Below are 115,343 nucleotides of genomic sequence, written 5' to 3'. Positions count from 1 at the left end.
AGCACGTCCTCGGGCCGCTCGCGCATGGGCGGCAGATTGAGGGTGATGACATTGAGGCGATAGAGCAGATCCTCGCGGAACTTGCCTTCTCGGACCATTTCTTCGAGGTTCAGGTTGGTTGCGGCCAGAATGCGTACATCGGCCCGACGCGTGACCGGGTCGCCGACCCGCTCATATTCCTTGTCCTGGATGAACCTGAGCAGCTTGGGTTGCAGGGCCAGGGGGAAGTCGCCGATTTCGTCGAGAAACAGGGTGCCGCCATCGGCCTGGTTGACCCGCCCCAAGGTGCTCTCGGTGGCACCGGTAAAAGCGCCGCGGTTGTGCCCGAACAGCTCGCTTTCCATCAGCTCGGCTGAGAGCGAGGGGCAATTGATGGTGATGAACGCCTTCTTCGCGCGCCGGCTCCAGTTGTGGATCGCGCGCGCTACTTCGCCCTTGCCGGTGCCGGACTCACCGAGAATAAGGATGTTGGCATCGGTATCCGCCACCTGCCGGGCAGTCTCAAGTACACCCATCATGGCGGGGCTATGGGAGCCCAGCGCATCGTTGCGCTTGGGCATCTCGCCTTCCAGCGCTTCGAGACGTGCCGCCATCTGCCGCACTTCGAGTTGCTTGGCGGCGGCAAGGCGCAACTGTTCGGGGCTACAGGGTTTGACCAGATAATCTGCTGCGCCCGCCTGCATGGCGTCCACCGCCGTATCCACCGCCGAGTGGGCGGTAACGATCACCACGCGCATCCAGGGCGCGAGGATGCGCATCTGCTGGAGCACATCCAGACCGTTGTCTTCGCCCAGGCGCAGGTCCAGAAAGCATAGGTCGAATACCTGGCGTTGCAGTACGGCCTCGGCTTGCGCGGCGCTGGCGGCCGTTACCACCGTATAGCCGCGATCTTCCAGGCAATAGCGGAAGGTGCGCAGGATGGCGGCCTCATCATCGACCAGGAGAATACGGCCATCGGTGTCGCTCGTTTGATCCATGAATACTCCAGAGAAGCAGTGAAAATCGTGTTCTGGCTATTAGGCTGGGAACGCGTGGGTGCGACTGTTTTGGCGAGTATGGCTCGGCGCCTGCGTTAGTCTACGAAAAGTCTTGCAAGTTGCATGGTTCAAAAGTGCGATTCCCGCACTGTGCAACTTATTTTCAAGCGAAACGCCCGCGTAAGTATCTGATTTTTCAGGCAAGTATTTTCTCTTCCAGCTGGCACGCAGCTTGCGGCCTGTCTCCAGGTATACCGCTCATCTGGAGGACCCCATGAATCAGAACATGACGGAGCTCAACGAGCTCATCGAGATCACGCGAGACGGCCAGCATTTCTACCAGCATGCGATGGCAGAGGTTAAGGACGTCGAACTGCAACACCTGTTTCGCGATATGGCGCAGGCCAAGACGCACATCATTCAGGCGCTATCGGTGAAAGTCGCAGCGCATCAGGAGCAGCCCGCCCAAGGTGGCACCCTGGCGGGTAAGTTGCGTGAAATGTATGCCGACACCAAGGCTCGGCTCGGCGATACCGACGCGGTCTATGTGGACCAGCTGGATCAGACCGAGGAGCGCATTCTGGCTGCTTTCGAGGACGCGCTGACCAATGCCGAGCCGGATGTGCGTGCACTGCTGGCCATCGAGCTGCCGAAGATCCGCGCGTGCCACGAGCGCATGCACCGACTCAATCACGGCGGTCAGCGTTAGCCGTCATGCAAAGCGCACGAAGGCCAAAACGGCCATCGTGCAATTTACGTCGGAAGGCTCCTTGGACTCGAATGTAACTAATTGATATCTAAAGAGAAATTGAGCGATGTAAAGCTGGCACGGGGGCTGCAATAGAACTCCCGAACACAGACAGTTTTGCAAGCACGCCGGGAGGAAGTTGAGGATGAATCGTCAAGCGCGTTTCTCACTGCTGGGTAAAGGGGTTTTCGCTGCGGCGGTAGTGGCGTTGATAGTCGGCGCCGAACAGCCGATGTCGCAACCGCTTGGTCAGTTGCCTTCTGAACCCGCGGAACGAATTCGCATGTACGACGCTCAACCAGTAGGGATTGTCCAGACCGGACCGGCAGCTAACAGGGTCGAACCCGGGCAGCTGCGGTCAGAACAACGCTGGGTTTTCTGAGTGCTAGCCGATCGCCAGTTGGCGATCCTGCGGAAGTTGTCTTAGACCTGAAGAGGAGTCACACCATGCTGAGTTGGGCCATTACATTCCTGATAATTGCAATCATTGCTGCCGTCCTTGGGTTCGGCGGTATCGCGGGTACTGCAACAGGTATTGCCAAGATCCTGTTCGTGGTCTTCCTGGTGCTGTTCGTAGCATCGCTGATTTTCGGTCGAGGTCGCGGGCCACGTGTCTAAAGCAACAAAAGCCGCCCGCAAGGGCGGCTGTAACACTCGCAGCAATCCCTTCTGTTTTTTCCTCTGAGCTTCCGCTCGTCCTTCCTTACATTCCCTATGAATTGCCGGCATTCGTGTGCATGGTCGTCGCCCTTGCGCACCGCTATCATCGCGCGCATTCATCTGCGGGGATAACCATATGCTCAACGGCCTCTGGCTAGGCTTCTTTCTGCTTGCAGCAGTGGCTGCGCTGGTGCGCTGGCTGATCGGTGGCGATCCGGCGGTGTTTGCCGCGATGGTGGAGAGCCTGTTTGCCATGGCACGCTTGTCCGTGGAAGTAATGATCCTGCTGTTCGGCACACTGACGTTGTGGCTGGGCTTTCTGCGCATTGCCGAAAAGGCAGGGTTGGTCGAGCTGCTCGGTCGCGCTTTGGGGCCGCTGTTCGCCCGGCTGATGCCTGAAGTGCCGCGCGGTCATCCAGCGTTGGGGCTGATTACCCTTAACTTTGCCGCCAACGGCCTCGGGTTGGACAATGCCGCCACACCCATTGGCCTCAAAGCGATGCGCTCGTTACAGGAACTCAACCCCTCGAGTACCACCGCGAGCAACGCGCAGATTCTCTTTCTGGTGCTTAATGCCTCGTCGCTGACCTTGTTGCCGGTGTCGATCTTTATGTATCGCGTGCAGCAGGGCGCCGAAGACCCGACCCTGGTGTTTCTGCCGATCCTGCTCGCCACCAGTGCCTCGACGTTGGCCGGGCTGCTGTCGGTGGCGCTGATGCAGCGCCTGAGGCTGTGGGACCCGGTGGTGCTGGCCTATTTGATCCCAGGCGCGCTGGTGTTAGGCGCCTTTATGGCGCTGCTGGCCAGCCTATCGTCGGTAGCTTTGGCACAGCTGTCGTCGCTGCTGGGCAACCTCACCCTGTTCGGTCTGATCATTGCGTTCCTGGTGGTCGGTGCCTTGCGCAAGGTTCAGGTGTACGAGAGCTTCGTCGAGGGCGCCAAGGAGGGCTTCGACGTAGCGAAAAGCCTGCTGCCCTACCTGGTTGCGATGCTGGTGGCGGTCGGCGCTTTGCGCGCCTCGGGGGCGCTGGAGTTCGGCCTCGACGGCATCCGCTGGCTGATCGAGGCGCTGGGCTGGGATACGCGTTTCGTCGATGCGCTGCCCACTGCCCTGGTCAAACCGTTCTCCGGCAGCGCGGCACGCGCGATGCTGATCGAAACCATGCAGAACCATGGCGTCGACAGTTTCCCCGCGCTGGTCGCGGCCACCATGCAGGGCAGCACCGAAACCACCTTCTATGTGCTGGCCGTGTATTTCGGTGCGGTCGGCATCCAGCGCGCCCGACATGCGGTGGGCTGCGCACTGTTGGCTGACCTTGCCGGCGTGGTGGCGGCAATCCTGGTCTGCTATTGGTTCTTCGGCTGATAACGGCATTACATGGGGTACTGCAAGCGCACCGGCGATCCGGGATCGCAGTGCGAATCGACGCTTGTCGACTTTAGGTTCCCGGTAAGACTTGCGAACCGGACGTGATTGCATAGGTCGTAAAATGACGATGGCCTGCTAGACTCGGAACTTCTCGCGAAGGCTCACAAGGCTCGGCGAGGCTGTAGTGGTGTACAAAATCCAAAACAACCAAAAAAGGAGTGAATCCATGAAAGGCAAATCCTTGGCATGGATATTTTCCGCCGCGTTGGCGGGGACTTGCCTGAGCGGTGCGGCTCAGGCGCAGGAACGTTTCGTCACCATCGGCACTGGCGGACAGACCGGTGTGTACTACGTTGCCGGTCAATCCATCTGCCGCTTCGTCAATCGCAACGCTGAGAACCTCAAGTGCAACGCTCCTGCCAGCGGTGGAGGTGTTGCGAACGTCAATGGCCTGCGCAGCGGCGAGTTCAATTTCGGCATCATGCAGTCGGACCACCAGTACAAGGCGATGGAAGGCACCGTACCCTTCGACAAGGAAGGGAAAATGGATGACATCCGCGCGGTCTTCTCCCTGCAGAGCGAAGTCTTCACCGTGCTGGCGCGTCGCGACGCCAACATCAAAGGCCTTGATGATCTCAAGGGCAAGCGTGTCAACATCGGTAACCCTGGCTCCGGTCAGCGCGATACGCTCGAAGAAATCATGAAGGAAAAGGGCTGGAACAAGTCGGTCTTCTCCCTTGCAGCCGAGTTGAAGCCGGCCGAGCAGGCCAGCGCCCTGAGCGACAACAATATCGACGCCATGACCTACTTCGTCGGTCATCCCAACGGCGCTATCCAGGAGGCCACTACCACCGTCGATGCAGTGCTGGTGCCCATCACCGGCCCGGAAATCGACAAGCTGCTGGAAGAGAAGAGCTACTACACCAAGGCTGAGATTCCCGGCGGCCTGTACCGTGGCAACGACCAGCCTACGCAGTCCATCGGCGGCAAGGCCGTGCTGTCCACCACTGCCAAGGTCGATGCCGACGTGGTTTACCAGTTGGTCAAGTCGGTGTTCGAGAATATCGAGCGCTTCCAGCGCCTGCACCCGGCGTTCAAGGACCTCAAGCCTGAGGACATGATCAAGGTCGGCCTGAGCGCACCGCTGCACGAAGGTGCCGAGCGCTACTACAAGGAGCGTGGCTGGCTGTGACGCCGTTGGCGCACAGCTTTGTCTGTCGCCATGCGTCATGCTTCACCCGAAACCCGTGAGCCGAGTCGGCCACGGGTTTCTTGGGTTATCGATTCCTGAAAAAACAGGCCCATTGCATGCAAGACAAACACCTCTCCACCGAGGAGCTGATCGCCCAGGACGTCGGTGCACGACTACCTGTTGGTCCGATGGCCAAGGCGATCGCCGGCCTGGCCCTGGCCTGGTCGCTATTCCAGCTGTGGATCGCCTCGCCGCTGCCCTTCATCTTCCGCATCGGCGTGCTCAACGACACCGAGACCCGCTCGATCCATCTCGCATTCGCGCTGCTGCTGGCGTTTCTGGCCTACCCGGCGTTCAAGCGCTCGCCACGCGATCGCGTACCGCTGCTGGACATCGCTCTCGGCCTAGTGGCGGCTGCCAGTGCAGCTTATTTGTTCATCTTGTATGAGCAGTTGGCCCAGCGACCAGGCAATCTGACCACCCTTGATCTGGTCACCGCCTGCATCGGCATTCCACTGTTGCTTGAGGCTACGCGCCGAGCGCTCGGCCCGCCACTGGCAATCATCGCCCTGGTATTTATCGTCTACAGCCTCGCCGGCCCCTGGATGCCCGGATTGCTTGCGCATCGCGGTGTCAGCTTCACGGCGATGGCCAACCACCAGTGGATCACTACCGAGGGCGTATTCGGCATCGCCTTGGGCGTCTCCACCAGCTTCGTCTTTCTCTTCGTGCTATTCGGCGCCTTGCTCGAACGCGCCGGGGCAGGGCATTACTTCATCCAGTTGGCGTTCAGCCTGCTGGGCCATATGCGTGGCGGGCCGGCCAAGGCGGCGGTTGTCGCATCCGGCATGACCGGGCTTATCTCCGGCTCGTCCATCGCCAACGTGGTGACCACCGGTACCTTCACTATCCCGATGATGAAAAAGGTCGGTTTCTCCAAGGAGAAGGCCGGCGCGGTGGAAGTGGCCTCTTCAGTCAACGGCCAAATCATGCCGCCGGTCATGGGCGCTGCGGCTTTCCTGATGGTGGAATACGTCGGCATGCCGTACGTGGAGATCATCAAGCACGCCTTTCTGCCGGCAGCGATTTCCTATATCGCGCTGCTCTATATCGTGCATCTGGAAGCCCTCAAGCAGGGTATGCAGCCGATCGGCACTCACCAGCCCAAGCCCTGGCTGCGACGTCTGACCGGCTTTGCTTTCGGCGCGGCACTGATCAGCGGGTTGTCGCTGGCGGTCTACTACGGACTCGGCTGGCTCAAACCGGTGCTCGGCGACTACGCGTTGCCGGGTATCGGGGCTCTGCTGGCGATCGTCTATCTGGCGTTGCTCAAGGTCGCGGCGAACAATCCGCCACTGCCTGCGGAAGATCCGGATAAACCGTTGGAAGAGCTGCCGGTTACGCGCACCGTACTGCTCTCCGGCCTGCATTTCCTGCTGCCGGTGGTGGTACTGGTCTGGTGCCTGATGATAGAGCGCTTGTCGCCCGGCCTTTCGGCGTTTTGGGGTACCGTGATGCTGGTGGTAATTCTGCTGACCCAACGGCCGCTGCTCACCTGGATGCGCGGCGATGGCGGGCAGACCCACGGCGGTTTCGCTGACGGTGTGGTCGACCTGCGCGAGGGGCTGATCGCCGGTGCGCGCAACATGATCGGTATCGGCATCGCCACGGCGGCGGCAGGGGTGATTGTCGGTGCGGTGTCGCAGACCGGTGTCGGACTGGTGCTGGCGGACCTGGTGGAGATGCTCTCCATGGGCAATCTGCTGCTGATGTTGATCCTTATTGCCGTCTTCAGCCTGATTCTCGGCATGGGGCTGCCCACCACCGCGAACTACATCGTGGTGTCCAGCCTGCTAGCGCCGGTGGTGGTTGCTCTTGGTCAGCAGAATGGATTGATCGTGCCGCTGATCGCGGTGCATCTGTTCGTCTTCTACTTCGGCATCATGGCTGACGTTACGCCGCCGGTTGGGCTGGCTTCCTTCGCCGCGGCGGCGGTCTCGAAGGGCGACCCGATCAAGACGGGTATCCAGGCGTTCTACTACAGCCTGCGCACCGCGGCGCTGCCGTTCCTGTTCATCTTCAACACCGACCTGCTGCTCATCGGTGTGGACTTCTGGCACGGCGTGCTGGTCTTCGCCGTGGCAACCGGCGCCATGCTGGTGTTCGCCGCCGGTACCCAAGGCTACTTTCTGGTGCGCAGTCGCTGGTACGAAAGCGTTCTGCTGTTGCTGGTGGCCTTCACCCTGTTCCGCCCTGGGTTCTGGATGGACATGGTGCACGATCCTTACCAGGACATCCCGCCGGCGGAACTGGTCGAGGCTCTGGAAGCGGTAGACAAGGACAGCCAGCTGCGCCTGCGCATCCGCGGCGAAGATGCCGTTGGTGATGCGCGCGAGTTCAGCCTGCTGCTGGCGATTCCGGATGGCGAGACGGGCGAGGAAAAACTGGAGAAGATAGGCCTGATGACCTACGAACAGGACGGCAAGGTGCTGATCGACAGCGTCACGTTCGGCAGTCCGGCTGCCGAGGCCGGCCTGGAATTCGACCAGGAAATTCTCCGCGTTCGGGCGCCAATCGATCGCATGGCCAAGGAGTGGATGTGGATTCCTGGCCTGCTGCTGTTCGGCCTGATTGTCTGGCTGCAACGGCGACGGGCTGCTAGTCAGACGCCAGGCATTGGCAGTACGGGTCAGCGACCACGGCCCAGCTAGTGAAGAAGGTACGGGCGACCTTGCGCGATATGCGCGGGTCGCCCGCCTCTGGCCTACACGGCTGCGCCATTGGCCGATGCGCCTGAAGGCAGTGGGTCCTCGCCGCTTTCCTCACGCTTGCCGACTGGTGAGGCTGCGTCTGCTTCAATGGCGGCATAGGCTGGGCTGCAGAACAGCGAATTGAGCCGTTTCATGTCGGCAATCAGCTCCAGATGCGTGGCGCTGGTGTCGATGCTTTCCATCACGCGGTGGTGCAGGCGATGGACGTGGGCGTGGGCCAGCTCCCGTTCATGTTTGCGAAACTGCCGTTTCTGCTCCAGCAGCTGCCTGGCACTCTGCGGGTCGCTGGAGAGAAACACGGACAGGCCCAGGCGCAAATTCGCACTTAGCAGAGCATGTAGACGGTTCAGCTCAGCCAACCCGTCAGGGGAGAAGGAGCGGCGCTGAGTAGTCTTGATGCGCTGAATCTTGCCCAGCATATGTTCGATGATGTCTCCGGCCTGCTCGAGGTTGATCGTCAGCTCGATCGTCTCTGCCCAGCGTCTTCCCTCCTGCTCGGCCAGATCCTCGCGCGGCATGCGTGCCAGATAAAGCTTCACGCCGCTATAAAGCGCATCGACGTCGTCATCCATGCGGCGGATCTCATCGCCGGCTTCAGGTCGCTCATCGCGTAGGACATCCTGCAGACGCGCCAACATGCTTTCCACCAGGTCGCCGATGCGCAGCGTTTCGCGTGCGGCATTGGCCAGGGCCAGGCTCGGGGTATCGAGCGCGGCCGGGTCGAGAAAGCGGGGCTGGGCGATGCCGGTTTCCGCCTTGCGCTCCGGTAGCAGGTAGCCGCAGAGTCGGGCCATCAGGCTGACGGTAGGCAGCAGTGCCAGGCAGCGCAGCGTGTTGTAGGCCAGATGAAAGCCGATCACCTGGGTCTGCGCGCTGTAGCCGAGGGTGCCCATCCATTCCACCAGCGGTCCGAAAAACGGCAGCACGGCCAGCCCGGCGAGCTTGTAGAGCAGGCTACCCAGTGCCACGCGGCGGGCCGGCGCCGATTGCAGGCTGGCGTTCAGCCAGGCGAGGACACCGCTGCCGATGTTCGCCCCGATGATGACGCCCAGCGCGACAGGCAGACCGATAAGGCCGGCACCGGCCAGCGTCGCGGTCAACAGCACGGCGGCCAGGCTGGAGTAGGAAAGCAGGGCGAACGTGGCGCCGAGGATGACCGCCAGCAGGGTGTCGCCCGCGAGCGAGGAGAACAGCACCTGCATGCCGTGCGCCTCGGTGATCGGGGTGGCGGTGGAGACGATCAGCTGCAGGGCGAGGATGATCAGGCCCAGGCCGATAAGCACCCGGCCGATCTGACCTGCACGCGACTGCTTGCGCGAAAGAAACAGGCAAACCCCCAACAGCGTCAGCAGCGGCGACAGCCAGGACAGATCCAGGGTCAACACCCGGGCCATCAGCGCCGTACCCACGTCTGCACCGAGCATCACCGCAAGCGCAGTGGGCAGCGTCATCAGGCCCTGGGCCACGAACGAGATGGTCAGCAGCGCCGTGGCATTACTGCTTTGCACCAGAGCAGTCACCCCGATGCCCGCGCCGAAGGCCAGCGGCGAATACCTGATGCTCTGGCCCAGCAGGCGCCGCAGGTGCGAGCCATACACCCGCATGATCCCGGTACGCACGATGTGCGTGCCCCAGACCAGCAGAGCAATGGAAGACAGCATGTGCAGCAGCGTCAGCATCGGCTCGGCTCCGGATGTTGGATGATTGACGGCCACAGGCAACCACGCCGTAGCGGCCGTGATCAGTGGGGTATATGGGGTGGACCATAGCCCGGCGGTGACTGTTCACACAATTGTCATCAATTGAGGTGCCGTTGATCCACAGCCTCTGGAGCCTGTGATGTAACACCATCGACAGGCCCGCTGGCAGGGTGCTTCTTGCTACCCTTGCGCACTGATTTCAGCGAAACCAACGCCCATGCTCAGCCTCTATCACGCTCCCGATCTGGAAACCCTTGGCGAACTGGCCACCACATTGCTGGCCAAACCGCTGGCCGACCCCTTCGCGCCCGCGCTGGTGGTGGTGCCGAGCCAGGGCATGGGGCGCTGGCTGACGCTGGAGCTGGCGCGCAAGCAGGGTATCGCCATGCAGTTGGAAACCCAGCTGCCGGCACGTTTTGTCTGGGATCTGAGCCGTGCAGTGCTTGGCCAGCTTCCCGAGCAGTCGGCCTTCGCCCCGCAAACCCTGACCTGGCGGCTCTACGACTGGCTGTGCGAGCCGGCCAATCTGGAACTGGCACCACGTCTGGCGCAGTACCTGGATGGCGGCGACGAGCGGCGGCGGCTGTCGCTGGCGGCGAAGATCGCCGATACCTTCGACCAGTACCTGCTCTATCGCGACGACTGGCTGGCCGCGTGGGAGCGTGGTGAAACCCTTGACCTCGGTCCTGATGAAGGCTGGCAGGCGCTGCTCTGGCATGAGCTGACCAAGGATGGCCACCCACATCGTGCGCGCCTGCTGGGCGATCTGTTGCAGCGGCTCTATGGCGACGAAGCGTTGCCCGGCTTGCCCGAACGCCTGCTGGTGTTTGGTATCAGCAGCCTGCCGCCGCATCACCTGCGCGTACTCGATGGCCTGGCGCGACATATAGATGTGGTGGTCTGTGCGCTCAACCCGAGCCGTGAGGCCTGGGGCGATATACGTGATATCCGCGAGCTGGCGCGGCAACCCGATAGCGGTGTTGATGATTGGTATCTGGACGTCGGCCACCCGCTGCTGGCCAGTCTCGGCAAGCAGGGCCGCGATTTCTTCGATGCGCTGTTCAGCCTAGAAGGCCAGGAGTTCGGGCTGTATTCGGCCGATGAAGACTTGCGTGACGAAAGCCTGCTGCGTGCGCTGCAAAACGACATTCTGCGCCTGCACACGCGTCATCCGGACGAGCGCATGCAGTTGGCCGACGGTGATCGCTCTCTGGAAATGCATATCGCCCATTCGCCGCTGCGCGAAGTGGAAATCCTCCACGACCAGTTGCTTGCCCGCTTCGCCGCCGACCCGAGCCTCAGTCCCGACCAAGTGGTGGTGCTGACGCCGGATATCGAACGCTACGCCCCCTTTATCGAAGCCGTGTTCGCTCCCCGCGAAGGCGTGCCGCGCATTCCCTACAGCCTGGCCGACCGCAGCCTGCGAGCCGAGGTGCCGCTGATCGAGGCGTTCCTTGAGCTGCTGATGCTGGCGCAAAGTCGCTTTGCCGCCGAGGAAGTGCTCGCCTGGCTGGAACAGCCGGCCATCGCCCGTCGCGCCGGTATCGAAAGTGAAGATTTGCCGCTGCTGCGCGACTGGCTGCGTGAAGCCGGCGTGCGCTGGGGCCGCGATGGCGAGCAGCGAGCCAAGTTGGGCCTGCCGGCGGAGGCAGCCTTTACCTGGCGTCAGGGCCTGGATCGGTTGCTGCTGGGCTTTGCCGCGCCGCCGCAACTGGCCGGTGATAGTGCGCCGCTGCTGGGGGAGCACTGGCCGCTGGATGCTTTGGAAGGTGCGCGCGGGCAACTGCTGGGGCGGCTGGTGGCGTTCGTCGAGCGCCTCGGCCAGCTCGCCGAGCAACTGGCGCGGCCACGACCGCTGGCTGAGTGGGCGGATGATCTGCAGCTGCTGATCGACAGCCTGTTCGACGAGCGCGAGGCCGGCGAGACGCTGCTGGTTCTGTCCCAGGCCTGTACGGCGCTGCGTGAGCAGGCGCTGGCCGCCGAGCTGAAGCGCCCCATCGAGCTTGAACTGGTGCATCAGCAGCTCAGCGCCGCGCTGCAGCAGGGCAGTGGGGCTTCGGGCTTTCTCACTGGTGCGGTGACGTTCTGCACCATGGTGCCGATGCGCAGCCTGCCGTTCCGTTTGGTCTGCCTGCTGGGCCTGGATGATGGGGTTTTCCCACGGCGCACGCCGCCGTCGGGGTTCGACCTGATGGGCCGTCATCCGCGCCGTGGCGACCGGGCACGGCGACTGGACGATCGTTACCTCCTGCTGGAAACCCTGCTCTCGGCGCGTGACGCCCTGTACCTGTCCTATGTCGGCCGCGACCCGCGTGACAACGCCCAGCTGCCGCCCTCGGTGCTGCTCAGCGAAGTGCTGGAAGCGGTGGATCTCACCGCGGTCCTGCCGGATGGCAGCAAAGTCAGCGAGCGCATCAGCATTGCCCACCCGCTGCAGCCATTCGCGCCGGGCAACTTTGCCAGCGGCGGCTTCTCGGCTTCATGGTTCCGTGCTGCTCAGCGTTTGGCCGAGCCCCCGCAACCGCCGACGCCATTCGCCAGTCGCCTGGCTGAACCGGATGCTGCCTGGCTGACCATCGAACCCTCGCAACTGCTGCAGTGCTTCCGCCATCCGTCACGTTTTCTGCTGGAACAGCGCCTCGGACTGCGTCTGGCCGACAGCCGTGAAGCGCTGGCCAGTGACGAGCCTTTCGAGCTGGAAATGCCGGCCTGGAACGGCCTGCGGCGGTTGTCGCTGCAAGCGCTCGAACATGGCTGGAGCGATGAAGAAGAGCGGCGCATGGCCTGTGCCGCCGGCTGGCTGCCGCCCGGCGAGGTCGGCCAGGCGCTGTGGGGCAAGCTGCGTGGGCCGGTGCGAGCCTTCGCGCCCCGGCTGTTCGAACTGCGTCCGAGCGAGGTGCCGGAGCCGCTGCCGGTGGATATCGCCCTGGCCGGGGTACGCATTCACGGCTGGCTCGATGGCGTGACGTCGGGCGGTTTGTTCGGCTGGAAGCTCGGTCGGCTGGGGGAGTGGGATCTGGCGCCTTTCTGGCTGCGGCATCTGATGCTCAACCTGTCCGCCACGCCGGATATCGAGCGTAACAGCCTGATGTTGTCCCCTGCCGGCGACTGGCAACTGGGAGCGCTGGCGAATGCCGCCGAGCTGCTGAAGCCGTGGCTGGTGGCCTATCGCGAGGCCATCTGCGAGCCGCTGCCGTTACTGCCACGCAGCAGCCACGCCTTTGCCAGCGGTTTGCGCAAGCCCAGTCGCGGCAGCGAGCCGCTGGAAACTGCGCGCAAACGTGCTCGCGAGGCCTGGCTCGGCGCGGAGTTCAGCCCCATCGAAGGCGAGAGCCTGGACCCTTGGAACGCTCTGGCATACCGCGATAGGGACCCGCTTGATGAGCGATTCGAGACATTGGCCGAACAACTCATAGGGCCGATTCTGGATGCGCTGGCCGACGATGAAGAGGACGACGCATGAGCCTGGACCTGCTTGATTCCCCCTTCAGCGGCCGCCGCCTGATCGAAGCCAGCGCCGGCACCGGCAAGACCTGGACTCTGACTGCGCTTTACGCCCGCCTGCTGCTGGAGCGCCAGCTGTCGGTGAGCCAGATTCTGGTGGTCACCTACACCACCGCCGCCACCGCCGAGCTGCGCGAGCGCATCCGTGCGCGGCTGGCCGAGTTGCTGGCTGTTTACCAGGGTCAGCCAAGCCAGGATGACTTTCTCAATCGGCTGCATGCCCGCCATCCTGACGAAGCCTCGCGCCGCCGTCTGCTGCTGGCGGTACACGGCTTCGATGAGGCGGCGATCTTCACCATCCACGGTTTCTGCCAGCGGGCGCTGCAGGATGCCGTATTCGAGGCCGGCGGCGATTTCGACAGCGAGCTGACTACCGACGACCGCGAGATTATCGATGCGCTGCTGGCTGACGCCTGGCGCAGCGAGCTGGCCGAGGCCGATCCGGCCTGGGCGCGTTTTCTGGTCAAGCAGAAGATCACCCCGGCCTGGCTGCGCAACCGCCTGCGCAATCATCTGGGCAAGCCTTATCTGCGGGTCGAGCCGCAGCCGCTGGAGGCGTTGCCGGATCTGTCCGCCATCGAGCCGGCCTGGCAGCGTGCCGCGGAGCTTTGGCATACAGCAGGGCAGGCCTGGATCGACGAGCTGCACGAACACGGTGGGCTCAGCCAGACCACCCACAAGACGCATAAATTCGTGCTCTGGCAGGCCGAGATGGACGCCTGGTTTGCCGACCCGGCTGCCGTATTCGATGCGCCGGAGGGACTGTTGAAGCTGGGCGCACGTGCGCTGCACAAGGCCTGCAAAAAAGGCCACGCAGCGCCGCTTTGCGAGCTGGCCGAGGCCCTCGACGAACTGAGCGACGCCTTGGCTGAGGCGTTGCCGGCAGGCAAGCAACGGCTGATTGCGCTGCAGGTGGCGTTGCTGGGGCGGCTCAACCGTGAGTTGCCTGAGCGCAAGGCCGCGCAGCGCTTGCTGGCTTTTGACGATCTGCTCAATCGCCTCGACCAGGCCCTGCAGGGACCGGTGGGCGATGATCTGGCCACCTCGCTGCGCAGCACCTATCCCTTGGCGCTGATCGACGAGTTTCAGGACACCGACCCGATTCAGTACGCCATCTTCGACCGTATCTACGCCAGGGACAGCGCCGCCTCGCTGTGCTTCGTCGGCGACCCGAAACAGGCCATCTACGCCTTCCGCGGTGCCGACCTGGCCACCTACATCCAGGCTCGAGAGCAGGCCGAAACACCCTACAACCTGCCCACCAACTACCGCTCGACGCCGCAGCTGATCAAGGCGCTGAACCTGCTGTTCGAGCATCCGCAGCCCTTTGCCCAGGCGGACCTGCAATACCCGGCGGTAGAAGCTGCCGACAAGCCGCGGTCAACCCTGCATCTGGATGAAGAGGATGGCGCAGTGCCGCTGTCGCTGGTCTGGCTCGATGACGATGTGCTGAGCAAGGCCGAGGCCGCAGAGCTGGCGGCTAGCGACTGCGCGCGGCGCATCGCCCTGCAACTGGCAGCCGCCGCTGAAGGCCGCGCCGGTTTCGACAAGGCGGGCGAGTTCACTCCGCTCAAGGGTGGCGATATCGCCGTGCTGGTCGCCAACCATCGCCAGGCCGGAATGATCGCCGATGAGCTGGCTGTCCGCGGCGTACCCAGCGTGCGTCGTGGCCGCGACAGCGTGTGGGGCAGCGAGGAAGCGGGCGAGCTGGCAGCGGTGCTGGCCGCCTATGCCGAGCCCGGCCGTGAAGGCTTGCTGCGCTATGCCCTGGCCACACGTCTGCTGGGCCGTAGCGCCGCCGACCTCGCCCGCTGTCAGGACGACCAGCTGCAGTGGGATGCCGAGCGGGAAACCGCCGAGCGTTATCACCAGCTTTGGCAACAACAGGGTTTCATGCGGGTATTTCGCGCCTGGCTCGATGAACAGGCAGTGGCCGAGCGGCTGCTGGCGCGGGTCGATGGCGAGCGCCGTCTGACCAACCTGCTTCACCTCGGTGAATTGCTGCAGGCCGAAAGCCTGCTGCGCCCCGGCCTCGAGCCCCTGCTCAGCTGGTTCAATGCCCAGCGCGAGAGCGAGGGGGCCGGCGAGGATGCGCTGCTACGACTGGAAAGCGATGCCGAGCGGGTGCAGATCGTCACCATCCACACCAGCAAGGGCCTGGAATATCCGCTGGTGTACTGCCCCTTCCTCTGGGACGGCAGGCTGTTGGGCAAGCACCGCGAAAGTGCCCGTTGCCATGACGATGCGGGCCAGCCGCTGCTGGACCTGGGCAGCGAGGAGCTGGAGGAAAACCTGCAGCGCGCACGCCGGGAAATCTTCGCCGAGCAGCTGCGCCTGACCTATGTGGCACTGACCCGAGCGCGTGACCGCCTGTGGCTGCACTGGGGCCCGGTGGCCCTGGCGAAACCCAAGAAGGACGGCAGCCTGGCGGAAGAGGGTTTGCACACCAGCGCCCTGGCTTGGCTGCTGCATGGCCGTGGCCAGCGCGGTGAGCAGCCATTGCAGGAGCTGGGCGCTCACCTGGCCGAGCTGAATGGGTCCAGCCTGCGCACCGCCATCGAGCGTCTGGTCGGGGAAAGCGAGGGGACCATGGCCTGCCTGCCGCTGGAAAGCCGCGAAAGCAACGCGCAGGGGCCGGGCCGGGCAACACCGCCGCAACAGTTGTCGCTGCTCAATCGCAGCCTGTACAGCGCATGGCGCATCGGCAGCTTCTCCGGCCTGGCCGCCGGCATGCATATGGAAGCGCCGGATCGCGATGCCCTGGCGATGCCTGATGCTGCAGAGCCAGGCAGCGGTTTCTTTGCCTTTCCGCGGGGCGCGCGGGCGGGTACCTGTCTGCATGCGATCCTCGAAGACTGGGTGCGCGGCAAGGGTTCGCTGGAGGATCGGGTCGAGGCCGGACTGCAAGCCTACGGTCTACCCGCCGAGTGGGCCGAAATCACCTGCCGCCAGCTGCAGCAGGTGCTGGACACCGACCTGGACGGCGCCGGCATGACTCTCGCCGGCCTGCGCCCGGAGCGCCGCCTGCCCGAACTGAGTTTCACCTTCCCGGTGCGCCAGCTGGAAGTGACGCGGCTGCGGGCGCTGCTGAGCGACCCGGCCAGCGGTCTGCCGGCCCCTTTGCGCGAAGCGGCCGCGCGGCTGGAGTTCGACACCCTGCGCGGCTTTATCAAGGGCTTTATCGACCTGACCTTCGAGCACCAAGGGCGCTGGTACATCGCCGACTACAAATCCAACTGGCTTGGCCCGGATGCCTCCTACTACGGCGGTGATCGATTGCTGCAGGCGCTTGCCGGCGAGCATTACTACCTGCAATACCTGATCTACCTGGTCGCCCTACGGCGTTTCCTGCGCCAACGCCTGGCCGACTTCCGTGATGAGCAGCTGGGCGGAGCCTTTTACCTGTTCCTGCGCGGCATGCCGGAGGCAGGCGTCTATTTCGCCCGCCCAGATGATGCGCTGCTGGATGCGTTGGACCGACTGTTCGAGGAAGCTAGATGATACGAGGTCCCCTTGTAGGAGCGAGCTTGCTCGCGAACCACGGCCCAGAAACATGCTTCGCCAGCAAGCAGTCGCCTACGATCGATATTCCTTCTGGATCGAGGCTGCCCCGATGACCGACCTGTTCGACCTCCCGCTCGGTCCACTGGAGCGTGCTTTCGTCGCCAGCCTGCAACGCCTCGACCCTAAGGCGTCGGAGACGTTGCTGCTCGCCGCCGCGTTGTGTTGTGAGGCTCTGGGACGAGGCGACGTCTGCCTGCCTCTCGCGCGTTTTGCCGGGAGGCGACCTTGGCCGGAGAGCGATGTACTGCTGCCGCCCCTGGATCTTTGGCGCGAGCAATTGCGAGGCTCCGGTCTGGTCGGCAGACCCGGGGAATACGCGCCGCTGATTCTGGATGCCGACCGCCTTTATCTCGCCCGCTATCAGGCCTACGAGCAACAGCTGGCCGAGCAGTTGCTGGCACGTGCCGAGGATGCGCCTGCAGTGGACGAAACCCTGCTGAGCGAGAGCCTGGCGCGGCTTTTTGCCTTCAACCAGCAGAGCCCCGACTGGCAACGGCTGGCGGCGGCGCAGGCGGTTCGACGACGGTTGGCGGTGATTTCCGGTGGCCCCGGCACCGGCAAAACCACCACCGTGGTGCGCCTGTTGGCAGCGCTGCTGGAACAGCCGGGCGGCGAGCGCCTGGCTATCGGCCTGGCTGCCCCCACCGGCAAGGCCGCGGCGCGCATGGCCGAGGCGATTCGCAACGCCAAGGCCAGCCTGCCGGTCAGCGATGCTATCAAGGCGGCGCTGCCCGACGAGGCGCGCACTTTGCACCGGCTGCTGGGCAGTCGCGGTGACAGCCCAAAGGTGCGGCACGACGCCGCCAACCCTCTGCCATTGGATGTGCTGGTGGTGGATGAAGCATCGATGGTGGATCTGGCGCTGATGGCCAAGCTGGTGGCTGCGCTGCCGCCCAAGGCAAGGCTGATCCTGCTGGGCGACAAGGACCAGCTGGCAGCGGTGGAGGCCGGTGCGGTATTCGCCGAGCTTTGTGAAGGCCGCGGTTTCAATGCACAGGCCGCCAGCGATCTGCAGCGCATCACCGGGCAGCCCGTGCCGCAGGAAACCCCGCGTTCACGGCTGGGCGATGCCGTGGTGCTGCTGACCCACAGCCATCGCTTCGCCGGGGACAGTGGCATCGGCGAGCTGGCGCGGCGCATCAATGACGGGGACGCGAATGGTACCGTCGCCCTGCTACGGGAAGACCGCCCGGATCTGGCCTGGAATCCGGCGCCCGGCGCCGCGGCCCTGGTCGAACGCCTGGAACAGGGCTACGCACCTTATCTGGCGGCTGCTCGCCAGGGTGAACCCGCCTCGGCGTTCGCCGCCTTCAACGGTTTTCGTGCATTGACGGCCCAGCGCGAGGGTGCCTTTGGCGTCAACGGTCTCAACGAGGCACTGGAAGCACGGCTCAAGCGCCGTCTCGGGGTGGCAGCACGCGAGCGTTGGTACCCGGGCCGCGCGGTGATGGTGCGGCAGAACGATTACGCCCTCGGCCTGTTCAATGGCGATATCGGCCTGTGCCTGATGAGCGCGCAGGGCCTGCGCGTGTACTTCGAGGGTGACGAAGGCTATCGGCCGTTCGCCCCGGCGCGTCTGCCCAGCCATGACAGCGCCTTTGCCATGACCGTGCACAAGAGCCAGGGCTCGGAATTCGATGAAGTGCTGCTGGCACTGCCGGAACAGCCCAGTCCGCTGCTGACCCGCTCGCTGTTCTATACCGGCATTACCCGGGCCAAGCGCAAGGTGGAGATCTGGGCGCTGCCGTCACGTCTGCAGGAAGCGGTCGCCACCCGCGCCGAACGTGCCGCCGGGCTGGCGCAGAGGCTGGCATCCAAGGCGATGGAGACACAGACCGGTGAGCCGGAAAAGGCTGGCGGGGAGGGCGAACAGCTTGGGTTGTTTTAGACTTTTGTGCGTCGCGCCACAGGGTATGGCCGCAGGCAATATCTCTTAAGTCGAGATACGCGGATTCCGTGAAGTTGTTGAATGATTTACCCGGGTATTTCTGTTCCGATGCGCCTTTGCCGTGAATCGACGGTCATGGGACAGAAATGAAAATTATCTTCTATGCAGTCTGGGCTCTGCTCAGTTTGCTGGCGCTTGGGGTCACGACGATCGCCGCCTGGGTGAAGCCAGGTTGGGCTAATGGCTTTCTGGTGTTGTTGGCAGGCTTTTACACGTTCTGTTTTTTTCAGCTTATCCGTGCCTGCTATCAGCCCTGGGGCTTGTTGGGGCCGCGCCGGCGTGCCGGCTACTGGCTTTGCCTGATCGTCCTGCCGCTCACCCTGTTGCCGCTGCAGGCGGCCTACGAAGTGTGGGAGCAGGGCGCCTATGTGGTCCAGGATGACGGGCGTGTGCGTCTCACCCTTGCCTTGGTGCGTCAGGGGCTGCTTGGTTTGCAGGAACAGTTCGGCCATGCCGGGCCGATGCTGGTCATGCTGGCCTTTGGCGTGGGGATGATGGTGGTGCTGGTGCGACTGCTGAAAACCCAGGTGGTGCGTTGATCCCGGGCCAGCCACTCAGCAGCGTCAACGCACCTTGATCAGCGCAAGGCTGCGGTTCAGCTCCTCAAATTCATTCGCCAGCGCCGAGAATCGTTCCGCCATCTGAGTGCTGGCATCGCGACTTTGAGTTGCGATCTCCTCGACCAGCGCAGCTTCATTCACCAGGGTCTGGGTGCTGTGATCCTGCTGGGCCGATACCTGGGCGATTTCACCGCCCAGCTCAATCATATCGTTCAGCGAGTGGCCGATTTCATTGAAGATGGATACGACAGCACGATTGTTTTCGCTGTTTTCCTCTGCCTTTTGCACGCTCTCCTGCATGATTTCAGAGCAGGCTTCTGAACTTTCTCTCAGGCGATGAATGATGTCGCTGATGCGCTGCGTGGATTGTTGTGAGCGTGTGGCCAGACTGCGGACTTCATCAGCCACCACCGCGAAACCGCGCCCCTGTTCACCGGCACGGGCCGCTTCGATGGCCGCGTTGAGGGCAAGCAGGTTCGTCTGGTCTGCAATGTTGGTGACTTCCGTAAGAATGCCCATTGCCGCCACACAATCAGCGGCCAGTTGATTGACCGTCTGAGACGTCTCGCCAATAACAACGGACATCTGCGCGAGGCTACTTTCCGAGGCCGATAGTTGCTGCGTGGCGTCGGATTGTTGTTGCGCGACGGTATTGATCAGGCTGACCGTTTTATCCAGCGCCTGCCGGCCAACCGAAAACAGTTCGAGGTTATGACGCAGTGCCTGCCCCATGCTCGCGGCAACGCGCTCGTTTTCATTAGCCTGGTCCACCAGTTGGCGGGTGTCGCCCTTGGCTTCAGCCAGGATCTGATTGGTATGCGAGCTTGCGCCCCTGGCCTGGCTGATGGTGCTCTCCATCGCGTGCAGGACGGAGTCGAACAGCTTCATCAGCGAGTTACGGCCACGCTTGCCGTCCACACGGACAGTCAGATCGAGGACGTGCTCGTCTTTCTTAATGCGTTGCAAAGTGTCGAGCAGCAGTTGAGAAACAGTCAGCAGGTTTGAGGTCAGGTTAATCAATGAAACAAGAATGGCTGACTCAACGACTACATAGAAAGCATGGAAAAAGACGACCGACCACGAATGCATCTCATCGGGAAAGAGATAGATGGGGTAACCAATCATTTGCAAATGATGCACGGAAACATGCAATACCGCGGCTGTTCCAGCGGCAGCTACAATGCTGCGCCAGTCCAGAGATACAAACAGGGCGGCAATAAAAATGAAATAGCCGAAATGCGCTTCTATCATTCCGTGTAATTGATGGGCATGCAGGGTCACAAAGACCATCAGCACCATTCCAACACCGATGGATGCCACTCGCGGGGCTGCGTAATGAACCAGAAGTGTATTGAACAGGGTGAGGGCCCCGCCCAGGAAAATAGCGAGCATCCACGTGTCATGTTTGCTCGCGAAGAGTAGGGACATACCCCATGCAAGCAGGGTCACTATCCACATGATACGAGCGACGAGACGGTCGTAGTTTAATATCTTTTTAATCAGTCTTTCTGAACGATATGGAGTGTGAGCAGTATTCTGAGTCATGGTGTTCTAGCAGAAGTTTAATAGTTAAGGTGGTGTCCGGTTGCGGGCGCGTCAGGACGTTATGATGCTTAAACTGAATGTGGGCCGTTAGTTGTAAGTATCTAATTAGCCAGTGCGGTTGGCTCACGCACAGGTGTTTCCCTCGCCAAAGGCGTAGGCTCATGGGTGCTACGCCATGTCCGTTATAAAGATGGATGTCCGTATGCGGCTCAACCGCTCAACAGTCGCAGCACCAGCGGCAAACTGGCCGCGGCCAGCAATGTCTGCAAGGTGATGAGACCGGCCATCAGGTGGCTGTCGCCGCCCAGTTGGCGCGTCAGGACGTAGGCAGTGGGGGCGGTGGGCAGGGCGAAGAATAATATCAGAATAGTGGCTTCCATGGCCGGTAGCCCGAGCAGCCGCGCCACGGCATACGCCAGCAGGGGCACGGCCAGCAGGCGCAGGGCGCTGTTCCAGCCAAGCGCCGGTACTTCCCCGCCAAGCTCGCGGGGCTTCAGGGCGGCACCGACACACAGCAGGCCCAGCGGAAGGCTGGCGGCGGCCAGCAGGCCCAGCAGGCGGTCGGTTCCTCCGGGTAGGCCAAGGCCGGAAAGGTTGACCAGCGCACCGGCCAGACACGCCAGGATCAACGGGTTCTTGAGGATCGGCAGTAGCAGCGAGCGAGCGCTGACGCCGCGCTCGGCAGTCAGGGCCCAAACCGACATGACGTTCACCGTCGGCACCATCAACGCCAGCATCAGGGCGGCGAGCGCCAGCCCCTCGGAGCCAAACAGGCTGCCGACTGCAGCCAGCCCCAGGTAGGTATTGAAACGCAGGATGCCCTGGGCGATGGCGCCGAAGCGTGCGGCCGGCCAGCCACGCAGGCGCCGGGTGATCAGCAGGGCGATCCAGGCGAGGCCCAGCGCCAGCAGGACTCCGGTGGCCAGGCGCGGCAGGGCGGGGTTGTCCAGGGGAGCGCTGGCCAGGCTGCTGAACAGCAGGGCGGGAAACAGGATGAAGTAATTGATCCGCTCGGCGCCGGGCCAGAAAGCTTCGTTGGGGAAGCCGCGCAGGTGCATGAAGTAGCCGGCGACGATAAGAGCGAACAGGGGCCAGAGGGCAAGCAGAAGCGCGGTCACGGGTACATCCATCAATGCAGTCTGCCGCATCCTGACGGCGTGGCAGGCGTCAGGCAAGTGTTCTGCGTTGTGCTCAGCGGCGCGGCTTTACCGAACGGGTACGCCCCGTGCTGTCGATGGCGACGAAGACGAAGACCGCTTCGGTGACCTTGCGCCATTCGCTGGAAACCGGGTCGTCGCTCCAGACTTCCACCAGCATGCGGATCGAGCTGCGGCCCACATCCAGTGTCTGGGTGTAGAAGGACAGCTGCGCACCCACCGCCACCGGCACCATAAAGGCCATGCGGTCGATGGAAACGGTGGCCACTCGGCCCGAGGCTACGCGACTGGCCATGGCGGTGCCGGCCAGGTCCATCTGTGAGACCAGCCAGCCGCCATAGATATCGCCGAAACCGTTGGTTTCGCGTGGCAGGGCGGTCAGTTGCAGCGCCAGATCACCCTGGGGAATCGGATCTTCCTGTTCGTATTCTTTCATCGGATAAGCTCGCGGTGCGGGTGTCGTGATACGGGAGATGGCTGGTAACAGCACGGGCGGGGGCCGAGTATAACGACTGTCCATGCCGGCAGCGACCGGGCTTGCAGGGCCTCGTTGTCGCGGTTTGATCTGGGTCAGCTCTGGGCCCAGACGGGCTACTCTTTGATCGGTTTCGCCGGGTCCTTCCGAAGCATTGCCTGGGTACGCCCTAATAAGGATACCCATCGTCGGCGCGCTTCTGAGATGCTCGCGGGGTGGGCTGAGTTCGGCCCAATTAATTACGGTCAATGTCCGGAGCGAATATGAGCAAGCACGCAGTGGTCGTCATCGACCTTCAAAACGAATACCTGCCCACCGGCAAGCTGCCCCTGACGGGTATCGAAGCGGCCGTGGCCAATGCGGCAAAGGTGATTGCCGATGCTCGCGCCAATGGCGTGCCGGTCATTCACGTTCGTCACGAATTTGCCAATAACGAAGTTCCGGCGTTCGTGCCGGGCACCGATGGCGTGAAGATTCAGGATGCTGTCGCGCCCGAGGCCGGCGAGCCGGTGGTGCTGAAGAATTACCCCAACGCGTTCCGCGAGACCAATCTCAAGCTGCTGCTCGATGAGCGCGGCATCGAGTCGATCACCATGGTCGGTGCGATGAGCCATATGTGCGTCGATGCGGCAGTGCGCGGGGCTGCGGATATGGGCTACGCGGTTACCGTTCTGCACGATGCCTGCGCGACCCTGGATCTGGAGTTCGGCGGGGTGCAGGTGCCGGCAGCGCAGGTGCATGCCGCGATGATGGCCGCTTTTGCCTTCGGCTACGCCAGCGTCACCTCGACCGAGCAGTACCTGGCCCGCTGAGCCGAGGCCCAGATCCCGGCGAAGGACCGCCGGGCCGAGGAAGAAGGTATGGCGCCGTCACCAGATTGTCATATTCGATTCATAGAGTGTTCACAAGGCCGACAGACAATGGGCCCCGTACCAACACACTCGAACACAACCTTGCTAGGAGCATGGTATGAAATTGAATCGTTTGATGGCGGCCCTGACCTTTGTAGCCGCTGGTGTAGGCGCAGCCACCGCGGTTGCGGCTGTTGACCCGGCCCTGCCGAGCTACGAGAAGACTTCCGGCGTCTCTGGCAACCTGTCCAGCGTTGGTTCCGACTCGCTGGCCAACCTGATGACCCTGTGGGCTGAAGAGTTCAAGCGCAGCTACCCGAACGTCAATATTCAGATCCAGGCTGCCGGTTCCTCCACCGCGCCGCCAGCGCTGACCGAAGGCACTGCCAACATGGGCCCGATGAGCCGCCCCATGAAGGACAACGAAATCCAGGCCTTCGAAGAAAAGTACGGCTACAAGCCGACCGCGGTGCCGGTCGCCATCGACGCCCTGGCGGTGTTCGTGCACAAGGACAACCCGATCAAGAGCCTGGACATCGAGCAGATCGACGGCATCTTCTCCAGCACCCGTCTGTGCGGTGGCGAGAAGGACATCAAGACCTGGGGTGATCTGGGCCTGACCGGTGAGTGGCAGAACAAGCCGATCCAGCTGTTCGGTCGTAACTCGGTTTCCGGCACCTACGGCTACTTCAAGGAAGAAGCGCTGTGCAAGGGTGACTTCAAGTCCAACGTCAACGAGCAGCCAGGTTCGGCTTCCGTTGTTCAGTCGATCTCCAGCACCCTGAACGCCATCGGCTACTCGGGCATCGGCTACCGTACCTCCAGCGTCCGCGCCGTACCGCTGTCCAAGGGTGGCGAAGCGTTCGAGGCCAACGAAGAGAACGCCCTGGCTGGCAAGTTCCCGCTGGCACGCTTCTTCTACGTCTATGTGAACAAGGCGCCGAACAAGCCGCTGAGCCCGCTGGATGCCGAGTTCATCAAGCTGGTCATGTCCAAGGAAGGCCAGGAAGTGGTGGTCAAGGACGGCTACATCCCGCTGCCCAAGAGCGTAGCTGACAAGACCCTGAAAGAGCTGGGCCTGTAAGCCCCGCCAGCACCTGACGGCCAATGGCCGTCAGACTTGCAGCACCGATGCCCGCTACGCTTTATGCGTCGCGGGCATCGTCGTTTAAGCGGGCGGCGTCACGGATAACGCCTTTGGTCAATCCAGGCTGCGGTCGGGTGGAAGGAGCGCGAGCTCTTGGGAGCTCCTAAAGAGCTTGTGAATTATTACGCTCCGACTGGTGCTGTAACTTTTCTGTCATATCGCTTCATTAGATTAGGCGCCCTCACAGGGCCGTTGGAAAGTAGCCGAGCCTGTTTTAACGAAGTGATGGCACGCAGGCAGTCCCAACAGCCTGTCAGAGCCCGGCGGCTCAGGAACCCTCAATGAACGAAATAGAGCCCATGACTGCGAATACCGATGCGCAACGGCTGGACTTCAATACGCCCGCGTTGCAGCGCAAGCGGCGCATGCGTGCGCTCAAGGACCACCTGGCACGCTGGTATGTATCCATTGGCGGCCTGGCGGTGCTTGGCGCCATCTGCCTGATTTTCTTCTACCTCGCCCAGGTCGTTCTGCCGATGTTTCAGGGCGCCGCCCTTGAATCCAGGGAGGTCCAGCAGCCGGCCTGGCTGGCCGAGGCGGGTGAGCCGCTGCTGCTTGCCATCGAGGAGCAGAACGAGGTGGCGATGCGCCTGGGCGCCGATGGCCAGGTGCGCTTCTTCGCGCTCAAGACTGGTGACGAGCTGTCCAGCGTGAGCCTGGCGCTGCCGGCCGACACCCGTATCACCAGCATCGGTCAGGACACACCCGGCAGCCGTCTGTTGGCGCTGGGCCTGGACAATGGGCAGGTGCTGGTTCTGGAGCACAACTACAAGGTCAGCTACCCGGACAACCGCCGGACCATCTCGCCGCAGATCGACTACCCCTTTGGCGAGACACCTATCGAGCTGGACGCAGACGGCAATGCCGTCGAGCACGTTGCCGTCAGCCGCAATGGCAAGACCCTGCTGGTTTCAGGCGCCACCGAGAGCATGCTGCATGCGCTGCGCATCAGCACCACGGAAAACCTGCTGACCGGCGAAACCAGCGTCGAGCAGGCGCGCCTGAACCTGCCCCAGGTGCACGAGCCGATTCGCAAGCTGCTGATCGATCCTCGCCACCAATGGCTCTACGCCTTCAGTGGCAAGGCCAACGCAGATGTCTTCGACCTGCGTCGCAAGCAGCTCAACGGCCGCTACAAGCTGCTCGGTGGCGACGGCCAAGTCACCAACGTCACCGCGCTGCTGGGTGGCATTTCGTTGCTGGTTGGCGATTCCAAGGGCGGCATTGGCCAGTGGTTCATGGTGCGTGGCGATGACGGCCAGGCCGAGCTGAAAAACGTGCGCAGTTTCAAGCTGGGCGATAGCGCCATCACCCAGATCCTCCCGGAAGAACGGCGCAAGGGCTTTCTGGCGCTGGATGACAGCGGCAGCCTGGGCATTTTCCATAGCACCGCGCACCGCACCCTGCTCAAGCAGTCGGTGGCCGAAGGCAGTGCCCTTGCCAGCCTGTCGCCGCGAGCAACCCGCCTGCTGGTCGAATCCGACGGTCAGCTGCAGCGCTTCGTCATCGACAACCCGCACCCGGAGATTTCCTGGAGCGCGTTGTGGAGCAAGGTCTGGTACGAGAGCTATCCAGAGGCCGATTATGTCTGGCAGTCCACCTCTGCCAACAATGACTTCGAACCCAAGCTGAGCCTCGCGCCGCTGGCGTTCGGTACGCTCAAGGCAGCCTTCTACGCGATGTTGCTGGCCGCACCGCTGGCCATCTGCGCAGCCTTCTACACCGCCTACTTCATGGCCCCGGCCCTGCGCCGCAAGGTCAAGCCGGTGATCGAGCTGATGGAAGCACTGCCGACGGTCATCCTCGGTTTCTTTGCCGGCCTGTTCCTGGCGCCCTATCTGGAAAACCATCTGCCCGGCATCTTCGCCCTGTTGCTGCTGATGCCGGTTGGCATCCTGCTGGCCGCCTATCTGTGGAGCCGCCTGCCGGAGCGCATCCGCCTGCTGGTGCCGGATGGCTGGGAAGCGCTGCTGCTGATTCCGGTGATCCTGCTGGTGGGCTTCGGTTCGCTGGGAGTCAGCGGGCATATGGAGAACTGGTGGTTCGGCGGCGACATGCGCCTGTGGCTGTCCAACGAGATGGGCATTCCCTTCGACCAGCGCAACGCCCTGGTGATTGGCCTGGCGATGGGTTTTGCGGTCATCCCGACCATCTACTCGATTGCCGAAGATGCCGTGTTCAGCGTGCCCAAGAGCCTGACCCTGGGCTCCCTGGCCCTCGGTGCCACACCCTGGCAGACGCTGATCCGCGTGGTGCTGCTGACCGCCAGCCCGGGCATCTTCTCGGCGCTGATGATCGGCATGGGCCGCGCCGTGGGTGAAACCATGATCGTGCTGATGGCCACCGGCAACACGCCGATCATGGAAGCCAACATCTTCGAGGGCATGCGCACCCTGGCGGCCAACGTCGCGGTGGAAATGCCCGAATCGGAAGTGGGCAGTACTCACTACCGCGTGCTGTTCCTCGCCGCGATGGTGCTGCTGATCTTCACCTTCGTGATGAACACCCTGGCTGAGCTGATTCGCCAGCGGCTGCGCCGCAAGTACGCCAGCCTCTAAGCGGGCACCGGCAAGAATGCAGCCCAACGGCTGCGACAAGTTTTCGTTAAAGGTATCGATCCGTGAAAAAGGATTCCCTGACAAACTGGATCAAGAGCGGCACTCCCTGGATCTGGATGAACGCCGGCGCGGTGGCCATCGCCGTGATCATGACCCTGGGTCTGCTGGCAGTAATCGCGATTCGCGGCATGGCGCACTTCTGGCCGGCCGATGTCGTCGTTGCCGACTATCAGGTGCCGGGCGGCGAGTTCCGCCTGCTGGCCGGCGAGCGTGTGCAGGCCGAGGAAGTGCCCCGTGCGCGCCTTGCGGCCAGCGGCCTGCCGGTTGCCGCCGAGGGCGGCGAGTTCATGACCCGCGAGTTGTTCAAGGTGGGCAACCGTGAGGTTTATGGCGCGGACTTCACCTGGGTGGTGGGCGAGTGGCTGAGCAATGAGCGCACGCCCGCGGACCTGATCGTGCTGGAGCGCCGCGAATGGGGCAACTTCTACGGGCAGCTGCTCAACGTCAAGGAGAGCGGCAGTCTGGTCGCCGAAGGCGAGGCCGCCTGGCCCGAGCTGCAGCGCCGAATTCAGCGTATCGACCAGTTGCACGGGCAGATCAGCCAGCTGGAAAAGGGTGATATCGGGCGCATCAACCACGGCCTGGAACGGCTGCGCCTGAAGACGCGCAAGCTGGAGCTGGAAGACAGACTGGATGCTGCCGCCCAGGCCGAGCTGGACGCCGAGCGCGCCGAGTGGAATGCCCAATACAAGGAGCTGGAAGGCCGGCTGATGGAGCTGCATCAGGCCTTCAACCGCGACAGCATCGGTGTGCGCACCATCGATGGCCGCGAGCTGGAAATCAGTCTCGGCAAAGTGGTGCGCGCCTACCAGCCGAATGCCATGTCGGTGCCGCAGAAGCTCGGCTTCTATGGTGCCAAGGTCTGGGAATTCGTCAGCGACGAGCCGCGCGAGGCCAACACCGAGGGCGGCATCTTCCCGGCCATCTTCGGCACCGTGCTGATGACCATCATCATGGCGGTGATCGTTACCCCGTTCGGCGTGATCGCGGCGGTTTACCTGCGCGAATACGCCAAGCAGGGCACTCTGACGCGCATCATCCGCATCGCGGTGAACAACCTCGCCGGTGTACCTTCCATTGTTTACGGCGTGTTCGGCCTGGGCTTCTTCGTCTATGTGCTGGGCGGCTCGCTGGACCGAATCTTCTACCCAGAAGCCGCGCCGGCGCCGGTATTTGGTACGCCGGGCCTGATGTGGGCGTCGCTGACCCTGGCGATTCTCACCCTGCCGGTGGTGATCGTCGCCACCGAGGAAGGCCTGGCACGCATTCCGCGGATGATCCGCGAAGGCTCGCTGGCCCTTGGCGCGACCAAGTCCGAAACGCTGTGGAAGGTGGTACTGCCCATGGCCAGCCCGGCGATGATGACCGGCCTGATTCTCGCCGTGGCCCGTGCCGCCGGTGAAGTGGCGCCGCTGATGCTGGTGGGCGTGGTCAAGCTGGCCCCGACCCTGCCGCTCAATGGCAATTACCCTTACCTGCACCTGGACCAGAAGATCATGCACCTGGGCTTCCACATCTATGATGTCGGCTTCCAGAGCCCCAACGTCGAGGCCGCGCGGCCGCTGGTCTATGCCACCGCGTTTCTGCTGGTGCTGGTGATCGCCACACTCAACCTCAGTGCGGTCCTTATCCGCAACCACCTGCGTGAAAAGTACAAGGCACTTGACCACTAATCGTCAGCTGGAAGCCGCCAGCGATGTTGCAGCTTCCAGCTTCAGCTCTACCCGGAGTGAGCACATGCAATCGAACACCCATTCCATCGATATCTCCGCTCTTGGCCGCGACAAGCGTGGCCTTAACCTGGCAGAAGAGCCGGTAGCCATCGAAGTGCCGGACCTGAGCCTCTACTACGGCCAGAAACAGGCGTTGTTCAACGTCAGCATGAACATCCCCAAGCAGCGCGTGACCGCCTTCATCGGCCCGTCCGGCTGTGGCAAGTCCACGCTGTTGCGCTGCTTCAACCGCATGAACGACCTGGTGGACGGCTGCCGTATCGAAGGCGAGATCAACCTCGATGGCCATAACATCTACCGCAAGGGCGAAGACGTTGCCGACCTGCGTCGCCGTGTCGGCATGGTGTTCCAGAAGCCCAATCCCTTCCCCAAGAGCATCTACGAGAACGTGGTCTACGGCCTGCGCATTCAGGGCATCAAGCAGAAGCGCGTGCTCGACGAGACCGTCGAGTGGGCGCTCAAGGGCGCGGCGCTGTGGGACGAAGTGAAGGACCGCCTGCACGAGTCGGCTCTGGGCCTCTCCGGTGGTCAGCAGCAGCGTCTGGTAATCGCGCGCACCATCGCCGTGCAGCCCGAAGTGCTGCTGCTGGACGAACCCAGCTCGGCACTGGACCCGATCTCCTCGCTCAAGGTCGAGGAGCTGATCTACGAGCTCAAGTCCAAGTACACCATCGTCATCGTCACCCACAACATGCAGCAGGCCGCGCGCGTCTCCGACTACACGGCGTTCATGTATATGGGCAAACTGATCGAATACGGCGACACGGACACGCTGTTCACCAACCCGGCCAAGAAGCAGACGGAAGACTACATCACCGGGCGATACGGCTAACCAAGTAAACAGACGAGAAGAGCGCTGGAGGCTGGAGGCTGAACGAAAGGCTTCCCCGTCCAGCTTTCAGCCTTCAGCCTTCAGCGGCTTTTCGGAGCTTTGACATGAAAGACAATCACACCCAACACATCTCCCAGCAGTTCAATACCGAGCTGGAAGAGATTCGCAGTCATCTGCTGGCCATGGGCGGGCTGGTGGAGAAGCAGGTCAACGATGCGGTCACCGCGCTGATCGAGGCCGATTCGGGGCTGGCGCAGCAGGTGCGCGAGGTCGATGACCAGATCAACCAGATGGAGCGCAATATCGACGAGGAATGCGTGCGCATCCTCGCCCGTCGTCAGCCGGCGGCTTCCGACCTGCGGCTGATCATCAGCATCTCCAAGTCGGTGATCGACCTCGAGCGTATCGGCGACGAAGCCACCAAGATCGCCCGCCGTGCCATCCAGTTGTGCGAGGAAGGCGAGTCGCCGCGCGGTTACGTAGAAGTGCGTCATATCGGCGACCAGGTGCGCAAGATGGTCCGTGAGGCGCTGGACGCCTTCGCCCGCTTCGATGCCGATCTGGCGCTGTCGGTGGCGCAGTACGACAAGACCGTCGACCGCGAATACAAGACCGCCCTGCGCGAGCTGGTCACCTTTATGATGGAAGACCCTCGCTCGATTTCCCGCGTACTCAACGTGATCTGGGCGCTGCGCTCGCTGGAACGCATCGGCGACCACGCCCGCAACATCGCCGAGCTGGTGATCTACCTGGTACACGGCACCGACGTCCGCCATATCGGCCTCAAGCGCATGGCGGAAAAGGTCGAGCGCGCCAAGGACAGCTCAGCCTGACGCCGCTCGTTCTGCAGTGCAGAGCTAACGTAGGGTGGATCACGCTTCACCGATCCACCGGGTGGCGATCCACCGGGCGGACCACCGGTTGACGGACCACCAAGCAACGACCCATCGCGTGCTCCATTGAGCGGCAGAGCGGTGGATATAAAAGGCGATATCCACCCTACATTAGGTTGGGCACGGTGTTTGGCGCAGCACCTGACCCGTAGGAGCCAGCTTGCTGGCGAAGCTCTTAGGCACTTCACGAGCTTGCGGTTGTGCTATATGCCCCTGCGGTAGTGTTCTGATAAACCGAGTCGGCCGGTTCGCGAGCAAGCTCGCTCCTACCGGAGCGGTGCAGACGCACGTGTTGCGTCGGGAAGGTGCTGTGGAGCGCCGCCACTGGCGGAGGCAATATCGGCATGTCGGGCAGGCTTGATAGTGCTTTTGCTGGTCGAGACTGCGCTGTTACCCCCTACGTCGAGCGCAGCTCGGCTTGCAGCGCCTCGAGCGCGGCCTGGCGCTCGCCATCCTGCAGGCGGGCGGCGGGGCTCAACGACGACCACTCGGGATGCGCCCTGCAGCGTTGTAGGGATTCCGGTAGTTTGCCCTCGCGCCAGGCCTTGTCGTCAGGTGTCTCCAGGCGCACGGCGTCCATCGCGGCATGGCCCCGGGCGGCAAGGGTGGCGAGCAATTGGCGCTGACGCAGCGCAAGTAGGCGCAACACGGCATCATCCACGGTCAGTTCACGCTGGCCTTTGAGTTTGCCCAGCAGCCGATTGCCGTAATGCCGTGCCGTTTGCGCACCGCCGCCGGCAATGGCGCCAAGCAGCGCGGCAGCGCCGAGGGTGATGCCGCCCACCATCAGATCGACTCCCGCACCGGCAGCCGCACCGGCGGCCATGCCGCCACCAACTTTTATCCCCAGCTGCTTCAGCGTTTCCGGATTGAACAGATCATCGCCCCAGCGACCGTCGAGCAGCGGCAGGTCGGCAGCGGTGGCGTCTTCCTTGCGGAAGGCATACAGCCGCAGCAGCGCCTCGACACAGGCCTGTTCGCGGGCGCGTACTGCATCGTGCAGCTCGCGGATGGCACCGCGCTCCAGTTCCGGTTGTGCGGCGACGTTGCGTCGGCAGGCGGCGACGTCCAGCAGCAGCTCGGCGATCAGCCGCTGGCCGGCGGCCAGGCGTGCCGCGGCCTGGGCTTCGTGATCCTCGATCAGGCGCTGCAGCTGTGGCCTGGATGATTCCAGTAGCAGCGCCAGGCTTTCGTACAGCCGCCGTTCGCCATCGATGGGCGGCGCCACGCTGTCGAAACGCACCAGGGCATGCAGGCCCAGTCGCGCCAGGGCTTCACGCCATTCGGATTCGCGATGGCCTGGCTGGGCGACGAAGTTGAGCACCGGCAGCAGCGGTTTGCCGCAGCCGGCGAGCACCGCCAGTTCGTCCTTGTACTTGGCCAGCACCGGTTCGCGGGCGTCGATCACATAGAGCCCGGCGTCGCTGGTCAGCAGCTGGCGCAGCACCTTGGCTTCCTGCTCGAAGCGCTGGCGCGCCTCGATGCCTGCGAGAAAGCGCGCCGTGCGGGCCGGGCCGTCCAGTCGTTCGCCGGGCTGTTCGATACGCTCCAGGTGGTCGAGGAGGGCGATAGCATCTTCCAGACCGGGCGTGTCGTAAAGCTCCAGCAGCGGCTTGCCGTCCACCGACAACCGCGCGCCTTCGACGTGGCGAGTGGTGCTTGGGCGATGGGAGACTTCGCCGAAGCCGATGTCGCGAGTCAGGGTGCGCAGCAGCGAGGTTTTGCCGACGTTGGTGTGGCCGACCAGGGCGAGTTTCAGCGGCGCGCTCATGGTGCAGACCTCCGTAGGGTGGATGACCCTTTACCCATCCACCACTGGCAACGGTGGATGTAAAAAGCGACATCCACCCTACGTTGGTAAGCGTTACTCATGGCCACTCTCCAGCCAAGCCAGCGGCGCGTTTCCGGAGTGGGCCAGGCCAAGGCTGTCCAGCGCCTGTTGCCAGTCCTGCAGGCGGTTGGCATCCAGTGTTTCGCCGGCGGGGGCTGGCAGCAGCCAGACTTGCGTAGCGGCAGCGCAGCGCGACAGCTCACCGATCAACGCCAGGGTGCCGCGATCCGGCGAGCGCCGCGGATCGCAGGCGATCAGTAAGCGCTGCGCCGGGGTAAGGGTAAGTTGCTCCAGCAAACGCCGGCGCTGCTCGCGATCATCCACCACGCCGGCATCGGCGATGCCATCGGGCAGCGGTGGTGGCCAGTTCAGGTTCGGCTCTAGCTCAATGCCCACCAGTACCGCGCCTTCGCCGCCTTGCAGGCCAACACCGCTCTGAGCAGCGTGCAACTGCGCCGGCGCTGCATCCTGGATGCCGAGGCGTTCGCTGGCCGGTTGCAGGCGTTCCAGCAGTAGGCGGTAAGCCGGCAGTTGCAGATCCAGGCGCAGCGCTGCACGTCCCCTGCGCCAGCGCCACTGGCAGAACAGTGCGAGCAGCAAACGCGGCAGCAAGCCGTAGATCAGCACCACACCCACCAGCCAGCCGGCCCAGTTCTGCCGGGCGCCGTCGAGGTCGGTGGCGAGGATTCCGCTGGCGCGAATCTGCTCGATATCCGGGACGCTGAAACCCAGCAGCGCCGGCAGCGCGCCCAGGGCCTGGGTCAACCCGACAAAGGCGCTTTCGCCAAGAATGGTGGTTTCCCAGACAAAGCCGTAGCGCCGAGTAGCGAGCAGGGCCAGTAGCGTCAGCAGAGCGCTGAACATCGCCAGCGACCACAGCCCGTGCACGCCCAGCCCCAGCAGCCAGCGACCAAGTCGGCGCTGCTGCAGCACAGTCAGCAGCGCCGGTGCCAGCTGCACGGCGCGCGCATCGCGGGCGAGCTTCTCACTGAGCCAAAGCCAGAGCCGACCCAGCGCACCGCCGCTATCGCCGGCGAAAATCAAACCCAGCAGCCAGCCCAGCAACATCAGCAGGTTCAGCCCGAGCAGGCTGCCCAGCGCCCAGAACACATTGACCGGCCGCGAACCATCCCCCAGCGCCGCCCAGGCCAGGCCGGCACCGCTGAACAGAGCGAACAGCACCAGCGCCAGCGCCGCCAGTCGTGCGCCTTGACGCCAATGCTGCAGCGCCTCCACCAGCCCGTCGCGGCGTGCCAGCCAAAGTGCGCGGTGTTCGATCAATTGCTGCGCTTCGCCACCCTCGGCGCGCGTGCGGCGGTTGGCCTCGTCGTCGTCCAACAACCCGGCATGCTCTTCGCGCAGGCGCACGGCTTCGGTCAGCCAGAGGCGATCAAGGGGGGTGAGTGTGGGGGAGGGCTGGGCGGTCACACGTGTTCTCGGTCATGAATACAGGATGAGAATACCTTCTGCCGTGCTGAAGCGGGAAAGACGCGTGTTCTGTTATTCTCGCCGCCATGAATCAGACCTCTCTTCCCCTCGCGATGATCGCTGCCCTGGCGGAAAACCACGTTATCGGGCTCGACAACCAAATGCCCTGGCACCTGCCGGCAGATCTCAAGCACTTCAAGGCCATGACCCTCGGCAAGCCGATCGTCATGGGTCGCAAGACCTGGGACTCGCTCGGGCGCCCACTGCCGGGCCGGCTCAATCTGGTGGTCAGTCGTCAGTCTGATCTGCAACTGGACGGCGCAGAGGTTTTCCCCTCGCTGGAAGCGGCCATTGCGCGTGCTGACGACTGGGCGCGGGAGCAGGGGGCAGACGAGATCATGCTGATTGGGGGCGCGCAGCTCTACACCCAGGCCCTGGAGCGTGCCCAGCGTCTGTATCTAACGCGGATCGAAGCCTCCCCCGAAGGCGATGCCTTTTTCCCGCAGTTTGATGAAAGCCTCTGGCAGCGCATCGAGAGTCAGGTGCATCCGGCCGCGGGTGAAGCCCCGGCGTATCGCTTCGAAACCTGGCAACGCGGCTGACCGCTAATCGAGGCGGATCAGCTCGGCCTGAGCATTTCCGCCTTCCGGCCGCAGCAGCGCTAGGCTGATGGGCAGCCGGAAGCGTCGTGGACCGGCACTGCCGGGGTTGATATAGAGCACGCCGTCGCGCCGCTCTATATTCGGCTGATGCGAGTGGCCGGCGATCACCACATCGATGCCGGCTGCCTGCGGATCGATATCCAATTCCTTGAGATCGTGCAGTACATGCACGCGCAGGTCGCCGACTTGCAGGTCGAGTCGGTCGGGCAGTGCCTGCGCCCAGTCTGCGGTGTCGATATTGCCGCGAATGGCATCAACTGGCGCCAGTGCGCGCAGGCCGTCCAGTACCGCCGGCTTGCCGATGTCGCCGGCGTGGATGATGCGCTCACATCCCTGTAGCGCGGCCAGCGCCTCGGGGCGGAGCAGGCCGTGGGTGTCGGAAATCAGGCCGATGAGCATGGATATCTGCCTCGGGGCGAAAGCCTGTTGGACTGTGCTCAGCGCCCCGGGTTTGGCTGTAGTCGATCAGGCAGCCGAACGATCGCTCGTTTCCGGCAGGAACCAGTTCATCACCAGTGCGCAGATGCCGCCTGTGGCCACGCCGGATTCCAGCACGCTGCGCAGCCCGGCAGGCATATGTGCGAGGAACTCGGGCACCTGGGAGAAGCCCAGGCCCAGCGCCAGGGAAACCGAGATGATCAGCAGTGCGCGGCGGTCCAGCTGGATACCGGCGAGGATATTGATGCCCGCCGCCGCCACGGCGCCAAACATCACCAGCGCCGCACCGCCGAGCACCGGCTCGGGCACCGCCTGCAGCACGCCGGCCACTGCCGGGAACAGACCGAGGATCACCAGCATGGCGGACAGCCAGATACCCACGTAGCGACTGGCGATGCCGGTGAGCTGGATGATGCCGTTGTTCTGGGCGAACACGGAGCTTGGGAAGGTGTTGAAGAAACCGGCCAACAGTGAGTTGGCGCCGTTGACCAGCACGCCGCCCTTGATGCGCTGCATCCACAGCGGGCCTTCTACCGGCTCGCGGGAAATCTTGCTGGTGGCGGTGACGTCACCGATGGCTTCCAGCGAGGTCACCAGGTAGATCACCACCATGGGGATAAACAGGCTCCAGGACCAGCCCAGGCCAAAATGCAGCGGCATTGGGACCTGGAACAGGTCGGCTTCGCGCATGCCGGTGAAGTCCAGGCGGCCCAGGTAGGCTGCCAGTACGTAGCCAATGGCCAGGGCGATGACGATGGCGCAGCTGCGCATCCACACCACCGGCAGGCGGTTGAGGATGACAATGGCACCCAGCACCACGCCGGATAGCAGCAGGTTCTCGCCGTTGGCGAAGGTGCCGTCACCCATGGCCGCATAGCCGCCGCCCATGCTGATCAGGCCAACCTTGATCAGTGTCAGGCCGATCATCAGCACCACGATGCCGGTCACCAGCGGCGTGATCAGGCGTTTGACGAAGGGCAGGATGCGCGATACGCCCATCTCGATAAAGGAGCCGGCAATCACCACGCCGAAGATGGCCGCCATCACCGCTTCCACCGGCGTGCCCTGACCGACCATCAGCACGCCGCCAGCGATCAGCGGGCCGACGAAGTTGAAGCTCGTGCCCTGCACGATCAGCAGCCCGGCGCCGAACGGCCCGAAGCGCTTGCACTGCACGAAGGTGGCGATGCCGGAAATCACCAGGGACATGGAGACGATGATATTGGTGTCGCGCGGCGACACACCGATGGCCTGGCAGATCAGCAGGCCGGGAGTGACGATGGGTACGATGATCGCCAGCAGATGCTGCAGCGCCGCGAGGAAGGCGACCCAGGGGCGCGGCCGGTCGTTGAGGCCGTAGACCAGGTCGTTCGGCGTTTCGGGGGCGGTGTGATTCTCGGGAGCGCTCATGGCCGGCCTCTGGAAAAAGAGCGCGATTTTACCGGGTGGGGCATGGAACGCACAGTGTGACGTGCCCTAACAGGCAGAAGCTTCGCGCCGGGTGCTGCACTGCCACAGGAACAAAGCCCCGCCGCTCCATGTGCGAGGTGCACCCTCGCAGCGAATACAGGGGCTAGCCGCTGGCGGAGATATGAGAAAAGACAATGCCCGCCTTGAGGGCGGGCATTGTCTTTCTCTGAGTGACGCTGGCTATTTAGCCGCTGCTCGGGACTGCCGTTGTCACCTTGGCAGGGGGTTCCTGGGAGGGGCTGGCGTGGTCATCGTGGCTGATGACCGGGACCTCTTTGCCCTCGACGTCATACAGCTTGCCGTTGCGGAAGTGATCGCCGTCGTGGAGGGCGGCAATGTCGCGGTAGCGCAGCTTGCGCTCGTTGGCCGCAGCGAACACCGACTGCTGATCCGAGTTGCCGAGGGTCAGGTGGTTGAACAGCAGGTTCAGTACGATCGCCATGATCGCCGCCGAGCTGATGCCCGAGTGGAAGATGGTTTCGAACCAGGCCGGGAAGTGGTGATAGAAGCTCGGCGCGGCGATCGGGATCATGCCGAAGCCGATCGAGGTGGCAACGATGATCAGGTTCATGTTGTTGCGGTACTCGACCTGCGCCAGGGTACGGATGCCTGCGGCGGCTACAGTGCCGAACAGCACGATGCCGGCGCCACCCAGTACCGCGGTGGGCACGGCAGCCACCACGCGACCCATGATCGGCAGCAGCCCAAGCGTTACCAGAATCAGGCCGGCGAAGGCCACCACGTAGCGGCTCTTGATGCCGGTCACCGCCACCAGGCCCACGTTCTGGGCGAAGGCGCTCTGGGTGAAGGAGCCGAAAATAGGCGCCAGGCTGCTGGAGATCATATCCGCCCGCAGGCCGTCGCCAAGGCGCCTGGAGTCGACCTTGGTGTCGATGATTTCACCGACAGCGAGGATATCGGCACTGGTTTCCACCAGGGTGACGATAACCACGATCAGCATCGACAGGATCGCCGCCACCTGGAATACCGGCGCGCCGAAGTGCAGCGGTGAGGGCATGGCCACCACCGGGCCGTCGAGCACGCCGGAGAAATCCGCCATGCCGAAGAACACCGCAGCGATGGTGCCGACGACCATCGCCAGCAGGATGGACAGGCGAGAGATGGCAGCGCTGCCAAGCTTGCTCAGCAGCAACACGCAGCCCAGGGTGAAGCCTGCCAGGCCGATATTGGCCATGCTGCCGAAGTCCGGCGCCTGGCTGTTGCCGCCCATGGCCCAGCGCGCCGCAACGGGCATCAGGGTCAGGCCGATGGTGGTGATGACAATGCCGGTCACCAATGGCGGGAAGAACTTGGTGATGCGCGAGAAGATCGGCGTTATCAGCAACCCGATCAGCGAGGCGGCGATTACCGCACCGAATACCACCGGCAGTCCGCCGGCACCGGCATCGCCGATGATGGCGATCATCGTCGCCACGCCGGCGAAGGACACACCCTGCACCAGCGGCAGCTTGCAGCCGAAGAAGGGCAGGCCAAGGGTCTGCAGGAGCGTTGCTGCACCGCCGGCGAACAGCGAGGCGGCGATCAACAGGCCGATATCGGCAGCGGACAGTCCGGCTGCCTGCCCGACGATCAGAGGTACTGCGACGATGCCGCCGTACATGGTCAGGACGTGTTGCAGACCATAGGCCAGGTTGGCACCGACGCCGAGGTTCTCGTCCTCTGGGCGCCGCTCGTGGGACGTGCTTGCGGATGAGGCTTTCATGGTGATCCCTTTCTCGCTGTTGTTCTTGTGCCCCTAATGTAGACAAGTTGTCGACGCTATGGCCAGTCTTTTGTATACATTTGTTTTTTTCGAGAAAGTGTTACTAACAAGCGGGTATTAGTGGTGAATGAGCCAGGTATGTGCCGTTATTTTGTTTCCCTGCCGGCTTATTGCAGGACGAACTGACGAGTGGCAGTTCTCGAATACGCAGAACTGCATGACCGGAACTTGCAATCGGGGCCCGAAAGCGGGGCGAGAGGCCATTAAAAGGCCAGCAAGAAACGAAGAGCCCGGCACTTGGCCGGGCTCGTCATAGGGCATAGGGCAAGGAGGTTTAACCGTCCAGCAGCGCCTTGTTGCGTACCGCGCCCTTGTCGGCGCTGGTGGCGAGCAGGGCGTAGGCCTTGAGCGCCGTGGTGACCTTGCGCGGACGCTGCTCGGCAGGCTTCCAGCCCTTCTTGTCCTGCTCGTGACGGCGATGGGCGATTTCCTCGTCGCTGACCAGCAGGTTGATGGTGCGTTCGTGGATATTGATCAGGATCTTGTCGCCTTCACGCACCAGGCCGATGGCGCCGCCGGCAGCCGCTTCCGGGGAAGCGTGGCCGATGGACAGCCCGGAAGTACCGCCGGAGAAACGACCATCGGTGAGCAGCGCACAGGCTTTGCCCAGGCCTTTGGATTTCAGATATGAGGTCGGGTAGAGCATTTCCTGCATGCCCGGACCGCCTTTCGGACCTTCGTAGCGAATGATGACGATGTCGCCTTCCTTCACTTCGTCGGCGAGGATGCCGCGTACCGCGCTGTCCTGGCTTTCATAAATTTTCGCGGTGCCTTCGAAGATGTGGATCGACTCATCCACACCGGCGGTCTTCACCACGCAGCCATCCACGGCGATATTGCCGTAAAGCACGGCCAGGCCGCCTTCCTGGGAATAGGCATGCTCGACACTGCGGATGCAGCCTTCGGCGCGATCCAGGTCCAGGCTCGGCCAGCGGGTGCTCTGGCTGAAGGCGGTCTGGGTCGGGATACCGGCCGGGCCGGCCTTGAAGAACTCGTGCACCGCGGGGTCATTGGTCTGGGTGATGTCCCACTGGGCGATGGCCTCGGCCATGGTCCGGCTGTGCACGGTGGACACGTCGGTGTGCAGCAGGCCGCCACGGGCCAGCTCGCCGAGAATGGAGAAGATTCCACCGGCGCGGTGCACGTCTTCCATGTGGTACTTCTGGATATTCGGCGCAACCTTGCACAGTTGCGGCACCTTGCGTGACAGGCGATCGATGTCGCGCAGGTCGAATTCCACTTCGCCTTCCTGGGCTGCGGCCAGCAGGTGCAGGATGGTATTGGTCGAGCCGCCCATGGCGATGTCCAGGCTCATGGCGTTCTCGAACGCCTTGAAGTTGGCGATATTGCGCGGCAGTACCGACTCATCGTTCTCGGCGTAGTAGCGCTTGCACAGTTCCACCGCCAGGCGGCCGGCGCGCAGGAACAGCTGCTCGCGGTCGGCGTGGGTGGCCAGGGTCGAGCCGTTGCCCGGCAGGGCCAGGCCCAGGGCTTCCATCAGGCAGTTCATCGAGTTGGCGGTGAACATGCCGGAGCAGCTGCCGCAGGTCGGGCAGGCGCTGCGTTCGTATTCGGCAACCTTCTCGTCGCTGGCCGTATCGTCGGCGGCGATGACCATGGCATCGACCAGGTCCAGGCCGTGACTGGCCAGTTTGGTCTTGCCGGCTTCCATCGGGCCGCCGGAGACAAACACCACAGGGATGTTCAGGCGCAGGGCGGCCATCAGCATGCCGGGGGTGATCTTGTCGCAGTTGGAGATGCAGACGATGGCGTCGGCGCAGTGGGCGTTGACCATGTACTCCACGGAGTCGGCGATGATCTCGCGGCTCGGCAGCGAATAGAGCATGCCGTCGTGACCCATGGCGATGCCGTCGTCCACGGCGATGGTGTTGAACTCCTTGGCCACGCCGCCGGCTTTCTCGATCTCGCGGGCGACCAGCTGGCCCATGTTCTTCAGGTGCACGTGGCCGGGCACGAACTGGGTGAAGGAGTTGGCGATGGCGATGATCGGTTTCTTGAAGTCTTCGTCCTTCATCCCGGTAGCGCGCCACAGGGCGCGGGCGCCGGCCATGTTGCGGCCGTGGGTGGAGGTCTTCGAACGGTAATCAGGCATGGCAATCGGTCCTGCTAAGGCTGGTCAGGTAATGCGTATGGTGAGCGTGCCGCACGCCCGAGGCAAACGGAGTGAGTCTGTCGGGGCGGGGGCCGGTTGTCATGCGGGATCTCCGCTGCCTCGGCCAGGCTCTTGAATCCGCCGGAGATGGGCAGGAACTGGGGATTCTAATCCCTTGGGGCGCTGCGGCGAAAGGGCGGTCGGTCTCGGCAGAGTGGATCAGTCGGGCAGCTGCACACCGCGCAGCCGTTGCGATCGACGACGCAGCAGCTCAAGCGTTACCAGCAGGGCGATGGACAGCAGGATAAGCAGGGTGGCCACGGCGAGAATGCTCGGATTGATCTGCTCGCGCAGGCCGGAAAACATCTGCCGTGGAATGGTCCGCTGTTGCGGGCCGGCCATGAACAGCACCACCACCACTTCGTCGAACGAGGTGATGAAGGCGAATAGCGCGCCGGAAATCACACCCGGGCGGATTAGCGGCAGAATCACATCGAAGAAAGCCCGCAGCGGCGTGGCGCCCAGGTTCAGCGCGGCGCGCACCAGCGAATAGTCGAAGCCGGCCAGGGTCGCGGTGACGGTGATGATGACGAAGGGCGTACCCAGCGCGGCGTGGGCAATGATCACGCCCAGGTGGCTGCCGGCCAGGTTAAGGGTGGAATAGAAGAAGAACATCCCGGCGGCGGTGATGATCAGCGGGACGATCATCGGCGACAGCAGCAGTGCGGTGATGAAACGGCGCAGGGGCATCTCTTCGCGGGCCAGGCCCACCGCCGCGCAGGTGCCCAGTACCGTCGCCAGCAGGGTGGCGAAGAAGCCGATGATAAAGCTGTTCTTGATCGCCAGCAGCCAGCGGGGATCGTTGAACACCTGCTCATACCAGCGCAGTGACCAGGCCTCCGGCTGCAGCTTGAGCATGCCTTCGGTGAAGCTGAAGAAGGGCTCGCTGTTGAATGACAGCGGCACGATCACCAGGATCGGCAGGATCAGAAACAGCAGCACCAGCCATGAAGCAATCTTCAGCAACCAGCTGCCAAGGTGATGCCACAGGCCATAGTAGGAAGGTGTCTTCATCCGTTATCCCAACTTGATGCTGCCAGCGCCGACGAAACGGTCGTATACCCAGTACAGCAGCAGGATCAGCGCCAGCAGCAACGAGCCCAGTGCCGCGGCCAGTTCCCAGTTGTTCGACGATTGCATGTGAAAGGCGATGATGTTGCTGATCATCTGACCGTCTGTGCCGCCGACCAGGGCCGGGGTGATGTAGTAGCCCACCGAGATGATGAACACCAGCAGCGCACCGGCGCTGAGCCCCGGCAAGGTCATCGGAAAGTAGATGCGAGCGAAGGCCGGCAGCGGGGGTGCGCCAAGGGACATTGCGGCGCGCATGTAGCTCGGGTCGATGCCGCGCATCACGCTGTACAGCGGCAGGATCATGAACGGCAGCAGGATGTGGGTCATCGCCAAGATGGTGGCAAACGAGGTGTAGAGCATCTCGAATGGCGTGGCGACGAGGCCGCTGCTGAGCAGGAAGCTGTTGATCACGCCGTTGGTCTGCAGCAGCGCGATCCAGGCGGTGGTGCGCACCAGCAGCGAGGTCCAGAAGGGCAGCAGCACCAGCACCAGCAGCAGGTTGGCGCGGTTGCTCGGCAGGCTGGCCAGGTAATAGGCCAGGGGATAGCCAAGCAGGGCGCACAGCACCGTGATGATCAGCGCCGTCTTCAGCGTTTTGGTGTACAGCTGGCGGTAGATTTCGGTGTCGCGAGGGCGGATGCCCTGGTCCGTGTGCTCCAGATCCAGAGCGGTCAGGTAGTTGTGGTATGTGTAGACCTCGCCCGCTCGGCGAACGGCGCGCCAGGTCTCGGGCTTCGCCCAGTTGCGGTGAGCCTGGAGCAGGGTTTCGACACCCTGCTGCGGGAGCTCCTCGGCCTTTAGCCGGCCAAGCCTGCGTGCGGTGGACTTGACCATGCTGGACATGCCGGCCTGCATCCGGTTGAGCTCCTCGGCCAGCTTGCCGGACTGGCGTTCCTTGGCCAGTCCGTGCAGCTCCTCGGCAAAGACCGCCAGGGTGGCCTCTGGCGGTGTCTGGCTGTCATCGTCCCATTGCTCGAGCTGTTCCAGAGTTGCGGGAATCAGCTCGGCCACGGTCGGGTGGTAGACGCTGCGCCAGAGCATGCTGGCAATCGGCGCGACGAAGCTCAGCAGAATGAACAGCAGCAGCGGCGCGACGAAGGTAAAGGCCAGCAGGCGCTTCCTGCGCCGGCTGGCACTGGCCAGGTCCCTCTCGGCATGGGTCAAAGCAGTCAAAGCGATACTCCGTTGTTGCACCCCTTCGCCGAGGCGGAGGGGTGCAGGGCGATCATTTCAACAGCCACTCGTTGAAGCGTTCGCCGAGGGCTTCACCATAGTCGGCCCAGAACTCCGAACCGGCCTGGATGCCCTTGTCCAGGTGCGCGGTCGGCAGGTGCGGCGCGGCGGTCTGATCTGCCAGCGGCAAGGACGACTTGCGCGTCGGGCCATAGGCGACGTCCGGCATGCCGGCCAACGGCTTGGATTGGGTGGCGTAAGCGATGAACTTGAAGGCCAGCTCCTTTTTCGGCGTGCCCTTGAGCACGGCCCAGGCATCAAGGTCGTAGACGTGGCCGTCCCAGACGATGACGAAGGGCTTGTTCTCCTGGCGAATGGCGTCGTAGAAGCGGCCGTTGGCCGACTGCACCAGCACCGCGCCGCCGTCGTTGAGCAGTTGCGGTGCCTGTGACCAGGACTCGAACCAGATGATGTCCTTCTTCAGGGTGTCGAGCTTGTCGAAGGCCTGCTGCTGGCCTTCCGGGGTGGCCAGCACCTCGTAGACATCTTCAGGCGCCACGCCATCGGCCATCAGCGCCCACTCCATGTTCACCTGCGGGCGCTTGCGCAGGGCGCGCTTGCCGGGAATCTTGCTGGTGTCGAAGAAGTCGGTGAGCGAGGCCGCCTTGGTGTCGCCGATGGTGCGCTCGTTATAGGCGAACACCACCGACCAGACGATGTTGCCCACCGCGCACTCGCTGGCCAGCGCCTCGGGAATGAAATCCTCTTCGGCTGGCGTGCCGTCGACCCCGGCGGGGAGAATGTCGCGCGGCACTTCTTCAAGCAGACCTTCGGAACAGGCGCGCTCGAGGTCGATCACCTCGAAGTCGACCACATCCCACTGGATATTGCCGGACTCCACCTGCGCCTTCATCTCGGCGACGCCGCCGGAATAGTCTTCGAACAGCACGCGCACGCCTGTGTCCTTCTGGAACGGGTCGATGACGTGCTTCTGCTGCGCAGCGCCATAGGATCCGCCCCAGGACACGACGGTCAGCGATTCCTGGGCGTGGGTGGTCATGGATGCCGCCGCCAGCGCGGCGCTCAGGGCGAATGCGGAAACGCTGGTAGTCAATGATCTAGCCATCTGTGTGCTCCGTTGCCTGTTGCATGGGTCTGTTTACTGCGGTTTGGGGGACTCCTGTCCGTCCAGGGCCTGGCTGTCCTGAGGAAGCCAGGCCAGGTCGATCTCGTCGCCGGTTGCCAGGGGCGGCGCCGAACTGTCGTTCATGTTCTTCACCACCAGCTCGCTGCCGTTGGCCGTCTCGAAGTGGTAGCGAATATATTCGCCGACGTAGTGGCTGGTGACGAAACGTGCGCGAACCCGGTTGCCGGCATCGCCGAGGCGCTCGGTGAAGGTGAGCTTTTCCGGGCGGATCGAAACCGTGGTGGGCTGGCCCGGAGTCACGCAGTTGGCCTTCAGCGTGCTGACCAGGCCGCCGTCGTTGAGGCGCACCTGGACGCGGTCGGCTGCGACCGCCTCGATGGTGCCGCGCAGCTTGTTGCTCTCTCCGATGAAATCGGCGACGAAGAGGTTGGCCGGCCGTTCATAGAGCACGTCGGGCGGTGCGCACTGCTGCACCACGCCCTGGTTGAATACGGCGATGCGATCGGACATGGTCAGGGCTTCGGTCTGGTCGTGGGTGACGTAGATCACCGTGAAACCGAGCTGGTCGTGCAGCCGCTTGATCTCGAACTGCATCTGCTCGCGCAGTTTCTTGTCCAGCGCACCGAGCGGCTCGTCCATCAGCACGATGTCGGGCGCGAAGATCAGCGCACGGGCCAGGGCCACGCGCTGGCGCTGGCCACCCGAGAGTTGCGCCGGATAGCGCCCGCCGAACTGTTGCAGCTCGATCAGCGCCAGGTACTGGTCGACGCGCTGCTCGATGTGCTCACGCGTCTGCTTGCGGATCTTCAGCGGGTAGGCAAGGTTTTCGCGAATGGTCATGTGCGGGAACAGCGCGTATTGCTGAAAGACCATGCCGATGTTGCGGCGGTAGGGCGCGATGCTGGTGATTGGCCGGCCGTTGATAAGGATCTCGCCGCTGGTCACGTCCTCGAAGCCGGCGAGCATCATCAGGCAGGTGGTCTTGCCCGAACCGGATGGGCCGAGCAGGGTGATGAACTCGCCCTTGGCCACGTTCAGATTGAAGTCCTCGACCACCAGCGTCTTGTGATCGTAGGTCTTCTTCACGTTACGAAACTGCAGGAACGGTCGGTCCCCGGCTTGATCGTCCATTACCCTTCCCTATCTCGGCGCAGCAGCCTCGTATTCGAGGCGCGTCAGGTGCCAAGCAGCCGTTCATGGTTGTTGTGGTCGTGATTCGACGGGCAGGCAATAAGCACGCCAGGGAGCCGGGCGAGCCCGCGTCACGTCACGTTTTCAAGCCTAGACCAGGCTGCGCATTGCGCGAGTCGGCCGGCGAAATGGCGGTTTCGGCAACCAAGAGATAAGGGAAATGCACCTTGTGGGTGCGACTGCCCGAACCCTGGGCAGTGCAGAAGGGGGATGGCGGGGCAACGGGAAAAGGCGTTGCGCCGTTTCCCCTGCATTTGTCTGCGTAGGGTGGATAACGCGAAGCTTATCCACCGTTACAGAGCATCATCCCGCCTGACAGCTCTCTGCGGACAGAGCAATCAGGCGTTGGGCAACAATCGGCAGATCAGGCTTTTGATGTAGCGGGTTTCCGGGATCGCCGGATGCACCGGATGATCCGGACCCTGGCCGCCGCGCTCCAGCAGCTGGATGTTGCGGTCCAGATGGCGTGCACTGCCGAGCAGGATATTTTGCAGATTGTCTTCGGGCAGGTGCATCGAGCAGCTGGCGCTGACCAGAATGCCGTCCTTGCCGAGCAGGCGCATGGCCTGTTCGTTGAGCCGGCGGTAGGCGGCCTCACCGTTCTTCAGATCCTTCTTGCGCTTGACGAATGCAGGCGGGTCGGTGATGACCACATCGAAGCGTTCCTCGGCGTTCTTCAATTCCTTCAAGGCTTCGAAGATGTCGCCTTCGACACAGGTGATCTTTTCCGCCACGCCGTTGAGGGCGGCATTGCGTTCGACGGCATCGAGGGCGAACGCAGAACCATCGACGCAGAACACTTCGCTGGCGCCGAACGCTGCGGCCTGGACGCCCCAGCCGCCGACGTTGCAGAACAGATCAAGCACCCGCTTGCCCTTGACGTAGGGCGCCAGCCGCGCGCGGTTCAAACGGTGATCGTAGAGCCAGCCGCTCTTCTGGCCCTGTACCACCGGGGTCTGAAACTTTACGCCGTTCTCTTCCAGGTCGAGCCATTCCGGTACCACACCGAAGGCGGTGTCCACGTAGCGTTCCAGGCCGTCGGCATCACGGGCAGCGGAGTCGTTCTTCCACAGCACGCCGCGTGGCTTGAGCACCTGTACCAGGGCTTCGAGGATGGCGTCCTTGCTGCGCTCCATGGTTGCCGACGCGATCTGTACCACCAGGTGGTCGTGGAAGCGGTCTACGATCAGGCCGGGTAGCAGATCGGCGTCCGCGTAGATCAGGCGATAGCACGGCTGGTCGAAGAGGCGCTCACGCAGGCTAAGGGCGACCTGGATGCGATGAACCAGCAATGACTTGTCCAGGCTGTACCTGATGTCGCGTGACAGCAGGCGTGCGCAGATCAGGTTGTTTGGCGAGATCCCGACGATGCCCAGGGGCTTGCCGCCGGCAGCTTCCAGGGTGGCCTGATCGCCCGCGGCGAAGGCGTTCAGCGGCGTGGCGGCGGTGTCCACTTCATTGCTGTAAACCCACAAATGACCGGCGCGCAGGCGGCGATCGGCGTTGGCTTTAAGGCGCAGGCTGGGCAGGGTCATGAGGGCGCTCCGGATCAGGGGGCGGCCATTGTATAGGAGCGCCGGGCCGCAAGCCTCAAACGGCTGAGGCGCGTCCGGGCTCGTCGCGTTGTTCAGGTCGAGAGGGCCTTGATCACGGCCTCGTTGAACGCCGGAATGTCATCGGGTTTGCGGCTGCTGATCAGATGGCCATCGACCACCACCTGCTCATCGACCCATTCGGCGCCGGCGTTCTTCAGGTCGTCGATCAGCGAGGGCCAGCTGGTCATGCGCTTGCCCTTGACCAGGTCGGCCGATATCAGCAGCCAGCCGCCGTGGCAGATCACTGCGATGGTCTTGTTCGCGCGTGCCGCGTCGCGCACCAGTTCCTGCGCCATTTCATCGGTGCGGATGGTGTCGGAGTTGACGACGCCACCGGGTAGCAGCAGGGCGTCGTAGTCGTCCATCTGGATACTGTCGAAAGTGTGGTCGACCGGGAATTCATCAGCTGGCGTGGTGTGGTTCCAGCCTTTTACGGTGCCTGACTCCGCCGAAATCAGTTCGACCTTGGCACCGGCTTTTTCCAGAGCCTCTTTGGGGCCGGTCATCTCCACCTGCTCGAAGCCATCGGTCAGTAGGATCGCCACACGTTTGCCTGTCAGCGCTTGGGTCATAGCGTGCCTCCGTTGGTTGGGCCGCGGAATGCGGGCCGTCTGAAGGTGGGCCGCGCGCCGTCGGGAAAGTTCGCCTCTCTCTACAGCCGGTAGCAGACCCGCATGCGAGGTCCCGATGCGTACGCCCATGCTAGGATTCGCCAAATTTTTTTACTGCCTCTCCGTCATGCCTGAGCTTCCAGAAGTCGAAACCACCCGTCGCGGCATCGAGCCGTATCTCGTTGGGCAGCGCGTTACCCGCGTGATCGTGCGCGAGCGCCGCTTGCGCTGGCCGATCCCGGAGGATCTCGACGTGCGGCTGTCCGGCCAGCGAATCGAAGCGGTGGAGCGGCGCGCCAAGTACCTTTTGATCAAGGCCGAGGCGGGGACGCTGATTGCCCATCTGGGCATGTCCGGCAGTCTGCGATTGGTGGATGCAGAGCTGCCGCACGGCAAGCACGAGCATGTGGATATCGTGCTGGAGTCTGGCATGGCGCTGCGCTACACCGATCCGCGGCGTTTCGGTGCGTTGCTCTGGAGTAATGACCCGCTGAGCCACACGCTGCTGGCGAGCCTGGGGCCGGAGCCGCTTGGCGACGAATTTGACGGCGACCGGCTGTTCCGCATGTCGCGCGGGCGCAGCATGGCGGTCAAACCCTTCATCATGGATAACGCGGTCGTGGTGGGAGTGGGCAATATCTACGCCAGCGAGGCGCTGTTCGCCGCTGGGATCGACCCGCGTCGCGCCGTCGGCACGGTATCGCGGGCGCGCTATCTGAAACTGGCCGAAGAGATCAGGCGCATCCTGGCCTGTGCCATCGAGCGCGGCGGCACTACGTTGCGCGACTTCGTCGGTGGGGATGGCAAACCGGGCTACTTCCAGCAGGAGTTGTTCGTCTACGGTCGCGGCGGTGAGTTCTGTAAAAACTGTGGTTCGACCCTGCGTGAAACCCGCCTGGGCCAGCGTGCCAGTGTCCATTGCATCCGATGCCAGCGTTAAGCTTGGCGAACGGCTTGGACTCAGACCGTTAATGCGACCTGCATCAACACTACAGGGGTTGACGGCGTTCACGATCGGCAGGCACTGGCCGCTGCTATAGTGACCAGCACGAAAATAAACCGCCCTGTTGCGCCCAGATGAAGGATCACATCATGAAACTGTTTCGCTCCACTGCCGTTGTCCTGGCCCTTACCACTGGCCTGCTGACGATGCCAGCGCATGCCCAGTCGGCGCATCAGAATGTCAGCGGTGATCCGATGTACACCGTCGAGGCGCCAAAGGCCTTCTCCATCGTGGGTGATCTGCTGATCGCTCGGCCTCTGTTGATCGGCGCAACGGTTATCGGTGCCGGCCTGTTTGTCGTCAGCCTGCCGTTCACCGCCATGGGTGGTGGCATCAAGGAAACCGGTCATGCCCTGGTGGTCGAGCCAGGAGCCGCTGCCTTCGCCCGTTGCCTTGGCTGCACCCGCGTCGGTTACAACCGCCAGGACTGATCGGCGAGCCATACCAAAGCCGGAAGTGCAGGGACTTCCGGCCCTTCCAGGCTTGGCGTAGGCTTCGTCGCCTTTATCCTGCGAGCGAAGCCGGAAACGTGTTAAGTCGACTTCTTAAACTTTCATTGCCCGTATTCGGGTTCTTAATCCTGTCCTGGTCATTCTGGTCCAGCGAGGGCTGGCTGCAGCTTTGCGCCGGTCTGGCGCTGTTCCTATTCGGTATGCAGTGTCTGGAAGAGGGGCTGCGGGAGCTGGCCGGCGGCAAGCTGGAAGAGCTGCTGGGGCGCAGCACCTCGACTTCGGGCAAGGCGCTGCTGTTTGGAATCGGCGGCACCATGCTGCTGCAATCCACCACCCTGGTTTCATTGCTGACCATTGCCTTTATCAGTACCGGGCTCATCCAGCTGGCGGGCGGCATTGCAATTCTGTTCGGTGCCAACCTTGGCGCCAGCTTCGGTATCTGGCTGCTGGCGTTGGCCGGGCAGAACATCAGTCTCAGCCCACTGGCTCTGCCATTGCTGGTGTTCGGCGTGCTGGCCGGTTTCAACGGGCCGAAGAGCAAGGCCGCAGGGCGCATTGTCCTGGGTATCGCCTTTATATTTCTGGGCATCGACGGCATCAAAGAAGGCTTCAGCGCGTTTGGCGCCGGCATGGATCTGACTGCCTATCAGGCAGATGGTCTGGCCGGGCAGTTGCTGTTCGTCGCCGTAGGAACCCTGCTGACCATGGTTCTGCAGTCCAGTCACGCCACCTTGATGCTGACGCTGGCTGCGCTGGCCAGTGGTCAGGTGGATCTGGCGCAAAGCCTGGCCGTCGCCATCGGTGCCAATATCGGCAGCGCCGTGACCACTGGAATCATGGGTGCGCTGGGTGGCAACCGCAGCGGTCAACGTCTGGCGCTGGTGCATGTGCTGTTCAACCTCGGCACTGCGGTGGCGGCTTTTATTCTGCTGCAGCCGCTCGGCTGGCTGGTGCTCTGGGCAAGCGGGCTGGTTGGATTGGGCGACAACAGTCTGCTTCAGCTGGCGCTGTTCCATACCCTGTTCAACGCACTCGGGGTGGCGCTGTTCTGGTTCTGGCAGGCGCGTCTGGTGACCTTGCTGCAGCGCTGGCTGCCAGATATCGAAGAGCCTGAAGTGCTGATTACCGAGCTGGCTGTGTCCGAACAACAGCCTGAGCCGTTGCCGACCCGTGCCCGTTACCTTGAAGAGCAGGCACTGGATTCGGTTGATGCGGCTGCCAGCGCGGTGACCCGCGAGCTGCGCCATATGGGGCGTCTGAGCATGGAGGTGATTTGCCATGCCCTGTATCTGCCGGTGGAGCAGCTGGAAGGGCCGATTGATGAGCATTTATTGAACGCTGCACCCGATGCCCATGCGCTGGATGCCGATGTGCTCTACCGGCGCCATATCAAGGGCGTGTACAGCGATCTGCTGAGTTTTATGGGGCGCATGCATCTTCCCCAGGATGAGGCGCACCAGGCCTTCTGGATGAGTTGCCAGGTCGTTTCGCTGCAGTTGGTGGACGCCGTCAAGGACGCCAAGCACCTGCAGAAGAATCTGCGTCACTATCTGCGTCAGGAGGAGTCGGTGGCGCGCACGAGCTATGTCGAACTGCGCCGCCATTTGCTGGAAACGCTGCGTGAACTACGCGCACTGCACCGGGCCGAGTTGCCTGAAACCCTGTGGCGCGAGCGTATGCAATGGCTGGATCAGAATGGGGCCGACTTCGATGGCGAATTTCGCAAGCGCTTGTTTATGGCAGTGCGTAGCAAGCAGCTGGACGGCCTCCAGACCAGCTCGCTGATGAACGATCTGGGCTACGCCAGCCGCATCTTCCAGAGCCTGCGCAATGCACTGCTGTTAGGTGAGAGCGAGGAGCTGGCGCGTCTGCTTCGCAATGAAGACGACCTGGAGGAGCCGCTACTTCTGGGTATTTGATTAGGGCAGGCGCCATGGTCGGCGCCTATGGAACGCTATCCGGCCTTGCCGGTGATGATCAGGTACTTCTGCATCAGTTCGTCCTTGCTCTCGACGTTGTTGACGTCGAGCGGGATGCAGTCCACCGGGCACACCTGCTGGCACTGGGGCTCGTCGTAGTGGCCGACGCACTCGGTACACAGGTTCGGGTCGATGACGTAGATTTCCTCGCCCTGAGAAATGGCGCTGTTCGGGCACTCGGGCTCGCACACGTCACAGTTGATGCAGTCATCGGTGATTATCAGGGACATCGGTAAACTCCAGCGGCAATGCAGGCCGCTTCACACTGAAACGGCACGCCAATTTTGCCGCATTGGCGCGCGCGGCGCACGTGCGGTTGTCGGGAGCGGCGGTTCAGTTGCCCGCGTAGCGGTCCGCCAGCGCCTTCACTACCGAAGGATGAACGAACTTGGAGACATCGCCATCAAGACGGGCGATCTCGCGCACCAGGGTCGAGGAAATATAGGAAAATTTCTCCGACGGGGTGAGGAAGAGGCTTTCCACGTCCGGCGCCAGCTGACGGTTCATGTTGGCCAGCTGGAATTCATATTCGAAGTCCGAGACGGCACGCAGCCCACGCAGAAGCACATTGGCCTTTTGTTCGGCGACGAAATGCGCGAGCAGCGTGGAGAAACCCAGCACCTTGACGTTGGGCAGGTGTGCGGTGACTTCCTTGGCCAGTGCGACACGCTGTTCAAGCGGAAGCAGAGGATTCTTGTGCGGGCTGGCAGCAATCGCGATGATCACTTCGTCGAACAGGCGCGAAGCGCGTTCGATCAGGTCGGTATGACCCATGGTGATGGGATCGAAGGTTCCCGGATACAGCACTCGATTCATCGCGACGTCCTGGCGCATGCATAGGGTGGTGGATGGTAGCGGCTCGGTGTCGGCAGCGTAAAGTATCAAAGCATGCTGTGCTCATTTCATCCGCTCGGCCAGTTGACCGGGAAGCGTGGGCCAAGGCAGATCAGCCATGCTGAGTAAGACTGTTGGGCGCCTCCAAGATCATCGTCCAGCGGGCGCTGTGTGCCGTCACCGCCATGCCGGAGACGAAAATCGCGCGATCCGCCACTTCTTGTCGATCTCAGCGCACGAACAGTTTGTAAACCAGCCTCTGCAGCGCCTTGCCGTAGGGCGGGTAGATCATGCGCGCTGCGTTGAAGCGTTGCTTGATAAACACGCCCTTGGCCTTGCTGAACGCCAGAAACCCTTCGTGGCCGTGATAGTGGCCCATGCCTGACGGGCCGACGCCGCCGAAGGGCAAGTCGTCCTGGGCGACGTGGAGCAGAGTGTCGTTGAGGCAGACACCGCCCGAATGGGTGCGTTCGAGCACCGACTGCTGCTCGGTCTTGTCGTAGCCAAAGTAGTAGAGGGCCAGAGGCCTAGGCCGTGCGTTGACGTAGGCGAGCGCCTGCTCGATGCCCTCGTACGGCACTACCGGCAGCAGTGGGCCGAAGATCTCATCCTGCATCACCCGCATCTCGTCGCTCACATTCAGCAGCAAGTGGTGCGGCATACGTCGCGCCTGGCCCTGCTCGAACAGCGGCAGCAGGCGCGCACCCTTGGCCTGGGCATCATCCAGATAATCCTGCAGGCGGGCGTGCTGGCGCGGGTTGATGATGCTGGTGTAGTCCGGGTTGTCGGCCAGCTGCGGATAGAAGCGGCGGACCGCCGCGCGATAGGCGTCGATGAAACCCTCCACCCGGGCCTTGGGCACCAGCACGTAATCTGGAGCAACACAGGTCTGACCGGCATTCAGGGTCTTGCCGAAGGCGATGCGCTCGGCGGCGTCTGCCAGCGGCACGCTCGCCGAGACAATGGCCGGCGACTTGCCGCCCAACTCCAGGGTCACTGGCGTGAGGTTGTCCGCGGCTGCACGCATCACCTGGCGACCAATACTAGTGCTACCGGTAAAAAGAAGGTGATCGAAGGGCAAACGCGAAAAGGCGATGCCCACGTCCGCCTCGCCGAGCACCACCGCCACCTGCTCCTCGGGGAATATCTGCCTCAGCAGCCCCTTCAGCAGCTGGCCGGTGGCAGGAGTGGATTCGCTCATCTTCAGCATCACCCGGTTGCCGGCCGCCAGAGCGCCGATCAGTGGACCGATGGCCAGATAGAGCGGGTAGTTCCAAGGCACGATTACGCCTATAACTCCCAACGGCTGGTAAACCACGCGTGCACTTGCCGGCTGAAAGGCCAGCCCGACACTGCGCCGCGACGGCTTCATCCACTTGTGTAGACGACGCTTGGCATATCGGATGCCATGCAGGCTGGGCATGAGTTCCGCCAGCAGGGTTTCATCCGCCGATCGATTGCCGAAATCACTGCTGATGGCCTCCGCTATGCCCTGCTGATTACTGGTGAGCAGATGATGCAGGGCGTCGAGCCACTGGATGCGCTCGGCGGCGGTCGGATAGGGATTTGCCTGGAAGGAGCAGCGCTGCTGTTCGAGCAGTGCTGGCAGGCGCTCAAGTTCCGGATCGAGCGGGGTCAGCAGGGCGTCAGCGATGGACATGGCAGGGTTCCGGTAAAGGCATGACCTGCATTGTTCGCGTTTGCCGATGCCGCTGCCAAGGCCAAAGCCGTACCCAGCGCAGGGTCTGACCGAATAGCCCTGTGATTCCCCGGCGCAGCGCACTCAAGGCTGATGTCTGTTACTGCGCGGCGCTGCGCTCCCACAACGCATAGTGCACGCTGCCGGCCTTTTTCTCGCGGTGCAGGCGCCAGTTGGCGGGCAGGCCTAGGCTCGAGGGCACGGCCTCGCTTTCGGTGTAGACCCAGGCGTGGTTGGCCAGCCAGCCCTTACTCTCCAGCAGCTCGCAGGCTGGCAGCAGCAGGTTCTTGTTGAACGGTGGGTCGAGGAAGACCACATCGAAAGGCGTCGGTGTCTGGGTTTCCAGATAGCGCAGGGCGTCGCTCTGCAGTAGTTGGCCCTGGCCGGATTTGAGCGTATCCAGATGCTTGCGCAGGCTGGCGATGGCGTTGGCGTTCACGTCCAGCGCCAGCGCCATGCCGGCGCCTCGGGACAAAGCCTCCAGATAGAGCGCGCCGCTACCGGTGAAAGCATCCAGAACACGTGCGCCGCTGATATAGGGCGCCAGCCAGTTGAACAGGGTTTCGCGCACCCGGTCTGGTGTCGGGCGCAAGCCCTCGGCGTCGGGGAAGCTAAGGCGCCGGCTGCGCCAGTCACCACCGATGATGCGTAGCTGGCCTTGTCCGCCATGAGCGGAAGGGCGTATGGGTGGGTTGGCCATCAGTGCTCCGGAACGCTGCTGGGTTGTTCGAGGTGCTTGTCGCTGGGCGGCGGCAGCGGCTTCTGTTCGACCTCGGGGCCGGCGGTGACGATGACGAAACCGTCGGCATCGAGGTGCCGGTTCATCGCTGCCCTGACGTCTTCGACCGACAGTGCCTGGACCTGTTGCATAAAGTCTTCCAGATAGCTCAGCGGAAGATTGTAGAAGCCGATGCTGCCTAGTTGACCGACGATATCGGCGTTGCTCGCGGTGGACAGCGGGAAGCTGCCGGCGGTCTGGCGCTTGGCGCGTTCCAGCTCGGCCTCGGTCGGGCCTTTATCGAGGAACTCGCCCACCAGTTGCTGCACCAGCTCAAGGGTGCCTTCGGCCATATCGGCTCGGGTCTGCAGGTTGATCATGAACGGACCATTGGTCTGCATAGGGCTGAAACCGGAATAGACGCCATAGGTCAGTCCGCGCTTCTCCCGTACCTCTTCCATCAGCCGCGTGCCGAAACCGCCGCCGCCGAGGATCTGGTTGCCAAGGTAGAGCGCGGCATAGTCAGGGTGGCCCCGGGGAATGCCGAGCTGCGCCAGCAGCAGGTGGGTCTGGTTGGACGGGTAGTCGATGTGTTCGTGGGTCGCTGAAGTCCTGCTTGGCTCGTCGGGTGGCGGCAGGGCAGTGCCTTGCGGCAGGGCGGCGGACACCTGCTCGGCAATCATTTCGGCTTCGCTGCGGCTCAGGTCGCCAACCAGGGCGATTACCACATTGCCGGCCGCGTAGGCCCTGGCGTGGAAGTCACGCACGTGCGCCGCATCGATGCCGGGTATCGAGGCGGGCGTGCCTTCGCTGGGGTGCGCATAGGGGTGCTCCTGGTACAGCTGCTTGAACAGCTCCAGGCTGGCCAGCTTGCCGGGGTTCTGCTTCTGGAACTCGAAGCCGGTGAGGAGCTGGTTCTTGATGCGCTGCAGCGAATCCTCGGGGAAACTCGGCTGGCCGACCACCTGGCTGAACAGCTGTAGCGCCGGCTCGCGCTTGTCGGCAGCGCTGAGGCTGCGCAGGCTGGCGATGGCCATGTCGCGGTAGGAGCCGTTGCCGAATTCAGCCCCCAGGTTCTCGAAACCTTCGGCAATGGCGGTCACGTCCTTGCCCTCGATGCCTTCGTCGAGCATGGCGTTGGTCAGCATCGCCAGCCCTGGTGTGTCGCCGTCCTGGCTGCTGCCGGCGGCGAAGGTCAGGCGCAGGTCGAACATCGGCAGTTCGCGGGCCTCAACGAACAGCACACGGGCGCCGCCTTCGGTCTGCCAGCTCTGAATGTCCAGCTGGCGGCGTGGCAACGGTTGGTCGTCCAGCGCGTCGAGGGATTCAAGGCGCGGCTGCTTCTGGTCTTCGCGGGCGATGGCCTGGCCGGACTCGACCGGTGTTGCCACGTTGTGCGCCGGTGGGATGACGGCGACCGTGTCTCCGGTTTCGCTGTCACAGGCAGTCAGGCCGAAGGTGCCGAGCAGAAACAGGCCGATCAGGCCGCTGCGCATAAAGGTGCGATCACTCATCACCGGACTCCTCGGGCAGAACATGGGCGACGCTCAGGCGCGAGCGGGTGAAATAGGTACGGGCCGCCTGCTGGATATCTTCCGGCGTTACCGCTTCCAGTGCGGCGAGGTCCTCGTCCATCAGGCGCCAGGACAGGCCAACCGTTTCCAGCATGCCAATGGTGGTGGCCTGCTCGGTGATGGAGTCGCGCTCGTAGACCAAAGCGGCGATGACCTGTGCGCGGACGCGCTCAAGTTCCTCGGGCGAAGGCGGTGTTTGTTTGAGCTGTTCCAGTTGTGTCCAGAGGGCGGCCTCGACCTCTTCGAGGGTGTGGCCCTTCTGCGTATTGGGCGAGGCGCTGAGAACGAACAGGCTGTCACCGCGGGCGTGGGCGTTGTACCAGGCGGCGGCACTGCTCACCAGTTCCTCGCCGCGCTCCAGCTGCCGTGACAGCCGTGCGCTGGAGCCACCATCGAGGAGGGCGGTGATCAGGCGTAACGCGTGGATCTGTCGTGGGTTCTCGGGCTCAGTGGCCAGGCTGGCCGTATTGAAGCCCATCATCAGGCTTGGTACCTGGGTTTTGAGATGCAGGGTCAGGCGCCGCTCTCCAGGCTCGGCCAGCTCCAACGGACGCTTGGCGCTCGGGACCGGGCGCTTTTCGATCGGGCCGAAATAGCGCTCGGCCAGTGTGCGCACTTCGTCGACCGTGACATCGCCGACCACTACCAGAGTGGCGTTGTTGGGGGCATACCAGGCCTCGTACCAGGCGCGCAGATCTTCGATGGTCATGCGGTTCAGATCGTCCATCCAGCCGATGGTCGGGGTGTGGTAGCCGCTGGCGGGGTAGGCCATGGCCTTGAAACGCTCATAGGCCAGGGAGCTGGGTCTGTCGTCGGTGCGCAGGCGGCGCTCCTCCTTGATCACCTCGATCTCGCGAGCAAATTCGTCTGCGGGCAGTTTGAGGCCGGCCAGGCGATCGGCTTCCAGTTCGAAGGCTACCGCCAGGCGATCACGGGCCAATACCTGGTAATAAGCGGTGTAGTCGTCGCTGGTGAAGGCGTTTTCCTCGGCGCCAAGCTCGCGCAGGATACGGGAGGCTTCGCCGGCACCGAGCGAGCGGCTGCCTTTGAACATCATGTGTTCCAGCGCATGGGAAAGGCCGGTTTGGCCGGGCGTTTCGTAGCTGGAACCGACCTTGTACCAAAGCTGGGACACCACCACGGGAGCGCGGTGATCCTCGCGGACGATGACCTTGAGGCCATTGTCCAGAAAGAATTCGTGGGTGGGCTGGGCCTCGGCTGCGTTGATCAGCGGCAGATAAAAAGAGGCAAATAACAGAACGGCTGCGCGGCGTAGCATCGGAAACATGATGGTGAACTCTTACAGGAATGAACCCGCCGGCAATGGCCGGCCGGCGGGGAGCACGCGGGGCATGGTACTGGGCGTCGTGGCCAGGGCAAAGTGGCGTATGAATCGATCAGCATCAAGATTTTGCGGCACACAACCCTCGATGTACGCGCTCCGTCGTGACATAACGGGCACTGGGCCGAATTTATTCCGCCTTTACCTGGCCGAACAGGACCGCCCGTGCCCTGATACGCCAGTCACTGACCACACTTAACGCAGTCGGTTGCGCGGTGCTAGGATAGCCCCCGTCTGGCCAGTGGCGTGGCTGCTGGCGTTTCGCCCTCTTGAGAAAATCTTCTCCATGTTTGGTTCCAACGACGATAAGAAGGCGCCAGCTGAAGCTGGCGAGAAGAAAGGCTTGTTCGGCTGGTTGCGCAAGAAGCCGCAAGCCCCGGCAGCCGAACCACCACCATCCGAGCCGCTGGAAGACAGCCAGCCGTTCGCTGATAAGCCCGATGAGCAGGCGCAGGAACTGCTGGCAGAGAACGAGCCAGTCGCCGCACAAGCCTCACAGCAGCCTGAGCCTGAAGCGGAAGTCACCGCAGATTTCGTGCCTGTCGAGTCCGAGCCTGAGCGGCTAGCCGCGGTGCCGGCGGAAGTTGTCGCCGAGCCGGAGCCTGCTCCCGTTTCCGCGGCCGTAGAAGCAGCACCCGCCAAGCTGGGCTTCTTTGCCCGCCTCAAGCAAGGCCTTTCCAAGACCAGCGCCAGTATCGGCGAAGGCATGGCCAGCCTGTTCCTGGGCAAAAAGGTCATCGATGACGACCTGCTGGACGAGCTGGAAACCCGTCTGCTGACTGCCGACGTGGGCGTCGAGGCGACTACGGCAATCATGCAGAACCTCTCCCGCCGAGTTTCACGCAAGGAACTGGCCGACAGTGGTGCGTTGTATAAGGCGCTGCAGGAAGAGCTGGCCAGCCTGCTCAAGCCGGTCGAGCAGCCGTTGCAAGTCGATTCCGGAAAAGCGCCCTTCGTGATCCTCGTGGTTGGCGTCAATGGCGTCGGCAAGACCACCACCATCGGCAAACTGGCCAAGAAGCTGCAGCTGGAAGGCAAGAAGGTGATGCTGGCTGCCGGCGATACCTTCCGCGCCGCTGCGGTGGAGCAGCTGCAGGTCTGGGGTGAGCGCAACAATATCGCCGTGATCGCCCAGCACACCGGTGCCGATTCTGCCTCGGTGATCTTCGATGCGGTGCAGGCCGCCAAGGCGCGTGGTATCGACGTGCTGATCGCCGATACCGCCGGCCGCCTGCATACCAAGGACAACCTGATGGAGGAGCTGAAGAAGGTCCGTCGGGTCATGGGCAAGCTGGACGAGACGGCGCCCCACGAAGTGCTGCTGGTGCTGGACGCCGGCACCGGCCAGAACGCCATCAATCAGACCAAGCAGTTCAACCAGGCGGTCGAACTCACCGGGCTGGTGCTGACCAAGCTCGATGGTACTGCCAAGGGCGGGGTGATCTTTGCCCTGGCCAAACAGTTCGGCACACCAATTCGCTACATCGGCGTGGGCGAGGGCATCGATGATCTGCGCACCTTCGAGGCGGATGCCTTCGTCAGTGCGCTGTTCGCGGAAAAAGGAACGAGCGCAGGTAATCCTCCCTCATGATTCGTTTCGAACAGGTTGGCAAGCGTTATCCCAATGGCCACGTCGGGCTGCACGAACTCTCGTTCCAGGTGCAGCGCGGCGAATTCCTGTTCGTCACCGGCCATTCCGGCGCCGGCAAGAGCACCCTGCTGCGTCTGCTGTTGGCGATGGAGCGGCCCACCAGCGGCAAGCTGCTGCTAGCCGGGCAGGATCTGTCGCGTATCAGCAATGCGCAGATTCCCTTTCTACGGCGGCAGATCGGCGTGGTGTTCCAGAACCACCAGCTGCTGTTCGATCGCACCGTATTCGACAATGCCGCCTTGCCGCTGCAGATTCTCGGGCTGAACAAGCGCGAGATCGGCCAGCGGGTGATGACCGCACTGGAGCGCGTCAGCCTCAAGGACAAGGCGCTGCAATATCCCTCGGATCTTTCCACTGGTCAGCAGCAGCGCGTCGGTATCGCACGCGCCGTGGTGCACCGGCCGGCACTGCTGCTGGCGGACGAACCCACAGGTAACCTGGACCCGCGTCTGGCGGCGGAAATCATGGGTGTGTTCGAGGATATCAACCGCCTCGGTACCACGGTGCTGATCGCCAGTCACGACCTGGCCCTGATCGCCCGCATGCGTCACCGCATGCTTACCCTGCAACGCGGTCGCCTGATCGGCGATGGGGAGGCGGCGCGATGAGCGACGAACGCAAGCCGACGGCAAAATCCAATCCGAGCACGGCCGAACGCGTGGGCGGCACGGTTAAGAAGGCGCCGCAGCACAGCCCCGATGAGCCGGATTTCAAGACCCTGTTCCATGCCTGGCTGGAAAGTCACCGTGCGAGCCTGGTCGACAGCGTCGGGCGCCTGGTCAAGCAGCCGATCGGCAGCTTTTTTACCTGCCTGGTAATGGCCGTCGCGCTGAGCTTGCCCATGGGGCTGGCGCTGCTGCTGGATAACGTCGAGCGTCTCGGTGGCTCGTGGCAGCGTGCCGCGCAGATATCCCTCTACATGCGGCTGGAGACCGATACCAGGACTGGTGAGGCACTGCGCGAGCAGGTCTTGGCCATGCCGGATGTGGCTGATGCCGAATGGATCAGCCGCGAACAGGCGCTGGAGGAGTTCCAGCAGCTCTCGGGACTGGGCGAGGCATTGCGTGAGCTACCGGAGAACCCGCTGCCCGGCGTTGTGGTAGTCACTCCCAATGAGATCGACAAGAGCAAGCTCGAAGCGCTGCGCCAGCAGCTGGCCGAGCTGCCTGGCGTTGAACAGGCGCAGCTGGACCTGCTCTGGGTCGAGCGGCTGGCGGCGATCCTCAAGCTGGGTGATCGCTTCGTCTTCGGCCTGACGCTGCTGCTGGTTGCCACGCTGCTGCTGGTGATCGGCAATACCATCCGATTGCATATCGAGAACCGCCGCACCGAGATCGAGGTGGTCAAGCTGGTGGGCGGCACCGATGGCTACGTGCGTCGCCCGTTCCTCTATATGGGCGCGCTTTATGGCCTGGGCGCCGGGTTGATCGCCTGGTTGCTGCTGGCGTACGGGCTGGGTTGGCTGAATGAGGCGGTGATCGATCTGGCTGGGCTTTATGGCAGCGATTTCGGGCTGGCCGGAGTGCCCACCGACGATGCTCTGTCGCTGGTTCTCGGAGCGTTGCTGCTGGGCTATATCGGTGCCTGGTTGGCGGTGGCGCGGCATTTGAACGAACTGGCTCCGCGCTGAAGACGGCTTTTACAGTTGCTGCGCCCCAGCTGCTGCGTTGAAGCCAGCCTCCCTGATGCGCAGCTGAACATTCCGTTTTCGGCCGGCTTCAGCTTGCCTGCTCGCCCCTTGCCATTTTGAAAACGCCCTCTAAGTGGTTGTAATAAAAGAGATTTAGCGGGCTATTACTGAACTTTTCACAGGCATTGCAGTCCTATCGGGCAATGTTACACTTCTGCAGCTTCACTATCGGAGGAACTGCATGACCAATACTCTGCAACCTGTTCAAGCGCTGGTTCCGGGAGCCAATCTCGAGGCCTATGTGCAAACGGTCAACAGCATTCCGCTGCTGACGGTCGAGCAGGAACGCGATCTGGCCGGGCGCCTGTTCTATCAACAGGACCTCGAAGCCGCTCGCCAGATGGTTCTAGCCCACCTGCGATTCGTTGTACATATTGCGCGCAGCTACTCGGGCTATGGCCTGGCTCAGGCCGACCTTATCCAGGAAGGCAACGTGGGCTTGATGAAGGCAGTCAAGCGCTTCAACCCGGAGATGGGTGTGCGCCTGGTGTCCTTTGCGGTGCACTGGATCAAGGCCGAGATTCACGAATTCATCCTGCGCAACTGGCGCATCGTCAAAGTCGCCACCACCAAGGCGCAACGCAAGCTGTTCTTCAACCTGCGCAGCCAGAAGAAGCGTCTGGCCTGGTTGAACAACGAGGAAGTCGAGCGAGTGGCCGACAGCCTCGGCGTCGAAGCGCGGGAAGTGCGCGAGATGGAAAGCCGGCTGACCGGCCACGACATGGCGTTCGACCCCTCGGCCGATGCCGATGACGACAGCGCCTATCAGTCGCCTGCGCATTATCTTGAGGACCATCGCTACGATCCGGCGCGTCAGCTCGAGGATGCCGATTGGAGCGACAGTTCCAATTCCAGCCTGCATGCGGCCATGGAAACGCTGGATGAGCGCAGTCGCGATATCCTGCAACAGCGTTGGCTGAGCGAGGAAAAGGTCACTCTGCACGACCTGGCGGCCAAATATGGCGTTTCCGCCGAACGTATTCGTCAGCTGGAAAAGAATGCGATGAACAAGCTCAAGGGTTCTATCGAGGCTTGATCTCATCGATGTAAAAGAGGCGCTGCCGGATTATCCCGCAGCGCCTTTTTTATGCGCCATGGTGAGCGGACACCTTTAAAGCTTTGCCCCAACTGCCATACCTCGTGCTTTCCGTAGAGAGGCGCGATTTTGAATATGCAGGGCTCGTCCAACGGGCGGCGGATCGTCCAGGAGGCTACCGACGGCCAGCCAGGGCATCGGTAAGGGCGATCAGCAGTTGCGCCGCATTGATGGGTTTGTGCAACCAGGTGATGCCGGCATCCTGTTCGCGTGACTCGAAGCGGCTGGCGGCGGATACCACGATGATCGGCATATCCCTTGTAGCGGCATTGCTACGTATTTCGTCGATCAGCTCGCGGCCGCTGCCATCCGGCAGGTGCATATCGAGGGTCATGGCCTGGTAGCGCTTGCTGGCGAGTTTTTCGCGGGCGGCATGCAGGCTCTGCACGCGTTCCACTTCATAACCGGCGTCGCGCAGCATCAACAGCAGCAGCCTGCCGGTATCGGGTTCATCCTCGACCACCAGCAGGCGCAGCGCGTCGGACTCGGTCAGGGGTGCGCTCTGTGGCTCAAGGAGCGGTAGTTCACACCAGAAGGTTGTGCCCTGGCCCGCACGGCTTTCAAAGCCGACCCGACCGCCCATGCGCTCGATGAATTCCTTTGAAATCGCCAGGCCCAGGCCACTTCCGCCCTTCTGGCGGCTGTCCGAAGCATCGGCCTGGGCGAACTTCTCGAAGACCCGGCTCTGAAAGTCCAGCGGTATACCGGGGCCCTGATCGCTGACGTTGATGCGCACATGATCACCGACCAGCTCGCAGTGCAGCGTCACTTCACCGCCTTCAGGCGTGTACTTGATGGCGTTGGAGATGAAATTGCTCAGCACCTGCTGCAGACGCAATGCGTCAACCCAGACGTGCGCCTCAGGCGGCGTGCGTAGCGTGCAGTTGACGCCCAGATGTACGGCAAGGGCCTGGTTGCTGCTCAGAGCTTCTTCCAGTAGACGTCTGAGCGAGTGCTCGCGCATGTCGAAGGCCATCTTGCCGGCGGCGATCTTCTCCATGTCGAGCAGGTCGTTGATCAGATGACCCAGGCGCAAGCTGTTGCGATGAGCAATTTCCAGCATCTGCTGCATGGCAGCTGGAATGGTCCCCATGACACCGCCGGTGATCAGCCCCAGTGCGCCGCTGATGGAGGTCAGCGGCGTACGCAGCTCGTGGCTCACGGTGGAGACGAACTCATCTTTCATCTGCTCGATGCGCTTGTGCTCGGTCAGATCCATGCTGGTGCCGCTGATGCGCAGTGCCTGGCCGTTGCGGTCGCGCTGGATGTAGCCGCGCACCAGCATGGGGACGAGCTTGCCGCTCTTGTGTTGAAAGCGCAGCTCGGTGGTGAAGTGGTCGACTGCCGATAGCATGGTCTGCGCCAGCTGAGCCTTGGCTTGCTGCAGATCGTCAGCCGCCAGGACGCGCTCCCAGAGCTTCAGATCGGAGGAAAGCTCGCCGGGTTGGTAGCCCAGCATGTGCCAGGCGCGCGGCGACGCGTAGAGGGTCTGGGCCTCCAGGTTGAGGTCCCAGAAGCCGTCGTTGCTGCCCTTGAACGCCAGGCTTAGGCGCTCTTCGCTCAATTGCAGGGCGCGCTTGTTCTCGCGGATATGTTCGGTCATCTGTTGCGCCAGCGCCTCGGCGCGGCTGCGGCGCAGTGACAGCGAGGAGATCAGAAAGAACAGCAGCAGGCTGAGGCCCAGACCAAGGCCGATCACCAGCGCATCGTTGCCGTGAAAGAAGGCCTCGAATTCCGGCAGGCTTTCCAGTCGCAGTGTCCAGGTCTGCCCATACAGCTGCATACGCAGGGTCTGTCCGTAGAGTGGGGCTGCATCGCGCGGCTGGCTGCGGCTGGAGAAGATCAGCGCATCGCTGTCCTCATTGGGGCCGGCATAGATGCGCAGGCTAAGGGCCGGATCGGCGGCGCCGAGGATTCCACGCATCAGGTCGCCCACGCGATAGGGGCTGTAGACGAAGCCGAGCAGTGCCTCCATGCGTTGTTCGGCGGAGTGGAGTGGAGCGCTCTGGCGATACACCGGTACGTACATCAGCAGACCGGCCTGTACTTCACCGTGGGTTTCCTGGCGCAGCGTGACCTTGCCGGTCAGGCGTGTCTGACCGGTTTGTGCCGCCGTCGCCATGGCGTGGTGGCGCACCGGCTCGGAAAACATGTCGTAGCCGAATGCAGCCAGGTTACGGTCGGTGAAGGGTTCCAGATAAACGATGGGGATATAGAGGGGGCGGGCCCCCGCAGGATGGATATCGTAGTCGGCGAAACCTTCCTCGCGCACCGCCCGGACGTGATCATCGCGCTGCTGTGGCAGTACGGCCTGGGCAAAGCCAACCCCCTGAATGCCAGGGTAGCGCTCGATCAGTTGCAGGCGCTTGTTGTACTGGTGCCACTGCTCGCGTGACACCAGGCCGCTGGTTTCGAATAGCCCAGCGGCGCCAAAAAGAATCTGCTCGTGCTCGATCAGCCTTTTATTGATGGCTTCGGTGGTTTTCTCCACCGCAAATTCGAACTGGGTCGCCGCTGTGCGAGCTTCATGGCTGCGCAGGTGCTGCAGGATGACCAGCTGCACGAGCAGGGTGAACACCAGAACCAGCCAGGCCACGCTGTTGCGCCAGTTGAGCAGTTGTCTTAGTCGCTCGCTAGGGCTGCCGGGGAGAGTTGCGGCGTTGCTCATGCTATCGCTGCCATGCGCTCGTCGGGCGAAGGTAGGAAAGGCACAGAATGCTCCAGGGCTGCGTCGGTGTCCTCATTATGCATCGTTGGACTGGGGGGCGCGGTTCAGGGTTGCCTGCCAGTTGATCTTGGCGGGCGCCTGCGGACGGGCAAAGCCGTAGCCTTGCCCGTAGTCACAGCCATGATCACGCAGGAACTCGGCTTGTTCCGGCGTTTCGATGCCTTCGGCGACGACTCGCAGGTCAAGGTTATGCGCCAAAGCAATGACCGAACGGGTTATCGCGGCATCTTCACGGCTGCCCGGCAGTCCTCTGACGAAGCCCTGGTCGATCTTCAATTTGTGAACATTCATTCGCTTGAGTCGCAACAGCGAGGAGTGCCCGGTGCCGAAGTCGTCGATCGCCAGGCGCACGCCGAGCGCGCGCAGGCGGGCAAGTTGGTCCATGGCCGCGTCGGGGTCCTGCATGACGGCGCTTTCGGTAACTTCCAGTTCCAGATATCTGGGCTCCAGGCCGCTTTCGGCGAGGATTTGCGAGACGAGCATGTCCAGCTCGCCATGGCTGAACAGCCGGCTGGAAATGTTCACGGCGATAAATTGCAGTGACAGGCCGCTGTCGACCCAGCTGCTCATTTGTCGGCAGGCCCGGGCGAGGACCCACAGGTCGATGGCGCTGATCAGGCCGTTTTCTTCCGCGATCGGGATGAACCGCGCTGGCGAAACCAGCCCCTGTTCCGGGTGTCTCCAGCGTACCAGCGCCTCGAAGCCGACGATGCGCTCATCAGAAAGATCATGAATTGACTGGTAGTGCAGCTCCAGCTGGTTCTGTTCGAGCGCCTGGCGCAAGGCGCTGGAGAGCTCGACCCGCTGCTGAGCCATGGAGGTCAGCTCCTGGGTATAGAAGGCATAGGTCGAGCGCCCGCTGCCCTTGGCCTTGAACAGCGCCGAGTCGGCATTGCGCATCAGCTGTTCGACATCTTCTATGTCGTCGGGATAAAGCACGATGCCGATGCTGGCGGTGATGAACAGCTCGTTGGCACCCAGCTGGAACGGCTGCGCCAGACTGTCGAGCAGGCGTAGCGCCAAAGCGGCTGCCTGGCCGGCATTGAGGCTTTCGCAAAGCAGGGCGAACTCATCGCCTCCCAGGCGCGCCACGGTCATGCCATTGTTCTGGAACGCGCCCAGGCGCTTGGATACGGCAATCAACAGGCTGTCGCCGTAGCTGTGGCCGAGGCTTTCGTTGATGTCCTTGAAGTGGTCGAGGTCAATCAGTAGCAGGGCACCACTGCGCTTGTCCGTCCGAGCTCGTTCCAGGTCGAGCTTGGCCCGCTCGCTGAACAGCAGCCGATTGGGCAGGCCGACCAGATGGTCGTAATGCGCCAGGTAGTCCAGCTCCTCGCGTGAGCGCTTGAGCGCCGACAGGTCGGAGAAAACTGCCACGTAGTGAGTGACCTGGCCGTTCTCGTCGCTGATGCTGCGCAGGTTCTGCAGCTGCGAGTAAACCTCGCCACTTTTGCGACGGTTCCAGATTTCGCCGCTCCACCTGCCCTTGGCTTGCAGGTCCCGCCACATCTGGCCGTAAAATTCTGCGTCATGTTTGCCGGAAGCGAACAGCTTGGGCGTCTGGCCCAGCACTTCCTCCAGGCTGTAACCGGTAATGCGGCTGAAAGCGGGGTTCACATGCAGAATGCGCTGCTGCGCATCGCTGATCAGAACGCCTTCCTGGGTGCAATCGAAAACGGCTTCGGCTTGACGCAGGCGGGTCTGGCTGACTGTCTGCGCCTGCTGCTGGCGCGCAACCTGATCGATATGGCGTCGGCCGAGTACATACATCAGCAGGGTGCTGAACGTTACGAACAGAAGCCCCTTGCTAAACGGCAATAAGGATACTGGCGTGTGGTTGTCGGAAAGCCAGCGCACCAGCAGTTCGCCAAGCACTACCCAGAGTACTGCCAGAATCAGATAGAACAGGCAGAGCCGTTGCAGTCGGACAATCGTCACTTCATTTCACCAGGTACTACTAGGAGAGAAGGCAGCTCTTGCGTTGCGAGCGGCTTGCTGCAGTCGGCCTGCACCGAATAGGCGTAATGCCTATTTGATGGCAGTTTAGACGAATTCGTCGTCAGATACGTATCGACGACCGACGTATGGATTTCGGGGGAACAGCTATTCTCCCACGCCCTTCAGGTAAGCGTTACCGCCCAGTTGTCGCATCTGCTGGCGTATCCAGGCCGCGCGATTGCTGACATAGGCGCTGGGTTGGCCTGCGCTCCAGGCGCGCGGGTTGGGCAGTACCGCTGCCAGTTGGCTGGCCTGGCGAGCCGACAGGTAGGGCGCACCACGACCAAAGTGATGCTGCGCCGCCGCCTCGGCACCAAAGACGCCGCTGCCCCATTCGACGCTGTTCAGGTAGACCTCGAGGATGCGTTGCTTGGGCCACAACAGCTCGATCCAGCCGGTGAACCAGACTTCCAGACCCTTGCGGGTCCAGCTTCGCCCGGACCAGAGAAACAGGTTCTTGGCCACCTGCTGGCTCAGGGTGCTGGCTCCACGCAGTGACCCGCCGCGCTCGTTGTGCGCCAGCGCGGCGCGGATGGCGGCAATGTCGAATCCCCAGTGTTCGGCGAATTTCTGGTCTTCGGCGGCGATTACCGCCATCTTCAGATCGTCCGGCAGTTCGCTCCACGGCCGCCAGCTGCGTTGCAGATCGATGGGCTCACCGCTCTGCCATGACTCCAGTTTGCGCTCGATCATCAATGCGGTGAACGGCGGCGGTACCCAGCGCAGCAGCAGTACCAGCAGCACGGAAAGCGCAGCCAGCCAGAACAGCAGTTTGATGAGGCGTAGCAGCAGTCTTCGGAGCATGGGCATGGTGACGGATGGGTCGTGCGGGCATTATAGCGATGCTTGAATGCCTGAACGGAAACCCTTGTGATGATTCGTCCCTTTCTTGTCCTGGCTGCCTTTTTTGGTCTGACAGGTGTTGCCCTGGGTGCCTTCGCAGCCCATGGCCTTAAGAGCCAGCTGAGTGCCGAATACCTGGCGGTGTTCCAGACTGGCGTGCACTACCAGCTGATCCACGCGTTGGCGCTGATCGGTGTTGCGTTGCTGGCGCTGCATGCGCCGAGCCGCCTGCTATCGATAGCAGCGGCGCTATTCGTGGTCGGGGTATTGTTGTTCTCGGGCAGCCTGTACCTGCTTACGCTAACGGGTATTGGCAAGCTGGGAATCATTACCCCCATCGGCGGTACGGCCTTTCTCGCCGGGTGGTTCTGTCTGTTGCTGGCCGGCTGGAAGCTGCGCCGTTGCTAGCGGGATGAATGGTTTTGGTGGGCTGGCTTGATCAGGCTAGAATGCGTGCCCCCTTGGCAATGGTGGCGAGCACTATGCAAATTCAGTTGAACGGCGAAAGCTACGAACTCCCTGAAGGGGTGTCGGTGGCTGATCTGCTGCTGCGTCTGGAGTTGACTGGGCGGCGGCTGGCTGTCGAGGTCAATCGCGATATCGTGTCCCGTAGCCAGCACGCTACGACCATACTGGCCGAAGGCGACCAGGTGGAGATCGTCCATGCCATCGGTGGCGGCTAGCAGCGAATACCGCGCCGTAGATACCGCTGCCGCTCATGCGGCAGCCACCTTCCGCTAAACAACGTGAACAGGATGGCCCCATGAGCCCAGTTCCGCACGACAAGCCCTTTACGCTCGCCGGTCGCACCTATCAATCGCGTCTGCTGGTAGGCACCGGCAAATACAAGGATCTCGACGAAACCCGCGACGCCATCGAGGCCTCGGGTGCCGAGATCGTCACCGTGGCTGTGCGCCGTACCAACATTGGCCAGAACCCCGGTGAGCCCAATCTGCTGGATGTGATCTCGCCGGATCGCTACACCATCCTGCCCAATACCGCCGGCTGCTACGACGCCGAGGACGCAGTGCGTACCTGCCGCCTGGCGCGCGAACTGCTGGATGGTCGCAATCTGGTCAAGCTGGAAGTGCTGGCAGATCAGAAGACCCTGTTTCCCAACGTGATCGAGACCCTCAAGGCGGCTGAAGTCCTGGTTCGCGAAGGTTTCGACGTCATGGTCTACACCAGCGACGACCCGATCATCGCCCGCCAGCTGGCCGAGATCGGCTGTATCGCCGTCATGCCGCTGGCCGGCCTGATCGGCACTGGTCTTGGCATCTGCAACCCGTACAACCTGCGCATCATCCTCGAAGAGGCCAAGGTGCCGGTGCTGGTTGATGCCGGTGTAGGTACCGCTTCCGACGCGACCATCGCCATGGAACTGGGCTGTGAGGCGGTGCTGATGAACAGCGCCATCGCACACGCGCAGAAGCCGGTACTGATGGCCGAGGCGATGAAGTACGCCATTGAGGCGGGGCGTCTGGCCTATCTGGCCGGGCGTATGCCGAAGAAGCTCTATGCCAGCGCTTCGTCGCCGCTTGAAGGGCTGATCCGCTAACCTTTCCCTCCGTTGTACGCGCAGTCGTCTGGCTGCGCGCTCGGCATCCTTTATTTTGCAGGTTCGTTCATGAGTGACACTTCCACCCCGGCCGAGGGCCAACGGCGCATGCGCACCATCAAGAGCTTCGTGATGCGCGCAGGACGCATGACCGAGGGGCAGCAGCGCGGGCTGGATCAGGGCTGGCCACGTTTTGGTCTGGAGCTGGCCGATGGCCTGCGCGATTTCGATGAGGTGTTTGGGCGTCAAGCGCCGCGCACCTTCGAGATCGGTTTCGGCATGGGCCACTCGACGCTGGAAATGGCGGCTGCCGCGCCTGAGCAGGATTTCATCGGCGTCGAAGTGCATTCGCCTGGTGTGGGTGCGCTGCTGTCTGGCGTCATGGCGCAGAACCTGACCAACGTTCGGGTCTACAGCTGCGATGCGTTGGAAGTGCTGCGTGACTGCGTGGCCGACTCGAGCCTTGATCGGGTCCTGCTGTTCTTTCCCGATCCATGGCACAAGAGCCGGCACCACAAGCGACGTATCGTCCAGCCGGCCTTTGCCGAACTGGTGAGGAGCAAGCTGAAGGTTGGCGGCGTGCTGCATATGGCAACCGACTGGGAAGCCTATGCCGAGCATATGCTCGAAGTCATGAACGCCGCGCCGGGCTATCGCAACCAGGCGGCCAGCGGACAGTACATCGAGCGGCCGCAGGAGCGGCCAACCACCAAGTTCGAGCGCCGAGGTGAGCGCCTGGGCCATGGTGTCTGGGATCTCAAGTTTGAGCGCATCGACTGACCCCAGCATTGCGTCGCAACAAAGAACGCCCTGCCAATAGCAGGGCGTTTTTATATGTGGTGTCAGGCGGCCTAGGGCTGGAGTAGGCGACCCTCAGTTGCGATCGGCAATCACTCCGATGATGAACAACACCAGGATCAGCACCGGCGCGAGGGTGTAGTTGTTGAACTGTGCCAGTCCCTTTGCCAGCCAGGGACTCAGGTAGATGATCCCCAACCCGTACACCACCGCGCAAAAGATCACGAACAGCAGCGTGCGCAGAATGAAGTTCAGCCCGCCGATGTTCTTCTGCACCCAGGCGTTCAGCGCTGGCCCGAGCAGCACGAACAGGGTAGCCATGATCGCCAGGGAAATATCCGAAAGATGGCTGCGGCTCCAGCGCGACAGGGTGGCGATCAGGTCGAGTAGCAGGTCCATGCAAAATCCTATGGCAAAAAGAGTTGCAGCAAATCGTTGAGAAACAGCTGGCCCTTGGGCGTGGCTACCAGGCGCTGCGGGTCGGCGAGCAGAAGCCCGCGCGCTTCGGCTTCACGGCGCGCCTCGGCCAGTTGCTGTAGCGGCAAACCGGTGCGCTGAGTGAACAACAGTGCGGGCACGCCGTCGGTGAGGCGCAGCACATTCATCAGGAACTCGAAGGGCAGCTCCTGGGTTTCCAGCTGTTTTTCGCCGACCCGGAAGCGCTTGCCGGGGTCCAGGTAATCCTTGGGCAGACGGGTTTTCCAGTTGCGCAGGATGCGCTCGTCAGACCGACTGATTTTGCCGTGGGCGCCCGCGCCGATACCGAGGAAATCGCCAAAGGTCCAGTAGTTGAGGTTGTGCCGTGCCTGGCGGCCAGGCTGCGCATAGGCCGAGGTTTCGTACTGTGCGTAGCCTTGCTCGGCGAGCAGCGCCTGGCCGGCTTCCTGGATATCCCAGAGGGTGTCGTCTTCAGGCAGTTGCGGCGGCCTGCTCCAGAACTCGGTGTTGGGCTCGACTGTGAGCTGGTACCAGGACAGGTGCGTCGGTTGCTGGGCGATGGCAATGCGCAGATCGCTCAGGGCGTCGTCCAGGCTTTGTCCCGGCAGGCCGTGCATCAGGTCCAGGTTGAAGTTTTCAAAGCCGGCGGCGCGGGCCATATCGGCGGCTCTGACGGCCTCGTCGCCATCATGGATGCGGCCCAGAGCCTTCAGTTTCTCCGGCTGAAAGCTCTGCACGCCGATGGACAGGCGATTGATACCCAGCTGCCGGTAGTCGCGGAATTTCGCTTGCTCGAAAGTGCCCGGGTTGGCCTCCAGGGTGATTTCGATGTCAGCGCTGAAGCCGACCCGCTTTTCCAGGCCTTCGACGATGCGCTCCAGCGCCCGGGCGGAAAACAGGCTGGGCGTGCCGCCGCCGAAGAAGATCGAGCCAAGTTTTCGTCCCTGGACCTGGGCGAAATCCTCTTCGAGGTCGGCCAGCAGTGCTGCAACATATTCGTCTTCCGGCAGCTGTGGGCCGGCGGCATGGGAGTTGAAGTCGCAGTAAGGGCACTTGCGCACGCACCAGGGAATATGGACGTAGGCCGCCAGGGGCGGCAGCTCGAAGCGGGCAGCAGGCATTTGCTCCGGGCCCTGGTGTTTGCCGTTGTTCAAGCGATCCCCAGGCGAGCCTTGAGTAGCGCCATGGCGCGGGCGCGGTGGCTGAGTTGGTTCTTGTCTGCCGGCGCCAGCTCGGCGCTGGAGCAGTCGCGCTCGGGCACCCAGAACAACGGGTCGTAGCCGAAGCCCTGCTCGCCGCGCGGTGCATGCAGGATACGGCCCTGCCATAGGCCTTCGCAGATGATTGGCAGCGGGTCCTCGGCATGCCTGACCAGTGCCAGGGCACAGACGAACTGCGCGCCACGCTGAGCGTCGGGTACGTTTTTCAGCACCTCCAGCAACTTGGCGTTGTTCGCCGCATCGCCCTGGCCACCGGCATAGCGCGCCGAGTAGATGCCGGGTGCCCCGCCGAGGTGATCGACCGCCAGGCCTGAGTCATCGGCCAGCGCCGGCAAACCGGACACCCGCGCCGCATTGCGGGCCTTGAGAATGGCGTTCTCGATGAACGAGAGGCCGGTTTCTTCAGGCTCCACATCGCTGAACTCGCCCACCGAGCGTACGCGCACGGCGGTGCCCAGCATGGCCTGGAGTTCCTTGAGCTTGCCGGCGTTGTGGCTGGCCAGCACCAGTTCGTTGAAGGGCATCATCGGTCGGGAAAAAATTCCTGAGTGAACTCGAAATTGACCGCCTCGGCGCCGACTGGCTGTACGGTCAGGGAGAAGCGCAGGGTTTCGCGCGAGTCGAAAGGGAATTGCGCCAGATAATAGATGGCTTCTTCACCTTCTTTCAGCTGTTTGAAGGCCAGCGGGCGATCCTGGCCCAGCAGGTTCTTTACCGTGCCGCTGACCAGCGCCATGGTCGGCTTGCCGGCCTTGAGCACCGAGACGTTAAGCACGCCCTGGCTCTTGCTGCGCACCAGACCGGCTGCGGCAGCGATGTCGGGCTGCAGGAAGCCGGAATTGAACGCGATGTAATGGACGTCATACTCGCCGAAGCTGTGCTTGCGCTCGGCCCAGGCGGGCAGCGCCAGCAGCAGGGTGAGCAACGCTATCAGGCTGGCTTTCATGGTTTTTCTCCCTCCACTCGTCAAAGGATTATCTGCCCTGCCCGGTAACGCGATAGATGCCGATTTCACCAAGCAGGTTCGGCCACAGGCGACTGCCCAACCCGTGTTTGTGATCGCGGTCCACGGCCAGGCGCTCGAGTACGGTGGCGCCGCGCTCCTGGCACAGTCGCTCGAAGTCCTCGAAGGTGCAGAAGTGGATGTTCGGCGTGTTGTACCAAGTGTAGGGCAGGAACTCCGAGACTGGCATGCGGCCCTTGGTGGTCAGGTACCAACGGCAGCGCCAATGGCCGAAGTTGGGGAAGGTAATGATGCACTCGCGGCCGACACGAAGCATTTCCTTCATCAGCAGGTCAGGGTAGTGCACGGCCTGCAGCGCCTGGGTCATGACCACCATGTCGAAGCTGTCGCTGGCGAAGTTGCCCAGGCCAAGGTCCAGGTTCTGCTCGATGACGTTGACGCCCTTTTCGATGCAGGCGGCGATGTTGTCAGGGTCGATTTCCAGGCCATAGCCGGTGACCTGCTTGTGGTCGCGTAGCCATGCCAGCAACTCACCGTTGCCGCAGCCAAGGTCCAGCACCCGGCTGCCGGCAGGGATCCATTCCTGGATGATTTCCAGATCGGCGCGCATGGTGGCTCCTTATAGAACGATGCGATTCATGTAGCTGCTGAAGGCCTGCAGGTAGCGCGGGATGGGAATCAGGAAGGCGTCGTGGCCTTGGGGCGCATCGATCTCCAGATAGCAGACGTTTTTGCGGGCAGCCATCAGCGCATTGACGATTTCCTGGGAGCGTTCCGGGGAGAAACGCCAGTCGGTGGTAAACGACATCACGCAAAAATCTGCCTTGGCCGATGCGAAAGTCTTGGCCAGATCGTCGCCGTGGGCCGCTGCCGGATCGAAATAGTCCAGTGCCTTGGTCATCAACAGGTAGGTGTTGGCGTCGAAGCGGCTGGAAAACTCCTCGCCCTGATAGCGCAGATAGCTTTCGACCTGAAATTCCACGCTGTTGAAATCGTAATTGAGCTTCTCGCTCTTCAGACCGCGCCCGAATTTGGTGCCCATGGCGTCGTCCGAGAGGTAGGTGATATGCCCGACCATGCGCGCCAGCATCAGCCCGCGCCGCGGAATGACGCCCTGCTCCTGGAAGTGCCCGCCGTGAAACTCGGGGTCCGAGAGAATGGCCTGTCGCGCGACTTCGTTGAAAGCGATGTTCTGTGCGGATAGCTTGGGTGCCGAGGCGATGGCCACGCAATGGCGAATCCGCTCGGGATAGCTGATGGACCACTGCAGCGCCTGCATGCCACCCAGGCTGCCGCCCACCACCGCCGCCCACTGCTGAATTTCCAGCATGTCGGCCAGGCGTGCCTGGCTATGAACCCAATCCTCCACGGTCACCACCGGAAAGTCCGCACCGTAGGGCTTGCCGGTTTTAGGGTTGAGGCTGCTGGGGCCGGTAGAACCGTTGCAGCCGCCGAGGTTGTTCAGGCTGACGACGAAGAAGCGATTGGTGTCGATTGCCTTGCCCGGGCCGATACAGGCGTCCCACCAGCCCGGCTTGCGGTCGTCCATGCTGTGGTAGCCGGCGGCATGGTGATGGCCGGACAGGGCGTGGCAGATCAGCACGGCGTTGCTACGGCTGGCGTTGAGCGTACCGTAGGTTTCGTAGATCAGTTGGTAGTCATGCAGTGTGCGGCCACAGGCGAGTGCAAGCGGTTCGGCGAAATGCACGACCTTCGGACTCACCAGACCAACGGAATCGGCTGGAATAGCAGTGGGCATCGACCCTGGCTCGTGGTTGAAGAAGGCGGCAAAGTCTAGCAGACCGTTGAAAAACTACCTACGTTGCAGTGCCTTAGTGAAAGCAGCATCAGGTGTCCTTGCAGGACAATGGAATTCGCATCGTCAGTTGGGCGACGCGATTGATCTTTCAGTCGCAACGCCAGCTCAGCCGGTGACGATACTGACTACCTTGCCCTGACGTCGAGTAGGCGCCGGGCGGCGCAGCAGCCTGAGCATTTCCCCGGCCTGGGTCAGCTGCTGGCGCAACTCGAGCTCATAGCGAGCCAGCTGACGGCTGCGCTGGCTGTTTTGCTGGTTGCTCTGCGCCAGGCTTTTGAGGCGCAGCATATGGGTTTCGAGCTGCTGTTTGTGCTCCAGCGAATGCTGCATGAGCGGCATCAGGGCTTCGACGGCCCAGTGTTCTGCTTCCTGGCGCAGGCGCTGGTGCAGGGCGATCACTTCCTGCACCAGGGTGGCGAAGAAGCGACGGGTGAGGGTGCGCTGCTCGGTCAGTAATGTCTTGAGCTGCAGGCGAAACTGATCGGCCTTGTCCCGCAGACCCTTGAGCTCCTGCTGGTAGGGAGCCAACTGGAAAAGTGGCGCGTCGACGCCATGTAAGGGATTTTCTTCATTGTGGCGACTGTAGAGCGCTGTCACCATCTTGTTGGCCAGGTTCGCTTCCTGTTCCAGCATTCCCAGGTCCTGCTCCACCGAGCGGAAGAAGTGCAGGATGCTGAGGTTGATGCCCAGGGTGGTCAGGCTCCCGCGCAGGCTGCGGTGCAGACGGGTCAGGTGCTCTTCCAGGCGCTCGGGGCGCACGGTGTCACGCAGTAGCTCGCCCTGGCGCTGTAGCAGGCGTTGATTGGTTTTCAGCTGCAGCAGGCGCTTATGGTGCTGGTTGTGGTCGTGGCGGGTGCGGGCGGTCAGCTCCAGCAGCATCTGGCCGCTGTCCTGACGATGACTGTCGAGCAGCTCGCTTTGTTCGCGCACCTTGCTCAGGCGCAGGTCGAGAATATGCTGGCTGTTTTGCAGCAGCGCCAGGACCTGGCGCACCACTTGCTGCTCCAGCAGCTGCTCCTTTCTGGCCAGCACCCGTTCGCAAAGCAGTTGCTCCAGTGACTCCAGTCGGCTGCGCCGCAGCAGTGCGCTGTCGTCGTGGATCCTGGCACGCAGGGCCTGTTTTGCGGATAACGGCAGGACATCCTCGGGGGCGATCCCCAACTGCTGTGCCGTGCTGGTGCGAATCTGCTCGATGGCGTCTTCTACGAAGGCTTCGCCGCTGACGTCGTCCCACAGCACGTCGATCTTGTTGAGGACGGCGAACAGGCGCTGCTGGCCGTCGTCGAGCTGGCGTATGTGCTGCTGCCAGATGTCCATGTCGCTGGCGGTAACGCCGGTATCTGCAGACAACAGAAACACCACCGCCTGGGCGCTGGGCAGCATCGACAGCGTCAGCTCGGGCTCGCTGCCTAGGGCGTTGAGGCCGGGTGTGTCGAGAATGCGCAAACCCTGCCGTAGCAGCGGATGATCGAAGTTGACCATGGCGTGGCGCCACGCCGGCACCAGCACTTCGCCCGGGATATCGGAGCTTTCCAGAGCGTCCGGATCAAAGCCGAGTTGAATGGCCTGCTCGCCCGGCATCGATTTGACGGCCGCTACCTGGCTGAAGGCTTCGATCATGCTATTGGGATCGTCCAGGTTCAGCGGCAGGTTCAGCCAATGGCGCGGTGTGCGCTTGAGCTGGGCGATGCTGACGTCTTCCAGGCGTGACTCGATGGGCAGCAGGCGAATGAAGGAGCGTTCCGTGCGCGGATCGTAAAACAGTTCGGTCGGGCACATGGTTGTGCGCCCGGCACGCGAAGGCAGGATGCGCTGCCCGTAATGCGAGAAAAACAGGCTGTTGATCAGCTCCGTCTTGCCGCGGGAAAACTCGCCGACGAAGGCCAGGGTGATGTGATCGGTGCGCAACTGCTTGATGGCGCGCTCCAGACTCGCATCCACGGCGCTGGAGTTGAGGCGATTGTGGATCAGCCAGCTGCGATAGCGGGTGATCTCGCGAATCAGATCGCGTTTCCAGTTGACGTAGGCATCTACCTGCCGGTCGAGTCGTTCCATGATCTGCGCTTCCTGAAGGCGATGGGGCGATTATGCCCCTCGTCCCCTTTGGGTCAATCAAGCGCCTGTGACCTGTCACCCAAAGCCGGCAAGAGCCGGATTGATCAGATCAGCCCGTGCAGGACCCGCGGCATGCCCGACATGACGACCAGGTTGCCGATCACCAGCATCTCCAGCAGCTTTATCGCCAGAAAAGCGAAGATCGGCGAGAGATCCAGCCCGCCCAGATTGGGTAGCAGGCGGCGAAAGGGCGCCAATGCCGGCTCGGTAATCTGGTTGATCAGCTGTGCCCCTGGATTGTGACTGCCCGGAGCGACCCAGGACAGGATCACGCTGATGATCAGGGCATAGAAAAAAATGTTCAGGAACAGGCCAGTGATGCCGATGATGGCCCAGACCAGTAGTTGCAGCAGGTTGCCGATGCCGCCGTAGGTCAGCATCAGGATTGCTGCCATCAGCAGTACCTGAACGATAAGTGCCAGCACCAGTGAGGACAGATCCAGGTTGCCGATGCTGGGGATCACCCGGCGCAGCGGCCGCAACAGCGGGTGGGTCGCCTTGACGATGAACTGGCTCAGCGGGTTGTAGAAGTCGGCGCGCACCAGCTGCAGGATGAAACGCAGCAGCACGATCAGCAGGTACAGACTACCGAGGGTCTGGATGATCAGTATCAGGGCTTGCGAGAGTTGTGACATGAAGGCTCCTTAGTTGCCCAGTTGTACGGCGAGTTCGGCTGAGCGTTGTGCGGCCGCATCCAGTGCCTGTTGTACCAGTGCCTCGAAGCCGCCTGCCTGGAAGGCTTTGATTGCCGCTTCGGTGGTTCCGTTCGGTGAGGTGACGCGGCGGCGCAGTTCGGCAGCCTCGACATCGCTTTCGCAAGCCATGCGCGCGGCGCCGAGGGCAGTCTGCAAGGTCAGCTGTGCAGCTGTTTCACGCGGCAGGCCAAGCTTTTCGCCGGCGGCCGTCATGGCTTCGATCAGCAGGAAAAAATACGCGGGGCCACTGCCGGAAACTGCCGTGACGGCGTCGATCAGGGCTTCGTCGGTCAGCCACAAGGCCAGGCCGACCGCTGACAGCAGCTGCTCGGCCTGCTGCTTTTGCATGGCGCTGACCTGGGCATTGGCGTAAAGGCCACTGACGCCCTGGCGCAGCAGCGACGGCGTATTCGGCATGCAGCGCACGATGGCGCGAGGCTGCGGGCCGAGCCAGTTCTGCAGGCTCTCACAGCTAATGCCGGCAGCAATCGAGACGATCAGTTGCTGCGCCTGCAGGTGGCCGGCAAGGTCGCGGCAAACCGCCTGCATCACCTGCGGCTTGACTGCCAGCACCACCACCTCAGCCTGGGCCAGCGCATCGGCGTTGTTGGCAAAGGTCTGGATGCCATGTTCGGTGCTGATTCTGTGGCGTTGTTCGTCGCCTGGATCGCTGGCGCAGATGGCGTCAGCAGCGACGCCCTGGGCGCGCAGCCCACCGATCAGGCTGGCGGCCATGTTGCCGCCGCCAATGAAGGCGATGCGGGGTGCGTTCATCGATTGTTCCTCTGGTCATTTGCAGGCGGCGTGTCGCTCTGCGCGGGATAGGTGCGGGCGCCGAACAGGGCGGTGCCGATACGAACCCAGGTGGCGCCTTCGGCGATGGCGGCTTCAAGGTCCTGGCTCATGCCCATGGACAGGCAGTCCAGCTGCGCACCAATCTGCTCCTGCAGCTGACGCACGCGGGCGAAAGCGGCGTGCTGCTCCACGGGGTCATCGGTGGGTTCGGGTATGGCCATCAGGCCGCGCAGGCGCAATCTTGGCAGTGCGGCAATGGCGCGGGCCAGTTCGGCAGCGTCCTCGGGAGCGCAGCCGGATTTGCTCGGCTCATGGCTGACATTGACCTGCAGGCAGACATTCAGGGGCGGTAACTCTGCGGGCCGCTGGTTCGACAGGCGCTGGGCGATCTTCAGGCGGTCAATCGAATGCACCCAGTCGAAATGCTCGGCGATGGGCTTGGTCTTGTTCGACTGTATGGGGCCGATGAAATGCCAGACAAGCGGAAGATCGGCAAGCTCGGCCTGTTTTTCCAGGGCTTCCTGCAGATAGTTTTCGCCAAAATCCAGCAGACCGGCTTCATGGGCTTCGCGAATTGCTGCTGCCGGTTGCGTCTTGCTCACGGCCATGAGCCCGATCGTGTCTGGATCGCGTCCCACAGCTTGCGCCGCCTCACGGATACGCGCTGCGACCTTTGCAATATTGTTCGCTATCGTGGACATTTACCTGCGCCGCGGCCTAGGGGTCTGCGCGGCATTCTACCTGCTTGCTTGTAATTGGGGAGTCCCATGGATATCACAGAACTGCTGGCCTTCAGCGCCAAGCAGGGTGCATCGGATTTGCACCTTTCTTCCGGTCTGCCGCCGATGATTCGCGTTGATGGCGATGTACGCCGCATCAATCTGCCGGCCATGGACCACAAGCAGGTGCATGCGCTGATCTACGACATCATGAATGACAAGCAGCGCAAGGATTTCGAAGAATTCCTCGAGACCGACTTCTCCTTTGAAGTGCCGGGTGTGGCGCGCTTCCGGGTTAACGCCTTCAACCAGAACCGCGGTTGCGGTGCGGTGTTCCGGACCATTCCGTCCAAGGTGCTGACCATGGAAGACCTCGGCATGGGTGAGGTCTTCCGCAGGATCACCGACGTGCCGCGCGGCCTGGTACTGGTTACCGGCCCCACCGGCTCGGGTAAGTCCACGACCCTTGCGGCCATGCTCGACTACCTGAACAACACCAAGTACCAACACATCCTCACCATCGAGGACCCGATCGAATTCGTTCACGAATCGAAGAAGTGTCTGGTCAACCAGCGCGAAGTGCACCGCGATACCCTGGGCTTCTCCGAAGCCTTGCGTTCAGCTCTGCGTGAAGACCCGGACATCATCCTGGTCGGTGAGATGCGTGACCTGGAAACCATCCGCCTGGCACTGACCGCCGCGGAAACCGGGCACCTGGTGTTCGGCACGTTGCACACTACCTCGGCCGCCAAGACCATCGACCGGGTGGTGGATGTCTTCCCGGCCGAGGAAAAGTCCATGGTCCGCTCCATGCTTTCCGAATCGCTGCAGGCGGTAATTTCTCAGACTCTGATGAAGAAGATTGGCGGCGGTCGAGTGGCAGCGCACGAGATCATGATCGGCACACCGGCGATTCGTAACCTGATTCGCGAGGACAAGGTGGCGCAGATGTATTCGGCGATCCAGACCGGCGGCTCGCTGGGGATGCAGACCCTCGATTCCTGTCTCAAGAATCTGCTTGCCAAGGGCGTCATTTCCCGTGAAAGCGCCAAGGAGAAAGCCAAGCAACCAGAGAACTTCTGAGAACCCGTACCAGGCTTGCTGCGCTGAAACGGCTCAGAATGTTCGACTTGTAACGTCTCTTCTTTTTGTCTTGCGCGCCTTTGGGCCGTGAGGTCTTGAACAGGCTTCGATACCTGACCGGGCACCGCCCGATTCGGTTTTGCCACGACTGCGAGTACAACGATGGAATTCGAAAAACTGTTGCGCCTGATGGTGGAAAAAGGCGGCTCCGACCTGTTCATTACCGCTGGCGTGCCGCCGTCGATCAAGGTCAACGGCAAGATCCTGCCGGTGAGCAAGACGCCCATGTCGCCGGAAATGACCCGTGAAACCGTGCACGGGATCATGAACGAGCAGCAGCGGCGCGAGTTCACCGAGAACCATGAGTGCAACTTCGCCCTTAGCGCGCGTGGTATCGGCCGCTTCCGCGTCAGCGCGTTCTACCAGCGCAACCTGGCCGGCATGGTGCTGCGGCGCATCGAAACCAATATCCCCACCATCGATGAGCTCAAGCTCCCGGGCATCCTGAAAGATCTGGCCATGACCAAGCGTGGTCTGGTGCTTTTTGTCGGCGCCACCGGCACCGGCAAGTCCACCTCGCTGGCGGCGATGGTCGGTTACCGCAACAGGAACTCCAGCGGCCACATCATCTCCATCGAAGACCCCATCGAGTTCATCCATCAGCATCAGAATTGCATCGTTACCCAGCGCGAAGTCGGCATCGACACCGACTCGTTCGAGGTGGCGCTGAAGAACACTCTGCGGCAGGCGCCGGATGTGATCCTGATTGGCGAGATCCGTGCCCGGGAAACCATGGACTACGCCGTGGCCTTCGCCGAGACCGGGCACCTCTGCCTGGCCACGCTGCACGCCAACAACGCCAACCAGGCGCTGGACCGGATCATCAACTTCTTCCCGGCCGACCGCCAGAATCAGGTGTGGATGGATCTGTCGCTGAACCTGAAAGCCATCGTCGCCCAGCAGCTGATTCCTACCCCTGATGGCAAGGGCCGTCGGGCGGTGATCGAAGTGCTGATCAACACGCCGCTGGCCGCCGACCTGATCCGCAAGGGCGAGGTGCATGAGCTCAAGAGTCTGATGAAGCGTTCTACCGACCTGGGTATGCAGACGTTCGACCAGGCGCTGTACAACCTCTACGTTCAGGGTGAAATCACTTACGAGGACGCCCTGCTGCATGCCGACTCATCCAACGACCTGCGCCTGATGATCAAGCTGGGCTCGGAAACCGACAGTGAGCATCTGAGCAGCGTGTCCCAAGGGCTGTCCCTGGAAGTCAGCGACGACGATCCGGGGCGGACCTTCCGCTGACAAATAGTCAGTCAGAGTCTCGGCGCGCGCCGACCTGGCCTGCTATGCGCTTGCCTGGCTGACTGGCTACCCGCTCGGCCTGGCCATCACGCTGGGCTCCGGCGCGGGCGCGGCTCATCAGCTGGGGGATCAGAGGGCCCTCGGGCAGGTTCTTCCAGAAACGTACCGGCAGATTGCTCTGCATCACCTCGCGGTTGAGTCGGGCGGGATTGAAGGTGCTTTCGTAATAGGCCTTCCAAAGTTCGGCGCCGGGGTCTTGCGCACCTTGCGCCAGTTGCTTCCAGGCCTGGGGGCAGGGCTTGGCGTAGTGCATGGTCTTTCCATCCCAGAGCACTGCGTCCTCCGGAGTCGCAATCAGCCAGGAATGTCGACCCATGCGTTCGGCGAAATGCGGTGCGGCGCTGAGCAGAATGTCGTGGGCCGGCTCAAACCAGGCCGCGTAGTCTGGAGCACTGTCCACTCCTGATGGACTGAAGCGCAAAAAGGCATGCATATGGTGGGCTTCGCGACGCACCGCCTTGAGGCGGGCATGTAGTTCGCTGCCGTCGATATCGCCGGCCAGTCTCGCCGCTCCGTCGCCCTGTACGACCCGCCAGAGAACCCGATAGAGCAAGCTCCAGCGATCGGCGCTGCGAAAGCATGCGGCGCTCTGCAGCTCATCGAGTAACTGCCGGGGGATACGAATATTTGGCAATGGCGAACCCGGTGCGGGCGCTTCGTCCTGATCGAACAGGCCGCCCACGGCGTTGCCGGCCAGCCACTCCAGCCTATGTGGCGCAACACCCTCGCCAAGCAGGGCGCGGGCCGCCTTGCGCCAACCCTCGAAGCTGCCATCGAAACGGACCTGGCGCATCACCACAACGCCATCTGCTGTGGGCCTTCGCTCAGTTGTCGATGCAGGGTCGCCGACTCTCGATAAGCCAGGCTCGGTCTGTAGTCCTGAGTGATGACGAAAGGCTTGGCCTTTTCCAGCGAGCAGCGCAGACGCGTGAGGTCCTCGAAGCGGATGCGCTTTTGCCGGCGCAGCGCGACCAGTCGTTTGGCGCTGAGTATCCCGATGCCTGGAATGCGCGCAATAAGCGAAGGCTCGGCACGGTTCAGGTCCACCGGGAAATGTTCGCGGTTGGCCAGGGCCCAGGCGAGTTTGGGGTCGATGTCCAGCGGCAGATTGCCCGGCCCGCTGAGCAGCTCACCGGCGCTGAAACCATAGCCTCGCATAAGAAAATCGGCCTGATAAAGACGGTGCTCTCGTAACAGGGGCGGCGCTTGGAACGGGACGCTGGCTGGGCTGTTGGGAATGGGGCTGAAGGCTGAATAGTAGACGCGGCGCAGGCGGTAATCCTGATACAGCGACTGGGCGCTGTGGAGGATGGTGCTGTCGTCCGTGGCATCCGCGCCGACGATCATCTGGGTGCTCTGGCCGGCCGGTGCAAAACGTGGCGCACGCTTTTCCGCGCGGGCTTCGGTCTCGCCTTGATGAATGGAATGCATCGCCTGCTTGATGGAGACGACCTGCTTCTCCGGCGCCAGGCGGATCAGGCTGCTTTCGGTGGGCAGCTCGATATTGACGCTGAGCCGGTCGGCGTAACGCCCGGCCTCGGCGATCAGCTCCGGCGAGGCATCGGGAATGGTCTTGAGATGAATGTAGCCGCGGAACTCATGCTCTTCGCGTAGCAGTTTGGCTACGCGGTTGAGTTGCTCCATGGTGTAGTCCGCCGAACGAATGATGCCGGAGCTGAGAAACAGCCCGCTGATGCAATTACGACGGTAGAAATCCAGCGTCAGCGTCACTACCTCTTCAGGGGTAAAGCGGGCGCGAGGCACATCGCTGGAGCGGCGGTTGACGCAGTACTGGCAGTCGTACAGGCAGAAGTTGGTCAGCAGGATCTTCAGCAGCGCTACGCAGCGGCCATCTGGCGTGAAACTGTGGCAGATGCCCATGCCATCGGTGGCGCCAAGCCCACTGCGACCTTTGGAACTGCGTTTCGGCGCACCGCTGCTGGCGCATGAGACGTCGTACTTGGCGGCGTCGGCGAGGACGCTGAGTTTGTCGATCAGTTGCATGGCGGAGACATCATAATACTGTTTGTTCATACAGTATCATGGAGCCGCTCGCATGCGATGTCCGTTCGGCGGCAACGCGCATGGCTTGGCGATCGGATAAGATCGGCGCACCACCCGGACGGGTACTCAGATAGTGAGGTTTCCATGCAACAAGACACGCACAGCAAGGTGATCGGTTATCTGCTGTGGATATTCGGCTTTCTTGGTTCGCACCGCTTCTACTATGGCAAGCCGGTGACCGGAACGATCTGGTTTTTTACCCTAGGCCTGTTCTTTATCGGCTGGATCATCGACCTGTTTCTGATCCCATCGATGGATCGCGAGGCCGATCTGCGCTTCAACGCCGGGCCCATCGACTACAACATCGCCTGGATACTGCTGACCTTCCTCGGCGTGTTCGGTGTGCACCGGATGTACCAGGGCAAGTGGATCACCGGAATCATCTACCTGTGCAGCGGCGGGTTGTTCTTTATCGGAGTGCTTTACGATTTCTGGACGCTAAATACCCAGGTGTCGATCAGAAACGCCGAGAAGACCCGCTAAGGCGCGTTCTCTACGTGGGAGCCCAGCCTCGGGGGAAGCTTTTGCTGGCAGGTTTTCACCTGCATCCGCTGGGGGCTCGGCTGTCTCGATTGCCTTGTTGGTGGGGCTGGGTCGCAATGCCAGCCCCACCGATGTTTACCCTTCGGCGCGATAACTGACCCGACCATCGACGATGGTATAGCGCACCGCGCCTGGCAGGCAGTGGCCGATAAAGGGGCAGTTGCGACCCTTCGAGTACCAGGTTTCGCCAGCCAGGGTCGAGCTGTTCGGGTCGAACAGGACGATATCTGCTGACGCGCCTACGCTCAGGTCGCCCACCGGCAGGCGTAGTGCGGCAGCCGGGCCGCTGCTCAGGCGCGCCAGCAGCGTCGGCAGGTCCAGCAGACCGTCCTGCACCAGCGTCAGAGCCAGCGGCAGCAGAATTTCCGCACTGCTGATGCCTGGCTCCGTTTCGCCGAAAGGAGCCTCTTTGGCATCGACTTCGTGGGGCTGGTGGTGACTGGCGATGGAGGAGATCACACCGCTTTTCACCGCCTGGCGCAGGCCCTCTCGATCGGCTGCGCTACGCAGTGGCGGCTGTACGTGATACAGGCTGGAGAACCCGTGCAGGGCTTCGTCGGTGAGGATCAGCTGGTACATCGCCACGTCCGCAGTCACCGGCAGGCCGCGCGCTTGCGCTTCGGCGATCATTTGCGCCGCTCGCGCGGTGGTCAGCTGGGTGAAGTGCGCCCGCACCCCGGCCTGTTCCACCAGCAGCAGGTTGCGCGCCAGGGCGATGGTTTCTGCTGTCTCCGGAATGCCCGCCAGGCCGAGGAAGGTCGCGCTGGGGCCTTCATGGGCCAAGCCGCCTTCGGCAAGGTCGGCGTCCTGACAGTGAATCACTACGGTGAGGTCGAAGGTGGCTGCGTATTCCAGGGCGCGGCTGAGGTTGCGATTGCTGGGGATGTTGGCCAAGCCGTTACCGAACGCCACGCAACCTGCATCACGCAGGGCGACCAGTTCCGAAAGCTGTTCGCCGGCCAGCTCGCGCGTGAGTGCGCCAATGGGGAAAACCTTGGCATGACCGGACTCGCGTGCCCGGTCGAGAATCATCTCCGCGATGGCGGCGGTGTCCAGCACTGGTCGGGTCAGCGGCGGGCAGCACAGGCTGGTAATGCCGCCAGCAGTAGCGGCCAGGGTCTCGCTGGCAATGGTGCCCTTGCGACTGTAACCCGGCTCGCGCAAGGCAACCGACAGATCGACCAGGCCGGGAGCAGCGACCAGCCCCTCGGCGTTGATGCTTTGCGCTGCGCCGAAATCGGCGGGTGGTTGGCCGGTGGCGACGATCCGGCCGTCACGGCAATAGATGTTGGTGACTTCGTCGCGACCGCTGGCGGGATCGATCAGGCGGGCACCGAGGATTTCGATTGGCATCAGTTCTGCTCCTCGGCAGCGAATTCATTTTCGAGTTGGCGCTGGGCGTTCTGGCCGCTCATGGTCATCGCGAGCACTGCCATGCGGATGGCAATGCCGTAGGTGACCTGATTGAGAATGACCGACTGGTCCGAGTCGGCCACCGCCGACTCGATCTCCACACCACGGTTGATCGGCCCCGGGTGCATCACGATGGCGTCCGGCTTGGCCAGTGCCATACGTTGCGTGGTCAGGCCGTAGAGCCGGTAGAACTCGCCCTCGCTTGGCAGGCGTCCCCCCTGCATGCGCTCGCGCTGCAGGCGCAGCATGATCACCACGTCGACATCGCGCAGCCCTTCGCTCATGTCGTTGTAGACACTCACGCCGTACTGTTCGAGGCCCACCGGCAGCAGGGTCTTGGGGCCGATCACGCGGATGTCGGGACAGCCCAGGGTCTTCAGCGCGAGCATATTCGAGCGTGCCACGCGCGAGTGCAGGATGTCGCCGACGATGGCTACCGAAAGCTTTTCGAAATCGCCCTTGTGCCGGCGAATGGTGAGCATGTCGAGCATGCCCTGAGTGGGATGGGCGTGGCGGCCGTCACCGCCATTGATCACCGCGACATCGGGGCAGACGTGTTCGGCGATGAAGTGTGCCGCGCCGGAATCGGCATGGCGCACGACGAACATGTCAGCCGCCATGGCTTCCAGGTTGCGCAGGGTGTCGGTGAGGGTTTCGCCCTTGCTGGTCGAGGACGTCGAGACATTGAGCGTGATGACGTCCGCCGACAGGCGCTTGGCTGCCAGCTCGAAGGTGGTGCGGGTGCGTGTGGAGTTCTCGAAGAACACGTTGCAGACGGTCTTGCCGCGCAGCAGCGGGACCTTCTTCACGGCTCTGGCGCCCACTTCGAGGAAGGAATCGGCGGTGTCGAGAATTTCCGTGAGCAGCTCCCGCGGCAGCCCATCCAGCGACAGGAAATGGCGTAACTGTCCGTTGTCGTTCAGCTGTAGCGGGCGCTTGGCGTCGGTTGGCGTCATCGAAAGTGTCTCAGTTGGCGGGAGCGAGGGTCTTGTATTCGAGAGCAAGTGGCGTCGGGCCGAGCAACTTCACACGCTGCTCGGGCGCCAATGACAGAGTAGCGCCGACCACGTCCGGCCTGATCGGCAGTTCGCGCGCGTTGAGGTCGAGCAGGCAGACCAGGCTGACGCTGGCCGGCCGGCCGTAGTCGAACAGCTCGTTCAGCGCCGCGCGGATAGTGCGGCCACTCATCAGTACGTCATCGACGACCACCAGGTGCTGCCCTTCGATCTCGAAAGGCAGCTCGGAAGGTCGAACCAGCGGGTGCAGGCCGTTCTGGGTAAAGTCATCCCGGTAGAAGGAAACGTCGAGAATGCCCAGTGCCTCGTCCTTGCCGCGCAATGCCAGCAGGGCCTGGGCTACCCAGATGCCGCCGGTGCGGATGCCGATGAAGCGGGGTTGCTCAATGCCGTGACTCCTCAGGTGCAGATCAAGCGCGGCAGCCATTTCGGGGAGCAGCTGTTCGGGGTTGGGCAGGGTCATGAGTTCTCCTTGATGGCCGTTTCAGGCCTTGGGCTGGGCAGTCAGCCAGCCTTCCAGTAAAAGTGCGGCGGCGAGTGCATCCACCGGGCGAGCGCGAAAGCCGTCGCTCTGGCCCGAGCGCAGTCGTTCGCCCTTGGCCTCATAGGTGGTCAGGCGCTCGTCATGGGTATGCACCGGCAGATTAAAGCGGCCGTTGAGGCGCCGGGCGAACTTCTCGGCGCGTGCGCTCATTTCGCTGGGGGTGCCGTCCATGTTCAGCGGCAGGCCTACCACCAGCGCATCGGGTTGCCACTCGCTTAGCAATGCCTCGATCTGGCTCCAGTCGGGTACGCCATCGCGGGCCTTGAGCACGCACAACTCACGAGCCTGGCCGGTAATCATCTGCCCAACAGCGACGCCAATCTGCTTGGTGCCGTAGTCGAAGCCAAGCAGCAGCCGTGGTGTGCTCATGCGTGGCCAACCTGGCTGCTGAGGCGGCTCAAGTCGACGCCCAATGATGCGGCGGCGGCATCCAGGCGCTGGTCGTGGGGAAGGTCGAAGAGAATCTCCGGCTGCGCCGGGCAGCTCAGCCAGACGTTATCCACCAGCTCCGCGTCCAGCTGGCCGGGCTCCCAGCCGGCGTAGCCGAGGGCAATGAGGTGGCGCTGCGGGTCCAGACCATCGGCGATGGCGAACAGCACGTCCTGGGATGTGGTCATGCCCAGCGAGCCCAGTGCGAGCGTTGCTTGAAAGCGGGCTTCGGCTGGGTGCAGGACAAAGCCGCGATCAACCTGCACCGGGCCGCCGGAAAAGATCGGTAGCGATTGGCTGAGTGTGGTTGGCGGCTCATCGGGGCGGAGTTGTTCGAGAATGTCGGCCAGATTCAGTCCGTTCGGGCGGTTGACAACCAGTCCCATGGCGCCGTCCTGATTGTGCTCGACCAGATAGATCAACGTCTGGGCAAAGCGAGGGTCGACCATGTGGGGCATGGCGATCAGGAAGTGGTGCTTGAGATAAGTGGAGGTATTCATGCCGCTAGTTTCGGGCTTCGGCGTGGCGGCTTCAAGCTTCAAAAACAGTCGCGGACCGCAGGCGCATGCCAGTTTACTGGCTAGACAGTCGATCGCCCCGTTCGAAGCGCCAGGTCCGGATGATTTCCACCTGATCGAAAGTCTTTGCGAGCTCGCCGGTAAAGGGGGCGAAAGGCGCCGAGAGCCGTACGATTCGCATGGCGGCTTCATCCAATACGGGGTGCCCCGAGGATTCAAGAACCCGCAATTCCTGCACGCTGCCGTTGCGGTCGACCACCACCAGCATTCGCAGGCTGCCATGGATGCGTTGGCGGCGGGCCTCTTCAGGGTAGTTGAGGTTGCCGATCCGCTCGACCTTCTTGCGCCATTCGTCGCGATACCAGGCGCTGATGTCGCGCATGGTGGCTGCGGTGTTCTGGCGGCTGACGCGTGGGCGCTTGGCGTATTGCTGAATGTCCTGCGAAAGCTGTGCTTCGAGGCTGGCAATCTCGGCGCTCAGCTGCGAGCTGTCGAAGGTCGGGGCTGGTGGACTCTGGGGTTCCGGCTTGTTCTTCTGCGGTGTGTCCGGGGTTTTTTCCGGTTGCGGGGCGCGCGTAGCTACGGTGGTCTTTGGTGTTTCGCTCTGGTTGCTGGGCGGCGGTGCGGCAGCAGGTGAAACCTTGCGCACCTCGGTATCCTGAAAAGGTGCCTGTTCGCTGGTTTTCGGCGCGGCCTTGTGCTCCAGAGTGCCGCTGCCCTGCTGGTTGTCCTGAGCGAGAAAGTCGGCTTCCTTGGGCTTATCTTCGCTTTTGAAGGTGGAAAGGGTGATTTCCAGCGTCTGGCTGATCGAGCTGGGCTCGGCCAGTGTAAAGCCAAGGCCCAGGATCAGCGCGGCATGCAGCACGGCAGCGAGAAACAGGGTAAAGCCGAGGCGGTCCGCAGGGCGGACACCGGAGCTAACGGGAACAGGTTGGCGTGTAGCAGCGTTCATCGCATTTCAGTCGATTCGAAGTGCGCGCAGTCTGCCGACTTTGCGCCTGGAGCCGCAAGCTTCAAGCGCAAAGCTGTTACGTCGGTCATAAAAGCTGCGTGCAGTCTCGACGGCCTCCTGCCTCAGCGTTGCAGCTTTTGCGCGATGGCATCCATCAGGCGCTCGCCAATTCGGGTGTCGAAGGCGTTGTCGATTTCGCGGATGCAGGTTGGGCTGGTGATATTGATTTCGGTGAGGTAGTCGCCGATTACATCCAGGCCTACAAAGAGCAGGCCGCGCTTGCGTAGCTCCGGGCCGACGATGGCGGCGATTTCGCGGTCGCGATCCGACAGCGGCTGGGCCACGCCGCGCCCCCCTGCGGCAAGATTGCCACGGGTTTCGCCAGCGGCGGGGATGCGCGCCAGGCAATAGGGAACCGGTTCTCCGTCGATCATCAGGATGCGCTTGTCGCCGTCCTTGATCTCGGGGATATAGCGCTGCGCCATGATCTGGCGGGCGCCATGCTCGGTCAGCGTCTCCAGGATCACCGAGAGATTGGGGTCGCCCTCACGGTGGCGGAAGATCGAAGCGCCGCCCATCTCGTCCAGCGGTTTGAGGATGACGTCACGCTGGTCGCGGGCGAACTCCCGGAGAATGTCTGCGCGACGGCTGACCAGGGTCGGCGGTGTGCACTGTGGAAACTGCGTGGCGAAGAATTTCTCGTTGCAATCGCGCAGGCTCTGCGGCCGGTTGACCACCAGTGCGCCGTCACGCTCGGCCATTTCCAGCAGGTAGGTGCTGTAAACGAACTCACCATTGAAAGGCGGGTCCTTGCGCATCAGGATCACGTCGAGCTCGCCCAGCGGAGCGTCGGTTTCCTCACCGGTTTCATACCAGTGCTCCGGGTCGTTGAATACCTGCAGGGCGCGCATTCGTGCCCGAGCTTGGCCGCCGTACTGATAGAGGTCGCGCTGCTCCATGTAATAAAGCGTCCAGTTACGGGCCTGGGCAGCCAGCAGCATGGCAAGGGAGCTGTCTTTCTTGAACGCGATCTGCGCAATCGGATCCATGATGATCCCGACGCGAACAGTCATGTGAGGTTCTCCGGTAATAAAGTTGTACGAAGCTGCAGAGCTGGAAATGTCGACGCAGATTGGCGCTGGTTGTGCGCTGGGTCAAGGAAAATCCAGCTCCTTTGCCGGCTGATAGCATGGCTTGTAGGAGTGTGCTAAAAAGGTCCGGCGATTGGATATGGCCCATCGCTAGCGGGGCCTGCGGCGCACTGACACAACGATAAACTACGACTCACCGAGGCATGGTAGGGCGAAATGGAAGAGCACTCTGAGGGCTTGAAAGTCATGGTGATCGACGATTCGAAAACGATTCGCCGTACCGCCGAAACGCTGCTGAAGAAAGTGGGTTGTGACGTGATTACGGCGGTGGATGGCTTTGATGCGCTCGCCAAGATTGCGGATACCCATCCGCGCATTATCTTCGTCGACATCATGATGCCCAGGCTTGATGGTTATCAGACCTGCGCGCTGATCAAGAACAACAGTTCCTTCAAGGCCACTCCGGTAATCATGCTGTCTTCCAAGGATGGCTTGTTCGACAAGGCCAAGGGGCGAATCGTTGGGTCGGATCAGTACCTCACAAAGCCTTTCAGCAAAGAAGAATTGCTGGGCGCGATCAAGGCCCATGTGCCTGACTTTGAACCAATAGAACAAGTATCCTGAAGTTCGGCCCTGTGTGCCGTTGAAGCCTTATCTGGGGAGAGACCATGGCTCGCGTTCTGATTGTTGATGACTCACCAACCGAAATGTACAAGCTGGCCGCCATGCTGGAAAAGCACGGTCATAGCGTTCTCAAAGCTGAAAATGGTGCCGATGGCGTGGCGCTTGCCCGTCAGGAAAAGCCCGATGTCGTCCTCATGGATATCGTGATGCCCGGCCTCAACGGCTTTCAGGCGACCCGCCAACTGACCAAAGATGCTGAAACCAGTCACATTCCTGTGATCATTGTGACCACCAAGGATCAGGAAACCGATAAGGTTTGGGGAAAGCGCCAGGGTGCCAAGGATTACCTGACCAAACCCGTGGACGAAGCGACACTGCTGAAGACCCTCAACGCCGTGCTTGCGGGCTAAATCTGGCAGACCTGCAAACCGGACAAGGGAAGTGGCAGCATGTCGGACAGGCCAACACCGTTCCAGCGACTTCTGGAAATCGATGCGCGTTGTCGCGGATTAGCAGCAGGGCTGCCTTCGCAGCAGGAAGCTGTGAAGACCTGGGCAGGAATCGGATTTCGAATGGGGGGGCGGTTGTTCGTCGCGCCTATGGGGGAGGTCGGCGAAATACTGCATGAGCCGCGTTACACCCAGTTGCCAGGGGTGAAGAACTGGGTGAAGGGTGTAGCCAACGTGCGCGGCAGATTGCTGCCGATCATGGATCTATGCGGCTACTTTGGGTTGGAGCTGTCGCCGCTGCGTAAGCAGCGACGGGTATTGGTGGTCGAGCATCAGGATGTGTTTGCCGGGCTGACGATAGACGAAGTGTTCGGCATGCAACACTTCCCGGTAGATGCGTTTTCTGAGCAGCTGCCACCGGTTGAAGCCTCGATTCAACCTTTTATTCATGGTGTCTTTCAGCGCGAGCAGCCTTGGCTGGTCTTCAGCCCACATGCGTTGGCTTCGCACCAGGCATTCCTAGACGTGGCGTACTGATTTAGGCGGGTCGGCGTTGCTGGCCTTTGGTTATGCAAGGAAACGTAAGGGTGGTCCAGGCGGGGGCCAAATAATGAAAAAAATCAATGTAAGTGCTCTGCTGTCCGGCGTGCGTAGCAATACGCTAATTGCTGGTCTGTTTATTACCCTGATCGTGTCGATGGTGCTGTTGTTCATCAACTTCGCCTATGTCAGCACTCAGGCCGACTACGACAGTGAATACATCGGGCACGCAGGCGAGCTGCGAGTTCTCTCCCAGCACATCGCGAAGAACGCCGTGGAAGCGGCAGCAGGCACGCCTGAAGCGTTCGACTCGTTGAGAGAAGCGCGCAACGACTTCAGTCGCCGCTGGGGGTATCTGGCTCAGGGAGACGAAAGGATCGGCCTGCCTGCCGTACCTCAGTCACTGCAAAGCGAGATTGCTGCGGTGCAGCAAGACTGGGATATCTTGCGGCAGAACACCGATGCCATTCTGGCTAGCGAGCAGACGGTACTGTCTCTGCACCAGGTCGCTGCAACCCTCGCCGAAACCATTCCGCAGCTGCAGGTGGAATATGAAGAGGTGGTCGACATCCTTGTCGAGGGTGGTGCGCCGGCCGTTCAGGTTTCCGTAGCCCAGCGTCAGTCGCTGCTGGCCGAACGTATTCTCGGCTCGGTGAACAAGGTTCTTTCTGGTGATCAGGACTCGGTTCAGGCTGCTGACATGTTCGGCCGCGACGCCAGCCTGTTCGGTCGAGTACTCAACGGGATGCTCGAGGGCAACGTGGCCATGGGCATTACCAGTGTCACTGACGAAGAAGCGCTGGAGCGACTTGCCGCGATCTCCGAGCTGTTCCAGTTCGTTTCCGGTTCCGTGGACGAGATTCTGGAAACCTCGCCAGAACTGTTCTTGGTGCGTGAGTCCTCCAACAACATCTTCGAAGTTTCACAGACGCTGCTCGATAAGACCTCGGCATTGACCGCAGGCCTGCAGGGTCGCGCAGATGCCCGCTACATCAATACCCTTGCCGGTTACGTGCTTGGCGCGCTGGCGCTGGCCTCGATCCTGTTGATCGGTCTGGTCATGGTTCAAGAAGCACGTCGCCGCCTGACCGAGACGGCAGAAAAGAACGAGCGTAACCAGGCAGCCATTTTGCGTCTGCTGGATGAAATTGGTGACCTTGCTGACGGTGACCTCACCGTGGCTGCAACGGTAACCGAAGACTTTACCGGTGCCATCGCCGACTCGATTAACTACTCCATCGACCAGCTGCGCGATCTGGTAGAAACGATCAACCAGACTGCCGTTCAGGTATCCGGTGCGGCCCAGGAAACCCAGGCCACTGCTATGCACCTGGCCGAAGCTTCCGAGCATCAGGCCCAGGAAATTGCCGGAGCTTCGGCGGCAATTAACGAGATGGCGGTGTCCATTGACCAGGTATCGGCGAACGCCGCCGAGTCCTCCGCGGTAGCGGAACGTTCCGTAGCCATCGCCAACAAGGGCAACGAGGTGGTGCATAACACCATCACCGGCATGGATAACATCCGCGAGCAGATTCAGGACACGTCCAAGCGAATCAAGCGTCTCGGCGAATCGTCCCAAGAGATTGGAGACATCGTAAGCCTGATTAACGATATTGCCGATCAGACCAACATCCTTGCATTGAACGCCGCGATCCAGGCCTCCATGGCGGGTGACGCAGGGCGAGGCTTCGCCGTGGTAGCGGACGAGGTTCAGCGCCTTGCTGAGCGTTCATCGGCGGCAACCAAGCAGATCGAGGCGCTGGTAAAAACGATTCAGACCGACACCAACGAGGCGGTTATCTCGATGGAACAGACCACCGCCGAGGTGGTTCGCGGTGCACGCTTGGCGCAGGACGCCGGTGTCGCCCTGGAGGAGATTGAAAAGGTATCCAAGAGCCTCGCGGCGCTGATTCAGAACATCTCCAACGCGGCTCGTCAGCAGGCTTCGTCTGCTGGCCATATTTCCAACACCATGAACGTGATTCAGGAAATCACTTCGCAGACTTCTTCGGGCACCACCGCGACCGCCAAGAGCATTGGTAATCTCGCGAAGATGGCCAACGAGATGCGGCATTCGGTTTCCGGTTTCACCTTGCCGGAAACCCAGGATCAGGCCTGAATGGGGCGCGGCGGTCGCTAACGGCCGCCGTAGACGATCATGAGTGAGGGGCAGGGCATGCAGCCAAGCACTGACTGGTCACTGAGACCCTTGGCCGATATGTCGTCAGCGGAATTTCGCGACTGGCAGGCCTTGCTCGAAGAGCGCTCCGGCATGGTGATTACCGAGCAGCGTCGACCATTTCTACAAGCGAATCTGAGCACTCGCATGCGCGAAGTCGGTGTTGCCGATTACGCCAGCTACTACAGCAAGGTCACTGCCGGTGCTCGTGGCGCAGTGGAGTGGTCGACCCTGATGGATAGGCTGACCGTTCAGGAAACCCGCTTCTTCCGTCATCCGCCCTCGTTCGCGCTGCTTGGCAATTATGTCCGGCAGCGCCAGGCAAGCCGTGATGCATCCCGACCATGGGCGCTCTGGAGTGTTGGCTGTTCCAGTGGCGAGGAAACCTATTCGCTGGCCATCTGCGCCAACGAGGCGTTGACCGCCGCCGGTGGGCAAGCTTGTTACGGTGTGACCGGGACGGATATCAGCCTCAGCGCTCTGGAACGGTCGCGCATTGGCATCTATGGAACCCGGCGAATGGAGCAGGTAGAGCCGGAGTTGCGTGAACGCTACTTTCAGGCTCTGCCAGGTGAGAGGTTTCAAGTGATGCCCAGCCTGGCGTCGCGCGTGTGCTTCGCCAGGCTCAACGTACTGGAACTGGCCGGTGCGCCAATGTCCGATTTGGACGTCATTTTTTGTCAGAACCTGTTGATCTACTTTCGCCGCTGGCGTCGCCGCGAAATCCTCAATCGCTTGGCCGAGCGCCTAGCGCCCGGAGGGTTGCTGGTGATCGGTGTGGGCGAGGTGGCTGGCTGGCAGCACCCAGAGTTGGTGCCGGTAGCCGATAGTCAAGTTCTGGCCTTTACCCGGAAAAGTTTATGAGCGGAGTCGCTATGGGTGATCGGCACGATTATGTCGCCCTGGAATGGGTGAAGGGCGAAATTGCCGAAACGCTGAAGCAGGCGCGACAGGCGTTGGAGGCGTTCGTCGAAAACCCGCAGGACTCGACGCGGATGCGCTTCTGTCTGACCTATGTGCATCAGGTCCAAGGCACCCTGCAGATGGTCGAGTTCTATGGCGCTGCGCTACTCGCCGAAGAAATGGAGCAGCTCGCCCGCGCCTTGCTGGATGAGCGTGTCGCCAGTCAGGCCGAGGCGCTGGAAGTGCTGATGCAGGCGATCCTGCAGATGCCGACTTACCTGGACCGTATCCAGAGCGCGCGCCGTGATCTGCCCATGGTGGTGCTACCGCTGCTCAACGACCTGCGCGCCGCCCGAGGCGAGAAGCTGCTGTCGGAAACCAGCCTGTTCGCGCCGAACATGTCTGCGCGCCGTCCGGCTCTTGCAGGAGAATTCCTGGCTCAGCGGCAAACTGCAGACCTGCCGGCATTGTTGCGCAAGATGCGGCAGATGCTGCAGGTGGCTTTGGTAGGCGTCATACGCAACCAGGACCTGCCTACAAATCTGGGTTACATGGCGCGAGTTTTTGCTCGTCTGGAAATGCTCTGCAAGGATGCGCCGCTGGGTACCCTGTGGCAGATCGCATCGGGCGTGGTCGAAGGCCTGGCCAGCGGCGGCATAGCCAATGGCACCTCGGTCCGCACCCTGCTGCGTCAGGTGGATCGTGAACTCAAGCGGCTAGTCGAACAAGGCGCTGATGGCATCAACCAGGCAGCCCCGGATGAGCTGGTCAAGAATCTGCTGTTCTACATTGCCAAGGCCCCGGCGCAATCAGCGCGTATTCAGGCGCTCAAGGCGGAGTACAGCCTTGACGAGGCGCTACCAGACAGCAATGTCGTTGATGAAGAACGGGCCCAGCTGGCCGGACCTGATCGTGGCACCATGCGCTCGGTAGTCGCGGCGTTGTGTGAAGAGCTGGTCCGGGTAAAGGACAGTCTTGATCTGTTCGTGCGCAGTGATCGCATGGGCTTGGCCGAGCTCGGCGCGCTGCAAGCGCCACTCAAGCAGATCGCCGACACCCTGGCGGTACTGGGATTCGGCCAACCACGGCGGATCATTCTCGATCAGATTGAAATGGTTGAAACGCTGGCGCGGGGCCAGCGCAAGGCTGACGATGCCGCCTTGATGGATGTGGCCGGTGCACTGCTCTACGTGGAGGCGACACTGGCCGGTATGGTGGGTGGGGCTTCGGAAGAGCAGAGCGAAGCCAGCCATCTGCCCACCACGGATGTGGCGCAGATCCACCAGTTGGTCATCCGTGAAGCCCGCACCGGCCTCGAGCAGGCCAAGGATGCCATCATTGAGTTCATTGCCTCGCAGTGGAATCACCAGCATCTGGCGCGAGTGCCTGATCTGTTGACCCAGGCCCGTGGTGGGCTGGCAATGATCCCTCTGGCGCGTGCGGCGGCACTACTAGATGCTTCCAATCGCTATATTCAGGAAAAGCTGCTGGCGCGCCAGGCGATTCCCGATTGGCAAAGCCTGGATATGCTTGCCGATGCAATCACCAGCGTCGAGTACTACCTGGAGCGCCTCAGCGAAGACAGCAGCTCCCAGGGCGATCTGATTCTCGATGTGGCGCAGGAGAGCCTGGAAGCGTTGGGCTACTCGTTGAGCGAGCCTGTCTTGGTTGTCGAGCAAGGGTCAGCTCCCCAAGAAGCCAACCCTGTTGACGAGATAGAGGTCCTGCCAGCGGAACCGCTTGTCGAAGCATCATTCAGCGGGACAGCGGAGCTGGTTGAGGCCGCGACTGAGATTATGGACGGCGACCGCATCGAGAGCGAGCAGACGCCGTTTGATGACTCGGATCTGCAGGCCGTAGCCGCAAATGATGACGAACAGTTTGCAGCCTGGCCTGAGGCAAATGAAGCCGAATTGCAGGCGCTCTATGCCGACGCCACGCCAGTCGAGCCCGTTGCCGTTGAGCCTGCAGCGGTCGAGTGGGACACGCAAGAAATCGACGGGTCGTTGGCTTGGAGCGAAGCTGAAATGACCGGGCTGGGCATGCCTGAAGTGGTGCTGCCCGAGCCTGTGGTTCTACCGGCAGAGAGCGAGCCGGCGCTGAGTCTCGATGACGTTATGGCTGCCCCGGTCGCGGCCATCAACCCTCCAGCGCAGGACGTTCCGCCGAGTCTGCTGCCGCCACCGGCGGACGAGGAACCGGTCGATGATGAGCTGCTTGAAGTCTTCATCGAAGAAGCCGCCGAGGTCCTTGAGACGATAGATGAATACCTGCCTCGCTGGCATGCCGATCATGAGGACAAGGAAGCGCTGACCGAAGTGCGTCGGGCCTTCCACACCCTCAAGGGCAGTGGTCGCATGGTTCGGGCGCTGGTTATTGGCGAGCTTGCGTGGTCCGTCGAGAATCTATTCAACCGAATCCTGGACCGCAGCATCGAGGCAAGTGAAACGGTCAGAACGCTTGTCGACGATGTGGTCCGGCTGATGCCTGAGCTTGTCGAAGAGTTTGCGGCCAAGGCCCAGCGCCAGCGCGATGACGTCGATCGGCTTGCCGCGGATGCCCATGCGCTTGCCAAGGGGCAGGCGATTGGGGGCAGCTGCGAGCCGTCATCGGCTGCCGAAACTATGCTGGCGCCTGCGCAGCAGGCTGCGCAAGAAGAGGCACTGGACCCGCAGTTGCTGGAGATTTTCCGTAACGAGGCGGAAGCCCACCTCACGGCTCTGGTGGACTTCCTCGCCGATTGCGCCCAGCGCCTGCCGCAACCGATCCCCGATTCCTTGCAGCGCGCTCTGCACACGCTCAAGGGCAGTGCCCATATGGCAGGCATCCTGCCCATGGCTGAGATCGCCACGCCGTTGGAAAAAATGGCCAAGGAGTTCAAGGCCAACCTGATCGAAATGGATCTGGCTGATGCGGAACTTCTGCATACTGCCGAGCAACTCCTGCGGCGCGGTCTGGAAAATCTGGATCATGATCCGCTGGCGCCTATCGAGGGGGCCGAAACGTTCATTGCGCAGGTGCATGCCTTGCATCAGGCGCGCCTGGAGGCGGCCGGAGCGCGCAGTGAATCGGATCAGGGTGAGGCGCGAGATCCGGGAATGATTGCGATGTTCCTCTCCGAGGGCATGAACATTCTGCTCGATGCCGATGACCTTCTTCATAGCTGGCGCGAGCATCCGGACGAGCGCCAGGAGCTGACTGCGTTGCTGGAAGAGCTGACCACCCTTGGGCTTGGTGCGCAGATGGCAGACCTGCCGCAGATCGATGCGCTCTGCCAGGTGCTGCTCAACCTTTATGCGGTTGTACAGAATGGTCAGCTTGCTGTCAGCGAGCGTTTCTTCGATTCGGTTGAACAGGGTCACGAAGCCCTGGTTGGCATGATGGATGAGGTCGCCGCAGGCCTGCAGGTCAGTGCGCAAGCTGCGCTGGTCGCACGCCTGGAAGCCTTGCTGGCAGAGGCGAATACCTCGCCGGTAACCGACGAACGATTGGTATTTCCGACGCCCGAGGGCAGCGCCGAAAATAAAGCCGAAGCCGAAGCCGAAGCCGAAGCCGAAGCCGAAGCCGAAGCCGAAGCCGAAGCCGAGCCTCGTTGTGTTGAATATCTCGAGCCGAACGACGAGCAGGATCGCGAGATGGCAGAGATCTTCCTCGACGAAGCTGTCGATCTGCTGGAAAGTGCCGGTGGCGCACTGGAGCGTTGGCTGAGCGATCCCAGCAATCAGCTGGCCCTGTCCGCACTGTTACGTGATCTGCATACCCTCAAGGGCGGCGCACGAATGGCAGCCATCCGGCCCATCGGTGATCTGGCTCATGAGCTGGAAGCGCTCTATGAAGGTCTGACCGACGGGCGTTATGCCTACTCCCCGGAGCTTGCTGCACTGCTTCTGAGCAGCCACGACCTGCTCGCGGTACAGCTGGAACAGTTGCAGGCGTATCAGCCGATGGACATGGGCCTGGCGCTGATCGAGCGTATTCAGGGCTATCGTCGGGGCGCTGCGCCGGACTTCGAGATCGATTCGGCGGCAGATGATGCAGAGGTTGCGGTGCCGACTGCTGTCGAGCCGCTCGCGGATGAGACTGTTGAGCCGGACAGCCCAAGCCTGATCGATGAGGCTTGGCTCGTAAGCGAAGTTGAGCCGGAGGCCGCACCCGCAGAGAGCGGTACTGGTGAATGGACAGGTCAGGGGTTCGATATTGAGTCGTGGATGTTGGATGACGAGATCGAGCCTGAAGAGCCGCTGCCGGAGCCTGTCGTGGATCAGCCTGTGGCGGAGGTCGCCGAAGTTGATGCGGCAGGCTGGGAGGAGCGCGATCCGGAGCTGGTACAGATATTCCTTGAGGAAGGTTTTGATATCGTCGAGCGTGCTGGCCTGTCGTTGCAGCGCTGGATGGCTGATGTCGACAACAGCTTCGAGGTCGAGGCATTGCAGCGGGACCTGCACACCCTCAAAGGTGGTGCAAGGATGGCCGATATCCGCGAAATCGGCGATCTTGCTCATGAACTCGAGTTTCTCTACGAAGACCTCTGTGCCGGCCATTACCGGGCAAGCGACAGCCTGTTCGCCCTGCTTCAGAGTTGCCACGACCGCCTTGGAGCGATGCTTGATGCGGTGCGCGGCTACCGCGATTTGCCCGGTGGGCTGGATCTGATCGAAACAATTCGACACTTCCGGGCCAACCCTGAGGAAAAGCTGAGCGTTCCCAGTAGCGTTGCACTGAGGGCAGCTGATGATGCTGGCCAGGGCGCAGCCGATGCGGAAATCCTGGACATCTTCGTCGAAGAGGCCGATGACCTTCTCGAGGAGATGGAAGCGGCGCTGGCCCGTTGGGATGCGACCCGTGACAGCGTGACGCCGCTGACTGACATGATGCGGATCCTGCACACGCTTAAAGGTGGTGCACGCCTGGCCAGCCAGGTCCGGCTGGGCGATATGGCGCATGATCTGGAGCAGCGCCTCGGCGATGCTCAAGCGCAAGGTGGTACCTGGTCGGAGAGCCTTTTCCTGGATGTGCAGCGCGGTTATGACGCCTTGCTTGGTGAGGTCGAGTCGATGCGTCAGCTGTTGGCCATCGAGTCTGCGGCGGACGTCGATCTGGATGATGGGATCGACGAGACGCCGTCCTTTGACCAAGTGCCGCCCGACTCCACAGTGATTGCCCTCGACACGCCTATTGTTGCCGCCAGCACCCAGGCGCCAGTGGTCAGTACGCCGGCCAAAGTACTGCCGTTCGTCCGTCGGGCCGAGCAAGCCGCGCAGGACGCCGCGTCGCGTCGTGCACCGCAGGAACTGGTCAAAGTGCCGGCCGATTTGCTTGAGGGGCTGGTTAACCTTGCGGGCGAAACATCGATCTTCCGGGGACGCGTCGAGCAGCAGGTCAGCGACGTCGGCTTCACCCTGAGTGAGATGGAAGCCACCATTGAGCGGGTCCGTGATCAGCTGCGACGACTGGATACCGAGACCCAGGCACAGATTCTGAGTAGCTATCAGGCCGAAGCTGAACGCGCGGGCTATGACGATTTCGATCCGCTGGAAATGGACCGTCATTCGCAGTTACAGCAGCTTTCCCGTGCGCTGTTCGAGTCAGCATCCGACTTGCTCGACCTTAAAGAGACGCTGGCGGCGCGAAATCGCGATGCGGAAACCCTGTTGCTGCAGCAGGCACGAGTCAATACGGAGCTTCAGGAAGGGCTGATGCGCACCCGCATGGTGCCTTTCGACCGGCTGGTTCCGCGCTTGCGTCGTATCGTGCGGCAGATTGCCGGCGAACTGGGCAAGCAGGTCGAGTTCCATGTCGGCAATGCTACCGGTGAGATGGACCGTAGCGTTCTGGAACGCATCGTCGCGCCGCTGGAACACATGCTGCGAAACGCCGTGGATCACGGTATCGAAAGCGGCGCCAGGCGTCTTGCTGCGGGCAAACCAGAACAGGGCAATATCCGTCTGGACCTGACGCGCGAGGGTGGCGATATCGTCCTAACGCTGAGCGACGACGGCGCCGGGGTCAACCTGGAGGCGGTGCGCCGCAAGGCGCTGGAGCGCGGCCTGATGACGGCCGGCTCCGACCTTACCGACCACGAGATCCTGCAGTTCATTCTTGAGGCGGGCTTTTCCACTGCCGAGCAGGTCACTCAGATTTCCGGACGCGGCGTTGGCATGGACGTCGTGCATTCGGAAGTCAAACAGCTCGGCGGCTCCATGAGTATCGAGTCGAAGCCGGGTAAGGGAACGCGCTTCCTGATTCGCCTGCCCTTCACGGTATCGGTCAACCGTGCGTTGATGGTGTATTCCGGCGAAGACCTCTATGCGATCCCTCTGAACACCATCGAGGGTATCGTGCGTGTCTCGCCTTACGAGCTCGAGGCCTATTACCAGCCTGGCGCCTCGCGTTTCGAGTATGCCGGGCAGCCCTACGAGCTGCGTTATCTGGGCGAACTGCTGAACAACGGCCAGCGGCCCAAACTGGTGGGGCAGAGCCTGCCGTTGCCGGTAATTCTGGTGCGTTCCAACGAGCACAGTGTGGCAGTGCAGGTCGACAGCCTGGCTGGCTCACGGGAAATCGTGGTCAAGAGCCTCGGGCCGCAGTTCGCCACGGTGCCTGGAATTTCCGGCGCGACGATTCTAGGCGACGGCCGTGTGGTGGTGATTCTCGACCTGCTGGCGACTATCCGTGTGCTGCATGCCCACTTGCTGACACAGCATCAGCCGCTGCGCCTGGTCGGCGAAGACCAGCCTGGCGAGGCGGAAATCGACAGACCGACCCTGGTTATGGTGGTGGACGACTCGGTTACCGTGCGCAAGGTCACCAGCCGCCTGCTCGAGCGTAATGGCATGAACGTGCTGACCGCCAAGGACGGTGTCGATGCCATCACCCAGCTGCAGGAGCGCAAACCCGACATCATGTTGCTGGATATCGAGATGCCGCGCATGGACGGTTTCGAAGTTGCGACACTGGTGCGTCACGACGAACGGCTGAAAGACCTGCCGATCATCATGATCACCTCGCGGACGGGCGACAAACATAGGGATCGTGCAATGGCCATCGGCGTGAACGAGTATCTGGGCAAGCCGTATCAGGAGTCGTTGTTGCTCGAAACGATCCTGCGACTGGTTGAGCATCATGAGTGAGCTGGAGGCCGCGCGTATCGGGGTGATTGCCGATACCTCGCTGCAGCGCCATGTATTGCAGCAGGCATTGAAGGCCAACGGTTATCAGGTGGTGCTCAACAGTGATCCTGAGCGTCTGGAAGAGGCCGATCTGGCAGCCGTCGAGGCCGATCTGTGGCTAGTCGACCTGGCTCAGACCGAGGATTCGCCGCTGGTCAACGCACTGCTGGAAAGTGATCGTTGTCCGGTCCTGTTCGGTGAGGGGCACGCGCCAGAGCGTAACTCGGAACACTACCCGCGTTGGGAGCGGCGGCTGTTTGGCAAGCTCAAGCGCTTGGTGGGCGATTCGTCACGTGTCGTCGGCCCACGTCTGAAGATCATGAGCGATGAGGTGCAGCGCTCTGAGCGTTTGCCACTGCCAAGCGTTCTGGCTGCGGCCGGTTCGGTAACAGGTGAGCCAGCCAGTGAGGTATGGCTGCTGGCTGCATCCCTGGGCGGGCCAGAGGCGGTGAAGGCCTTTCTCGATGCACTACCTGCAGGTCTACCTGTCGGCTTTGTCTATGCGCAGCACATCGAGGCGAGCTTCGAGTCAGCCCTGTCGCAGGCCGTGGGTCGCCATAGCCAGTGGCAGGTCAACCCGAGTCGTGCCAGTGACAAGGTCCGCTGCGGCGAAGTGGTGGTCGTGCCCATAGCTCAGGAAATGAGCTTTGGTCAGGAAGGCACTATGTTGTTGAGCGGGCGCAGCTGGCCTGAGCCCTACAGCCCGTCCATCGATCAGATGATGCTCAACCTGGCGCAGCAGTTTGGCAATCGATGTGGCGTGATCGCGTTCAGCGGTATGGGCAGCGACGGTAGTGCCGCAGCGGCTTATCTGCTGCGCCAGGGCGGTCGCGTCTGGACCCAGCGCGCCGACTCCTGCGCCTGTTCGAGTATGCCGGACAGCCTTCGCGAAGGAGGCTATAGCTCCTTGAGCGGAGATCCACGAGAGTTGGCCCAGGCCATGCTCGATCATCTTGTGCAGCAGGCCAGTCGACCTGTTGCCGCCATGCAAGCGGACGCACCATGAGTCAGTCGATAACCATTCAGAATTCCGCCAGCAGCATCACCGGTCTGCTGGTGCCTCTCGCCGACCGCACGCTGCTGCTGCCCAACGTGGCGGTTGCCGAGCTTATTGCCTACCGCACGCCACAAACCGTGCAGGGCGCTCCGGCCTGGTTCCTCGGGCAGGTGCCTTGGCGCGATCTGATGTTGCCACTGTTGTCGTTCGAGGCGGCATCGGGTGGTCAGGCCGAAACAGGCTCACGGCCTCAGGTCGTGATCCTCAACGCGCTGGGTGGTCGTGAGCATGTGAAGTTCATTGCCTTGCTGGTCCAGGGCATCCCACGCTCGATAAAGGTCGATGGCAGCCTGGCTCGTTCGGATGCGCCGCTGGCGCCGCTTGAGCTTGATGCTGTCAACCTTGGGGATATACAGGCACGGATTCCCGACCTCATTGGCCTTGAGCAAAAATTGGCCGATGCGGGATTGATTTAAAGGCAGTGGTGGATCGCGGGTCGATGGTGGAAGTACAAAGCGACTTCCACCCTACAAATCGCCCCACAACTGCTGCGCCACGCTTAAAGCCACGACCGGCGCTGTTTCTGTGCGTAGCACGCGCGGACCGAGGCGCGCAGGCTGGAAACCAGCACTGCGGGCCTGCTCGACTTCAACATCGCTCAGACCGCCCTCCGGCCCGATCAGAAAGGCCAGCGACTCCGGATGCTGATGGCCTGCCAGGGGATCGGCGACAGGGTGCAGGACCAGCTTCAGCTGTGCTTCCACCGCCAGCCATTGCGCCAGAGGAGCCGGCGGATGGATGAGCGGAATGACCGAGCGGCCACACTGTTCACAGGCGCTGACAGCGATCTGACGCCAGTGGGCCAGGCGTTTGTCGGCCCGCTCGTCCTTCAGCCGTACTTCGCAGCGTTCGCTGATGATTGGCGTTATTTCTGCAACGCCCAGTTCGACGGCTTTCTGGATCGCCCAGTCCATGCGCTCACCGCGGGACAGGCCCTGGCCGAGGTGAATCCGCAGGCGCGACTCGGGTAAGCCCGTCAATTGTTGATGCAGCTCCACTCGTACCAGCTTTTTGCCCACCTCGACCAGCACGCCCTGGTATTCCTGACCACTGCCATCGAATAGCTGCACGGCATCCCCCGGGGCCATGCGCAGGACTCGGCCAATGTAGTGGGCCTGGGCCTCGGGCAGCTCATGTTGGCCGAGGGAGAGTGGTGCATCGATATGGAAACGGGATAGGCGCATGGGCGAAACCGATGAATCAGCGAATGGCTGGATGGAGCGCGGATGGTGACGATCAGGGCCGTAACTGTCCAGCTTTCGGCGGTTATCCGGGGTCGTGGAAGTTTACCGGCGCCCCGGGCGCCACTGTTACGCTGGCTGCTGCGCGGGTGGCGATGTCGATGCCTTCAGAGGCGACCTCGGCGAGGAAGTCGATCTGCTCCTCGGTGATGGTGTAGGGCGGTAGAAAGTAGACCACGCTACCCAGCGGACGCAGCAGGGCGCCGCGTTCGAGAGCGTGCTGGTAGACCTTGAGGCCGCGACGTTCCTGCCACGGATAGGGCGTCTTGCTGGCCTTGTCGGCGACCATTTCTATGGCGACGGCCATGCCCGTCTGCCTGACTTCGGCCACGTTTGGATGGTCGGCCAGGTGAGCGGTAGCGCTGGCCATGCGAGCGGCGAGTGCCTTGTTCGCCTCGATCACATTGTCCTGCTCGAAGATGTCCAGAGTCGCCAGTGCCGCCGCACAGGCCAACGGGTTGCCGGTGTAGGTGTGCGAGTGGAGGAAGGCCCGTAGCGTCGAATAGTCGTCGTAGAACGCCTGGTACAGCTTGTCCGTGGTCAGCACTGCGGCCATCGGCAGGTAGCCACCGGTGAGTGCCTTGGACAGACAGAGGAAGTCCGGTGTGATCTCTGCCTGCTCGCAGGCGAACATCGTTCCGGTGCGACCAAAGCCGACGGCAATCTCGTCAAGGATCAGGTGCACCTCATAGCGATCACAGGCTTCGCGCAATAGCTTGAGGTAGATCGGGTGGTACATGCGCATGCCGCCCGCGCCCTGGATCAGGGGCTCGACGATTACTGCGGCGATCTCCTCATGATGCTCGGCCAGGGTCTGTTCCATGTGCGCGAACATGGTGCGCGAGTGCTCTTCCCAGCTCACCCCTTCGGGACGAAGGTAGCAGTCGGGGCTTGGTACCTTGAAGGTATCCAGCAGCAGCGGCTTGTAGGTGTCGGTGAACAGTGCGACATCGCCCACTGACATGGCCGCCACGGTTTCGCCGTGATAGCTGTTGGTCAGGGTGACGAAGCGCTGCTTGGTCAGCCGTCCGCAGTTTCGCCAATAGTGAAAGCTCATTTTTAGCGAAACTTCGATGCCGGTCGAACCGTTGTCGGTGAAGAACACCCGCTCCAGCCCAGGTGGGGTAAGCGCTACCAGCCGCTCGGAGAGTTCGATCACCGGCTGATGGCTGAAGCCGGCCAGCATCACATGCTCAAGCTGGTCGAGCTGGTCCTTGATGCGCTGATTGATGCGGGGATTGGCGTGACCGAACACATTGACCCACCAGGAGCTGACGGCATCGATGTAGCGCTTGCCGTCGAAGTCTTCGAGCCAGATGCCTTCACCGCGGCGGATGGGAATCAGCGGCAGCTGCTCGTGATCCTTCATCTGTGTGCAGGGATGCCAGAGTACGGCGAGGTCGCGCTGCATCCAGCTGTCGTTCAGGCTCATGGGGGCTCCTTCTACTATGCTCAGCGAGGGGCGCAGCCTAGCAGAAAGTCGCTGCGGCACCCGCCGACCTATCGGTCGTTTCGATGTGTTGAAGCGAAAAAATCTGCCTTGCTGCGATCATTTAATCGTTAGGCTAGTCCCATCTCAATTACGCAGGACCTCAACCATGCAGTGGCGAAACTCCTCCAGCAACTACGGTCTGGTCAGCATTCTGATGCACTGGCTGGTTGCGCTTGCCGTGGTCGGGTTGTTCGCGCTGGGTTACTGGATGGTTGGCCTGACCTACTACAGCAGCTGGTATCGGACCGCCCCCGATATTCATAAAAGCGTTGGCATTCTGCTGTTCGGTCTGATGGTGCTGCGGGTTGTCTGGCGCTTTGTCAGCACGGGTCCGGCACCTCTGCCGAGCCACGGAGGCATGACCCGCCTGGCGACCAAGACCGGGCATGGCCTGCTTTATGTGGGCTTGTTCGCGGTAATGATTTCCGGCTACCTGATCTCCACCGCAGAAGGCCGTGGCATCGGTGTCTTCGACTGGTTCCAGGTGCCCGCGCTGATTACTTCGATTCCTAACCAGGCCGATATTGCCGGCTTGGTTCACGAATACCTGGCCTGGGGCGTGCTGATCCTTTCCGCCCTGCATGCTCTGGCTGCTCTCAAGCACCACTTCATCGACCGTGACTCGACCCTGAGAAGGATGTTCGGTCGCGCTGATGAGCAACTTTGAAAAAGGAGACTCACATGCTCAAGAAAACCTTCGCCGCACTTGCACTGGGTTCAATGATCTTTGCCGGTCAGGCTGCAGCCGCCGACTATGTGATCGACAGAGAAGGGCAACACGCCTTCGTCAACTTCAAGATCAGCCACATGGGCTTCAGCTGGCTGTACGGCACCTTCAAAGATTTCGAAGGCTCCTTCAGCTTCGATGCGGAGCAGCCGGAAGCCAGCCAGGTTGAAGTGACGTTGAAAACTGCCAGCCTGGACTCCAACCATGCCGAGCGTGACAAGCACCTGCGTAGCGATGATTTCCTCAATGTCGCCAAGCACCCCACGGCAACTTTCAAGTCCACGTCAGTTAAATCCACTGGCGAGGGCACTGCTGACATTACCGGTGATCTGACGCTCAATGGGGTGACCAAGCCGGTTGTGATCGCGGCGAAATTTATCGGTGAGGGTGATGATCCCTGGGGTGGCTACCGTGCCGGCTTCGAAGGCACCACAACGCTGAAGCTGAAGGATTTCGACATAAAGATGGATCTTGGTCCGGCTTCGCAAACCGTCGACCTGATCATCTCCGTTGAAGGGGTCCGCAAGTAAGGGGAAAGTTGTAAAAAACGCCGGCGAAAGCCGGCGTTTTGCGTTATGAAACAGCACAGCAGGGCGTCTGCCTGGGTGAATCGGCAGCACGATAATTTGTTTACAGACATGCATGAATGTAAGTATATTTCCGCTACTTTGCCATTCGCGTCTGCCGCTGCTGTCCTTGCACCGGCAATGTCCGTTCAACGAGGTCTCCTTCATGTCCATCAAGCCAGCCAGTGCTGCCCTGATCACCCTCTTCGCCGCGTCCCTGCTCGCTGGTTGCCAGGAAGAGGCCGCGGCACCCGCCGCCCAGCAAGCCCCACAGGTTGGCTTTGTAACGCTCAAGGCCGAGCCTTTTGCGCTGACTACCGAGTTGCCAGGCCGCGCCCAGCCGTTCCGGATCGCCGAAGTGCGCCCGCAGGTAGACGGCATCATCCAGAAACGTCTGTTCACCGAGGGCAGTGATGTCAAGGCCGGGCAGCAGCTGTACCAGATTGATGATTCGGTCTACCAGGCGGCTTACAAGAGTGCCCAGGCCCGCCTGGCTTCGACCAAGTCGCTCGCCGATCGATATGCCTTGCTGGTCAAGGAACAGGCGGTGAGCAAACAGGCATATGACGAAGCGCGTGCAGCCAGTCTGCAGGCCGAGGCGGAACTGGAGCGCGCGCGGATCAACGTGCGTTACACCAAGGTGCTGGCGCCCATTTCCGGCCGGATCGGCCGCTCGGCGGTCACCGAAGGTGCTCTGGTAAACAGCGGCCAGGCCCAGGAAATGGCGATTATCCAGCAACTGGATCCGATCTATGTCGATGTCACCCAGCCTGCGCGCGACCTGCTCGGTCTGCGTCGCGACCTGGCCGAAGGGCGCCTGCAGAAAGCCGGTGAGAATGCGGCAAAAGCGACCCTGACGCTGGAGGACGGCACCGCCTATCCCCATGAGGGCAAGCTCGAGTTCTCCGAGGTTTCGGTAGACGCCGGAACTGGCTCGGTGGTGCTGCGTGCAGTATTCCCGAACCCGGACAAGGTGTTGATGCCCGGCATGTTCGTACACGCGCGGCTGCTTGCCGGAGTGAAGAACGAAGCCATTCTGGCACCGCAGCAAGGCATCACCCGGACCCCCACCGGCCAGGCGACCGCACTGGTGGTCAATGATGAAAACAAGGTCGAGCTGCGCCAGGTCACGGCTGCGCGTACCGTTGGCAATCGCTGGCTGGTGACCGAAGGCCTGGCCGATGGCGATCGCCTGATTACCGAAGGCCTGCAGTTCATTGCGCCAGGCGCTGAGGTCAACCCTGTTCCGGCCAGCAACGTAGCCGCCGCCCAGCCACAAGCCCAGTAAGGCTGAGCCAAGGATAACGACCCCATGTCCAGATTCTTTATCGATCGGCCCATTTTTGCCTGGGTCATCGCCTTGGTGATCATGCTTGCAGGCGGCCTCGCCATTCTTGGCCTGCCCGTCAACCAGTACCCCAGCATCGCCCCGCCTGCCGTTGGTATCCAGGTCAGCTACCCTGGTGCATCCGCGCAGACGGTGCAGGACACCGTGGTGCAGGTCATCGAACAGCAGATGAACGGCATCGACGGCTTCCGTTACATGTCCTCGGAGAGTAACTCCGACGGCAGCATGAGGATCACCGTGACCTTTAACCAGGGCACCAACCCGGACATTGCCCAGGTCCAGGTGCAGAACAAGCTGCAGCTGGCCACGCCGCTGCTGCCGCAGGAAGTGCAGCAGCAGGGCATCCGGGTGACCAAGTCCGTGCGTAACTTCCTCATGGTGCTCGGTGTGGTTTCCACCGACGGCAGCATGACCCGAGGCGACCTGTCGGACTACATCGTGTCCAACATCCAGGACCCCATCTCCCGTACCGCAGGTGTCGGCGACTTCCAGGTCTTTGGTTCCCAATATGCGATGCGCATCTGGCTTGATCCGGCCAAGCTGAACAACTTCGCCCTGACCCCGGTGGACGTCGCGGATGCGATCCGCGCGCAAAACGTGCAGGTTTCGGCCGGACAGTTCGGCGGCCTTCCTGCCGTTCCAGGCCAGCAGCTCAGCGCGACCATCATCGGCAAGACGCGTCTGCAGACTCCCGAGGAGTTCCGCGAGATCCTGTTGAAAGTAAACGGTGATGGCTCGCAGGTGCGTCTGGGCGATGTGGCTCGTGTCGCGCTGGCCGAGCAGAACTCGGCCATCAGTGCTCTGTACAACGGCATGCCGGCCTCGGCCATCGGTATCAAGCTGGCGACCGGCGCCAACGCGCTGAATACCGCCAAGGCAGTGCGCGCCACCATCGCCGAGCTGGAGCCGTTCTTCCCGCCGGGAATGCAGGTGGTCTATCCATATGACACCTCTCCGGTGGTGTCGGCATCGATCACCAACGTGGTGCACACCCTGTTCGAGGCCATCGTGCTGGTGTTCCTGGTGATGTACCTGTTCCTGCAGAACTTCCGCGCCACCTTGATCCCGACGTTGGCGGTGCCGGTGGTATTGCTGGGGACCTTCGGGGTACTGGCGGCGTTCGGCTTCAGCATCAACACCCTGACGATGTTCGCCATGGTATTGGCCATCGGCCTGCTGGTGGACGACGCCATCGTCGTGGTGGAGAACGTCGAACGGGTGATGGCCGAGGAAGGGCTGTCACCGGCCGAGGCGACGCGCAAATCCATGGGGCAGATCCAGGGCGCGCTGGTCGGTATCGGACTGGTGCTGTCCGCGGTATTCGTGCCGATGGCCTTCTTCGGTGGCTCCACGGGGGTTATCTACCGACAGTTTGCGATCACCATTGCCTCGGCGATGGGGCTTTCCGTGCTGGTGGCGCTGATCTTTACGCCGGCCCTGTGTGCCACCATGCTCAAGCCGATTGCCAAGGGTCAGCATCACGCCAAGCGCGGCTTCTTCGGCTGGTTCAACCGCAGCTTTGATCGCAGTGTCGGCCGCTATGAAAACGGCGTACGCCGTGTCCTGAAACGCAAGGCCCCGTTTCTGCTCCTGTACGTGGCCATCGTTGCCATCATGGGTCTGCTGTTCACCAAACTGCCGACCTCCTTCCTGCCCGAGGAAGACCAGGGTGTGCTGTTTGCCCAGGTGCAGACGCCGGCCGGTTCGACCGCCGAGCGTACTCAGAAAACTATCGACGGCGTTCGTGAGTACCTGCTGAAGGAAGAGGGCGATGTGGTGAACTCGGTGTTCACCATTACCGGCTTCAACTTCGCGGGTCGCGGGCAGAACTCGGCGATGGCCTTTATCGGCCTCAAGCCCTGGGATCAGCGTACCGGCGAAGGCCAGGATGTGGCCTCGCTGGCGCAGCGCGCGCAGGAGCGTTTCAGCACCTTCCGCGATGCCATGGTGTTCGCCTTCGCTCCGCCTGCGGTCATGGAGCTGGGCAATGCCACCGGCTTCAACTTCTTCCTGCAGGACCGTGCCGGTGTTGGTCATGATGCTCTGATGGCGGCACGCAATCAGTTCCTCGGCCTCGCATCGCAGCACCCGATGCTTGCCGGCGTGCGTCCGAATGGCCTGAACGACGAGCCGCAGTACCGGTTGCTGATCGATGACGAGAAGGCTCGGGTGCTGGGCGTTTCGCTTAGCGAAATCAACCAGACGCTGTCGATCGGCTGGGGTTCCAGCTACGTCAACGACTTCATTGATCGCGGTCGCGTCAAGCGCGTGTATCTGCAGGGCGAAGCCCACTCGCGGATGAATCCCGAGGACCTCAACAAGTGGTTCGTGCGCAACAACCAGGGCGACATGGTGCCGTTCAGTGCCTTCGCATCAGGCGAGTGGATCTACGGCCCGCCGAAGCTGTCGCGCTACAACGGCGTGTCGGCGATGGAAATCCTGGGCCAGGCGGCGCCGGGCTACAGCTCGGGTGATGCCATGGCAGTAGTGGAAGAGCTGGCGCAGCAGCTGCCCGAGGGCGTCGGCATTTCCTGGACCGGCCTGTCCTTCGAGGAGCGCCTCTCCGGCGACCAGGCACCGGCCCTCTATGCATTGTCGCTGCTGGTGGTGTTCCTCTGCCTGGCGGCACTGTACGAGAGCTGGTCGATTCCCTTCGCGGTGATGCTGGTGGTGCCTCTTGGGGTGATCGGTGCCTTGCTGGCGACCATGGGGCGCGGCCTGTCCAATGACGTCTTCTTCCAGGTCGGCTTGTTGACCACCATTGGCCTGACCGCGAAGAACGCCATCCTGATCGTCGAGTTCGCCAAGGACCTGCACGAGCAGGGCATGAGCCGCTTCGATGCAGCCGTGCATGCCTGCCGTCTGCGTCTGCGTCCGATCATCATGACCTCGCTGGCCTTCACCCTGGGCGTAGTGCCCCTGGCTCTGGCCAGCGGCGCGGGTGCCGGCAGCTCGCATGCCATCGGTACCGGGGTGATCGGCGGGATGATTACAGCCACCGTACTGGTGATCTTCTGGGTGCCGCTGTTCTACCTGTTGGTGTCGTCGATGGAACGCAAGAAGGCCGCTCCTGACGAGCAGAAAGGAGATGCCCAATGAACAAGTCGCTATTGACCATTGCGCTGGCGGCAGCGCTTGGAGGCTGCTCGCTGATCCCGGACTATCAGCGTCCGGAGAGCCCCGTGGCGGCCAACTGGCCTGAAGGTGAGGCCTACGCGCAGCAGAGCGGTGCGAGCCAGGCGCAGGAACTGGCCTGGCAGCAGTTCTTCCGCGACCCACAGTTGCGCCAGCTGATTGGTATCGCACTGGAGAATAACCGTGACCTGCGCGTCGCGGCACTCAATGTCGAAGCCTATCGCGCGCTGTACCGTATCCAGCGTGCCGACCTGCTGCCACTGGTAAGCGCCGATGCTGGCGGCACTCGCAGCCGTACTCCGGGTGATCTCAACCAAACCGGCCAGAGCAATATTTCCAGCCAGTACAGCGCGACGCTCGGCGTGGCCTGGGAGCTGGATCTGTTTGGTCGGCTGAGCAGCCTGCGCGAGCAGGCGCTGCAAGAGTTCTTCGCCACCGAGGCGGCGCAGCAGAGCGCCCGCATCAGCCTGATCGCCAGTGTCGCTAATGCCTGGCTCACCCTGCAGGCAGACCAGGCGCTGCTGGAGGTCAGTCGCGATACGCTGAAGACCTTTGAGGAAAGCCTGGCTCTGACCCAGCGCAGTTTCGATGTGGGTGTGGCCTCCGCCCTGGAGCTGAGCCAGGCACGCAGCTCGGTGGATAGCGCGCGCGTGCGCATCGAGCAGTACACGCGTCTGGTCGCTCAGGACCGCAACGCGCTGAGCCGCCTGTTGGGGCAGAGCGTTTCGTCCGATCTTCTGCCGGATGGCGAGCTGGAGCGCGATCAGCTGGCGGAGCTACCGGTGGGTCTGCCTTCCGATCTGCTTTATCGGCGCCCCGACATCATCCGTGCGGAGTACCAGCTGCGTGCAGCCAACGCCAACATCGGCGCGGCGCGGGCGGCATTTTTCCCGCGCATCAGCCTGACAGGGGCGGTGGGCAGTGCCAGCAGTCAGCTGTCCGGTCTATTCGACAGCGGCTCTGACTATTGGACCTTCTCTCCCAGCATCAGCGTGCCGATCTTCAATGCCGGCCAGTTGCGGGCAAATCGGGATTACGCCGAGATCAGCCGCAACATTCAGGTGGCGCAGTACGAGTCGGCGATCCAGACGGCGTTCCGCGAGGTGGCAGACGGTCTGGCGGCACAGCAGACCTATGCCCGCCAAGTTCAGGCGCAGCGTGATTTGCTGGAAACCAGCGAGGACTATCTGCGCCTGGCCGATCAGCGCTATCGCACCGGCGTGGACAGCTACCTGACTCTGCTGGATGCCCAGCGTCAGCTGTTCAACGTGCGCCAGCAGTTTATCGGTGATCGTCTGGCGCAGCTGGTCAGTGAAGTGGAGCTGTTCAAGGCGCTGGGTGGTGGCTGGGATGTTCAAGCCGAGCCGGCTGTAGACGGCGAGGGCTGATTCCGCAGCAATTGTTCCGGAAATAAGAACGCCGCCCGAGGGCGGCGTTTTTGTTGCTGGCTTGAACTGCAGGCTATTAGCGGTTGCGAGTCAGCAGGGCCGGTTTTTCACCGCGCGGACGTGTAGGTAGCTGATCGAGTTGCTCGATGCTCGGCAGTCGGTCGATCTTTGATTCCTTGTGGATGATCACCGGTTGCCTTTCCTTCTTGGCTGCCACTTCCTGGCGCGGGCCAGCATCGCTGTCGATCCTGCGGCCTTCGTTCTTGCGGCGGGGCTGGCCGCCGCGATTGGACTGAGCCTGGCCCTGACGTTTGCCTTTGCCTGAATTGGCGCCGCCTGACGAGGCGCCGCGCGAACCGGCTGCTCGCGGCTGAGCACTGCCGGGCTGTGCGGGAGCGCCAGGACGACGACCACGACCCTGCTTGCCCTGATAGGGGCTGACGTAATCGACGCGGTTGCCGAAGTTGTCTATCTCGTCGTCGAGAAAGACTTCCGGGTCGCGATCACTGGGCAGGCGTGGCGGGCGGCTGATCGGCGCTGCGGCGTTCGCTGCAGTCGAGGCCTGGGCTGATGCTTTCGGCTTGCGGCTACGGCGGTTGCGCTCACGCTCCTTTTGCTCGCCATTGCCTTCCGCGGCCTTGGCAGCCCGTGGCTTGCGTTCGGCGTTGCGCGGCGGGCGTGGCTGGCGCGGTTCGCGGACCTCGGGTTTCTCCGCCTCTATGGTGCTGGCGTCGAAGCCCATTTGATCCCCGTCGGTGATTTTCTGCTTGGTCATCCGCTCGATGGCCTTGAGCAGTTTTTCCTCATCGGGGGCGACCAGGGAAATGGCCTCGCCACTGCGCCCGGCACGGCCGGTACGGCCAATGCGGTGCACGTAATCTTCCTCGACGTTGGGCAGCTCGAAGTTGACCACGTGGGGCAGCTGATCGATATCCAGGCCGCGGGCAGCAATGTCGGTGGCCACGAGCACGCGCACCTTGTTGGCCTTGAAGTCGGCCAGTGCCTTGGTACGAGCGTTCTGGCTCTTGTTGCCATGAATTGCGACAGCCGGCAGGCCATGCTTGTCGAGATACTCGGCGAGACGGTTGGCGCCATGCTTGGTGCGAGTGAATACCAGCACCTGCTCCCAGGCACCCTGGGTGATCAGGTGAGCCAGCAGTGCGCGTTTGTGCGAAGCCGGCAGACGGAACACACGCTGCTCGATGCGCTCGACCGTGGTATTCGGCGGCGTCACCTGAATGGTTTCAGGCTCATGCAGCAGCTTGCTGGCAAGATCAGTGATGTCTTTCGAGAAGGTGGCCGAGAACAGCAGGTTCTGGCGCTTGGTCGGCAGCTTGGCCAGGACCTTCTTCACATCATGGATGAAGCCCATGTCGAGCATGCGGTCAGCTTCATCGAGAACCAGAATTTCCACATGGGAAAGATCGATGGCTTTCTGGTTGGCCAGGTCAAGCAATCGGCCGGGGCAGGCAACCAGTACATCGACACCCTTGGCCAGGGCTTGAACCTGAGGGTTCATGCCGACGCCACCGAAGATCACCGCGCTCTTGAGCGGCAGATCACGGGCGTAGAGCTTGAAGCTGTCGTGCACCTGGGCGGCGAGTTCGCGCGTCGGTGTCAGCACCAGCACGCGCGGCTGGCGCGGGCCGTGGCGGTGTTCGCGGTCGGGATGGCCGCCCGGGAACAGAATTTCCAGTACGGGGAGGGCAAAGCCACCGGTTTTACCGGTACCCGTCTGTGCGGCGACCATCAGGTCGCGACCCTGCAACACGGCGGGAATAGCCCGCTGTTGCACGGGGGTAGGCTGGGTGTAACCGGCGGCCTCGACGGCACCGGCCAAAGCCTCGGAGAGACCGAGGGAAGCAAAGGACATGAGTAATCCTGTCTTGTATAGGGCAGGGCCCTGGGATGGTCATGCCTGACTCGAATCGCGACTGGCGTGCGATCCCGTCCGGTCCTGCCGCATTGGGTATGCTGGCATCCGGTCGTAAGCCTGGCGGAAGTGCGGAGTATAACAAAGCTTGTCGACGCCGCATTGGTGGGACAGTGTGTCAGTTCGCAGGTTCATTGAACAGCCCCCAATTTCTGCTGGGGGCTGTAGCAGAGCACCTGAATCAGCGGTTCAGGTTGAGATTTTCCCAGATGGCCAGGCTCGGTTCGGCCTGGTTCAGCGTGTAGAAATGCAGGCCCGGCGCGCCGCCGGCGAGCAGTTTCTCGCACATCTCGCTGATGACCTGAGTGCCGAAGGCCTGGATGCTGTCCATGTCGTCACCGTAAGCTTCCAGCTGCTTGCGCACCCAGCGTGGGATCTCTGCGCCGCAGGCGTCTGAGAAGCGCGCCAGCTTGCTGTAGTTGGTGATCGGCATGATGCCCGGCACGATTGGCGTATCCACACCCAGCTTGCGCACGCGCTCGACGAAGTAGAAGTAGCAGTCGGCGTTGAAGAAATACTGGGTGATGGCACTATCGGCGCCGGCCTGGGCCTTGCGCACGAAGTTGCTGAGATCGTCTTCGAAATTGCGCGCCTGGGGATGCATCTCCGGGTAGGCGGCGATTTCGATATGGAAGTGATCGCCGGTCTCGTTGCGAATGAACTCGACCAGTTCGTTGGCATAGCGCAACTCGCCGCTGGCCATGCCCATGCCCGACGGCAGGTCACCGCGCAGCGCGACGATGCGGTGAATGCCGGCGTCCTTGTAGATATTCAGCAGTTCGCGCAGCTCGGTCTTGCTGTCGCCGACGCAGGACAGGTGCGGTGCGGTGGGCACTTTCACCTCGCCGTCGAGCTGCAGCACGGTGTTCAGCGTGCGGTCGCGGGTTGAGCCACCAGCACCGTAGGTGCAGGAGAAGAAGTCCGGCTTGTATTCAGCCAGACGCCTTGCGGTGGTCAGCAGTTTTTCGTGCCCGGCTTCGGTCTTGGTGGGGAAGAACTCGAAGCTGATCGAAGGGCGGTTCGCAGAAGTCATCAGTAATTCCTTTGACTGCTTCAGGCGCAGGGTGGAAAGCGCGCAGGCTTTCCACCGCCTGGGGTGGGGAGGTGGAAAAGGCCCTTGGCCATTTCCACCTTACGGCGATCAGTAGCGGTAGCTGTCCGGCTTGAACGGGCCTTCCACGCTCACGCCGATATAGTCGGCCTGGGCCGGAGTCAGCTGGGTGATAACGCCACCGAAGCCCTTGACCATCTCCAGTGCCACTTCTTCGTCGAGTTTCTTAGGCAGCACTTCCACGGTCAGGCGCTCGGCCTTGTGCGCGGGCAGCATGTCGGCGAACTTTTGCTCGAACAGGAAGATCTGCGCCAGTACCTGGTTGGCGAAGGAGCCATCCATGATGCGGCTCGGGTGGCCGGTGGCGTTGCCCAGGTTCACCAGGCGGCCTTCGGCCAGCAGAATCAGATAGTCATCGTTGGCCGGGTCGAAGCTATCAGGGCCGGTGCGGTGGATCTTGTGCACCTGCGGCTTGACCTCTTCCCATGCCCAGTTCTTGCGCATGAAGGCGGTGTCGATCTCGTTGTCGAAGTGACCGATGTTGCACACCACGGCGCGCTTCTTCAGCGCCTTGAGCATGCCGGCGTCGCAGACATTGGCATTGCCGGTGGTGGTGACGATCAGGTCGATCTTGCCCAGCAGCGCGGCGTCGATGCAGGCATCGGTGCCGTCATTGATACCGTTCTTGTACGGGGAAACCAGCTCGAAGCCGTCCATGCAGGCCTGCATGGCGCAGATCGGGTCGATCTCCGAAACCTTGACGATCATGCCTTCCTGGCGCAGCGACTGGGCCGAGCCCTTGCCCACGTCGCCGTAGCCGATCACCAGCGCCTGCTTGCCTGACAGCAAGTGGTCGGTGCCGCGCTTGATGGCGTCGTTGAGGCTGTGACGGCAGCCGTACTTGTTGTCGTTCTTGCTCTTGGTAACCGCGTCGTTGACGTTGATTGCGGGGACTTTCAGAGTGCCGGCCTT

93 protein-coding genes (2 of these 93 running past the window's edge) are annotated in these 115,343 nt (G+C 62.3%); 43 read left to right on the top strand and 50 right to left on the bottom strand.

Annotation, left to right across the window (positions count from 1 at the left end):
• Positions 1-977 carry the 5' portion of a sigma-54-dependent response regulator transcription factor AlgB gene (algB, locus tag BN1079_RS10435; RefSeq protein WP_037024189.1) on the bottom strand. The gene continues 370 nt to the left of window position 1, outside the view, so 977 of the gene's 1,347 nt are visible here — the first part of the coding sequence; it begins with the start codon at positions 975-977; its stop codon lies off the left edge, out of view.
• A 274-nt stretch (positions 978-1,251) separates the two neighbouring features.
• Here algB and BN1079_RS10430 point away from each other — a divergent pair, with 274 nt between their 5' ends.
• The 5 genes from BN1079_RS10430 (at position 1,252) to BN1079_RS10405 (ending at position 7,657) form a co-directional block, all read left to right on the top strand.
• The gene (locus BN1079_RS10430) at positions 1,252-1,686 is read left to right on the top strand and encodes a ferritin-like domain-containing protein (RefSeq protein WP_037024188.1); all 435 of its coding nucleotides are present in this window, start codon (positions 1,252-1,254) and stop codon (positions 1,684-1,686) included.
• Positions 1,687-2,172: 486 nt separating this feature from the next.
• Positions 2,173-2,343, top strand: coding sequence for a DUF1328 domain-containing protein (locus BN1079_RS17370; protein ID WP_003282841.1), 171 nt, complete (start codon positions 2,173-2,175; stop codon positions 2,341-2,343).
• A 178-nt stretch (positions 2,344-2,521) separates the two neighbouring features.
• Positions 2,522-3,751, top strand: a complete 1,230-nt coding sequence (locus BN1079_RS10415) for a nucleoside recognition domain-containing protein (RefSeq protein WP_037024185.1) — start codon at positions 2,522-2,524, stop codon at positions 3,749-3,751.
• 229 nt (positions 3,752-3,980) lie between these two features.
• Positions 3,981-4,946, top strand: coding sequence for a TAXI family TRAP transporter solute-binding subunit (locus BN1079_RS10410; RefSeq protein WP_037024184.1), 966 nt, complete (start codon positions 3,981-3,983; stop codon positions 4,944-4,946).
• A 116-nt stretch (positions 4,947-5,062) separates the two neighbouring features.
• Entirely contained in the window at positions 5,063-7,657 is a 2,595-nt protein-coding gene (locus BN1079_RS10405; protein ID WP_037024183.1) for a TRAP transporter permease, read from the top strand.
• Between the two features lie 53 nt (positions 7,658-7,710).
• Here the strand turns inward: BN1079_RS10405 and BN1079_RS10400 are convergent, their stop codons facing one another.
• A complete protein-coding gene (locus BN1079_RS10400) occupies positions 7,711-9,396 on the bottom strand; it encodes a Na/Pi cotransporter family protein (protein ID WP_037024182.1) in 1,686 nt (561 codons plus the stop codon).
• Positions 9,397-9,634: 238 nt separating this feature from the next.
• Here BN1079_RS10400 and recC point away from each other — a divergent pair, with 238 nt between their 5' ends.
• From recC to BN1079_RS10380, 4 genes are all read left to right on the top strand, one after another.
• Positions 9,635-12,880 carry an exodeoxyribonuclease V subunit gamma gene (recC, locus tag BN1079_RS10395; RefSeq protein ID WP_037024180.1) on the top strand — a complete coding sequence of 1,082 codons (3,246 nt, stop codon included), beginning with the start codon at positions 9,635-9,637 and terminating at the stop codon, positions 12,878-12,880.
• The gene (gene recB / locus BN1079_RS10390; protein ID WP_037024179.1) at positions 12,877-16,422 is read left to right on the top strand and encodes an exodeoxyribonuclease V subunit beta; all 3,546 of its coding nucleotides are present in this window, start codon (positions 12,877-12,879) and stop codon (positions 16,420-16,422) included. Before recC ends, recB begins: the two co-directional genes overlap by 4 nt.
• A 112-nt stretch (positions 16,423-16,534) precedes the next feature.
• Positions 16,535-18,373, top strand: a complete 1,839-nt coding sequence (recD, locus tag BN1079_RS10385) for an exodeoxyribonuclease V subunit alpha (protein ID WP_037026776.1) — start codon at positions 16,535-16,537, stop codon at positions 18,371-18,373.
• Between the two features lie 146 nt (positions 18,374-18,519).
• Positions 18,520-18,972, top strand: a complete 453-nt coding sequence (locus BN1079_RS10380) for a hypothetical protein (protein ID WP_037024177.1) — start codon at positions 18,520-18,522, stop codon at positions 18,970-18,972.
• Positions 18,973-18,996: 24 nt separating this feature from the next.
• Here the strand turns inward: BN1079_RS10380 and BN1079_RS18000 are convergent, their stop codons facing one another.
• From BN1079_RS18000 to BN1079_RS10365, 3 genes are all read right to left on the bottom strand, one after another.
• Positions 18,997-19,578 (bottom strand): methyl-accepting chemotaxis protein, encoded by a 582-nt coding sequence (locus BN1079_RS18000; protein WP_414860261.1) that lies wholly within the window; start codon positions 19,576-19,578, stop codon positions 18,997-18,999.
• 1,169 nt (positions 19,579-20,747) lie between these two features.
• Positions 20,748-21,686, bottom strand: a complete 939-nt coding sequence (locus tag BN1079_RS10370) for an AEC family transporter (protein ID WP_171819332.1) — start codon at positions 21,684-21,686, stop codon at positions 20,748-20,750.
• 43 nt (positions 21,687-21,729) lie between these two features.
• The gene (locus tag BN1079_RS10365; protein ID WP_037024175.1) at positions 21,730-22,131 is read right to left on the bottom strand and encodes an acyl-CoA thioesterase; all 402 of its coding nucleotides are present in this window, start codon (positions 22,129-22,131) and stop codon (positions 21,730-21,732) included.
• Between the two features lie 302 nt (positions 22,132-22,433).
• Between BN1079_RS10365 and BN1079_RS10360 the strand changes: the two genes are divergently transcribed.
• The 6 genes from BN1079_RS10360 (at position 22,434) to phoU (ending at position 30,184) form a co-directional block, all read left to right on the top strand.
• Complete coding sequence (locus BN1079_RS10360) at positions 22,434-22,982, top strand: cysteine hydrolase family protein (protein ID WP_037024174.1); 549 nt, start codon at positions 22,434-22,436, stop codon at positions 22,980-22,982.
• Between the two features lie 157 nt (positions 22,983-23,139).
• Complete coding sequence (locus tag BN1079_RS10355; RefSeq protein ID WP_037024173.1) at positions 23,140-24,105, top strand: PstS family phosphate ABC transporter substrate-binding protein; 966 nt, start codon at positions 23,140-23,142, stop codon at positions 24,103-24,105.
• Positions 24,106-24,449: 344 nt separating this feature from the next.
• Positions 24,450-26,726 carry an ABC transporter permease subunit gene (locus tag BN1079_RS10350; RefSeq protein ID WP_037024172.1) on the top strand — a complete coding sequence of 759 codons (2,277 nt, stop codon included), beginning with the start codon at positions 24,450-24,452 and terminating at the stop codon, positions 26,724-26,726.
• A 116-nt stretch (positions 26,727-26,842) separates the two neighbouring features.
• Entirely contained in the window at positions 26,843-28,459 is a 1,617-nt protein-coding gene (gene pstA / locus BN1079_RS10345; RefSeq protein WP_414860260.1) for a phosphate ABC transporter permease PstA, read from the top strand.
• 64 nt (positions 28,460-28,523) lie between these two features.
• Complete coding sequence (pstB, locus tag BN1079_RS10340; protein ID WP_037024169.1) at positions 28,524-29,351, top strand: phosphate ABC transporter ATP-binding protein PstB; 828 nt, start codon at positions 28,524-28,526, stop codon at positions 29,349-29,351.
• A gap of 104 nt (positions 29,352-29,455) precedes the next feature.
• Positions 29,456-30,184 carry a phosphate signaling complex protein PhoU gene (gene phoU, locus BN1079_RS10335; RefSeq protein WP_037024167.1) on the top strand — a complete coding sequence of 243 codons (729 nt, stop codon included), beginning with the start codon at positions 29,456-29,458 and terminating at the stop codon, positions 30,182-30,184.
• A gap of 457 nt (positions 30,185-30,641) precedes the next feature.
• On the opposite strand, the gene BN1079_RS10330 is transcribed toward phoU, so the two are convergent.
• Both BN1079_RS10330 and BN1079_RS10325 read right to left on the bottom strand, forming a co-directional pair.
• Positions 30,642-32,015, bottom strand: coding sequence for a GTPase/DUF3482 domain-containing protein (locus tag BN1079_RS10330; protein ID WP_037024165.1), 1,374 nt, complete (start codon positions 32,013-32,015; stop codon positions 30,642-30,644).
• A gap of 93 nt (positions 32,016-32,108) precedes the next feature.
• Complete coding sequence (locus tag BN1079_RS10325) at positions 32,109-33,503, bottom strand: DUF2868 domain-containing protein (RefSeq protein WP_037024163.1); 1,395 nt, start codon at positions 33,501-33,503, stop codon at positions 32,109-32,111.
• Between the two features lie 86 nt (positions 33,504-33,589).
• On the opposite strand from BN1079_RS10325, the gene BN1079_RS10320 reads away from it, so the two are divergent.
• Positions 33,590-34,105 carry a dihydrofolate reductase gene (locus BN1079_RS10320; protein ID WP_037024162.1) on the top strand — a complete coding sequence of 172 codons (516 nt, stop codon included), beginning with the start codon at positions 33,590-33,592 and terminating at the stop codon, positions 34,103-34,105.
• 3 nt (positions 34,106-34,108) lie between these two features.
• On the opposite strand, the gene BN1079_RS10315 is transcribed toward BN1079_RS10320, so the two are convergent.
• The 10 genes from BN1079_RS10315 to BN1079_RS10270 all read right to left on the bottom strand — a co-directional run bounded on the left by BN1079_RS10315 (position 34,109) and on the right by BN1079_RS10270 (position 46,781).
• On the bottom strand, positions 34,109-34,564 hold the full coding sequence (locus BN1079_RS10315; RefSeq protein WP_037024161.1) for a metallophosphoesterase family protein: 456 nt from the start codon (positions 34,562-34,564) through the stop codon (positions 34,109-34,111).
• A gap of 66 nt (positions 34,565-34,630) precedes the next feature.
• The gene (locus BN1079_RS10310) at positions 34,631-36,013 is read right to left on the bottom strand and encodes a uracil-xanthine permease family protein (RefSeq protein WP_037024159.1); all 1,383 of its coding nucleotides are present in this window, start codon (positions 36,011-36,013) and stop codon (positions 34,631-34,633) included.
• Positions 36,014-36,257: 244 nt separating this feature from the next.
• A complete protein-coding gene (locus BN1079_RS10305) occupies positions 36,258-37,796 on the bottom strand; it encodes a nucleobase:cation symporter-2 family protein (protein ID WP_037024158.1) in 1,539 nt (512 codons plus the stop codon).
• Positions 37,797-38,130: 334 nt separating this feature from the next.
• A complete protein-coding gene (ilvD, locus tag BN1079_RS10300; RefSeq protein WP_037024157.1) occupies positions 38,131-39,969 on the bottom strand; it encodes a dihydroxy-acid dehydratase in 1,839 nt (612 codons plus the stop codon).
• 219 nt (positions 39,970-40,188) lie between these two features.
• Positions 40,189-41,043 carry an ABC transporter permease gene (locus BN1079_RS10295; RefSeq protein WP_037024156.1) on the bottom strand — a complete coding sequence of 285 codons (855 nt, stop codon included), beginning with the start codon at positions 41,041-41,043 and terminating at the stop codon, positions 40,189-40,191.
• A 3-nt stretch (positions 41,044-41,046) separates the two neighbouring features.
• On the bottom strand, positions 41,047-42,276 hold the full coding sequence (locus BN1079_RS10290) for an ABC transporter permease (protein WP_037024155.1): 1,230 nt from the start codon (positions 42,274-42,276) through the stop codon (positions 41,047-41,049).
• 52 nt (positions 42,277-42,328) lie between these two features.
• A complete protein-coding gene (locus BN1079_RS10285; protein ID WP_037024154.1) occupies positions 42,329-43,402 on the bottom strand; it encodes an ABC transporter substrate-binding protein in 1,074 nt (357 codons plus the stop codon).
• 33 nt (positions 43,403-43,435) lie between these two features.
• Positions 43,436-44,554, bottom strand: coding sequence for an ABC transporter ATP-binding protein (locus BN1079_RS10280; RefSeq protein WP_037024153.1), 1,119 nt, complete (start codon positions 44,552-44,554; stop codon positions 43,436-43,438).
• Between the two features lie 398 nt (positions 44,555-44,952).
• Positions 44,953-46,149: a class I SAM-dependent rRNA methyltransferase gene (locus BN1079_RS10275; RefSeq protein WP_037024152.1), complete on the bottom strand. Its 1,197-nt coding sequence runs from the start codon at positions 46,147-46,149 to the stop codon at positions 44,953-44,955.
• A gap of 92 nt (positions 46,150-46,241) precedes the next feature.
• On the bottom strand, positions 46,242-46,781 hold the full coding sequence (locus BN1079_RS10270) for a type 1 glutamine amidotransferase domain-containing protein (RefSeq protein ID WP_037024151.1): 540 nt from the start codon (positions 46,779-46,781) through the stop codon (positions 46,242-46,244).
• 166 nt (positions 46,782-46,947) lie between these two features.
• On the opposite strand from BN1079_RS10270, the gene mutM reads away from it, so the two are divergent.
• The 3 genes from mutM to BN1079_RS10255 all read left to right on the top strand — a co-directional run bounded on the left by mutM (position 46,948) and on the right by BN1079_RS10255 (position 50,194).
• Positions 46,948-47,760: a bifunctional DNA-formamidopyrimidine glycosylase/DNA-(apurinic or apyrimidinic site) lyase gene (gene mutM, locus BN1079_RS10265; protein ID WP_037024150.1), complete on the top strand. Its 813-nt coding sequence runs from the start codon at positions 46,948-46,950 to the stop codon at positions 47,758-47,760.
• Between the two features lie 152 nt (positions 47,761-47,912).
• Complete coding sequence (locus BN1079_RS10260; RefSeq protein WP_037026772.1) at positions 47,913-48,254, top strand: hypothetical protein; 342 nt, start codon at positions 47,913-47,915, stop codon at positions 48,252-48,254.
• Positions 48,255-48,352: 98 nt separating this feature from the next.
• Complete coding sequence (locus tag BN1079_RS10255) at positions 48,353-50,194, top strand: Na/Pi cotransporter family protein (protein WP_037024149.1); 1,842 nt, start codon at positions 48,353-48,355, stop codon at positions 50,192-50,194.
• 35 nt (positions 50,195-50,229) lie between these two features.
• Here BN1079_RS10255 and BN1079_RS10250 read toward each other — a convergent pair whose 3' ends face one another.
• From BN1079_RS10250 to BN1079_RS10225, 6 genes are all read right to left on the bottom strand, one after another.
• On the bottom strand, positions 50,230-50,484 hold the full coding sequence (locus BN1079_RS10250) for a YfhL family 4Fe-4S dicluster ferredoxin (protein ID WP_037024148.1): 255 nt from the start codon (positions 50,482-50,484) through the stop codon (positions 50,230-50,232).
• Positions 50,485-50,587: 103 nt separating this feature from the next.
• Complete coding sequence (coaD, locus tag BN1079_RS10245) at positions 50,588-51,070, bottom strand: pantetheine-phosphate adenylyltransferase (RefSeq protein ID WP_037024147.1); 483 nt, start codon at positions 51,068-51,070, stop codon at positions 50,588-50,590.
• 247 nt (positions 51,071-51,317) lie between these two features.
• Positions 51,318-52,748: a coniferyl aldehyde dehydrogenase gene (locus BN1079_RS10240; RefSeq protein WP_037024146.1), complete on the bottom strand. Its 1,431-nt coding sequence runs from the start codon at positions 52,746-52,748 to the stop codon at positions 51,318-51,320.
• 139 nt (positions 52,749-52,887) lie between these two features.
• On the bottom strand, positions 52,888-53,487 hold the full coding sequence (gene rsmD / locus BN1079_RS10235) for a 16S rRNA (guanine(966)-N(2))-methyltransferase RsmD (protein ID WP_037024145.1): 600 nt from the start codon (positions 53,485-53,487) through the stop codon (positions 52,888-52,890).
• Positions 53,487-55,019, bottom strand: a complete 1,533-nt coding sequence (locus tag BN1079_RS10230) for a M16 family metallopeptidase (RefSeq protein WP_037024143.1) — start codon at positions 55,017-55,019, stop codon at positions 53,487-53,489. The genes rsmD and BN1079_RS10230 overlap by 1 nt, the downstream gene beginning before the upstream one ends.
• Positions 55,012-56,367, bottom strand: a complete 1,356-nt coding sequence (locus tag BN1079_RS10225) for a M16 family metallopeptidase (protein WP_037024142.1) — start codon at positions 56,365-56,367, stop codon at positions 55,012-55,014. The genes BN1079_RS10230 and BN1079_RS10225 overlap by 8 nt, the downstream gene beginning before the upstream one ends.
• Before the next feature lie 340 nt (positions 56,368-56,707).
• Here BN1079_RS10225 and ftsY point away from each other — a divergent pair, with 340 nt between their 5' ends.
• From ftsY to rpoH, 4 genes are all read left to right on the top strand, one after another.
• The gene (ftsY, locus tag BN1079_RS10220) at positions 56,708-58,012 is read left to right on the top strand and encodes a signal recognition particle-docking protein FtsY (RefSeq protein ID WP_037024139.1); all 1,305 of its coding nucleotides are present in this window, start codon (positions 56,708-56,710) and stop codon (positions 58,010-58,012) included.
• Positions 58,009-58,680 (top strand): cell division ATP-binding protein FtsE, encoded by a 672-nt coding sequence (ftsE, locus tag BN1079_RS10215; RefSeq protein WP_037024137.1) that lies wholly within the window; start codon positions 58,009-58,011, stop codon positions 58,678-58,680. Before ftsY ends, ftsE begins: the two co-directional genes overlap by 4 nt.
• Positions 58,677-59,702 carry a permease-like cell division protein FtsX gene (gene ftsX / locus BN1079_RS10210; RefSeq protein ID WP_037024135.1) on the top strand — a complete coding sequence of 342 codons (1,026 nt, stop codon included), beginning with the start codon at positions 58,677-58,679 and terminating at the stop codon, positions 59,700-59,702. The genes ftsE and ftsX overlap by 4 nt, the downstream gene beginning before the upstream one ends.
• 241 nt (positions 59,703-59,943) lie before the next feature.
• Entirely contained in the window at positions 59,944-60,798 is an 855-nt protein-coding gene (gene rpoH, locus BN1079_RS10205) for an RNA polymerase sigma factor RpoH (RefSeq protein WP_037024133.1), read from the top strand.
• Between the two features lie 175 nt (positions 60,799-60,973).
• Here rpoH and BN1079_RS10200 read toward each other — a convergent pair whose 3' ends face one another.
• The 3 genes from BN1079_RS10200 to mtgA all read right to left on the bottom strand — a co-directional run bounded on the left by BN1079_RS10200 (position 60,974) and on the right by mtgA (position 66,388).
• On the bottom strand, positions 60,974-63,526 hold the full coding sequence (locus BN1079_RS10200; RefSeq protein WP_037024131.1) for a hybrid sensor histidine kinase/response regulator: 2,553 nt from the start codon (positions 63,524-63,526) through the stop codon (positions 60,974-60,976).
• 75 nt (positions 63,527-63,601) lie between these two features.
• Complete coding sequence (gene dibA / locus BN1079_RS10195; protein WP_231850775.1) at positions 63,602-65,524, bottom strand: phosphodiesterase DibA; 1,923 nt, start codon at positions 65,522-65,524, stop codon at positions 63,602-63,604.
• Positions 65,525-65,689: 165 nt separating this feature from the next.
• Positions 65,690-66,388: a monofunctional biosynthetic peptidoglycan transglycosylase gene (gene mtgA / locus BN1079_RS10190; RefSeq protein WP_037026770.1), complete on the bottom strand. Its 699-nt coding sequence runs from the start codon at positions 66,386-66,388 to the stop codon at positions 65,690-65,692.
• Between the two features lie 69 nt (positions 66,389-66,457).
• Here mtgA and BN1079_RS10185 point away from each other — a divergent pair, with 69 nt between their 5' ends.
• From BN1079_RS10185 to trmB, 4 genes are all read left to right on the top strand, one after another.
• A complete protein-coding gene (locus tag BN1079_RS10185) occupies positions 66,458-66,835 on the top strand; it encodes a DUF423 domain-containing protein (protein ID WP_037024129.1) in 378 nt (125 codons plus the stop codon).
• Between the two features lie 74 nt (positions 66,836-66,909).
• Positions 66,910-67,110 carry a sulfur carrier protein ThiS gene (gene thiS, locus BN1079_RS10180; RefSeq protein WP_037026769.1) on the top strand — a complete coding sequence of 67 codons (201 nt, stop codon included), beginning with the start codon at positions 66,910-66,912 and terminating at the stop codon, positions 67,108-67,110.
• 80 nt (positions 67,111-67,190) lie between these two features.
• On the top strand, positions 67,191-67,985 hold the full coding sequence (locus tag BN1079_RS10175; protein WP_037024127.1) for a thiazole synthase: 795 nt from the start codon (positions 67,191-67,193) through the stop codon (positions 67,983-67,985).
• A gap of 108 nt (positions 67,986-68,093) precedes the next feature.
• Entirely contained in the window at positions 68,094-68,765 is a 672-nt protein-coding gene (gene trmB / locus BN1079_RS10170) for a tRNA (guanosine(46)-N7)-methyltransferase TrmB (RefSeq protein ID WP_231850805.1), read from the top strand.
• Between the two features lie 93 nt (positions 68,766-68,858).
• On the opposite strand, the gene BN1079_RS10165 is transcribed toward trmB, so the two are convergent.
• From BN1079_RS10165 to BN1079_RS10120, 10 genes are all read right to left on the bottom strand, one after another.
• Positions 68,859-69,182 (bottom strand): DUF3392 domain-containing protein, encoded by a 324-nt coding sequence (locus BN1079_RS10165; protein ID WP_037024123.1) that lies wholly within the window; start codon positions 69,180-69,182, stop codon positions 68,859-68,861.
• Positions 69,183-69,190: 8 nt separating this feature from the next.
• The gene (hemW, locus tag BN1079_RS10160) at positions 69,191-70,342 is read right to left on the bottom strand and encodes a radical SAM family heme chaperone HemW (protein ID WP_074436836.1); all 1,152 of its coding nucleotides are present in this window, start codon (positions 70,340-70,342) and stop codon (positions 69,191-69,193) included.
• A gap of 29 nt (positions 70,343-70,371) precedes the next feature.
• Positions 70,372-70,968: an RdgB/HAM1 family non-canonical purine NTP pyrophosphatase gene (gene rdgB, locus BN1079_RS10155; RefSeq protein ID WP_037024121.1), complete on the bottom strand. Its 597-nt coding sequence runs from the start codon at positions 70,966-70,968 to the stop codon at positions 70,372-70,374.
• On the bottom strand, positions 70,965-71,387 hold the full coding sequence (locus BN1079_RS10150) for a DUF4426 domain-containing protein (protein WP_037024119.1): 423 nt from the start codon (positions 71,385-71,387) through the stop codon (positions 70,965-70,967). The genes rdgB and BN1079_RS10150 overlap by 4 nt, the downstream gene beginning before the upstream one ends.
• Positions 71,388-71,415: 28 nt before the next feature.
• Positions 71,416-72,015, bottom strand: a complete 600-nt coding sequence (metW, locus tag BN1079_RS10145; protein ID WP_037024117.1) for a methionine biosynthesis protein MetW — start codon at positions 72,013-72,015, stop codon at positions 71,416-71,418.
• Positions 72,016-72,024: 9 nt separating this feature from the next.
• The gene (metX, locus tag BN1079_RS10140) at positions 72,025-73,164 is read right to left on the bottom strand and encodes a homoserine O-succinyltransferase MetX (RefSeq protein WP_037024115.1); all 1,140 of its coding nucleotides are present in this window, start codon (positions 73,162-73,164) and stop codon (positions 72,025-72,027) included.
• Between the two features lie 165 nt (positions 73,165-73,329).
• Positions 73,330-75,279, bottom strand: a complete 1,950-nt coding sequence (locus tag BN1079_RS10135) for a dynamin-like GTPase family protein (RefSeq protein WP_037024112.1) — start codon at positions 75,277-75,279, stop codon at positions 73,330-73,332.
• Between the two features lie 104 nt (positions 75,280-75,383).
• On the bottom strand, positions 75,384-75,974 hold the full coding sequence (locus BN1079_RS10130; protein WP_037024111.1) for a YggT family protein: 591 nt from the start codon (positions 75,972-75,974) through the stop codon (positions 75,384-75,386).
• 9 nt (positions 75,975-75,983) lie between these two features.
• Complete coding sequence (gene proC / locus BN1079_RS10125) at positions 75,984-76,808, bottom strand: pyrroline-5-carboxylate reductase (RefSeq protein ID WP_037024110.1); 825 nt, start codon at positions 76,806-76,808, stop codon at positions 75,984-75,986.
• Complete coding sequence (locus BN1079_RS10120) at positions 76,805-77,530, bottom strand: YggS family pyridoxal phosphate-dependent enzyme (RefSeq protein ID WP_037024108.1); 726 nt, start codon at positions 77,528-77,530, stop codon at positions 76,805-76,807. The genes proC and BN1079_RS10120 overlap by 4 nt, the downstream gene beginning before the upstream one ends.
• A 66-nt stretch (positions 77,531-77,596) precedes the next feature.
• Here BN1079_RS10120 and pilT point away from each other — a divergent pair, with 66 nt between their 5' ends.
• Positions 77,597-78,631, top strand: coding sequence for a type IV pilus twitching motility protein PilT (gene pilT / locus BN1079_RS10115; protein WP_037024107.1), 1,035 nt, complete (start codon positions 77,597-77,599; stop codon positions 78,629-78,631).
• A 162-nt stretch (positions 78,632-78,793) separates the two neighbouring features.
• Positions 78,794-79,939 carry a PilT/PilU family type 4a pilus ATPase gene (locus BN1079_RS10110; RefSeq protein ID WP_037024105.1) on the top strand — a complete coding sequence of 382 codons (1,146 nt, stop codon included), beginning with the start codon at positions 78,794-78,796 and terminating at the stop codon, positions 79,937-79,939.
• Positions 79,940-79,946: 7 nt separating this feature from the next.
• Here BN1079_RS10110 and BN1079_RS10105 read toward each other — a convergent pair whose 3' ends face one another.
• Together BN1079_RS10105 and BN1079_RS10100 are read right to left on the bottom strand one after the other, a co-directional pair.
• Positions 79,947-80,792: a TIGR03915 family putative DNA repair protein gene (locus BN1079_RS10105; RefSeq protein WP_037024099.1), complete on the bottom strand. Its 846-nt coding sequence runs from the start codon at positions 80,790-80,792 to the stop codon at positions 79,947-79,949.
• On the bottom strand, positions 80,792-82,003 hold the full coding sequence (locus BN1079_RS10100; protein WP_037026766.1) for a putative DNA modification/repair radical SAM protein: 1,212 nt from the start codon (positions 82,001-82,003) through the stop codon (positions 80,792-80,794). The genes BN1079_RS10105 and BN1079_RS10100 overlap by 1 nt, the downstream gene beginning before the upstream one ends.
• Positions 82,004-82,147: 144 nt before the next feature.
• On the opposite strand from BN1079_RS10100, the gene BN1079_RS10095 reads away from it, so the two are divergent.
• Positions 82,148-82,546 (top strand): NINE protein, encoded by a 399-nt coding sequence (locus BN1079_RS10095; protein ID WP_037024098.1) that lies wholly within the window; start codon positions 82,148-82,150, stop codon positions 82,544-82,546.
• Positions 82,547-82,681: 135 nt separating this feature from the next.
• On the opposite strand, the gene BN1079_RS10090 is transcribed toward BN1079_RS10095, so the two are convergent.
• The 7 genes from BN1079_RS10090 to gshB form a co-directional block, all read right to left on the bottom strand.
• Positions 82,682-83,959: a dihydroorotase gene (locus tag BN1079_RS10090; RefSeq protein WP_037024097.1), complete on the bottom strand. Its 1,278-nt coding sequence runs from the start codon at positions 83,957-83,959 to the stop codon at positions 82,682-82,684.
• Positions 83,959-84,975 carry an aspartate carbamoyltransferase catalytic subunit gene (locus tag BN1079_RS10085; RefSeq protein ID WP_037024096.1) on the bottom strand — a complete coding sequence of 339 codons (1,017 nt, stop codon included), beginning with the start codon at positions 84,973-84,975 and terminating at the stop codon, positions 83,959-83,961. Before BN1079_RS10085 ends, BN1079_RS10090 begins: the two co-directional genes overlap by 1 nt.
• 10 nt (positions 84,976-84,985) lie before the next feature.
• Complete coding sequence (pyrR, locus tag BN1079_RS10080) at positions 84,986-85,498, bottom strand: bifunctional pyr operon transcriptional regulator/uracil phosphoribosyltransferase PyrR (RefSeq protein ID WP_037024095.1); 513 nt, start codon at positions 85,496-85,498, stop codon at positions 84,986-84,988.
• Between the two features lie 21 nt (positions 85,499-85,519).
• The gene (ruvX, locus tag BN1079_RS10075; RefSeq protein WP_037024093.1) at positions 85,520-85,948 is read right to left on the bottom strand and encodes a Holliday junction resolvase RuvX; all 429 of its coding nucleotides are present in this window, start codon (positions 85,946-85,948) and stop codon (positions 85,520-85,522) included.
• Complete coding sequence (locus BN1079_RS10070; protein ID WP_037024092.1) at positions 85,945-86,508, bottom strand: YqgE/AlgH family protein; 564 nt, start codon at positions 86,506-86,508, stop codon at positions 85,945-85,947. The genes ruvX and BN1079_RS10070 overlap by 4 nt, the downstream gene beginning before the upstream one ends.
• Before the next feature lie 73 nt (positions 86,509-86,581).
• Complete coding sequence (locus BN1079_RS10065; RefSeq protein ID WP_037024091.1) at positions 86,582-87,478, bottom strand: energy transducer TonB; 897 nt, start codon at positions 87,476-87,478, stop codon at positions 86,582-86,584.
• Positions 87,479-87,600: 122 nt separating this feature from the next.
• Positions 87,601-88,551 carry a glutathione synthase gene (gene gshB, locus BN1079_RS10060; protein ID WP_037024090.1) on the bottom strand — a complete coding sequence of 317 codons (951 nt, stop codon included), beginning with the start codon at positions 88,549-88,551 and terminating at the stop codon, positions 87,601-87,603.
• A 234-nt stretch (positions 88,552-88,785) separates the two neighbouring features.
• Between gshB and pilG the strand changes: the two genes are divergently transcribed.
• The 8 genes from pilG (at position 88,786) to BN1079_RS10020 (ending at position 101,906) form a co-directional block, all read left to right on the top strand.
• Positions 88,786-89,193, top strand: coding sequence for a twitching motility response regulator PilG (gene pilG / locus BN1079_RS10055; protein ID WP_037024089.1), 408 nt, complete (start codon positions 88,786-88,788; stop codon positions 89,191-89,193).
• 44 nt (positions 89,194-89,237) lie between these two features.
• Positions 89,238-89,603 carry a twitching motility response regulator PilH gene (gene pilH, locus BN1079_RS10050; RefSeq protein ID WP_037024087.1) on the top strand — a complete coding sequence of 122 codons (366 nt, stop codon included), beginning with the start codon at positions 89,238-89,240 and terminating at the stop codon, positions 89,601-89,603.
• 39 nt (positions 89,604-89,642) lie between these two features.
• On the top strand, positions 89,643-90,179 hold the full coding sequence (locus tag BN1079_RS10045) for a chemotaxis protein CheW (protein WP_037024086.1): 537 nt from the start codon (positions 89,643-89,645) through the stop codon (positions 90,177-90,179).
• Between the two features lie 73 nt (positions 90,180-90,252).
• A complete protein-coding gene (locus BN1079_RS10040) occupies positions 90,253-92,301 on the top strand; it encodes a methyl-accepting chemotaxis protein (RefSeq protein WP_037024084.1) in 2,049 nt (682 codons plus the stop codon).
• A gap of 57 nt (positions 92,302-92,358) precedes the next feature.
• The gene (locus tag BN1079_RS10035) at positions 92,359-93,225 is read left to right on the top strand and encodes a CheR family methyltransferase (RefSeq protein WP_037024082.1); all 867 of its coding nucleotides are present in this window, start codon (positions 92,359-92,361) and stop codon (positions 93,223-93,225) included.
• Positions 93,226-93,236: 11 nt separating this feature from the next.
• Positions 93,237-100,394, top strand: a complete 7,158-nt coding sequence (locus tag BN1079_RS10030) for an Hpt domain-containing protein (protein ID WP_037024081.1) — start codon at positions 93,237-93,239, stop codon at positions 100,392-100,394.
• Positions 100,387-101,439, top strand: coding sequence for a chemotaxis protein CheB (locus BN1079_RS10025; RefSeq protein ID WP_037026765.1), 1,053 nt, complete (start codon positions 100,387-100,389; stop codon positions 101,437-101,439). Before BN1079_RS10030 ends, BN1079_RS10025 begins: the two co-directional genes overlap by 8 nt.
• The gene (locus BN1079_RS10020) at positions 101,436-101,906 is read left to right on the top strand and encodes a chemotaxis protein CheW (RefSeq protein WP_037024080.1); all 471 of its coding nucleotides are present in this window, start codon (positions 101,436-101,438) and stop codon (positions 101,904-101,906) included. Before BN1079_RS10025 ends, BN1079_RS10020 begins: the two co-directional genes overlap by 4 nt.
• A gap of 51 nt (positions 101,907-101,957) precedes the next feature.
• Here BN1079_RS10020 and BN1079_RS10015 read toward each other — a convergent pair whose 3' ends face one another.
• A complete protein-coding gene (locus BN1079_RS10015) occupies positions 101,958-102,674 on the bottom strand; it encodes a 16S rRNA (uracil(1498)-N(3))-methyltransferase (RefSeq protein WP_037024079.1) in 717 nt (238 codons plus the stop codon).
• An 82-nt stretch (positions 102,675-102,756) separates the two neighbouring features.
• On the bottom strand, positions 102,757-104,163 hold the full coding sequence (locus BN1079_RS10010) for an adenosylmethionine--8-amino-7-oxononanoate transaminase (protein ID WP_037024077.1): 1,407 nt from the start codon (positions 104,161-104,163) through the stop codon (positions 102,757-102,759).
• A 166-nt stretch (positions 104,164-104,329) separates the two neighbouring features.
• On the opposite strand from BN1079_RS10010, the gene BN1079_RS10005 reads away from it, so the two are divergent.
• The 5 genes from BN1079_RS10005 to adeC all read left to right on the top strand — a co-directional run bounded on the left by BN1079_RS10005 (position 104,330) and on the right by adeC (position 111,387).
• Positions 104,330-104,890: a cytochrome b gene (locus tag BN1079_RS10005; protein WP_037024075.1), complete on the top strand. Its 561-nt coding sequence runs from the start codon at positions 104,330-104,332 to the stop codon at positions 104,888-104,890.
• Positions 104,891-104,904: 14 nt separating this feature from the next.
• Positions 104,905-105,480 carry a YceI family protein gene (locus BN1079_RS10000; RefSeq protein ID WP_037024074.1) on the top strand — a complete coding sequence of 192 codons (576 nt, stop codon included), beginning with the start codon at positions 104,905-104,907 and terminating at the stop codon, positions 105,478-105,480.
• A gap of 202 nt (positions 105,481-105,682) precedes the next feature.
• Positions 105,683-106,804 carry an efflux RND transporter periplasmic adaptor subunit gene (locus BN1079_RS09995; RefSeq protein WP_037024072.1) on the top strand — a complete coding sequence of 374 codons (1,122 nt, stop codon included), beginning with the start codon at positions 105,683-105,685 and terminating at the stop codon, positions 106,802-106,804.
• A gap of 24 nt (positions 106,805-106,828) precedes the next feature.
• Positions 106,829-109,963 (top strand): efflux RND transporter permease subunit, encoded by a 3,135-nt coding sequence (locus tag BN1079_RS09990; protein WP_037024071.1) that lies wholly within the window; start codon positions 106,829-106,831, stop codon positions 109,961-109,963.
• Positions 109,960-111,387: an AdeC/AdeK/OprM family multidrug efflux complex outer membrane factor gene (gene adeC, locus BN1079_RS09985; RefSeq protein WP_037024068.1), complete on the top strand. Its 1,428-nt coding sequence runs from the start codon at positions 109,960-109,962 to the stop codon at positions 111,385-111,387. Before BN1079_RS09990 ends, adeC begins: the two co-directional genes overlap by 4 nt.
• Positions 111,388-111,463: 76 nt before the next feature.
• Here the strand turns inward: adeC and BN1079_RS09980 are convergent, their stop codons facing one another.
• From BN1079_RS09980 to ahcY, 3 genes are all read right to left on the bottom strand, one after another.
• On the bottom strand, positions 111,464-113,260 hold the full coding sequence (locus BN1079_RS09980; protein WP_037024067.1) for an RNA helicase RhlE2: 1,797 nt from the start codon (positions 113,258-113,260) through the stop codon (positions 111,464-111,466).
• A gap of 241 nt (positions 113,261-113,501) precedes the next feature.
• Positions 113,502-114,353 carry a methylenetetrahydrofolate reductase [NAD(P)H] gene (metF, locus tag BN1079_RS09975; RefSeq protein WP_037024066.1) on the bottom strand — a complete coding sequence of 284 codons (852 nt, stop codon included), beginning with the start codon at positions 114,351-114,353 and terminating at the stop codon, positions 113,502-113,504.
• A gap of 108 nt (positions 114,354-114,461) precedes the next feature.
• Positions 114,462-115,343: the 3' portion of an adenosylhomocysteinase gene (gene ahcY, locus BN1079_RS09970; protein ID WP_037024064.1), read on the bottom strand. 528 nt of this gene lie beyond the right edge of the window; only the last 882 of its 1,410 coding nucleotides appear in the window; the start codon falls outside the window, past its right edge; the stop codon is at positions 114,462-114,464.

The sequence above is a fragment of the Pseudomonas saudiphocaensis genome (assembly GCF_000756775.1).
Lineage (GTDB): Bacteria > Pseudomonadota > Gammaproteobacteria > Pseudomonadales > Pseudomonadaceae > Stutzerimonas > Stutzerimonas saudiphocaensis.
This window is presented reverse-complemented; position numbering and strand designations above follow the sequence as displayed.

What these genes read in the sequence shown, in the direction of transcription:
- BN1079_RS10430 (WP_037024188.1), top strand. Translation starts at nt 1,252, where the DNA reads ATGAATCAGAACATGACGGAGCTCAACGAGCTCATCGAGATCACGCGA.
- BN1079_RS17370 (WP_003282841.1), top strand. Translation starts at nt 2,173, where the DNA reads ATGCTGAGTTGGGCCATTACATTCCTGATAATTGCAATCATTGCTGCC.
- BN1079_RS10415 (WP_037024185.1), top strand. Translation starts at nt 2,522, where the DNA reads ATGCTCAACGGCCTCTGGCTAGGCTTCTTTCTGCTTGCAGCAGTGGCT.
- BN1079_RS10410 (WP_037024184.1), top strand. Translation starts at nt 3,981, where the DNA reads ATGAAAGGCAAATCCTTGGCATGGATATTTTCCGCCGCGTTGGCGGGG.
- BN1079_RS10405 (WP_037024183.1), top strand. Translation starts at nt 5,063, where the DNA reads ATGCAAGACAAACACCTCTCCACCGAGGAGCTGATCGCCCAGGACGTC.
- BN1079_RS10400 (WP_037024182.1), bottom strand. Translation starts at nt 9,396, where the DNA reads ATGCTGACGCTGCTGCACATGCTGTCTTCCATTGCTCTGCTGGTCTGG.
- recC (WP_037024180.1), top strand. Translation starts at nt 9,635, where the DNA reads ATGCTCAGCCTCTATCACGCTCCCGATCTGGAAACCCTTGGCGAACTG.
- recB (WP_037024179.1), top strand. Translation starts at nt 12,877, where the DNA reads ATGAGCCTGGACCTGCTTGATTCCCCCTTCAGCGGCCGCCGCCTGATC.
- recD (WP_037026776.1), top strand. Translation starts at nt 16,535, where the DNA reads ATGACCGACCTGTTCGACCTCCCGCTCGGTCCACTGGAGCGTGCTTTC.
- BN1079_RS10380 (WP_037024177.1), top strand. Translation starts at nt 18,520, where the DNA reads ATGAAAATTATCTTCTATGCAGTCTGGGCTCTGCTCAGTTTGCTGGCG.
- BN1079_RS18000 (WP_414860261.1), bottom strand. Translation starts at nt 19,578, where the DNA reads ATGTCCGTTGTTATTGGCGAGACGTCTCAGACGGTCAATCAACTGGCC.
- BN1079_RS10370 (WP_171819332.1), bottom strand. Translation starts at nt 21,686, where the DNA reads ATGCGGCAGACTGCATTGATGGATGTACCCGTGACCGCGCTTCTGCTT.
- BN1079_RS10365 (WP_037024175.1), bottom strand. Translation starts at nt 22,131, where the DNA reads ATGAAAGAATACGAACAGGAAGATCCGATTCCCCAGGGTGATCTGGCG.
- BN1079_RS10360 (WP_037024174.1), top strand. Translation starts at nt 22,434, where the DNA reads ATGAGCAAGCACGCAGTGGTCGTCATCGACCTTCAAAACGAATACCTG.
- BN1079_RS10355 (WP_037024173.1), top strand. Translation starts at nt 23,140, where the DNA reads ATGAAATTGAATCGTTTGATGGCGGCCCTGACCTTTGTAGCCGCTGGT.
- BN1079_RS10350 (WP_037024172.1), top strand. Translation starts at nt 24,450, where the DNA reads ATGAACGAAATAGAGCCCATGACTGCGAATACCGATGCGCAACGGCTG.
- pstA (WP_414860260.1), top strand. Translation starts at nt 26,843, where the DNA reads ATGAACGCCGGCGCGGTGGCCATCGCCGTGATCATGACCCTGGGTCTG.
- pstB (WP_037024169.1), top strand. Translation starts at nt 28,524, where the DNA reads ATGCAATCGAACACCCATTCCATCGATATCTCCGCTCTTGGCCGCGAC.
- phoU (WP_037024167.1), top strand. Translation starts at nt 29,456, where the DNA reads ATGAAAGACAATCACACCCAACACATCTCCCAGCAGTTCAATACCGAG.
- BN1079_RS10330 (WP_037024165.1), bottom strand. Translation starts at nt 32,015, where the DNA reads ATGAGCGCGCCGCTGAAACTCGCCCTGGTCGGCCACACCAACGTCGGC.
- BN1079_RS10320 (WP_037024162.1), top strand. Translation starts at nt 33,590, where the DNA reads ATGAATCAGACCTCTCTTCCCCTCGCGATGATCGCTGCCCTGGCGGAA.
- BN1079_RS10315 (WP_037024161.1), bottom strand. Translation starts at nt 34,564, where the DNA reads ATGCTCATCGGCCTGATTTCCGACACCCACGGCCTGCTCCGCCCCGAG.
- BN1079_RS10310 (WP_037024159.1), bottom strand. Translation starts at nt 36,013, where the DNA reads ATGAGCGCTCCCGAGAATCACACCGCCCCCGAAACGCCGAACGACCTG.
- BN1079_RS10305 (WP_037024158.1), bottom strand. Translation starts at nt 37,796, where the DNA reads ATGAAAGCCTCATCCGCAAGCACGTCCCACGAGCGGCGCCCAGAGGAC.
- ilvD (WP_037024157.1), bottom strand. Translation starts at nt 39,969, where the DNA reads ATGCCTGATTACCGTTCGAAGACCTCCACCCACGGCCGCAACATGGCC.
- BN1079_RS10295 (WP_037024156.1), bottom strand. Translation starts at nt 41,043, where the DNA reads ATGAAGACACCTTCCTACTATGGCCTGTGGCATCACCTTGGCAGCTGG.
- BN1079_RS10285 (WP_037024154.1), bottom strand. Translation starts at nt 43,402, where the DNA reads ATGGCTAGATCATTGACTACCAGCGTTTCCGCATTCGCCCTGAGCGCC.
- BN1079_RS10280 (WP_037024153.1), bottom strand. Translation starts at nt 44,554, where the DNA reads ATGGACGATCAAGCCGGGGACCGACCGTTCCTGCAGTTTCGTAACGTG.
- BN1079_RS10275 (WP_037024152.1), bottom strand. Translation starts at nt 46,149, where the DNA reads ATGACCCTGCCCAGCCTGCGCCTTAAAGCCAACGCCGATCGCCGCCTG.
- BN1079_RS10270 (WP_037024151.1), bottom strand. Translation starts at nt 46,781, where the DNA reads ATGACCCAAGCGCTGACAGGCAAACGTGTGGCGATCCTACTGACCGAT.
- mutM (WP_037024150.1), top strand. Translation starts at nt 46,948, where the DNA reads ATGCCTGAGCTTCCAGAAGTCGAAACCACCCGTCGCGGCATCGAGCCG.
- BN1079_RS10260 (WP_037026772.1), top strand. Translation starts at nt 47,913, where the DNA reads ATGAAACTGTTTCGCTCCACTGCCGTTGTCCTGGCCCTTACCACTGGC.
- BN1079_RS10250 (WP_037024148.1), bottom strand. Translation starts at nt 50,484, where the DNA reads ATGTCCCTGATAATCACCGATGACTGCATCAACTGTGACGTGTGCGAG.
- coaD (WP_037024147.1), bottom strand. Translation starts at nt 51,070, where the DNA reads ATGAATCGAGTGCTGTATCCGGGAACCTTCGATCCCATCACCATGGGT.
- BN1079_RS10240 (WP_037024146.1), bottom strand. Translation starts at nt 52,748, where the DNA reads ATGTCCATCGCTGACGCCCTGCTGACCCCGCTCGATCCGGAACTTGAG.
- rsmD (WP_037024145.1), bottom strand. Translation starts at nt 53,487, where the DNA reads ATGGCCAACCCACCCATACGCCCTTCCGCTCATGGCGGACAAGGCCAG.
- BN1079_RS10230 (WP_037024143.1), bottom strand. Translation starts at nt 55,019, where the DNA reads ATGAGTGATCGCACCTTTATGCGCAGCGGCCTGATCGGCCTGTTTCTG.
- BN1079_RS10225 (WP_037024142.1), bottom strand. Translation starts at nt 56,367, where the DNA reads ATGTTTCCGATGCTACGCCGCGCAGCCGTTCTGTTATTTGCCTCTTTT.
- ftsY (WP_037024139.1), top strand. Translation starts at nt 56,708, where the DNA reads ATGTTTGGTTCCAACGACGATAAGAAGGCGCCAGCTGAAGCTGGCGAG.
- ftsE (WP_037024137.1), top strand. Translation starts at nt 58,009, where the DNA reads ATGATTCGTTTCGAACAGGTTGGCAAGCGTTATCCCAATGGCCACGTC.
- ftsX (WP_037024135.1), top strand. Translation starts at nt 58,677, where the DNA reads ATGAGCGACGAACGCAAGCCGACGGCAAAATCCAATCCGAGCACGGCC.
- rpoH (WP_037024133.1), top strand. Translation starts at nt 59,944, where the DNA reads ATGACCAATACTCTGCAACCTGTTCAAGCGCTGGTTCCGGGAGCCAAT.
- BN1079_RS10200 (WP_037024131.1), bottom strand. Translation starts at nt 63,526, where the DNA reads ATGAGCAACGCCGCAACTCTCCCCGGCAGCCCTAGCGAGCGACTAAGA.
- mtgA (WP_037026770.1), bottom strand. Translation starts at nt 66,388, where the DNA reads ATGCTCCGAAGACTGCTGCTACGCCTCATCAAACTGCTGTTCTGGCTG.
- BN1079_RS10185 (WP_037024129.1), top strand. Translation starts at nt 66,458, where the DNA reads ATGATTCGTCCCTTTCTTGTCCTGGCTGCCTTTTTTGGTCTGACAGGT.
- thiS (WP_037026769.1), top strand. Translation starts at nt 66,910, where the DNA reads ATGCAAATTCAGTTGAACGGCGAAAGCTACGAACTCCCTGAAGGGGTG.
- BN1079_RS10175 (WP_037024127.1), top strand. Translation starts at nt 67,191, where the DNA reads ATGAGCCCAGTTCCGCACGACAAGCCCTTTACGCTCGCCGGTCGCACC.
- trmB (WP_231850805.1), top strand. Translation starts at nt 68,094, where the DNA reads ATGCGCACCATCAAGAGCTTCGTGATGCGCGCAGGACGCATGACCGAG.
- BN1079_RS10165 (WP_037024123.1), bottom strand. Translation starts at nt 69,182, where the DNA reads ATGGACCTGCTACTCGACCTGATCGCCACCCTGTCGCGCTGGAGCCGC.
- hemW (WP_074436836.1), bottom strand. Translation starts at nt 70,342, where the DNA reads ATGCCTGCTGCCCGCTTCGAGCTGCCGCCCCTGGCGGCCTACGTCCAT.
- rdgB (WP_037024121.1), bottom strand. Translation starts at nt 70,968, where the DNA reads ATGATGCCCTTCAACGAACTGGTGCTGGCCAGCCACAACGCCGGCAAG.
- BN1079_RS10150 (WP_037024119.1), bottom strand. Translation starts at nt 71,387, where the DNA reads ATGAAAGCCAGCCTGATAGCGTTGCTCACCCTGCTGCTGGCGCTGCCC.
- metW (WP_037024117.1), bottom strand. Translation starts at nt 72,015, where the DNA reads ATGCGCGCCGATCTGGAAATCATCCAGGAATGGATCCCTGCCGGCAGC.
- metX (WP_037024115.1), bottom strand. Translation starts at nt 73,164, where the DNA reads ATGCCCACTGCTATTCCAGCCGATTCCGTTGGTCTGGTGAGTCCGAAG.
- BN1079_RS10135 (WP_037024112.1), bottom strand. Translation starts at nt 75,279, where the DNA reads ATGGAACGACTCGACCGGCAGGTAGATGCCTACGTCAACTGGAAACGC.
- BN1079_RS10130 (WP_037024111.1), bottom strand. Translation starts at nt 75,974, where the DNA reads ATGTCACAACTCTCGCAAGCCCTGATACTGATCATCCAGACCCTCGGT.
- proC (WP_037024110.1), bottom strand. Translation starts at nt 76,808, where the DNA reads ATGAACGCACCCCGCATCGCCTTCATTGGCGGCGGCAACATGGCCGCC.
- BN1079_RS10120 (WP_037024108.1), bottom strand. Translation starts at nt 77,530, where the DNA reads ATGTCCACGATAGCGAACAATATTGCAAAGGTCGCAGCGCGTATCCGT.
- pilT (WP_037024107.1), top strand. Translation starts at nt 77,597, where the DNA reads ATGGATATCACAGAACTGCTGGCCTTCAGCGCCAAGCAGGGTGCATCG.
- BN1079_RS10110 (WP_037024105.1), top strand. Translation starts at nt 78,794, where the DNA reads ATGGAATTCGAAAAACTGTTGCGCCTGATGGTGGAAAAAGGCGGCTCC.
- BN1079_RS10105 (WP_037024099.1), bottom strand. Translation starts at nt 80,792, where the DNA reads ATGCGCCAGGTCCGTTTCGATGGCAGCTTCGAGGGTTGGCGCAAGGCG.
- BN1079_RS10100 (WP_037026766.1), bottom strand. Translation starts at nt 82,003, where the DNA reads ATGCAACTGATCGACAAACTCAGCGTCCTCGCCGACGCCGCCAAGTAC.
- BN1079_RS10095 (WP_037024098.1), top strand. Translation starts at nt 82,148, where the DNA reads ATGCAACAAGACACGCACAGCAAGGTGATCGGTTATCTGCTGTGGATA.
- BN1079_RS10090 (WP_037024097.1), bottom strand. Translation starts at nt 83,959, where the DNA reads ATGCCAATCGAAATCCTCGGTGCCCGCCTGATCGATCCCGCCAGCGGT.
- BN1079_RS10085 (WP_037024096.1), bottom strand. Translation starts at nt 84,975, where the DNA reads ATGACGCCAACCGACGCCAAGCGCCCGCTACAGCTGAACGACAACGGA.
- pyrR (WP_037024095.1), bottom strand. Translation starts at nt 85,498, where the DNA reads ATGACCCTGCCCAACCCCGAACAGCTGCTCCCCGAAATGGCTGCCGCG.
- ruvX (WP_037024093.1), bottom strand. Translation starts at nt 85,948, where the DNA reads ATGAGCACACCACGGCTGCTGCTTGGCTTCGACTACGGCACCAAGCAG.
- BN1079_RS10070 (WP_037024092.1), bottom strand. Translation starts at nt 86,508, where the DNA reads ATGAATACCTCCACTTATCTCAAGCACCACTTCCTGATCGCCATGCCC.
- BN1079_RS10065 (WP_037024091.1), bottom strand. Translation starts at nt 87,478, where the DNA reads ATGAACGCTGCTACACGCCAACCTGTTCCCGTTAGCTCCGGTGTCCGC.
- gshB (WP_037024090.1), bottom strand. Translation starts at nt 88,551, where the DNA reads ATGACTGTTCGCGTCGGGATCATCATGGATCCGATTGCGCAGATCGCG.
- pilG (WP_037024089.1), top strand. Translation starts at nt 88,786, where the DNA reads ATGGAAGAGCACTCTGAGGGCTTGAAAGTCATGGTGATCGACGATTCG.
- pilH (WP_037024087.1), top strand. Translation starts at nt 89,238, where the DNA reads ATGGCTCGCGTTCTGATTGTTGATGACTCACCAACCGAAATGTACAAG.
- BN1079_RS10045 (WP_037024086.1), top strand. Translation starts at nt 89,643, where the DNA reads ATGTCGGACAGGCCAACACCGTTCCAGCGACTTCTGGAAATCGATGCG.
- BN1079_RS10040 (WP_037024084.1), top strand. Translation starts at nt 90,253, where the DNA reads ATGAAAAAAATCAATGTAAGTGCTCTGCTGTCCGGCGTGCGTAGCAAT.
- BN1079_RS10035 (WP_037024082.1), top strand. Translation starts at nt 92,359, where the DNA reads ATGCAGCCAAGCACTGACTGGTCACTGAGACCCTTGGCCGATATGTCG.
- BN1079_RS10030 (WP_037024081.1), top strand. Translation starts at nt 93,237, where the DNA reads ATGGGTGATCGGCACGATTATGTCGCCCTGGAATGGGTGAAGGGCGAA.
- BN1079_RS10025 (WP_037026765.1), top strand. Translation starts at nt 100,387, where the DNA reads ATGAGTGAGCTGGAGGCCGCGCGTATCGGGGTGATTGCCGATACCTCG.
- BN1079_RS10020 (WP_037024080.1), top strand. Translation starts at nt 101,436, where the DNA reads ATGAGTCAGTCGATAACCATTCAGAATTCCGCCAGCAGCATCACCGGT.
- BN1079_RS10015 (WP_037024079.1), bottom strand. Translation starts at nt 102,674, where the DNA reads ATGCGCCTATCCCGTTTCCATATCGATGCACCACTCTCCCTCGGCCAA.
- BN1079_RS10010 (WP_037024077.1), bottom strand. Translation starts at nt 104,163, where the DNA reads ATGAGCCTGAACGACAGCTGGATGCAGCGCGACCTCGCCGTACTCTGG.
- BN1079_RS10005 (WP_037024075.1), top strand. Translation starts at nt 104,330, where the DNA reads ATGCAGTGGCGAAACTCCTCCAGCAACTACGGTCTGGTCAGCATTCTG.
- BN1079_RS10000 (WP_037024074.1), top strand. Translation starts at nt 104,905, where the DNA reads ATGCTCAAGAAAACCTTCGCCGCACTTGCACTGGGTTCAATGATCTTT.
- BN1079_RS09995 (WP_037024072.1), top strand. Translation starts at nt 105,683, where the DNA reads ATGTCCATCAAGCCAGCCAGTGCTGCCCTGATCACCCTCTTCGCCGCG.
- BN1079_RS09990 (WP_037024071.1), top strand. Translation starts at nt 106,829, where the DNA reads ATGTCCAGATTCTTTATCGATCGGCCCATTTTTGCCTGGGTCATCGCC.
- adeC (WP_037024068.1), top strand. Translation starts at nt 109,960, where the DNA reads ATGAACAAGTCGCTATTGACCATTGCGCTGGCGGCAGCGCTTGGAGGC.
- BN1079_RS09980 (WP_037024067.1), bottom strand. Translation starts at nt 113,260, where the DNA reads ATGTCCTTTGCTTCCCTCGGTCTCTCCGAGGCTTTGGCCGGTGCCGTC.
- metF (WP_037024066.1), bottom strand. Translation starts at nt 114,353, where the DNA reads ATGACTTCTGCGAACCGCCCTTCGATCAGCTTCGAGTTCTTCCCCACC.